Source organism: Paraburkholderia phymatum (assembly GCF_040965635.1).
GTDB lineage: Bacteria > Pseudomonadota > Gammaproteobacteria > Burkholderiales > Burkholderiaceae > Paraburkholderia > Paraburkholderia phymatum_B.
On the sequence record NZ_JBFRCH010000002.1, the window covers coordinates 517,780 to 633,122 of the forward strand.

The window sequence follows — 115,343 nt, forward strand, 5'->3', positions numbered from 1 at the left end:
GCAAGGCGCGAACTCGAATCGCTGCGATCGCAGGTCGATTACGAGGGCTTTCAGTTGCAAGCTGCGTATCTCGCGTTGTCGGCGAACATCGTGACGGCGGCCGTCAAGGAAGCCTCGCTGCGCGAGCAGATCGAAGCGACCGAGCGCATCGCCACCGACGAGGACGCGCAGCTCGGCGTGTTGCGCAAGCAGTTCGAGCTTGGCGGCGTGAGCCGCGCCGCCGTGCTCTCACAGGAGACGCTCGTCGCGCAGACGCGCGCGACGTTGCCGCCGTTGCGCCAGTCGCTCGATCAGACGCGCCACCAGCTCGCCGTGCTCGCGGGCAAGCCGCCGAGCGACACGGGCGTGCCCGAGTTCAAGCTGTCGATGTTCACGCTGCCGCAGAGCTTGCCCGTCAGCGTGCCGTCGTCGCTCGTGCGGCAGCGCCCCGACATCCTCGCCGCCGACGCCACGCTGCATCAGGCGAGCGCGCAGGTCGGCGTCGCGACGGCGAACATGTATCCGCAGCTCACGCTCTCGGCGAGCTACGGCCCGCAGGCGCTGACGCCCGCAGGTCTGCTCAAGTACGCCGACATGATCTGGAACATCGGCGCGGGCGTCACGCAGCCGATCTTTCACGGCGGACAGCTGAGCGCGCAAAAGCGCGCAGCCGAAGCCGCCTTCGATCAGGCCAACGCGCAATACCGGCAGACGGTGCTGCTTTCGTTCCAGAACGTCGCCGATACGTTGCGCGCGCTCGAACACGATGCAACCGGCCTGCGTGCGCAGACGGAAGCATGGCGCGCGGCCCGCGATTCGCTCGATCTGACGCGCGGCCAGTTTCGCATTGGCGGCGTCAGCTATCTGGCGTTGCTCGATGCCCAGCGTCAGTACCAGCAGACCGTCGTGAATCTCGCGCAGGCGCAGGCCGCGCGCTATGCGGACACGGCGGCGTTGTTCCAGGCGCTCGGCGGCGGCTGGTGGAACGACACGGCGACGAGCCAGGCAGCCCAGGCGATGCCCGCGGCCGCCCCGGCGTCTGCGACGCCGCAATGAATCCTTTTGCAATAGCCGCGCGTTGCTTGCGAGCAGACGGCAGCGCCGCCGGAAGAGTTTGTGCCTGTCGACGGGAGTTAGCGCTTCAGCGCTTACTCCCGTCTCATGCAGAGCAGTTTGCCGTGCAAGGACGAAACGATGACAACGAAAAGACCGATGACAAAGCGGACGATGACCAAGCGGATGATCATCATGCTGATCTGCGTGGGCGTACTGCTCGGCGCGCTGGTCGGCTTCAATCTGTTCAGGGCGCACATGCTCAAAAAGTTCATGGCGAGCAATGCCGCGCCGCCCGCGACCGTCACGGCCGCTGTTGCAGGCTATCAGACATGGCAGCCGCAGCTTGCCGCCGTGGGCAGCCTGCGCGCGGTGCGCGGCGTCGACGTGACGACGGAAGTGGCCGGGCTCGTGCGCGAGATCGCGTTCAGCTCGGGCCAGGAGGTGAAGGCAGGCCAGGTGCTCGTGCGCCTGAACGACGATTCGGACCGCGCGCAGCTCGCGTCGCTGCAAGCCGCTGCGGAACTCGCGCAAACCGTCTATAAGCGCGACAAGGCTCAGTTCGACATTCAGGCGATTGCGAAGGCGCAACTCGACGCCGACGCCGCCGACCTGAAGAGCAAGAAAGCCCAGGTCGATCAGCAGGCCGCGCTCGTCGAAAAGAAAACGATACGCGCGCCCTTCGCGGGACGCGTCGGCATCACGACGGTCAACCCGGGCCAGTACATCAATCCGGGCGATGCAATCGTCACGCTGCAAGCCATCGACCCGATCTACGCCGACTTCTACCTGCCGCAACAGCAACTCGGGCAATTGCAAGTCGGCCAGGCGATCGTCGTCGATACGAATGCGTTCAGCAACCGCACGTTCGACGGCAAGATCCGCTCGATCAATCCGCGCGTGGACAACACGACGCGCAACGTGCAGATCGAAGCGACCGTCGACAACCGCGAGCGCAAGCTGCTGCCCGGCATGTATGCGAACGTGAAGATCGACGCGGGCACCGTGCAGCGCTATCTGACCCTGCCGCAAACGGCGATCACCTATAACCCGTACGGCGCGACCGTATTCGTCGTGAAGCCCGGCGCGCAAAAGAATGCGCAAGGCAAGGTCATGCCCGTCGCGCAGCAGGTGTTCGTCACGCCAGGGCCGACGCGCGGCGATCAGGTCGCGATACTCAAGGGCATCAGCGAAGGCATGCAGGTTGTGACGAGCGGCCAGTTGAAGCTGAAGAACGGCACGCCGCTCATGATCGACAACCGCGTGCTGCCTGCGGACAACCCGAATCCGACGCCTCAGGAACAATAAGAGGCCACCCGATGAAATTCACCGACATCTTTATTGAACGCCCGGTGCTCGCATCGGTGGTGAGTCTGTTGATCCTCGTGCTCGGCTTGCGTTCGCTCTCCGCGCTGAAGGTCGGCGAATATCCGCAGACCGAAAACGGCGTGGTGACGATCACCACGTCGTACTACGGCGCGAGCGCCGACACGATGGCCGGCTTCATCACGCAGCCGCTCGAATCCGCAATCGCGCAGGCCCAGGGCATCGACTACATGTCGTCGACGAGCAGCACGGGCGTCTCGACGATCACCGCGACGCTGCGCCTGAACTACGACTCGAATCGCGCGCTGACGGAGATCAACACGCAGATCGCATCGGTGCGCAACCAGTTGCCGCCGCAAGCGCAGCAGCCGGTGCTGACCGTGCAGGTGGGCCAAACCACCGACGCCATGTACATGGGCTTTTACAGCGACGTGCTGCCGAGCAACAACGTCACCGACTATCTGCTGCGCGTCGTGAAGCCGAAGCTCGATTCGATCCAGGGCGTGCAGACGGCGGAAATTCTCGGCGGCCGTCAGTTCGCGTTGCGCGCGTGGCTCGATTCGAACCGGCTCGCCGCGCACAACGTCACGGCCGCCGACGTCTTCACGGCTCTCGGCAACAACAACTATCTTGCGACGCTCGGCACGACCAAAGGCCAGATGATCAGCGTCGATCTGAATGCGGGCACGGACCTGCACTCCGTCGACGACTTCAAGAAGCTCGTCGTCAAGCAGAAGAACGGCGCGATCGTGCGCCTCGAAGATGTCGCGAACGTCGTGCTCGGCGCGGACAACTACGATTTCAACGTCGCGTTCAGCGGCAAGCGTTCGGTATTCATCGGCATCAAGGTCGCGCCCGATGCGAACGTGCTCGACGTCGCGAAGCGCGTGAAAACGATCTTCCCGGACCTGCAGAAGCAGTTCCCGACAGGCATGACGGGCGACATCGTCTACGACGCGACCGACTTCATCAACACGGCGATCGAAGAAGTGGTGAAGACGCTCGTCGAAGCGCTGCTGATCGTGACGGTCGTGATCTTCCTGTTCCTCGGCAGTTTCCGCGCGGTGATCGTGCCCGTGATCGCGATGCCGCTCTCGCTGATCGGCACGTTCTTCGTGATGCAACTGCTCGGCTATTCGATCAATCTGCTGACACTGCTCGCGCTCGTGCTCGCGATCGGGCTCGTCGTCGACGATGCGATCATCGTTGTCGAGAACGTCGACCGGCATATGAAGCAGGAAGGCAAGCAGCCCTTCGAAGCCGCGCTGATCGCCGCGCGCGAACTCGGCGGACCGATTCTCGCGATGACGGTCGTGCTGGTTGCCGTGTACTTGCCGATCGGTTTCCAGGGCGGGCTGACGGGCGCGCTCTTCACCGAATTCGCGTTCTCGCTGGCGGGCGCCGTGACCGTATCGGGCGTGATCGCGCTGTCTTTATCGCCGATGATGTGCTCGCGCTTCTTCCGCACGGATCAGGAGTCGGGCCGCTTCGCGCGCTTCGTCGACAGGCAGTTCGAGCGCGTGCATCGCGGCTATGGGCGTCTTCTGCATGCGATGCTCGACACGTGGCCCGTGTTCATCGTGATGGGCGCGCTGCTTTTGTGCAGCACCGTGTATCTCTTCATGACGTCGCAATCGGAGCTTGCGCCGCAGGAGGACCAGGGCATCGTACTGTCGCAGATCCAGGGGCCGCCGAACGCGACGATCCAGCAGATGCAGACTTACGCGGACCAGGTATTCGACATCTCGAAGCAGTTGCCCGAGTACTCGCAGATGTTCCAGCTGACGGGCGCGCCGACGCTGAACCAGGGCATCGGCGGCGTGCTCTTCAAGACGTGGGACAAGCGAAAGAAGGGCGCGACGCAATTGCAGCAGGAATTGCAGCAGCAGTGGAACGGCATCGCGGGCGCGCGCGTCGCCGCGTTCCAGTTTCCGCCGCTGCCGGGCGCGCAAGGGTTGCCCGTGCAGTTCGTCATCAGCACGACGGAGCCGTTCGAGAACCTCAACGAAGTGTCGCAAGCAGTGCTGCAAAAAGCGCGCGCAAGCGGCATGTTCTTCTTCGTCGACAGCGACCTGAAAATCGACAAGCCGGAAAGCGTGCTGCTCGTCGACCGCGACAAGGTCGCTTCGCTCGGCCTGTCGCAAAGCGATGTCGGGCAGACGCTGGGCGCGGCGCTCGGCGGCAACTACGTCAATTACTTTTCGATCGCGGGCCGCTCGTACAAGGTGATTCCGCAAGTGCTGCAAACGGACCGGCTGAACCCGTCGCAAGTGCTCGACTACTATTTGCGCACGCCCGATGGCAGCGTGATTCCCGCATCGACGGTCACGCATCTGAAGCAGACCATCGTGCCCGAGTCGATCAATCACTTCCAGCAGCTCAATTCAGCGACGATTTCCGGCGTGCTCGCGCCGGGCATCTCGCAGGGCGAAGTGCTCGACTTCCTGCGCAAGGCCACCACCGACGTCGCGCCGACGGGCTATACGGCCGACTATTCGGGCCTGTCGCGGCAGTTCGTGCAGGAGTCCGGCGGCCTCGTGATCACGCTGCTGTTCGCGACGATCATCGTGTTTCTCGCGCTCGCCGCGCAGTTCGAGAGCTTCCGCGATCCTGTCGTGATTCTCGTGTCGGTGCCGATGGCGCTGTTCGGTGCGCTCATCTTCATCAACATGGGACTCTCGACGCTCAACATCTACACGCAGGTGGGTCTCGTCACGCTGATGGGCCTCATCAGCAAGCACGGCATTCTGATCGTGCAGTTCGCGAACGAACTGCAACGCGCGGGACGCGGCAAGCGCGAGGCGCTCGAAGAAGCGGCCGGCGTGCGCTTGCGGCCTATCCTGATGACGACGGCTGCAATGGTGCTGGGCGTGCTGCCGCTCGTGATCGCATCGGGCGCGGGCGCGGCGGGCCGCAATGCGATGGGGCTCGTGATCTTCACGGGGCTGTCGATCGGCACGCTGTTTACGCTCTTCGTCGTGCCGTCGATGTATATGTTCCTCGCCGCCGACCATCATCGCGATAGGGAGCATCCGGTGGAGGCCTGAACGATTTCGCCAGAGACGGGCGGCCATTTTGGTGCGCATTGCCGGCGTGCACGCCGCACGGCTATGCTTGCGGATGGTCATCCGCCGTGGCTCTCATATCACGTCAAATAAACAGGAGCATCGATGTTCAGTCCCGGTCTTTTTCTCACGGCGGCGGGCGTGGGACTCGCGGTCGCGGCGCCCGTCGGCCCGATGGGCATGCTGTGCATTCGCCGCACGCTCACCGATGGTCCGCGCGCCGGTCTCGCGATCGGCTTCGGCATTGCGGGCGGCGATGCGTTTTATGGCCTGATCGCCGCGCTCGGTCTCGTGAGCGTGTCGCAATTCATGCTGGCTTATGACAAGCCGCTGCACATCGTCGCGGGACTCTTTCTGCTGTATCTCGGCATTCGCACGATGTTGCAGAAAGTGCCCGCCGATAATGCAAATAACAACGGCAACGGCGAAGGCAGGCTCGCGGGCATCGGGCACGCCGGCGCGTTGAAGGCTTTCGCGAGCGCGCTGCTCCTCACGCTGACCAATCCGCAGACGATCATCATGTTCGCCGCCCTCTTCACGACGCTCGCGCCGCGCGGACCGTTTTCGTCGAGCGTCGCGTTCACAACGGTGCTGGGCGTGTTTTGCGGATCGATCGCGTGGTGGTGCTTTCTCGTGACGGCCGTGTCGCTCGCGCGTCATGCGATCGGGCACAAGCTGCGCGTCGTCATCGACCGCATTGCGGGTTTTGCACTGGCCGCGTTCGGCGTCGCCGAAGTGCGCCGCGCGATCTGACGCGAACACTTTCTTCCGTATCTTTGCTGCAAAGTCCTTTGCGGCAAGCTGGGCCGCCTTCGGCCTTTCCTTTACGGCGATGCCGTCACGCCCGCGCGAAGCGCGCGCGCCACAAGCCATCGAGCGTGTAGAGGGCGAGCGCGATCCAGATCGCGCCGTAGCCGATCAGTTGCACGTGTCCGAACGGCTCCTGATAGATCAGCACGCCGATCAGCAATTGCAGCGACGGCGTCACGTACTGGATGAGCCCGAGCATCGACAGCGGAATGCGCCGCGCGCCCGCTGCGAACAGCAGCAGCGGCACGGCCGTGATCGGCCCGGCGAGCGCGAGCAGCACCTTCACGCCGAGCGACGCGGCGCCGAATCCGCTCGCCCCATGCGACGACGCGACGAACAGATACAGCGCGGCGACGGGAAAAAGCAGCACCGTTTCGAGCGTCAGCCCTTCGAGCGCGCCGAGCTGCGCCGTCTTGCGTAGCAGGCCGTAGCCCGCGAAGCTGAACGCGAGCGCGAGGCTGATCCACGGCGGATGACCGTTTTCCCACGTGAGCCACAGCACGCCGCACGCGGCAACGGCCACCGAGAGCCACTGCACGCGCCGCAGCCGCTCGCCGAGAAACACGAAACCGAATAGCACGTTGATCAGCGGATTGATGAAGTATCCAAGGCTCGCCTCGACGATATGCCCCGCGTTGACGGCCCAGATATAGATGCCCCAGTTCGTCGACAGCAACAGCGCGCTCGCGGCGAAGCGACCGAGCAGCTTCCCGTCGCGCAACACGGGGCCGAGCCAGCGCCATTGCTGACGCACGGCCAGCACGATGAAGAGAAACAGCATCGACCACACCATCCGGTGCGCGAGCATCTCGATCGGGGAAATCTGGTGCAGCGTCTTGAAGTAGACGGGAAAGAGTCCCCAGAGGGTGAACGCGAGGACTGCGTAGGCGACGCCGTAGTTCATTTTTATCGGTCTGCGGATGGAGAGGCACGGGCAACGCATCGCACGGCGTACATCGTCGACGCCCGGTGCAAGCGCCGTCCGACGCGCCCGCGGCGCGCGAAACGCTATTGTAAGCGGGCGGCCGGAGCCGGCATCATGGCGGACAACGGCGGGCATCGGCGAACATCCGGACGCTGCGCCGCGGGTTTTGCGACAATAGCGGTCTTTCGCCGCGCCGCAGCCCGATGGAAACCGCCTGACGGACTGCCCGAGCCCCCGCCTGAGGAACCGCCTTCAGGCACAGCCCGCGCGCGGCTTCTGGCGACAGTACCGGCAAGCCTGCCCGCAACCGAATCATTTAAAAGACCGTCCGCGGTCCGAGCAATGGCACTTCCCCACATCGATCTCCTGTATTCCGCGTCGGGTCTTTTCGTCGGCTTTCTGGTCGGGCTGACGGGCGTCGGCGGCGGCTCGCTGATGACGCCGATCCTCGTGCTGCTCTTCAACATCCATCCGGCGACGGCCGTCGGCACCGACCTGCTGTACGCGGCCGCGACCAAGGCGACGGGCACGCTCGTGCACGGGGTGAAGGGGTCGATCGACTGGCAGGTGACGTTGCGGCTCGCGGCGGGCAGCGTGCCGGCCGCAACCGTCACGCTGATCCTGCTGCATCGCTACGGGATGGAATCGCAGCGCGGCGGGCATCTGATATCCGTCGTGCTCGGCGTCGCGCTGCTGATCACCGCGATCGCGCTGGTGTTCAGGCCGCAGCTCACCGCGTTCGCGGCCTCGCGGACGCGCGGGACGGGCCAAGGCGGCACGCTCGCGCTGACGATGCTGACGGGGGCGGTTCTCGGCGTGCTGGTGTCGCTGACGTCGGTGGGCGCGGGCGCGATCGGCGTCACGGTGCTGCTGCTGCTCTACCCGATGCTGCCGACCAGGCGCATCGTCGGCTCGGACATCGCGCATGCCGTGCCGCTCACGCTGCTCGCGGGCGCGGGCCACTGGCTGCTCGGATCGGTCAACTGGTCGCTGCTTGCGTCGCTGCTGGTCGGCTCGATCCCGGGCATCATGATCGGCAGCTATCTGTCGTCGAGGGCGCCGGACAAACTGCTGCGCAACCTGCTCGCGGCGACGCTGACGCTCGTCGGCGTGAAGCTCGTGATGGCGTGATGCGCCGACGGGCCGTGCGCCATGTCGTGATGGCATGATGCGCCGACGGGGCGCGCGCCATGTCTGCGCCGCACATCGCGCGCAGCGACGCGACGATCATTTGAAGAAGCGGCAGTTGAGGTCGGTTTCGAACTGGCGAATCCAGTGGCCTGCCTGGTCCTCGTGATACGACTGCGCCCAGCCGCCGCGCCGTATCGTCAGCAGACGCGCGTGATGTGAAACGTCATCGGGATCGTCAGTGGCGCTGATGTCGAAATGCGCGGGCGCAAAACCATGCCGCGCGCACACGAGTTCGAACGCGGCGCGTTCGCCGATCGGAAGATCGGTGTAAATGAAGGTGTGTCTGTCCATGGCCGTCGCTCCGGAAGCGTCGATACTCAACAGTACTTCATGCGACGGGTAAATAGTGTGTCACGGCGCACAAGCACGATGGTCCGTCGCCTTTAAACGATGCATGCACGATGCGTGAGATGTGGTGCTCGCGACGCGCCGTGTGTTTGGCTCCATTCGTGTGCATCGTTGTGACGGCATGTCATGTGCGCGTCACACCGCTCGCGTCGTTTCCGCACCGACGCGAGCGGCGTGATGCCAGGTGATCGTTGCTACGGTAAGCGGTCCTTCATGCCCTTCACTTGGGCACATTCACCGCACCCGCTCCCACCTGAATCGCATTCGCACCCGGGCTCATCGAGATCGCAGGCAGATTCGCCGTCGTCAGTACAGGCGCAGCACCCGGCGTGCCACCGCGCGGCACCGCGCGGATCACCTGCGACGGCGGCAGCGGCGCGCCGCTCTTCAGGTGATTCCACATGAGGTCGAGTGCCTGGATGTCGTAGTAGTGGACGGGGATGAAGCGAGTGTCGAAGCCTGCGACGCTCAGGAACACGTCGAAGTGCTGGCCGTTCATCACTTCATAGAACGACAGCTGGCTCTTCGAGCCCTCCGTGATGTTGTTCATCGCGAGATACGCGCGAGATGCGTGATTCACGGGTACGAGGGCATCGCTACGTCCCTGCACGATGATGGCCGGCTTGCCGTGCAGATTCGCGTTCACGCGGATCGCGTTGACGTTGTCCTGCATGCGCTGGTCGCCCGTCGTCCAAAGCGCGCGCAGACACGCGGCGCCCGTGAAGCTGGCGTCGGCCGTCGCGAGCCGGTGGTCCGCGCCGCCCGGCGCCGCCGAGTTGTTGTAGACGAGGTTGATGCCGTTGGTCGGCGGCACGCCGTTGCCCAGGCCGAAGATGGAGAACATCGGCGGCGCCGCCGGAGGCACGCCCGCTGCGCCCGTCGCCGCATTCGTCGTGCCGAAGCTGAAGCCGCACAGGTTGTCGATCACGCTCGACTTCGTGTACGCGTTCGCATACGTGACGGCGACGGCGGGCACGGCCTGCGAATCCCACATCGGCGCGTGCAGCACGTCGGAGTCGGTTTCGTAGCCGGCCGCGTGCAGACGGTTGAGCGCATCGTTGGCCTGGCTCGTTTCGTCCGCGCCGCTCACGAAGCCGCCCGCCGCCAGCGACGCGCAGCGCGCCGCGCGGATCGCCTGCGTGGTCGCGAGCGGCAGCGCCGTCAGATACGGCGAGCCTGCCGCCGCCGTCGCGGCCGCCGCGCACGGCTGCAGCATGTTCGCGTAGGTCATGTAGTCGGCGAGCGGCGCGCCCGCTGCGGGAATGGGGACGCCGCCCTCCAGCACCTTCGCCGACGACGCCATGCGCAGGTTGATCTGCGGCTCGCCGACGACGACGGCCGTGATCCACCCTTGCGTGTCCTGCTCGGCCGCCGCGAGCGACGCGCCGCCGCCGTTGCTGACGGATGCCGCGATCGTCGTGATGCTGCCCGGGCTGTAGCGCACGCCGCGCTGCTGGCCGTTGTTGTCGACGGTCGGCGCGAACTGCTGGTTGAGCGCCCAGTACGCGAACTGCACGGCTTCGAGCGTATTCTTGCCCCAGTCCTGCTCGGGGTTCTGCTGCGAGTGCGCGTGCTTGAACGCGTAGCGGTTCGGGAATCCCGTGTTGAACGTCGACAGCGCGCTCGACGACACGTTTGCCGTGAACAGGCTCTTCGTGCCCGCCGCCGTTGCCGCCGCGACCGTGCCGTTCATCAGCGTGACGAGGCTCGTCGCCAGCTCGTGCGCGCCGTTGCCGCCGCCCTTGTCGGTGTACGCGACCGCGCAGCCGCGCTTGAGGCCCCACTCGCCCGCCGCCGAAATCGCGCCGTAAACGCCGCGCGAACCCGACGACGTCGCCGTGACGATGCACGGATTGTTCGGATCGAACGTGGACGGCACCTGCACCATCAAGGTCACGTTCTTCTGGCCGCTGCCGTTGTCGGCGTACGCGAGATATTCGGTGCCGGCGATCTTGCCCTCGCCGAGCGTGTCGTTGCCGTTCAGGTCGACGTTGGGCCCCCAGAAGCGCCCATAGCCGCCGTTCGCCGACATGTCGACGAGCGCACGGTAGTTCGACCAGATTGCAAGGCGGCGCAACTCGGCGGGCGTCGGCGCGACGGAGTTCGCGAACGAGGGCGGCGTCGCCGAGCCGAGGCCCGTCTTGCCGAGGCCGCCCGTCAGCAGGTCGTCGCTGTTGCCGTCATAGGTGGTCGTGGTGACGCTGCTGGAAACCACGAACGAAGGCAGCGCGTTGGTGGTCGGGTTGTTGTGGTGATCGTCGCCGTGGCCGCACGCGGCGAGCAGTATCGCGGACATCGTCGTGCAAAGAGCAGTGGCGGCACGTCTGAACGGCAGTTTCCCTGTCATCGTCGTCTCCATTGTCTTGTTGTGTCTCGGCGCCGGGGCTCATCCGCTGCCGTCAGTCGAAACACGCAGCGGGCGAGCCGACGGCGGCTGCTTTAATGCAAGTTTCGCGCCGACGCACGGATGTCGCGTCGGGCGCCTGCCGTGCAGGTTCACTGGGGGTTCGCGCGATGCAGACACGCGAATGCGAGCCGTGAGGGCTGTCTTGCTCCAGAGACAGTCCAGCGGCAGCTACACCCGCCGCGCGACACCCGCATGACCCGGAATATCGGCTGGATGCGGCTTTCGAGGCAACCCGCTGTCCGTCTAGACACAGAGACGGCGGTCGAGCCGTCCCGTTTCGTGGAAGAAACGCGGGCCTTCGCGCAGCCGTTGCCACGCGTCCCCGTCTTGCCGGACGCATGCGCAGCGCAACGTCGCGCCGCGCAATCCGCACAAAGCGAAGCGGGCTTCCGTTCGGCACGGAAGCCCGCTTGTCATTCTGACCGGTAAAGACGCCGCGAGATGCACGGTGCCGCCCGTCGCGCTACCCGTCGTCCGCTACCGGCCGTCCGCTACCGGCCGTCCGCCACCCGCGCCATCCGGACCGCGGTCCCTCCGGCGCGAGCGCGGCGGCATCGCTTATTGCTGCTGGACGTTGATCTTGTTCGACACGGAAGTCACGCCTGCCACGCCCTTCGCCACTTCGCCAGCCTTCTGGATCTGGTCGTTGTCGGGCGCCGTGCCCGTCAGCGTGACTGCGCCGCCACGGGCGCGGACGTTGATCGCCGACACGTCGAGGCCTTGCGCCTTCGCGAGCGCCGCGCGGACTTTCTTGCCGAGCGCGCGGTTCTCCTTCTTGGCTTCCTTCGAGTTGGCGGCGGGTGCTGCCGCCGTCGTGCCGGTGGACGTGGAGTCGCTTGCCTGGGCATACGTGTGGCATGCGACGACCATTGCGACAACACCACCCAGTGCCTTCAGAAAATCGACCGATTTCATGACTTCTCCTTTTTGCTTTGGTTTGGACCGCGTTTGGCTAGCGGCTTGGTTACGACTGCGGGCGGCCCGCTCGCACGCGGCGCACAAAGGCGCAACGAGGCAATGGCGAGCCTGGAGCGTTGTCACGGTCTGCGAGAGAGGCATTGGAAGATGTGCGACGGCCGGCGCTACCGATGCGCAGCGGTTCATTTACGCTGGCCGTCCGCCGCGCGCCGGCAGCGCGCCCTGGTCTCGTGAGTCCGGCCGGGTCGCGCAATGCAAACGTTGTTTCGCGGCAGCGATGCCAATGTAATCTAGCCGCGCAAGTCTTGCAAAGGATATCGCGCTTTCGTCGCGCTTCGCGTTGCAACTTCGGGCTTCGTTGCGCCTGCGCGCCGACGATGTCGAATGAATGCCGGCTCACGCTTTGTTACGCGTTTATGGCACCGCGTCCCGGTTGCGCGCGCCGGCGCGCCTTCAATCTCATGTACCATCGGCGCGAACGTCGAAACGGGCGGGCAGCGTTTGCAGCAGGCGGGCGCGAGCCGTTGCGCCCAGAGAGCCCGCCCGACATCATTGAATCAACCCGACCACTTCAAGACCACTGCGCATTCTCATGAAGCCTTCCGACGGACGTCCACCGGAACGCACTGCTGGCCGCAAGCCGCCCCACCTCGTCGCCCGCTTCGTGGCGATCTCGTGGCGCGATCTCGCCGTGTCGTTCGGCCCGATCCTGCTGATCAGCGCGATCGCGATCTACATCGCCGTGCGCCTGATCCAGCCCGCGCCGCCCGATACGCTGACGATGGCAGCCGGTCCGAAAGGCAGCACCTTCTGGGTGGCCGCGCAGAGGTACAAGGACATCCTCGCGCGCAACCGCATCACGCTCAATGTGCTGGAGACGGAAGGCTCCGCCGACAACCTCAAACGTCTGACCGATCCGCATGCGAACGTCGATGTCGGCTTCGTGCAGGACGGCATCGCGCCGTCGAAGGAGATGACGGACGGGCTGATGTCGCTCGGCAGCGTCGCCTATGTGCCCGTCGCGATCTTCTATCGCGGCGCGATGGTCACGCTGTTGTCGGAGTTCAAGGGCAAGCGCATCGCGATCGGCGCCGAAGGCAGCGGCACGCGCGAGCTGGCGCTGCAACTGCTGAAGGCCAACGGCATCACGCCCGACGGCCCGACGAAGCTGCTGCCGCTCTCCGGCGACGACGCCGCGCAGGCGCTGATCGCGGGCAAGATCGACGCGGCCATCCTCACGGGCGACAACGCGCAGCCTCCCGTGATGGGCAAGCTGTATCGGACGGCGGGCGTGCAGTTCTACGATTTCACGCAGGCGGGTGCGTATGCGCGGCGCTTTCCGTACCTGACGCAGCTCGAAATGCCGATGGGCTCGTTCGACCTCGGCAAGAACCTGCCGTCGACGACGCTGCACATGATCGCGCCGACGGAAGAACTGGTCGCGCGCGATTCGCTGCATCCGGCGCTCTCCGATCTGCTGATCGAAGCGGCGCGCGAGGTGCACAGCAAGGCGAGCGTGATGCAGAAGGCGGGCGAATTCCCCGCGCCGCTCGCGCACGACTTCCCGATCAGCGACGATGCCGCCCGCTACTACAAGTCGGGCAAGGGCTTCCTTTACCGCCTCCTGCCGTTCTGGCTCGCGAGCCTCGCGGACCGGCTGCTGGTCGTGCTCGTGCCGATCATCGTCGTGCTGATTCCGGGGCTGAGGCTCGTGCCGTCGCTGTATGCGTGGCGCGTCAAGTCGCGCATTTATCGCTGGTACGGCGCGCTGATCGCGATCGAGCGCGAGGCGCTCAACGATACGTCGGCGGCCGAGCGCGAAGGGCTCGTCGAACGGCTCGACAAGATCGAGGAGTCCGTCAACGGCCTGAAGATGCCGCTTGCCTATGCCGATCAGTTCTACGTGCTGCGCGAGCATATCGGCTTCGTGCGGGCGCGCCTCACGCGCGATTCGGAAGCGGCCGCGGCGGCCGCCGCGCGGGACGTGACGGGCGAAGCGCAACCGGCCCACTCGGGCCATCCGGCAGGCTCGCCGGACCATGCACGCGCCCATGACAGCGGCGCGATCAGCCGCGCCGAAGCACGCGCCGCGAGTCACGAAGCTCACGAGGGCCGCGAAGGGCCGGGCCACGACGCGTGATCGCTCCTGCGAAGGCCCGTTGAAGAGCCGGACGCAACAGCGCCGTTTCATCAAATGATGCGAACGGCGCGTGCTTTGCGTAAGATCGAATCAACCACAACGGGCTCACGCACGGCATCCGCGACAGCCCGCCGACTCAGGAAACCGGGAGACATCATGACCGATGGCATCGACGCCACGCAGCCACTGTGGTTTTACGACTTTGTCTCACCGTTCTCGTATCTGCTGCTGGAACAGCACGACAAATGGCCGGGGCTGCCGTTCGTGTTCACACCTGTTCTGCTGAACGATCTGTATCGCCACTGGCGACAGCGGATCGCCTACGACGTGCCCGCGAAGCGCATCTTCACGTACCGCTACGCGCTCTTTCGCGCCGAGCAACTGGGCATTCCGTTCCGGATGCCGCCCGCGCATCCGTTCGACTCGGCCAAGCCGATGCTGCTCGCGACGGCGCTCGGCGCCGACGTGAACACGGTGCGCGAGATCTTCCGCTTCATCTGGCGCGACGGCCGCGATCCGTCGACGGCGGATGGCTTCGCCGCGCTGTGCGAACGCCTGAACGTGCCCGACGGCGAAGCGCTGATCGCGCGCGGAGCGACGCGCGCGCAACTGACGCGCAACGGCACCGACGCGATCGCCATCGGCGTATTCGGCGTGCCGACGTTCTGGCTGAACAAGCAGTTGTTCTGGGGCGAAGACGCGCTGCCGATGGCGCTCTACTGCGCGCGCACGCCGAACTGGCTCGAATCGAAGGAAGTGAAGCGCATCACGTCGCTGCCGTCAGGGCTCGCGAAGGCCTGAGCGGGCGGCATCTGATGGCTGGGCGTGCCGGACGTAGCCAGGCGGATGCTGCATGGCAGGTCCGTCGCGCGGCGCTGGCAACGCACGTCGTGCATGGCGTGGCGCCCGTCGCGTGGCGCCCCTCGCGTAGCGCCCGTAGCGCGACTCCCGCTGCATGGCGCCCGCTGCACGGCGCCATTGCGCGGCACCCGCAACGCGCGTGGCTCACGGTCCGTGATGCCCGTCATACCGCTTGCGCTATGGCGGGCGCGTGGCAATCGGGCCTAAGGTTATAGCTTCGCGCGCGCGGCGCGATGCTGGCAACGGGATCACCGCCCGCGCGCGATGCACGGTTCGATAGCCGCATTCGAATGCCTTCAATGGGCCTTCCCCGCCCCGCCGATTCATGGACGACGACACCGCCGCTTCACTCGATATCTGGCTCGTGCGCGTGCTGCGCACGCTGCTCGTCGAGCGCAGCGTCACGCAGACCGCGTTGCGGCTGAACCAGACGCAGCCCGCCATCAGCACCGCGCTGCGCAAGCTGCGCGAAACGCTGAACGATCCGATTCTCGTGCGCGGCAAGTCGGGCATGGTGCCGACGGAATACGGCGAGTCGCTGCTCGCTTCCGCGCAGAAGGTGCTGCGCGACGTCGATTTCGTCGCGACGCCTCATGGCGACTTCGATCCGGCGCGCTCGCGCCGCACGTTCCGCGTTGCCGCGCCCGACTATCTGAATGACTTCTTCATGCCGACGGTGATCGCGCAGTTCCGCGAGGCGGCGCCGCATGCACGGCTCGAAATCGAATCGCTCGGGCCGCTGCTCGATCATGCGTCCGCGCTCGATGCCGGTGAGCTGGATCTCGTAATCGGCAACTGGCCGAAGCCCGACGCGCGCTTCGAGCGCAGCGACCTGTTCTCCGATACCGTCGTGTGCATGATGCGCGCCGATCATCCCCTCGCGAAAGCGCCGCTGACGCGCGACGCGTATCTCGCCGCGCCGCATCTCGCGCCCGCGCACTATAGCGGCGCGCGCGGCGGCGCGATCGACACGGGCTTCAAGCGAGCGAACGCATCGCGGCGCATCGTCGCCACGCTGCCCTACTTCGGGCTCGTGCCTCAGGTGCTGCTGCAATCCGATCTGATCTTCACGACGACGCGCCGCTTCGCGCGGCATTACGCGGAAATGCTGCCGCTCGCGGTCGTCGACGTGCCGATCCCGTTTCCGCGCATCAAGTGCTATCAGATGTGGCATCCGCAGCCGGACCGGCCAAGCGATATCGCGTGGCTGCGCGGGCTGATGGCGCAGGTGTCGGAAATGCTGGTGACGACGAAGGGGCGGCGGGGGGCGAAGTAATGCGCCACGAGTTCATTCGCGGATGCCCGCGCAGAGCGATGCAAACAAAAGAAGCGAACGCAAAAAAACAGGCGCGGCAAGCTTCCCCGCCGCGCCCGCTGGAGGAATCGAACGTCGCTTCAAACGCCGATGCAGGGCGCGTTCTGAGCGCAGCCAAAGTCCGCAAGCGAAACCTGCTGCGTACGCACTTGCAGCAGTTCAGCGCACACGGCCACCGCAATCGACGGCGGCGCCTTGTCGACGATTCCCGGCACGCCGATTGGACAGGTCATTTCAAAGAGACGCTCGGCATCGACGCCCCGATCGTTCAGGCGACGCTCGAACTTCACGCGCTTGGTCCTGGAGCCGATCAACCCGAAGTACGCGAAATCGCGTCGCCGCATGATGCGCTCGGTCAGCGAAAAATCGAGCGCGTGATTGTGCGTCATCACGAGGAAGTACGCGCCCGGCGGCGCTTCGTCGACGATGGCAGCAGGCGTGTCGGTCGCTTCGACCTGCACGTTCGCGGGCACTTCGTCGGGGAACAGTTCGTCGCGTTCGTCGACCCATCGCACGACGCACGGCAGACTGCCGAGCAGCGCGATCAGCGCATGACCGACATGGCCCGCGCCGAACAGCACGATATGCATCGGCGGCGGCAACTTCGTCGCGTGGCCGCTGCGCCGGCCAATCTGAACGGGCATGTCGGAGAAAGACGGTACGCGCATCATGGCGAACACTCCACAACTCGAGTTTAGTGCTGGTCCAGGCACGCGGCACGCACCGCGCCGACTGCCTTGAGGATTTCTTCGCCCGTCGCGGGCGCGTTCAGCGGCGGATTCACCTTGTAATCGCCGACAGCGGCCACCGCATCGCGGATCGCGAAGAACACGGAGAACGGCAGCAACAGCGGCGGCTCGCCCGTCGCCTTCGAGCGGTGAATGCTGTCCTCCGCGTTGCGGTTCTTGAAGAGACGCACGCGGAAGTCGGGCGGCGTGTCGTTGACGGTCGGAATCTTGTAGGTGGATGGCGCATGCGTCATCAGCTTGCCGCCCGCGTTCCACCACAGCTCTTCCGTCGTGAGCCAGCCCATGCCCTGAATGAAGCCGCCTTCCACCTGCCCCACATCGATTGCCGGGTTCAGCGACGCGCCCACATCGTGCAGCGCATCGGCGCGCAGCACGCGCATTTCGCCCGTCAGCGTGTCAATCACGACTTCCGACACGGCCGCGCCATACGAGTAGTAGAAGAACGGCCGCCCTTGCAGCTTCGCCTGATCCCAGTAAAGCTTCGGCGTCGCGTAGAAACCGTCGGACCACAACTGCACGCGCGCGAGATACGCTTTCGCGATCACTTCTTCGAACGGCACGATGGCATCGCCGACCAGCACGCAATCGCCCGCGAATCGCACCTGCGATGCCGTCACCTCGCCTGCACCGAACTTGTCGGCGGCGAACGCGGCGAGACGCTCGCGCAACTGTCGCGCGGCATCCTGTGCGGCCTTGCCGTTCAGGTCCGAGCCCGTCGATGCCGCCGTCGCGGACGTGTTCGCGACCTTCGATGTATCGGTGGCCGTCACGCGCACGCGATTGAAGCTCACGCCCAGTTCATGCGCGACGACCTGCGCGACCTTCGTGTTGAGACCCTGGCCCATTTCCGTGCCGCCGTGGTTCACGAGCACTGAGCCATCGGTATAGATGTGAACGAGCGCGCCCGCCTGATTGAAGTGCGTGACGTTGAACGCGATGCCGAACTTCACGGGCGTGAGCGCAAGGCCCTTTCTCAGCACTTCGTTGTTGCGGTTGAATTCGAGCACTTCGGCGCGGCGCTTGCGATAGTCGCTCGTCGCTTCGAGTTCGTCGATCAGCTCGTGAATCACGTTGTCTTCGACGATCTGGCCATACGGCGTCTGGTTGCGCTCGGTCTTGCCGTACAGATTGCGGCGGCGCACGTCGAGCGAGTCCTTGCCGAGCGAACGCGCGACATTGTCGATGATGTACTCGATCGCGAACGCGCCCTGCGGGCCGCCGAAGCCGCGAAACGCCGTGTTCGACTGCGTGTTCGTCTTGCCGCAGAAGCCGTCGATGGCCACATCCGACAGGTAGTAGGCGTTGTCGAAGTGGCAGACGGCGCGCGTCATCACGGGGCCGGACAGGTCGGCGGAAAAGCCGCAGCGCGACGTCATGTCGACGCACACGCCTTCGATCACGCCATCGTCGTCATAGCCGACGTCATACGTATAGTGGAAATCGTGGCGCTTGCCCGTGACCATCATGTCGTCGTCGCGATCGGGACGCAGCTTGACGGGACACAGCAGCTTCCATGCAGCGAGCGCCGCACAGCACGCGAACAGCCCCGACTGCGATTCCTTGCCGCCGAAGCCGCCGCCCATCCGGCGGCATTCGACCAGTACGTTGTGCGAGTGAACGCCCAGCACGTGCGAGATGAGATGCTGCATTTCGCTCGGGTGCTGCGTCGAGCACCAGACGTGCATGCCGTCGTCGTCCTTCGGCACCGCGTATGAAATCTGGCCTTCCAGATAGAACTGCTCCTGCCCGCCGAGCAGCATTTCGCCCGCTTCGCGATGCGTCGCGCGCGTGAGCTTCGACGCGGCGTCGCCGCGCGCGAGCTTCATCGGCGGAATCACGCTCTGCTTCGCGGCGCGCGCCTGCTGCGCCGTCAGCACGGCGGGCAGTTCCTCGAATTCGAATTCCGCGCGACGCGCGCCGAGGCGCGCCGCATCGTGCGACGTCGCGACGACGATGAACATCGGCTGACCGACGTACTGCACGACGCCGTCCGCGAGAATCGGATCATCGCCTTTGACGATCGGCGCGCAGTCGTTGTGGCCGGGAATATCGTCGGCGGTGAAGACGGCGACGACGCCGGGCGTCGCGCGCACCTTGTCGAATTTCATCGACACGATCTTCGCGTGCGCTTTCGGCGACAGTCCGAGCGCCGCGTGCAGCGTGCCCGCAAGTTCGGGGATGTCGTCGGTGTAAGTTGCGCGGCCGCTCACGTGCAGATGCGCGGATTCATGCGGGCGCGACACGTGCACTTGCGTGAAGTCGGCGAGTTCCGTGGCGTCCTTCAGGAACGGTTCGGCTTGCTGGTTCATTCTGGTGGTTCTCCGTGATCCTGTCAGGTTCGCTCAGGCGTCGGCACCGGCTGCTTCCACTGCACGCACATCGAGCGCGCTCTTTTGCAGCGGATCGTTCGGGCGCGTTTCGAGCCAGAAGCGGTACAGCGTGTTCTTCGCGGCTTCCAGGCGATAGCCGCTCGTCGCGCGCATGTCGGTGAGCGGCTCGTAGTCCTTCGCGAGCGCGATCATCGCGGCCTGCGCGGTGGCTTCGTGCCAGTCGGCATCGGCGAGAGCGGCTTCGGCATGCGCCGCGCGCTTCGGCGTTGCCGCCATGCCGCCGAACGCGATGCGCGGCTCGCGAATCGTCGCGCCGTCCGCGATGAACGAGAACGCGGCGCACACGGCGGAAATATCCGAGTCGAAGCGCTTCGAGATCTTGTACGTGCGGAACGTGAAGTGCTTGCGCGCTTCGTTGCGCGCGGGCACCGTCAGGCCCACGACGAATTCGTGCCCGGCCATGTCCTTCTTCTGATACGCGAGATAGAGGTCTTCGAGCGGCAGCTCGCGTTCGACATCGCCGCCGCGCAGCACGATGCGCGCGCCGAGCGCGATCAGGCCCGGCATCGAATCGCCGATGGGCGAACCGTTCGCCACGTTGCCGCCGAGCGTGCCTGCGTTGCGAATCGGCAGCGACGCAAAGCGCTGCCACATCTCGATGAGTTCGGGATACTGCTTCGCCAGTTCGGCATACGCGCGCTCGACCGTCACACCCGCGCCGATTTCGATCCACTCGTCGTTCGTCTCGACTTTCTGCATCTCGGCGATCTGGCCGACATACACGATGTGGCCCAGGTCGCGCATCATCTTCGTGACCCACAGGCCGATGTCGGTGCTGCCCGCGAGAATGCGCGTCGTCGGCGCATCGGCCTTGATCTTCGCGAGCGCATCGATCGTGCGCGGCGCGTCGAACGTCCGGCCGTTGCATTCGTAGTGGAAGGTTTCGCCGCGCTCCAGCGTCGCGAGCTTTTCGGCCAGCGCCTTTACGTCGACGGGCGCTTTCGGCGCGGGCAACTGGAACATCCGCTCGGCCGCATCGACGATCGGACGATAGCCCGTGCAGCGGCACAGGTTGCCCGTCAGCGCGTTGGCGATCTCGGCGCGATCGGGCACGGTCCGGTTCGCGCACGCATGCTCGTGGCCATGCTTCTCGTACATCGACCACATCGACATCACGAAGCCGGGCGTGCAGAAGCCGCATTGCGAGCCGTGGCACTCGACCATCGCCTCTTGCACCGGATGCAGGCCGCCGTCCGGCTGGCGCAGATCTTCGACAGTGAAGAGAGCTTTGCCGTCGAGCGTCGGCAGAAACTGGATGCACGCGTTGACCGTCTTGAAGCTGACGCCGCCCGCGTCGTCGCGCTCGCCGATCACCACCGTGCACGCACCGCAATCGCCTTCCGCGCAGCCTTCTTTGGTGCCCGTGCAGCGCGCGTCTTCGCGCAGGTATTGGAGAACGGTACGGGTGACGGGCGCGTCGGTGATCTCACGGATCGCGTTGCGATGGTAGAAGCGGATCGGCTGGCTCATGTCTCGTGCTCGTTTCGGTTATTCGCATCCGCATGAGGAGTGCGGACGGTGCGGCTGACGGTTCGAAAAGTAGCATCATCAACGATCGCAACCCATAGGCTCGATCGCATGGGGGACATACAACTGGAGCGATAAATTGAGACGGCGGCGGGCTGTTGCGCTTATGTCGTTGAGTCCGTTACGAGCTGTTTTCATTACTATTCGCTCATATAGGACAGCCCATGCGCTGGCAGCGCGCGATCAAAGCCCGCGAGAAGCCAGAAAAATTGACGGGAACCCGTCAGAAGCATCGTTCAGCCCCGTTTCATGGTCGTCGAAAATATTGCATAGGGCCTGCAAGGGAATCGGTTCCATGGGAAAATCACGCCTCCCTGCCGATTTCAAGTCTCGTTTTCCCCATGCCCGTCGACTCCGCTACGCCGCGCAGCGAATTTGCGACCACGTTGCAGATCATTCCCGTGGTTTTCTTCACGTTCCTTTGCTACCTGACGATCGGCATTCCGCTCGCGGTGCTGCCGGGCTACGTCCATGACGATCTCGGTTACAGCGCCGTGCTCGCGGGTCTCGCGATCAGCGTCCAGTACTTCGCGACACTTGCGTCGCGGCCGCTTGCCGGCCGTTCCGCCGACACGCTCGGGCCCAAGAAAACGGTGACGATCGGCCTGATCGGCTGCGGCGCAAGCGGCGTGCTGTTGCTCGCGGCCGTGCTGCTCGGCCACTGGCCGGTGCTGAGCCTTGGTCTGCTGGTGCTGAGCCGTCTCGTGCTCGGCTTCGGCGAAAGCCTGTGCGGCACGGGCGCGATCCTGTGGGGCATCGGGCGTGTCGGCACGACGAACAATGCGCGCGTGATCTCGTGGAACGGCATCGCCACTTACGGCGCGCTCGCGATCGGCGCGCCGCTCGGCGTCGCGATTGCGCATGCCATCGGGTTCTTCGCGCTCGGCGTCGTCGTGATCGCGCTCGCGGCGCTCGGCTACTATCTCGCGCGCCTGATCGCGCCCGTGCCCGTCGTGCACGGCGAACGCATGTCGTATCGCAGCGTGTTCACGCGCGTGCTGCCGCATGGCATCGGGCTCGCGCTCGGCTCGGCGGGCTTCGGCTCGATCGCGACGTTCATCACTCTCTTTTACGCGGCGAACCACTGGCCGAACGCTGCGCTGTCGTTGACGGTGTTCGGCACGCTGTTCATCGGCGCGCGGCTTTTGTTCGCCAACACGATCAAGACGTACGGCGGCTTTCGCGTAGCGATCGCGTCGTTCTCGTTCGAATGCGTCGGCTTGCTGTTGCTGTGGCTCGCGCCCGTGCCGCATGTCGCACTGGCGGGTGCCGCGCTGACGGGCTTCGGCTTCGCGCTCGTGTTCCCCGCGCTCGGCGTCGAAGCGGTGGGACTCGTGCCGCCCGCGAGCCGTGGCGCGGCGCTGTCCGCGTATTCGGTGTTCCTCGATCTGTCGCTGGGCGTGACGGGTCCGCTGGCGGGCTATATCGCCGGCGAGTTCGGCTATGACTTGGTGTTTCTGTTCGCGGCCGTCGCCGCGGCAGCCGCCGTCGCGCTGTCGACGATGCTCTATCTGCGCAATGCGCGCACGCCGAACGCGCCGGCAGCGGCGTGACGGCCGTCTGAATCCGGATCGAAAAAAAAGCGACGCCGCGTGCGTCGCTTTTTTCGTTGGCGGCCCGGTTTCGCCGATCAGACGCTCAGCGCTTCGCCCTTCGCGCTGCTCGCGAGCGACCGCTCCAGCGCCGCGACGCCTGCGGGCAGATCGACATTCACGCCGAGATCGATCATCGTCCGCCCGAACGCGTGCAGCGTGCGGAACAGGTTGTGTTCGCGCGCCTGCTCGCCCATCTGGCCGATCCGCACGATCGGCAAGCCGAACGACCCGGAGATCTCGACCTGATGATGACGCGAGATATGCCCGCAGATGTCGCCGGGCGTGAGATCGGGCCGGTCCTTCGCCGGCACCTCGATGCCGACCACGGAGTTCAGCCGGCACTCGGCGGGCGCGTAGAGTTGCAGCCCCATTGCGCTGATCCCCGCCTGTAGCGCGAGCGAGCACTTCAGATGCCGCGCGAAACGCTTCTCGAGCGTCTCCGCGCACACGAGCCGCAGCGCCTCATGCAGCGCGAGCACGCCCGACACGGGCGCTGTGTAGTGATAGCCCGCGTTGTGCCAGAAGTTCTCGGCCAGCGACGCGTCGAGACACCAGTGCGCGCTTGCATGCGAGCGTCCTTTCACGCGTTCCCACGCCGCATCCGAAAACGCGATCAGCGACACGCCCGGAATCGACGACAGCCCTTTCTGCCCGCCTGTGATGACGGCGTCGATGCCCCACGCGTCCATTTCGAGCGGCATCGTCGACAGCGTGCACACGGCATCGACGACGACCAGCGCGCCCGCCTTCTTCGCGAGCGCGGCAATGTCGTTCAGGTGATGGTTCCAGACGGTGTTCGAGGTCTCGCCCTGCACGATCGTCACGATCTCGGGACGCACGCGGCGAATCGCCTCCTCGACCTGTTCGAGCGTCGCGACCGCGCGGTCAGCGACTTCGAGCAGCGACACATCCGCGCCGACGCGCCGCCCCATTTCGGCCATCCGCGCGCTGAAGAAACCGTTCTTGATGCTGAGCACGCGCGTGCCGGGCCACGCGAGATTAGAGATCGCCATTTCCATCGCCGCCGAGCCCGGACCGGCGACACCCAGCACCCACTTCGAGTTCGTCTGGAACACGTAGCGCGCCATCGTCTTCACCTGTCCGACCACCTTGGCCATCGTGCCGCCCAGATGATTGATGACGATCGCATTCGCCTTCGCGACGGCGGCGGGAATCGGCACCGGGCCGGCGCCCATCATCAGCAGCGGTTCTTCGGGAAGAATCGCATCGAGCGATTCGACTTCGGGACAGGGAACGACGTTGGACGTTGTTTGGGTCATGACAGAGACGCACGAAAGATGAACGTTGCAGGAAAGATGGCCCGCCGCGCGCAGCAATCCCTGCGCGCGGCGGGCCATCTGTCGATCATTCACCGATATGCGCGCTTGCGCAAGCGTTCGGAGAGATTCGATGACGGTTCCGGGCGAGCCGTAGTCACCCGATGTGCTCACTCGACCTGTCTTCTCTCAAACGCGTCCTTGTCGTCGAATGCGATTTCGATCTCCTCGCGTTCGACGCGCGCTAGCTGCTGCGAATTCCGTCATTACGGTTTTCGTACGAATCTTTTTAAAAATTATGCGTGCATTAATTAATCCAGCGATTCAGCGGCATTAATTGAATGTGCATACGAATAACGATAGGGATTAACCCGCGTCATTCGAAACGGGAGGTATGCAATGCCGTGACATATTCGTCCCAGCCGGTTTTTCGCGTATTTGATCGATATCAAATCAGCGCGTCCCCGCTTCCGTTGACAGACATCGTTCCCGCGCAAAGATGTCTAACGATCCGCAACCGCATCTTTCAGCCTGATGGATTTTTTATGTCCGCATTAGATGCTTGCGAAACCGCCTTGACAAATTCCGCCAAATCAAAGCGAGCTGGTTTTTACAATTGCGAAATAACATCGTCCATTCGATAAATATTGAAATCGCCAGCCACTGTCAATACTATTTTCCTGGACGACCTGGTAAAAATTCCAGAACCGGCATTCGTTTGTAACCGGCCGGTACACCGCCAGCGAGGCCGATGCGGACAGCACGCTGCCGCACGCCACGCCGGGTCAACGACGCGCGGCTAAACCGCGCTTTGCGAGGGCGCTACCATGAATCAGATCTACGCCATGCGGGTCTTCGTCCGGGTTGCGGAGACACAGAGCTTCAGACGCGCGGCCCAGCAACTGAAGGTGTCGAACGCGCTGGTCACACGTTCGATCGCAACGCTGGAGGCGCATCTGCATGCGCGCCTCATCAATCGCACGACACGCAATCTTTCGCTGACAGAGGCAGGCACGCACTATCTGGAGGGCTGCCGCGGCCTGCTCGAAGAACTCGATCTTCTGGAAGGCTCGGTGACGGGCACCGAGCGCGAGCCCGCTGGCACGCTGCGCGTCGTCGCCACGGCCGCACTGTCGCCCCAGGCGCTCACGCAATTGCTCGACGGCTACCGGCGGCGTTATCCGAAAGTGCGCATCCGCCTCACGCTCACCGAGCGCGCACCGCATCTGCTCGAAGACGGCTACGACGTCGGCCTCTTCATCGCGGAGCATGGATCATCGTCGGGGCATAACGCGGAGGTCGACAGCGTCGAGCTGTCGTTCGCGACGCAGCGACTCGTGCCGTGCGCCGCGCCCTCTTACCTCGCGCTTCGCGACGAGCCGCGCCATCCCGAGCAACTGGCGCTGCACTCGTGCATCGCGACGCCGGCCGAACAGCGCGGTCCAATAGCATGGCATTTCGTCGATGGGGATGGCGACCCGCGACCCGTCGCGTTCGAACCGGCGTACACGGTGAACAGCCGCCTGCTTGTGCGGCTCGCGGCGATCGCAGGCATGGGCGTCGCGGTACTGCCCGAATCGCTCGTCGCCGACGACTTCGCGACGGGTGCATTGAAGCGCATCATGCCGGACCATTCGGTCGACGAATCGCAGGCGAAGGTGTCGCTCGTCTATCCGCGCCGCCGTCACTTGCCGACGAAGACGCGTACGTTCGTCGATTACACGGTCCAGCATGCGGGATGCGCGGAGTCGGAGGTTCCCGCGAACGCGCATGCGATGGTGGCGCACGAGCTGCACGTCGTGCGGCACGCGTCATAGGCCGAGCGGCGTCGCCAGCACGCCGGCGGTGCCCGCAGGAGACCGGAACCCATGCGCATGATCCTGTTCAGCAGCCGGCAGTACGACATCGACACGTTCACCGAGGCGAACACCGCGTTCAACTACGAGTTGCATTTTCAGGAGTCGCATCTCGATGCGGACACAGCCGTTCTCGCCGACGGTTACGACGTCGCGTGTCCGTTCGTCAACGACACCGTCGATGCGGCGACGCTCGAGCGCCTGCATGCGGGCGGCACGCGGCTCATCGCGCTACGCTCGGCGGGCTTCAATCACATCGATCTGGCGGCGGCCCAGCGCCTGGGCATGCCCGTCGTCAGAGTGCCCGCGTATTCGCCGCACGCGGTCACCGAGCATGCGGCGGGACTGGTGCTCGCGCTGAACCGGAAGCTGCCGCGCGCCTTCGCACGCACGCGCGAGGGGGATTTCTCGCTGAACGGGCTGCTCGGCTTCGACCTTCACGGCAAGACGGTCGGCGTGATCGGCACGGGCATCATCGGTGGGTGCTTTGCGCGTGTCATGGCGGGCTTCGGCATGCGGGTGCTCGCGCACGATCCCGGTCCCGAGTCGCCCGAAGTTCTCGCGCTCGGCGGGCGCTACGTGCCGCTCGATACGCTGCTCGCGGAGGCGGACGTCGTGAGCCTGCACTGCCCGCTGCTGCCCTCGACGCATCACCTGATCGACAGCCGCGCGCTCGCGAAGATGAAGCGCGGCGCCATGCTGATCAACACGGGGCGCGGCGGGCTGGTCGAAAGCAATGCGCTGGTCGGCGCGCTGAAGAGCGGCCAACTGGGACATCTCGGGCTCGACGTGTACGAGGAAGAAGGCGGCATCTTCTTCGAGGATCATTCGAACCTGCCGCTGCAAGACGATGTGCTCGCGCGTCTGCTGATGTTTCCCAATGTGATCGTGACCGCGCACCAGGCCTTTTTCACCCGCGAGGCGATGACCGAAATCGCGCAGACGACGCTCGGCAATGTGAAGGCGTGGCGCGAGGGGACGCCGCGCAATGTCGTCGAGGTGCCGGCAAAAGGATGATCGGCACGCGGCCGGATACGCCGAAGCGGCGATCAAGCAATGAAGGCCAGCGCGACGATGCGAACTTGCATCGTCGCGCTGGCCTTTTCACTTATGCGGATTCGATCGCACGTACCGAACCTGCATCGTTCAGGTTCGCGGCAGCACGTCCGCGCCGGCAGAGCCGGGACGCAGCGCTGTGCGCGCGTCGTCGGGTGCGCCGCAGTATTGGCGCAGCAGCGCCGCCTCGCGCTCGTGCACTTCAACGGGAAACCACACGGCGCCCGCCGACAGCATGTAGCGAGCGCGATGCTGTCCGTTGCGAAACGCGACCACGCCTTCGTGTTCCAGCCTGAGCCAGCCGAGCAGCCCCGGCGCGTGGCGCGTCGTGATCGTCACATAGGGCATCTGCGGAATGCGCGCGTTGGACGGATCGAGAAACTCGCGGATGCCGCGCACCTTGCCCTGGTGCCATTCGTTCACGGGACGCAGCACGTAGTCGGTGTCGTCGCGATCGGCGCACGCGATCAACTTGCGCGCATCGACGAGCACGACCTGATGGCGCGTGCCGTCCGCCGTGAAGACGCGCTTCATCCGCACATGGTTGTATGGCGGATGATCGAGCAACGGAACGATCCATACCGGCTCGCTGCCGGATGGCGATGATGCAGCCGAAGACGTCGTCGGTAATTCCATCAATGAGGACATAGGGCGTACTCCATGCGCCGGTGCGTGCGCGCGCCCTGGCAGTTCAAAAAGCGCCTAAGCTACGAGTCGATTGTTAAAAGCACGTGACTGGCTTGCAAGCGATTCGCGCTGTATCGCCGCCGCTTCGCCACGCTTCGTCGCGCAGGCTCGAGCTTCCGGTTTAGCGGATGTTTTGCGCGGTTCTTTAGGGTGTCGCCGCGCATTTGCGCGCTTTTCCATTCCAGTCCAGGTCCTCAACGAACACTGCAGCGGGAGAGAATGATGGCTATCAAACAGTTCGGCGAGCACGTGCGAATTGAAACTGCACAAAAAACCGCAAGTACACAGAACCAGCAATCGGCAGACCCGCTTGACGCCGTCGCAACGATCGTCATCGACCGCCCTGCCCGCCGCAATGCCGTCGACCGTCCGACGGCCGATGCGCTTTGCGCAGCGTTGCGCCACTTCGAAGCAAACGATGCGTGGCGCGTCGCCGTGTTGACGGGCGCAGGCGGCACGTTTTGCGCGGGAGCGGATCTCACTGCTCTACAAGACGATGCACGGCGCAACGAATTGCACGCCGACGGCAGCGGCCCCGGTCCGATGGGACCGACGCGCATGATGTTCACGAAGCCCGTCATCGCGGCGATCGCGGGTCATGCGGTGGCGGGCGGTCTGGAACTGGCGGCGATGTGCGATCTGCGCGTCGTCGAGGAGGATGCGGTGCTGGGTGTGTTCTGCCGACGCGTCGGCATTCCGCTGGTCGATGGCGGGACGATCCGTCTGCCGCGTCTGATCGGCCAGTCGCGCGCGCTCGATCTGATCCTGACAGGCCGCGCGATCGGCGCCGACGAAGCGTTTGCGTTCGGTCTTGCGAATCGCGTCGTGCCGAAGGGCGCAGCGCGCGCCGCCGCCGAGCAACTGGCCGCCGAGCTCGCCGCGTTCCCGCAGGCAGCGTTGCTCGCCGATCGCAGGTCCGTCTACGAAAACGCGTCGCTCGACAATCTCGCTGAAGCACTGCGCCGCGAAGGCGCGGGCGGCTATCACGCTGTATTCGCCGAGGGCATCGCGGGCGCGGCGGCGTTCGCTGCGGGAGCGGGTCGGCACGGAAGCGCGATCCACGATGTGGCCGGCGATGTGCCCCGCGATTCGCCCGCGACCGCGCCCGACAAAAAAGTCCCTTGAAACAAGAGGTTTTCTCGGCGCAGTCACATCGCAATCGACGAAATACAACAGTGCGTCAGGCCGTCAGCACAGCCGTATTGGCTTAGGTACAATCCCCTACAGATTTACCCTTGCTGACGCCTGCGCACTCGTCCCGAAAGCGCGCGACGGCAACGCGAACGGCGTCCCAGCCCGCCGGCGCGACCCTCCCGTGAAAGCCCCAACATGCCCTTGCCCCTGCTTGCCCTTGCCGTTGCCGCGTTTGGTATCGGTACCACCGAGTTCGTCATCATGGGGCTGCTGCCCGATGTCGCGCGCGATCTGAGCGTGTCGATTCCGGCTGCGGGCATGCTGGTGTCCGCGTATGCGCTGGGCGTGACGATCGGCGCGCCGATCGTTGCCATCGCGGTGGCCAACATGCCGCGCAAGAAAGCGCTGATGAGCCTGATCGGCATCTTCATCGTCGGCAATCTGCTGTGCGCGATCGCGCCGGGCTATGCGGTGCTGATGGCCGCGCGCATCGTGACGGCGTTCTGTCATGGCGCGTTCTTCGGCATCGGCTCGGTCGTCGCAGCTGGGCTCGTCGCGCCGAACCGCCGCGCGCAGGCGATCGCGCTGATGTTCACGGGCCTCACGCTCGCGAATGTGCTGGGCGTGCCGCTCGGCACGGCGCTCGGCCAGGCCGTCGGCTGGCGCGCGACGTTCTGGGCAGTGACGGGCATCGGCGTGATCGCGGCCGTCGCGCTAGCATTGTGCCTGCCGTCGAAGATCGAGATGCAGAAGGCAAGCCTCGTTCATGAGTTCACGGTGCTGAAGAATCCGCAGGTGCTGATGGTGCTGGGCACGAGCGTGCTCGCATCGGCGAGCCTGTTCTCGACCTTCACCTACATCACGCCGATCCTCGAAGACGTGACGGGCTTCACGCCGCATGCCGTGACGATGGTGCTCCTGCTGTTCGGCCTCGGGCTGACGGTCGGCAGCACGCTCGGCGGCAAGCTCGCGGACTGGCGCCCCGTGCATTCGCTGATGTCGTTCCTGCTCGCAATCGTCGCGATCCTGTCGTTCTTCGCGATCGCGATGCACGGCGAAATCCCGGCGATGATCACGATCTTCCTATGGGGCGTGCTCGCCTTCGCGATCGTGCCGCCGCTGCAAATGCTGATCGTCGACCGCGCGAGCAGCGCGCCGAATCTCGCGTCGACGCTCAATCAGGGCGCCTTCAACCTCGGCAATGCGACGGGCGCGTGGCTCGGCGGCATGGCGATCGGCGCGGGCGCGCCGTTGACGTCGCTGCCATGGGTCGGCGTCGCGACGGCGGCCGCGGCTGTTGCGCTGACGTGGTGGTCGGTGTCGCTCGACCGGCGACTGCCCGTGGCGGGCTGAGCGCCGACGTATATCGAACGCCTTCACCCGGCCATCCGACGGTGTGCATGACATGACGGCGTAGTAGCATCTCGCCCGATGAAAGTCGTCCTCTCCCGCGATTTCCTCGCGCTGATCCTGAGCGTGGCCGTAGTCGGCCTCGGCAGCGGCGCGACGCTTCCCCTCACCGCCCTCGCGCTGACGCAGGCCGGCTATGGCACCGACATCGTCGGCCTGCTGACGGCCGCGCAGGCGGGCGGCGGTCTGCTGGTCGTGCCCATCGCCGGCCGGATCGCCGCGCGCTGCGGCGGCCGCGAAGCGATCATCGGCTCGGTGCTGATCGTCGCCGTCGCGACGGCACTGATGCAGGCCACGCCGAATCTGTTCGTCTGGGGCCTGCTGCGCGTGCTGTGCGGCGCGTCGCTGATGCTGCTCTTCACGATCGGCGAGGCATGGGTAAACCAGCTCGCGAACGATGCGTCGCGCGGGCGCGTCGTCGCGATCTATGCGACGAACTTCACGCTGTTCCAGATGGCGGGCCCTGTGCTCGTGAGCCAGATCGCGCGGTTCGACCATTGGCGCTTTGTGATCTGCGGGCTGATCTTTCTAATCGCGCTGCCCGTGCTGTCGATGATCCGCTCGACGCCCCATGCCGCCGACGAACACGAGCCACACGGCAGCTGGCGCCGCGTGCTGCCGCAGATGCCCGCGCTCGTGATCGGCACGGGCTTCTTCGCGCTGTTCGACACGATAGCGCTGTCGCTGATGCCGCTCTTCGCGATGGCGCATGGCGTCGCGACCGACGTGGCCGTGCTGTTCGCGTCGGCGCTGCTGCTCGGCGACACGACGATGCAGTTTCCGATCGGCTGGCTCGCCGATCATCTCGGACGCGAGCGCGTGCATATCGGCTGCGCGGTGCTCGTCGTCGTGCTGTTGCCGCTCTTGCCATGGATCGTGCAGTCGCCGTGGCTGTGCTGGCCGCTGCTCTATGTGATCGGCGCGGCGGCGGGCGCGATCTATACGCTGTCGCTCGTCGCGTGCGGCGAACGCTTTCGCGGCGTGGCGCTGGTGTCGGCGAGTTCGCTCGTCGGCGCTTCGTGGAGTATCGCGAGTTTCGGCGGACCGCTGATCGCGGGCGCGTTGATGAAGAGCATCGGCAACGACGCGCTGATCGGCGTGGTGCTCGCGAGCGCGTTGGCATTTCTCGCGGCGGCCGTGTGGGAGAAGCGGCGCGGCGTGGTAAGCGCGGCGTCGCAATGACGATGAAGCCGCGCGCATTTCATGCAGCGCGCGGCTTCTTTGGACAGGGCTCAGATCCGCGAGCGATACGCCAACGTGAGCCGTGTGACAGACGTCACTGACGCGCCGGCAAAATCTCGCCGACACACGTACCGAAGCCCACGCGATATCCGTCGCCCTGGCACCATCCCGCGAGTGTCAGCTCGTCGCCGTCCTCGATGAACGCGCGCGTGCCGCCTTCTTTCAGTTGCAGCGGCTTCTTGCCGTTCCACGTGAGTTCGAGCAGGCTGCCGAATGAATCGTCGGTCGGGCCGCTGATCGTGCCCGATCCCATCAGATCGCCGACGCGCGTATTGCAGCCCGACACGGTGTGATGCGCGAGCTGCTGCGCCATCGTCCAGTACATGTGACGGAAGTTCGTGCGCGCGATCGTCGTCGCTTCTTTCGCACCCTGCGGCTTCAGCAGCACTTCGAGCGCAATGTCGAACGCGTGCTCGCCGCTGTGGCGCAGATAGTCGAGCGGCTGCGGGTCCTGCGCGGGCTGCGCGACGCGGAACGGTTCGAGCGCGTCGAGCGTGACGATCCACGGAGAGATCGTGGTGGCGAACGTCTTCGCGTTGAACGGTCCGAGCGGCACGTATTCCCACTGCTGGATGTCGCGCGCGCTCCAGTCGTTGAGCAGCACCATGCCGAAGATGTGCTGTTCCGCTTCCGCGCATGGAATCGGCTCGCCCAGTGCGTTGCCGCGTCCGACGATGAAGCCCGTCTCCAGTTCGATATCGAGCTTGCGGCACGCGCCGAAGACCGGCCGCTCCTGATCGGGCAGCTTCAGTTGTCCATTCGGACGACGCACGGGCGTGCCGCTCACCACCACCGACGACGCGCGCCCGTTGTACCCGATCGGAATCTCCGACCAGTTCGGCAGCAGCGCGTTCTTCGGATCGCGGAACATCGAGCCGACGTTCGTCGCGTGTTCCTTCGACGAATAGAAATCCGTATAGCCCGGAATCTGCACGGGCAGATGCAGCGTCGCGTCGGCCTGGCGGATCAGCGCGCGGCGCTTCAACTCGGCGTCGTCGCGCAACGTCGCGTTATCGCGCGAGAGCAGCTTGCTCAGCTGGATGCGCACGCTGCGCCACGCATCGCGGCCGAGCGCGATGAAGTCGTTCAACGCATCGCGCACGAACACACTGTCGCCGGCACTCGACGAAGGCACCGTCAGCAGGCCCGCGCTTTCGAGCGCGGCCAGATCGACGATGCAATCGCCGATCGCCACGCCCGCGCGGCGTGTCGAATTCAGCCTGTCGCTAAAGATGCCGAACGGCAGGTTCTGAATCGGGAAGTCGCAGGCCGGCTCGTTTGCCGATTCGACCCAACTCTTGCGCGACGCGTCGAGCGTCGCCTGAAGATCGCTCAATGCGTTCATCGTTGCTCCGGGTTGAAGTGTTTCTTGAGACCTTGCCAGCACTCGAAGTAATGCGCCTGAAGCTGCGCGGTTTCGAGTGCGAAACGCGTCGGCTTGATCAGCGTGCGCGTTTCGAACATGAAGGCCATCGTGTTGTCGACCTTGTTCGGCTTCGAGGTGTCGATATTCGACGCCTTCTCGAACGTTTCGGCATCCGGCCCGTGGCCCGACATGCAGTTGTGCAGGCTCGCGCCGCCCGGCATGAAGCCTTCCGCCTTCGCGTCGTACGCGCCGTGCACGAGGCCCATGAACTCGCTCGCGACATTGCGGTGGAACCACGGCGGACGGAACGTATCTTCGGCGGCGAGCCAGCGCGGCGGGAAGATCACGAAGTCGATGGTATCGACGCCCGGCGTGTCGCTCTGCGACTGAAGCACGAGAAAGATCGACGGGTCCGGATGGTCGTAGCTGATCGAGCCGATCGTGTTGAAGTGGCGCAGATCGTATTTGTACGGCGCGTAGTTGCCGTGCCACGCGACGACGTCGAGCGGCGAATGGCCGATGTCCGCGCGCCACAGATGGCCGTTCATCTTCGCGACCAGCTCGAAGTCGCCCTCGCGGTCTTCGTAGGCCGCGTGCGGCGTGAGGAAGTCGCGCGGATTCGCGAGACCATTCGAGCCGATCGGCCCGAGATCCGGCAGACGCAGCTGCGCGCCGAAGTTCTCGCAGATATAGCCGCTCGCCCGGCCGTCCGGCAACGCCACCGAAAAGCGCACGCCGCGCGGAATCACCCCGATCTCGAACGGCTCGACGTCGAGCTTGCCCAGTTCCGTGAAGATCGACAGACGCCCGGCCTGCGGCACGATCAGCAACTCGCCGTCCGCGTTGTAGAAGAAGCGGTCCTGCATCGACTGGTTCGCCGCGTACACGTGAATCGCGCAGCCGCTCATCGCTTCCGCCGAGCCGTTGCCCGCCATCGTCACCCAGCCGTCGATGAAATCGGTCGGCTCCGTCGGCATCGGCAGCGGGTCCCAGCGCAGCTGATTCGGCGGCGTCGGCGGGACGTCGGCGAAATTCGCGACCAGCCGGTGCGACGGCAGCGCCGTGAACGGCTGATGCACGGCCGCCGGCCGGATCCGGTACAGCCACGAACGGCGGTTGTGGCCGCGCGGCGCCGTGAATGCCGTGCCCGACAGCTGCTCCGCGTACAAGCCGTACGGCGCGCGCTGCGGCGAATTGCGGCCTTGCGGCAGCGCGCCGGGCAAGGCTTCGGTGGCGAATTCGTTACCGAAGCCCGACTGGTAGCCCGGCTGGATTTCGCGTCGTGTAGTCGATTCCATGCAGTGATCTCCGTTGATACCCGGCCGCGCGCTCGCTTGCGGCGCGACCTACATTTTACGAATGGTAAAACAGATTATGATTAGTGAAATTAACGTAAACCCTCAGTTGGGCTACGATCACCACACGGATGGCGAAATCCATATCAGTATTTGGTGCATGAAAGAGCGGCGGCCGCTGCTACCATCGAATCATGCGGCGTCAACCGCATCCCAGTTTTGCTCCCCCAAACGCATTCATGATCCCGCTGACCATTCCCCAACTCGTCGACCGCGCCTCCACTCACCCGTTTCTCGGCGAGCATCTGAGAATGGGCACAGGGATTCGCGCCGACGAAGCGGTCGCGAGGTTCGACAACGTGGAAATCGGCAGCAGCTATGAGCCGATCTTCGACATCACCGTGCATGCGCTCGCGCAGTCGCTGTCGTCGGCGCCCGAAAGCGCGGACCGTTTCGGCGACGAACTGGGCTTTCAGGCGATCACGCAACAGCTGGACGGCACGGAGTCCGACACGTTCGATCCGTTCGAGCACATCGCCGACGATCAGCAACTTGTCGCGCTGGACCGGATGTCGCGCGCGATGCACGCGATCAACTTCTTCGGGCCGCAGCGGCATGGTCTGCTGTTTCTGCGCGTGCACGAGCGGCTGTTGAAAAGCGTGCGCTACGATCACGGCCGACATTTCTCGACCGTGCTGATGTCGTTTGGGTTGAATCCGTCGCGCATCGTGATCGAGTTGCCGCCGGCGGCGGTTGCGCATCGGACATTTCTTGGCTATCTGACCAAGAGCTATCAGCACTATGGATTCAAGGTCGCCGGCAATCTGCCGAACGCAGGGCAGATCCTGTCCGTGTCGGACATGGCGAGACTGGACTTCATCAAGATGGATGCGCCTTCGGCATTGCGCGATTCGATGGTGAAACCGCTGGTCGGCTATGCGAACCGGCTGAGAATCCCGCTGATCTTCAATCGCGTGACGACGGAAGCGCAGTTCGATCTCTTGCAGCAGTACGACGTGCGGTTCGTGCAGGGACCGCTATTCGTCGTGCATGAGAATCGGGCGGCCTGAGGTTGTCGGTTTCGCAGTTGCCGGTTTCGCAGTTGCCGGTTTCGCACGCCGTGCGCTGTATTCACGCGCTGTCGCCCAGTCGCCGTGCAAGCGCCTTCAGACGCGGCGCGACCTTTTCCCGAAACACGCTCTCCCCCATCGACGACGCCGGTCCGCTGCAGCTGAGCACCAGCAGCCGGCCGTCGCGCGGGTCCCTGAACGGCACCGCGACGGCGTTCACGTCATCGTGCCAGTCGCGAAACGAATAGCAGCAGCCCTCGTCCGCGAACGCATCGATTTCCTTCTGCGCCTGCGCGACCTGTTCCGCTCCTTCGTCGCCGGCTGCGCGCTGCAATTCGGCGATCAGCGCGGCACGCGCGTCGGCGGACTGCACGGCGAGATATGCGCGGCCCATCGAACTCGTCAGCATCGACAGTTTCGAACCTGATGCGAGACCGAGCGTCAGCGCGGTTTCGCTGCGGATCGTCTCCAGATAGATCATGTCCAGACCGTCACGGCAGCCGAGCGACACCGCCGCGCCGACCTCGCGCGCGAAGTCGCGCATATGCGGGCGGGCGAGTTCGAGCGTGTCGGTGCCCGACAGCAGCGCGAAGCCGAGCGACAGCACGCCCGCGTCGAGCGCGTATTTGCCGAGCGCCTCGTCGAAGCGAAGGTAGCCGAGCGTCGTCAGCGTGTACGCGAGCCGGTTGACGGTCGCCTTCGGCAAGCCCGTGCGCTCGACGAAGTCGCGGTTGCCGAGCAGCGTCTCGCCGGGCCGGAACGCTCGCAGCAGGTCGAGCCCGCGCGCCAGCGCGACCACGAACTTGCGTTCGTCGACGGAATCGGAAACGCGCGCCGATAGTGATGACGTGGATGCAGGTTTCGACATCGGATGCTAAACTCAATCGTCGTTTGCAAAACATTGTTTCGCACAGCGGAACTCAAGTCAAGCATGGGATGGTGGGAAGCATTAAATCGCCAGCTCCCGTCGAAAAGGAGATACGTCATGGCAGCCGCCGCGCAGTTTCACTGGGAAGACCCGCTGCTCCTCGACCAGCAGCTCACGGAAGAAGAACGCATGGTGCGCGACGCCGCGCAGGCGTATGCGCAGGACAAGCTCGCGCCGCGCGTGCTCGAAGCGTTTCGCCACGAAAAAACGGACGTCGCAATCTTCCGCGAAATGGGCGAACTGGGTCTGCTCGGCCCGACCATTCCCGAGCAGTACGGAGGCCCGGGCCTCAACTATGTGAGCTACGGGTTGATCGCGCGCGAGGTGGAACGTGTCGATTCGGGCTACCGGTCGATGATGTCGGTGCAGTCGTCGCTGGTGATGGTGCCGATCTTCGAATTTGGCTCCGACGCGCAGAAGGACAAATATCTGCCGAAGCTCGCGACGGGCGAATGGATCGGCTGCTTCGGCCTGACCGAGCCGAACCACGGTTCCGATCCGGGCAGCATGGTCACACGCGCAAAGAAAGTCGACGGCGGCTACTCGCTGTCCGGTTCGAAGATGTGGATCACGAATTCGCCGATCGCGGACGTATTCGTCGTCTGGGCGCAGTTGCAAACGGATGGCAAAGATGAGATTCGCGGCTTCATCCTTGAGAAAGGCTGGAAGGGTTTGAGCGCGCCCGCGATCCATGGCAAAGTTGGCTTGCGCGCGTCGATCACCGGCGAGATCGTGCTCGACGATGTGTTCGTGCCTGAAGAAAATCTGATGCCGGGCGTGAAGGGTCTGCGTGGACCGTTCACCTGTCTGAATTCAGCGCGTTATGGCATCGCGTGGGGCGCGCTCGGCGCGGCCGAAGCGTGCTGGCATACGGCCCGCCAGTACACGCTCGATCGCAAGCAGTTCGGCCGGCCGCTCGCCGCCAATCAGTTGATCCAGAAGAAGCTCGCGGACATGCAAACCGAAATCACTCTCGGCCTTCAAGGCGTGCTGCGTCTTGGCCGGATGAAAGACGAAGGCACGGCAGCCGTCGAGATCACGTCGATCATGAAGCGCAATTCATGCGGCAAGTCTCTCGACATCGCGCGTATGGCGCGCGACATGCTGGGCGGCAACGGCATCTCGGATGAATTCGGTGTCGCGCGGCACCTGGTGAATCTCGAAGTCGTGAACACGTACGAAGGCACGCACGATATTCACGCGCTCATTCTCGGACGCGCGCAGACGGGCATTCAGGCGTTCTTCTGACGGTCTCTGATCCGTCGCTAGGCTTTAAGAAAGCAGTACCCAAAAAAGCCCGCGTTCTCAATGAACGCGGGCTTTTGTTTTTGCCGGATGGCGAACCGCTCGCTGCCGACCCGAAAGCGCGGAAAGCCCCTCCAGGCGAGGGATGTAGAGCGCGTCGACCGCAGGTCGACTTGACTTTGGTCGCGTTCTCATTAAATTGGGCCGATGCGAAAAATCAAGCCCGATCCGGCAATCACGACACGCGTGCTCAGAGTCCGCCTGAAGGACCGGCATGCGCCGGAGATGCTGGACAAGGCGTTCTGGGTCAATCAGGTCTGGAATTATTCAAATGAGCTGTCATGCAAGGTGTGGGAACGCGAACGGCGCTTTATCAGCAGCTATGAGATAGACCGGTACACCAGCGGCGCGTCAAAGGCTGGCGTCAAGCTGCACTCCCAGACCATACAGGCGGTCAGCGCGGAGTATGTGACGCGGCGGGTTCAGGCCCGCAAGGTTAAGCTGCGCTGGCGGGTATCGTCCGGTTCGCGACGCAGTCTCGGGTGGGTGCCGTTCAAGGCGTCAGCGATTCGCTACTGCAACGGACAGCTTTTCATGTCCGGCTTCGACAGGCCTCTATCGCTCTGGGACAGCTATGGTCTGCCCGGCTATGAACTCGGAGCCGGTTGCTTCAGCGAAGATGCGCGCGGACGCTGGTACCTGAACGTGACGGTGAAGGTGAAGAAGGCGGTGCCGCGGCAGGGACGCAGCGCGATTGGCATCGATCTGGGCCTGAAGGATTTCGCAAAGACCAGCGACGGTGAGCCGCTCGAGGCACAACGCTTCTACCGCAGGTACGAGGCGGCGCTTGGCGTAGCGCAGCGCGCGCGGCAAAAGAAGCGCGTCGCCGCGCTGCATGCAAAGATCAAAAACAGCAGGAGGGATTTCCTGCACAAGGCTTCAACGGTGCTCGTGCGCAAGTACGGCGCCATTTTCGTCGGCAATGTGAACGCCTCAGGGCTCGTACGCACAGGGATGGCCAAGTCTGTGCTGGATGCGGGCTGGAGCGCGTTCCGGACCATGCTGCAATACAAGAGCGATGACGCGGGCGTATGGTACGAGGAAGTCGACGAGCGCTACTCCACTCAGATCTGTTCCTGTTGCGGATCACGTTGCGGACCCAACGGTCCGGAAGGGCTTGCGATCCGGGAGTGGACCTGCACCGTGTGCGGTACTTTGCACGACAGGGACACCAACGCGGCCCGCGTCGTTCTGCGGCGCGGTCTGGAACGGATGGAAGCGAAGATTGCCGCGTCGGCCGGTCAAGCCGTCGTGAATGAGGCGCCATCTGGTGCCGGGGTCGGACGTGGCCCCCTTGCTGAAGGAATCCCCGCCTTTCCGCGACAGCGGCAGGCGAAGCCTGAGGGCGGGGAAGACGTCAATTGTTCGGCTGCGGCGTCATGCGCAGATAAGGACGCAGCGCCTTGTAGCCCTTCGGGAACTTGCGCCTGATTTCTTCCTCATCCTTGAGCGACGGCACGATCACGACATCGTCGCCATGCTTCCAGTTGCCCGGCGTGGCGACCTGATAGTTGTCCGTCAGTTGCAGCGAGTCGATGACGCGCAGCACTTCGTCGAAATTGCGGCCCGTGCTGGCCGGGTACGTGATGATCAGACGCACTTTCTTCTTCGGGTCGATGATGAAGAGCGAGCGCACCGTCAGCGTTTCGTTCGCGTTCGGATGAATCATGTCGTACAGCTGGGAGACCTTGCGGTCGCCGTCGGCGAGAATCGGGAACCCGACGCTCGCCGCCTGTGTCTCGTTGATGTCCTTGATCCACTCGTTGTGCGACTCCTTGCTGTCGACGGACAACGCGATCGTCTTTACGTTGCGCTTCTCGAATTCGCTTGCAAGCTTCGCGGTCAGCCCGAGTTCCGTCGTGCAGACGGGCGTGAAGTCCGCCGGGTGCGAAAACAGGACGCCCCAGCTGTCACCCAGCCATTCGTGGAATCTGATGCGGCCGATGCTCGACTCCTGCTCGAAGTCCGGTGCGACATCGCCAAGACGTAGACTCATAGTGCAGCTCCTTGAAGTTGTTCGAATGATCCGCTCGGTCCGTCCGGCCGAGGGTTACAAATTAGAGCATACGGGACGAGGACATGCACCGCGAACGAACATCGACTGCGACCCTTATCTGTTTTTGTAATTTTCTCGCGGATGTACGAAACTTAACGGGACAGATCAACTCCATCCAACCGATGGCTTGCTTTGCAACAACATGAGCGGGAAGGTTCGAAACGGGCATGATGAAATGTCAGTAACAGCCAGGAACGCTTCATGCAACCGCGTTCGGGACCCTGCGCGCGATGATGCGCGTAACCCACGGCGCACGGTTCGCTGGCTCGCCAGCGAACGCTTCTTTGGTTACGATTCACGCGTAGCGTGCACGAAGGGAGCAGTCAATGTCGGAAATCAACAAGGAGAGATTGATGTCGGATATCAAAACCGTACTCGCAGACGCGGAAGATCTGCTGAAGCAGGCCGCGAGCGCCACGGGCGAACGCGCTTCTGAACTTCGCGAGACGGCGCTCTCGCGTCTCAAGCAGGCGAAGGAAAAGGCTGCCGACGTGCAGGTCGTGGTTGTCGAGAAAGGCAAGAAGGCCGCTCGCGCCACCGACGACTATGTCCATGAACATCCATGGGCGTCGATTGGCATCGCGGCCGGCGTTGGCGTGATGGTGGGCCTGCTGATCAATCGCAAGTAACGCGCGCGATGCGCGCCGGCTGCACGATCGGGCGGCCGGCGCCCTTTGCTGACTTGCCGACCGGCGCGCGAGCGGCCGGGTCGGCTCCATCTACGCGCATCCTCGCGCGCAACACGCTCAAGCCATGATCGACACACAATCGCACAGCGGGGACCGCGGGCCATTGCGGCGCATCCTAAGTTCGTCCTTTTCGATCCTGCAAACGCGGCTCGAACTGATCGGCATCGAGCTGGCCGAGGAAAAAGACCGGTTGCTGATGGTGCTCTTCATGGGGCTCGCCGCCATGATGCTCGCGATGATGGCGTTGATCGCGCTGACCGCGCTCATCGCGATCGCCTTCTGGGACACCTACCGATGGCAGGCGCTCGCCGGCATCACGCTCGTCTACGCGATCGCGGCGATCGTTTTTGCGCTCAAGGCTCGCAGCGGCTTGCACAATGCGCCGATGATCTTCGAAGCCACGCTCCACGAATTCCAGAAAGACCGCGAGATCTTCCGTAAACACTGAAGGCAGCGCGTCGCTCTTGGCTGTCCGTCGACAACGCCTTTGATCAACCCTTCGATCAACCCGCGATCCATCATGAGCCAGGTCCATTCCGATAACGCATTTCGAAGCCACGGCCACTCCGGCAAAAACCTGAGCGCGCCGCATCTGCGCGCGCTGCGCAAGGAACTGCTGATCGTGCGCGCGGACGTCGAACGCATGGAACTCGCGCGGGCGACGCTCGATCTGCGCAATGCCGTCACGCATTTCAGCTGGCTCAAGTTCATCGTGCCCGGTTTCGGCGCGATGCCTTGGGGACGCCGTCGCGGCGTGGCTGGCGGGATCGGCGCGCTGCTCAAGGAATACCCGCTGATCAGTTCGATCGTGTCGCTGGTGCTCGCGAAGCCGATCCGCAACAGGGTGACGGCGACCGCGAAGCCCGCGCTCAAGTGGGGCAGCCTCGCGCTGGCGGCATGGGAAGCGTATCGCATCTACAGACAGGTCAGGCGTGAAGCCGCGAAACCCGCGGTGACCTCCGCCGGCGCGAAAGACCCCGATATGAACCCGCCCTGACGCGGCTCGTGTCGATTGTTCAATCATCTATCGCGTGCTCAAGCATTCGTCGGGACTGCGTCCGCTGAGCCGCGGTTGGACTTCGTGCCCGTCGCGTCAAGAATGAACGTGCCGTACGCGTCGTCAGCCATCGGTCCGTTCCCGACCGATTGCGCTTCGAGCGTATAGCCGCCGTTCGAATCGTCGGCGGACAGAATACGCAAGCGATAGATCGCCTTCCCCGCCTGCGGCGCCTGGTTGAAACCATTGGGCAACGGCGCTCCATCCACGTACGCGGACGACTCTGCGAACTGCGCCGCACGATACAGCGCTGACGCAGCGTCCATCCTGTGCGACTTTGCGATATGCGCGCGACAGGACGGTACTGCGAAGACGGCGAGCGTCGCCGCCTGACACCAGCCTTTGACGCGCCGCTCGTGTACCGATCTATCTCGTAGTTGCCGATAAAGCGCCGTTCGCGCTCCCACACCTTGTGCAAGAGCTCATTCCAATAATTCCAGACCTGATTGACCCAGAACGCCCTGTCCAGCAACTCCGACGCGTGCCGGTCCTTAAGTCGGACTCTGAGCATGCGGGTCGTGGTTGTCGGATCAGGCTTGATTTTTGGGATAGAGCCAATTTAATGACAATGCACCAAAGTCAAGGCCGACCTGCAGTCGACGCGCTCTACATCCCCCACGTGAACGAACGTGAACGAAGGGGCTTTCCGCGCTTCCTGGTAAAGGTGAGGTTGGTGAGCGCGACCCGCGATGCTGACATCTGCGAGGTCGGGTTGCACGCGCAACGGATAGAAGCCGCCCGGGCGCGGTCGATCATCACGGCCCATCCGCATGACCAATCGACGGAGCCTGTCTTGCACGCCTGTCCGACGGCAAGGCAATGACGCACCGAATCGCCCCGGCACACTGTCACGCGCACGCCGCGCCTCGTGCTTCGCCGCGTGCGAAACTGAGCGTGGACTGCAGCACGCGGGCACGCGCATCGACCTGGTCGCGCATGTGCCAGGCCACGAACGAAGGCACGCTCATCGTCGTGACGATCGCGAGCAACGCGATTACGACAAGCGTCTCGAACAGGGCGAACCCGCGACAGACATGCCATGTATGAGCAACACGTTTCATCAGCAATCCTCTATTTTTGCCAGGAACGCGATGACTCTTACGGCGTGCGGTAACGCCCACAATCAGCCAAATGGCCATGTGGCGGACGCGCGAATCCCTGCACGACAATGCACGTGCATCAGATGGATTCGCGGATGGACTTCAGGAAGAAAAAATGCGGATGCGCGAACAATCAGCGCTTGCGGGAAGGCTTTGCAGGAACGGCCGGCGCGTTCATCCGGCGAAACTCTTCGATGACGTCTTCAAATTCGGAAACGTCTTCGAAGCGCCGGTAGACAGATGCAAAGCGCACGTACGCAATGGTGTCGAGCGCGCGCAACTCGTTCATCACGAGCTCGCCCAGACGCTCGCTGCGCACCTCGCGCTCACCGCTGCCAAGCAGCTGATACTCGATGCGCGACGCGGCGGCATCGACCGCGTCGGCTGCAACGGGACGCTTGCGCAGCGCCAGTTGCATGCTCGCGACGATCTTGCGGCGATCGAACTCCGTGCGGCTGCCGTCCTTCTTCACGACAGCGGGCAACGCCAGCTCGACCCGCTCGTATGTCGTGAAACGCTTGTCGCAGGCCGGGCAGCGGCGACGGCGCCGGATCGCGGCGCCATCCTCCGATACGCGCGAGTCGACGACCTGCGTATCGTCATGCCGGCAGAAGGGGCAGCGCATGGCAGCTTAACGGTAGACCGGGAAACGTTGCGTCAGCTCGGCGACCTGCGCGCGCACGCGTTCGATCGTGGCCGTGTCTTCCGGGTTGTCCAGCACGTCGGCGATCAGGTTGCCGACCTGCTCGGCTTCCTTCGTGCCGAAGCCGCGCGTCGTCATTGCCGGCGAACCGAGACGGATGCCGCTCGTGACGAACGGCTTTTCCGGGTCGTTCGGGATCGCGTTCTTGTTCACGGTGATGTGCGCCGCGCCCAGTGCCGCTTCCGCAGCCTTGCCCGTGATCTTCTTCGCGCGCAGGTCGACCAGCATCACGTGGCTTTCCGTGCGGCCCGACACGATGCGCAGACCGCGCTTGACGAGCGTTTCGGCGAGCACCCTCGCGTTCTCCACGACGCGCTGCTGGTATTCCTTGAATTCCGGCGACAGCGCTTCCTTGAATGCGACCGCCTTGCCCGCGATCACGTGCATGAGCGGTCCGCCCTGGATGCCCGGGAAGATCGCCGAATTGATCTGCTTCTCGTACTCGGCCTTCATCAGGATCACGCCGCCGCGCGGACCGCGCAGGCTCTTGTGCGTGGTCGTCGTGACGAAGTCGGCGAACGGCACCGGGTTCGGGTACACGCCTGCGGCGATCAGGCCGGCGTAGTGCGCCATGTCGACCATCAGATACGCGCCGACCGACTTCGCGATCTTCGACAGGCGCTCGAAATCGATGCGCAGCGCGAACGCCGATGCGCCCGCGATGATGAGCTTCGGCTTGTGCTCCTGGGCGAGCTTTTCAGCTGCGTCGTAGTCGATGTCTTCCGCTTCGTTCAGGCCGTAGCTGACCACGTTGAACCACTTGCCCGACATGTTGACGGGCGAGCCGTGCGTCAGGTGGCCGCCGTGCGCGAGGCTCATGCCCATGATGGTGTCGCCCGGCTTGAGCATCGCGAAAAACACGCCCTGGTTCGCCTGCGAACCCGAATTCGGCTGGACGTTCGCGGCTTCCGCGCCGAACAACTCCTTCACGCGGTCGATCGCCAGCTGCTCGACGACGTCGACGTACTCGCAACCGCCGTAATAGCGCTTGCCCGGATAGCCTTCCGCGTACTTGTTCGTGAGCTGCGAGCCTTGCGCGGCCATCACGGCCGGGCTCGTGTAGTTTTCCGACGCGATCAGTTCGATATGCTCTTCCTGACGGCGATTCTCGTCCTGGATTGCCTTCCAGATTTCGGGGTCGACGTTGACGATGGTGCTTTGGGCTCTGTCAAACATGCTGGTTCCGTTAAGTGTGTTCAGGTTGACCGGATCGTGCGCAGGTCGTGTGCCGGGAGCGTAGTGGGTACGCAGCACTGCTGGCCGCTGCTGATGGTGGGAGCCTTGACGTGGCGCGTGAAGGAGGTGCCGCACACGCGAGGCAGGACAACCACTGGCAGCGCAAACGACGGCGCGCTCGAAACATGGCTGCCCAGGCGAACGGCAAAACGGCACCCTGCGCTTCACGGTGGGATGCTCCACCTTGAACCCGTCAGGCTTGACAACGTCGGGTTCTATCGCCAGTCACGCAGGGGTGAGCGCGTTAGTTTATTGGAACCAGGGGGAATAGGCAACCGAGCAGGCAAGCGCGCCGCGCCCGCCGCCAGAAGCCCCGCAGCGCCGCCCGGCCTGCCGCGCGGACGTGCCTTCTTCGCGCGGCGGGGTCATTCTTGCCGCAGCTCGCCATTGGAAGTAGGCTTGTGGCCTTTCTCCACCGACCAGGGAACAGCAATGATCGTGTTCGTTACCGGGGCGTCCGCTGGATTCGGCGCCGCTATCGCCCGGGCTTTTGTCAAAGGCGGCCACCGCGTCGTCGCCACCGCGCGCCGCAAGGACCGTCTACAGGCGCTCGCGGACGAACTCGGCGATAACCTGCTGCCGTTCGAACTCGACGTGCGTGACCGTGCGGCCGTCGAGGCGGCTCCCGGCGCCCTCCCCGCCGACTTCGCCGCCGTCGATGTGCTCGTCAACAACGCCGGCCTCGCACTCGGCCTCGAACCGGCCCAGCGCGCGCTGCTCGACGACTGGGCGACGATGATCGAGACCAACTGCATGGGCCTCGTGCAGGTCACGCGCGCGTTCCTGCCCGGCATGATCGAGCGGAATCGCGGGCATGTTTTCAACCTCGGGTCGGTGGCGGCCACGTGGCCTTATCCGGGCGGCAACGTGTACGGCGCAACCAAGGCGTTCGTGCGCCAGTTCAGCCTGAACCTGCGCGCCGACCTGCACGGCACGCCGATTCGCGTGACCGACATCGAACCGGGCCTGTGCGGCGGCACCGAATTTTCGAACGTGCGTTTTCGCGGCGACGACGAGAAGGCGGCGAACGTCTATCAGAACGTCCAGCCGCTCACGCCCGAAGACATCGCCGATTCGATCTACTGGATCGCGACGCGCCCCGCGCACGTCAACATCAATACGATCGAGCTGATGCCCGTCGCGCAGTCGTTCGCCGGCCTGAACATCCACCGGGGTTGAGCATCGCCGCAACGAGATATCGGCGGCCGCAAAAAGAGCGCGCGGCGCGCGCGCAACAAATGTGCCCAAAAATGCGGCGCGCTTTTGCGTTCCGGTAAAATGCGCGGCTATGAATATGTCTGACAGTCAGTCTGACGCGGAAACCGGCTTTATCTGGCCGATTCGCGTGTATTACGAAGACACCGACGCCGGCGGCATCGTGTTTTACGCGAACTACCTGAAGTTTTTCGAGCGCGCCCGCACCGAATGGCTGCGGGCCTGCGGAGTCGATCAACGCAAGCTGACCGAGGAAACGGGCGCGCTGTTCGTCGTGCGCAGCACCGCGCTCGACTATCGCGCGCCCGCGCGGCTCGACGACGTGCTTCGCATCGTGAGCCGGATCGAGCGGATCGGCCGCGCGTCCGTGGATTTCGCTCAGGAAGCCTGGCGCGACGAAACGCTGCTGGCAACGGGCACGATCCGCGTGGGCTGCGTCGACTCGACGGCGATGAAACCGGCCGCCATTCCTCCGCCTGTTCTCACTGCGTTGCGGCGCGGGTCGGACTCAAACGGCGCGAGCGTGTCAACGGCAGGCAATTAAGTGTCGTTGTTACCTCGACAGTGAATTCGTAACGGTCACAACAAGACCAAGCATGGTTCGGCGAAGGGTCCGCCGAAGCTTCCGGTTTGCCGACTGAACGCCAACCGACCGCTTCGAACCGCCTTTCAGCCGGATGCCCCTCCCGGGACGTTACAGCGAAACTCTATGAACACTACTCAAGATCTTTCGATCATTTCTCTTGTTCTCAATGCGAGCCTGCTGGCGCAGGCGGTGATGGGGCTGCTGCTGCTGCTGTCGCTGATGTCGTGGACTTTCATCTTCCGCAAGTGGTTTGCGATTCGCCGCGCGCGGGCGCAGACTGAACGTTTCGAACGCGATTTCTGGTCAGGCGGCGACCTGCAGGCGCTGTACCAGAGCGCCGCGAACAACCGTCACACGATCGGGGCGCTCGAACGTATCTTCGAATCGGGCATGCGTGAGTTTCTGAAAGGCAAGGAAAAGCGGATCAACGATCCGGGCGCGATTCTCGACGGCGCGCGCCGCGCCATGCGTGCCGCATTCCAGCGCGAAATGGACGTGCTCGAAGCCAACCTCGCGTTCCTTGCATCCGTCGGTTCCGTCAGCCCGTATATCGGTCTCTTCGGCACGGTGTGGGGCATCATGAACGCATTCCGCGGTCTCGCGAACGTCCAGCAAGCGACGCTCGCGAACGTCGCGCCAGGCATCGCCGAAGCGCTGACTGCAACGGCCATCGGTCTTTTTGCCGCCATCCCCGCCGTCGTCGCGTACAACCGCTACGCGCACGACATCGATCGCCTCGCGATCCGCTTCGAAACCTTCATCGAAGAGTTCTCGAACATCCTGCAACGCCAGGCCCATTAAGGAGTCCACGATGGCCGGTTCAGTTCGTTCCAGCATGCGCGGCAGCCGCTCGCGCCGCGCGATGTCCGACATCAACGTCGTGCCGTACATCGACGTGATGCTCGTGCTGCTCGTGATCTTCATGGTGACGGCCCCGCTCGTCGCGCCGTCGATCGTGAACCTGCCGACTGTCGGCGGCGCCGCGCCCCAGCAGCAAACGCCGCCCGTTGTCGTCAACATCCGCGCGGACGGCAACATGAGCGTCAAGTACAAGGACGACGCGGGCACGACCCAGCAGGAGACGATGTCGCAGGCCGACCTGCGCAGCTTCGTCACCGACCGTGAGGCGTCGCATCCGGATCAGCCCGTCGTGATCGCCGCTGATAAAACCGTGAAGTATGAAGTCGTGATGAACGTGATGTCCGACCTGAAGGCTCGCGGCGTCAAGCGCGTTGGGTTGCTCGTCAAATCGCAATGATCCGCCGACCGAAAAACGTCTATCCGCTGCAGCCGCCGCGCGAGCGCGGCACGGGGCGCGCGTTCGCGCTCGCCGCGCTGATGCACGTGCTTCTCGGGTTCTTCCTGTATCACGGCATCCACTGGCAGAACAGCACGCCCGCGGGCGCGGAAGCCGAACTGTGGACGCAGGTGCCGGATACGCCGGCGCCGCGCCCCGCTCCGCCGCCGCCCGCGCCCGTGAAACCCGCGCCGCAGGTCAACGACGAAGAGGCTGACATCGCGCTGCAGGAAAAGAAGCGTAAACAGCAGGAAGCGCAGCGTCAGGCGGAACTCGCCGAGCAACAGCGTCAACAGAAATTGCAGGCCCAGCAGGAAGCGGAAGCGAAGCGCCAGCAGCAGCTGGCCGCCGACCAGGCGGCCGCCGCCGCGGCCGCGAAGCTCAAGCAGCAGCAGCTTCAGCAGCAGCAAGCCGAAAGGCTGAAGCAGCAGCAACTGGCCCAGCAGAAGCAGGAGCAGTTGAAGAAGCAGCAAGAGGAGCAGCAGAAGGAACAGCAAGCGAAGCAGGCTCAGGCCGAAGCACAGGCCAAGGCTGAGGCGGCGAAAGCCGCGAAAGCCAAGGCGCAGGCGCAAGCCGAAGCCGCGAAGAAGCTCGACGCGGAGCGCCGGGAGCGTCTCGCCGCGATGCAGGGCATGGCAGGCGGCGAAGGCTCGACGGGCAACGGTCTCGCGAAGGGCGGTACGGGCAGCGGCGCGGGCGGCAACGCCACGTCGCCTGGCTATGCGGAGAAGGTACAGCGCCGCGTGCGTCCGAACATCGTCTGGTCGGGCGATACGGCGGGGCTCGAAACCGTGGTTGCCGTCCGCTGCGCGCCGACGGGCACGTTGCTGAGCGCTACTGTCACGCGCAGCAGCGGCAACACGGCGTGGGACGACGCCGCGTTGCGCGCCGTCCAGCGATCGGACCCGATGCCGCAAGACGTCAACGGCAAGACGCCTCCGAGCTTTACGATCACACTGCGTCCGGCCGCCTGAACGCGCTGAACCGCGTTGAACGGTCCGCCCGCCTTACGCGTGGGCGACCGGGAACGATTTCTGCGTACGGCGGTCTGTTTGTAATCCTGGAATGTTAGAAATTCGATTTTGGGGAATTTATACAGAATGAGTTTGATGACCAAGCTAGGCCTGCGAGCGCTCGTAGCGTCGTGCCTGATCGCCGCCGGCGGTGCCGCCCATGCACAACTCAACGTCCTCGTGACGGGCGTAGGGTCCACCCAGTTCCCGATTGCCACGGCAAATTTTGCCAACGAGGCAAATTCTCCTCAGCAGATCAGCGCGATCGTCCGCCAGGACCTTCAGCGCAGCGGCAAATTCACCAACATCGACGCCGGCGGCGCGCCCGTTTCGGAAAGCGATTCGGTCGATCTGGGCGCGTGGAAAGCCAAGGGCGCGGACGCGTTCGTTGCAGGCAGCGTCACGCGTCTGCCGAACGGACAGTATCAGGTCCGCTTCAAGCTGTACGACACCGTCAAGCAGCAAAACCTGGGCGGCCTCGAGTTGACCAGTCCGGAAAGCGGCCTGCGCATGAGCGCGCACAAGGTCGCGGACTATATCTATGCAAAGCTGATGGGCGGCCGTGGCGTGTTCGCGACGCGCCTGTCGTATGTGATCAAGACGGGCGGCCGTTACCAGCTGCAGATTTCGGATTCGGACGGTCAGGACGCGCACATCGCCCTTTCCAGCCCCGAGCCGATCATTTCGCCCGCGTGGTCGCCGGACGGCACGAAGGTCGCCTACGTGTCGTTCGAAAAGAAGAAGCCGATCGTCTACATCCACGATCTGCCGACGGGCCGCCGCGTCGTCGTATCCGATCAGAAGGGCAACAACAGTGCACCGGCATGGTCGCCTGACGGCCGCACGCTCGCCGTCGCCCTGTCGCGCACCGGCAATACGCAAATTTTCGCCGTCAACGCAGACGGCAGCGGCCTGCGCCGTCTCACACAAGGCACCTCGATCGATACTGAGCCGTCGTACTCTCCCGATGGCCAGTGGATCTATTTCACCAGCGACCGCGGCGGCCAGCCGCAAATCTACAAGATGCCGGCCAGCGGCGAAGGCTCTGGCGGCGCGCAACGCGTGACATTCAGCGGGAACTACAATACGAGTCCACGCGTGAGCGCGGACGGTAAGCAACTCGCATACATCTCGCGCACGGGTGGGGGCTTCAAGCTGTACATCCAGGATCTGCAGTCGGGCGTCGCGACGGCGCTCACCGATACGACACACGACGAATCGCCGAGCTTCGCGGCGAATGGTCAGTACATTCTTTACGCCACTCAGGTGAACGGCCGTGGCGTGTTGGCCGCAGTTTCGACCGACGGTCGTACGCGGCAGGTCCTGTCCGTTCAGGGGGGCAGCGTACGCGAGCCTTCCTGGGGCCCGTTTATGCAATAACACACAAGGAGAGTGAAGCATGATGTCCAAACTTCGAATTGCGTTTGCCGTGACCATGGTCGGCGCGCTGGCTGCCTGTCATTCGGGCGTCAAGCTCGACGAGAACGCTAACAAGGGTGGCGCAGGCGCGCAGCCCAATCCGAACGATGTCGCCACGGTGAACGTCGATCCGTTGAACGATCCGAACAGCCCGCTCGCGAAGCGCAGCATCTATTTCGATTTCGACAGCTACTCGGTCAAGGACGACTACCAGCCGCTGCTGCAGCAACACGGACAGTACCTGAAGAGCCATCCGCAGCGTCACGTTCTGATCCAGGGCAACACGGACGAGCGCGGCACGAGCGAGTACAACCTGGCGCTCGGCCAGAAGCGTGCTGAAGCGGTCCGCCGCGCGCTGTCGCTGCAGGGCGTTGCGGAATCGGAAATGGAAGCCGTGAGCCTCGGCAAGGAAAAGCCGGTGGCAACGGCTCATGACGAAGCGTCGTGGGCACAGAACCGCCGCGCCGACCTCGTCTATCAACAGTAATAGGTGGCAAGCCGTATGACGCACCGTTTCCCCTGGCTGCGCATGGCCGCAGCCGCTTGCGTCGCAGGGACGGCCGTGATGGCCCTGCCCGCTCACGCAGGCATGTTCGACGACGATCAGGCTCGCCAGGCGATCCTCGATCTGCGCAGCAAGACTGATAGTCTGTCGAGCCAACTGTCGGCGGCTCAACGCACGATCCTCGATCAATCCAGCCGCCTCGACCAGCTGAACCAGCAGGTCGCGACGCTGCGTGGACAGAATGAGGACCTCGCCAACCAGCTCGCCACGTTGCAGAAGCAGCAGAAGGACTACTACACCGACCTCGACGGTCGTCTGAAGAAGTTCGAGCCGCAGCAACAGACGGTCGATGGCGTCCAGGGCACCGTGCAGCCCGGTGAAACGGAGGCGTTCAACGCGGCTTCGCAGCAGTTCCGCAACGGGGACTTCAAGAACGCGGCGACATCGTTCCGCAGCTTTATCGCGAAGTACCCGCAAAGCCCGTATCAGCCGACGGCGCAGTACTGGCTCGGCAACGCGCTGTACGCGCTGCGCGACTACAAGGGCTCGACGGCCGTCTGGCAAGGCGTCGTGCAAAGATATCCGCAGCATCCGCGCGCGCCTGAAGCCTTGCTGGCAATCGCGAACAATCAGCTCGAACAAGGACAGAAAGCCGCCGCAAGAAAAACACTCGAGCAGATCGTCGCGCAATACGGCGGCTCTGATGTCGCGCAGTCTGCGCAAAGCAAGCTTTCGCAGATCAAGTGATTTTGCGGCGTCCGGTTTGTGCCGGGCGTCGGGTTGCAGGACGTAGACGCAGTAAAACACGCAGTGTCGAGGTTCGATAACCGATACGCGTGCCTCTCGCTGGAAAGCCCGGGGCCAGGCGGTTTCGGGCTTTTCGTTTTTCGGCTTTTCGTTTTTTCGGCTTTTCGTTTTTCGGCTTTTCGTTTTTCGGCTTTTCGTTTTTCGGCTTTTCGTTTTTCGGCTTTTCGTTTTTCGGCTTTGCCTTTTTCGGGCTTTGCCTTCTCGGGCTGCCCGCCGTCGGCTAATCCGCTCGGCGTATTGTTGACAGTCCACGCCCTCGCCGATATAATTTCGCTTCTCTTTTGGGTCGTTAGCTCAGCTGGTAGAGCAGCGGACTTTTAATCCGTTGGTCACTGGTTCGAATCCAGTACGGCCTACCAAGGAATATGGTGGTACACAAACGGCCTGCTTATAAGCAGGCCGTTTGCTTTTGCAGCACCAGTTGCAACTCAGACGAGCGCTAGGCTCGAATGCTATGTTCTGCCAATCAAACTGCGCACCGCGGCGAAACAAGTGCAATCGACGATCTAAACCCGCGCCGCCACCTTCCTCGCGACATCGAGATATCGCTCGGCTGTATCCTGCAACGTCAGCCCGACAAGCGTCCGCTGCACCCGAGGCTGCGCGAGCGCGCCGAGCAGCGCGGCGGCATAAGCGGCCGTATCATCGGTATCGACCAGTTGCACGCACGGCAGCGTCTTCGCGAACTGAAACGGCATGATCGTGCTGGCGACGACGGGAATCCCCGAAGCCAGCGCCTCCAGAAACGCGATGCTATGGCCCTCGGAACGCGACGGCATGGCGAACACGTTCGACGCCCGAAGCACGCCGCACACATCCGGATGCGGCCCCTCCACGTTCACCCGCTCTTCGAGCGCGAGCTTCTTCACCAGATCCTGAACCGCGGCCAGATAAGCCGGGTCCTCGACGACGCCATACAACTGCAGCCGCACATCCTCCACCTGCGCCGCGACCTCGTGAAACGCGTGCACCGTCTGCAACTGGTTCTTCACCGACGTGTATCGCCCGATCTGCACGATCTGCAACGGCGCATCGCCGTCGCGCGGGCGATCGTCGAATGCGAAGCGCGTCGTGTCGACGCCGTTCGGGATCAGCGTCAACAACGGATGCGCGCGAACACTGTTCGTATAGTCATGCAGATTCGCCGGCGATACGCCGATCACCGCTCTCGCCCGCGACGACAATATCCGTTCGACGTAGCGAAAGAGCGCCCGCTCAAAATCGTTGACGGCCGAATGCATCACGTAGATCACGGGCACTTTGGTCGGCAGCGCGCGTGCGTAGAAAGCGGGAATCGTCGCGTGAGCGAACATCACATCGGGCCTGAAATGCCGCAGCATGCGCGCCAGAAAGACGAGCTTGCCCGGCAGTGTCGAACGCCTGCAAGGAAACACGCACTCGACGCCGTGGCTCTCGAGCTCGCGCGTGAGCGGCGCGAAATCCGCATGCTCGGGCAACAGCGAGGTCACGCCGACCACGCTTCCCTCGCGCTGCTGATGGATCGCGAGATCCTTCGCGAGCACCTCCGCGCCCGACAGGCGCGGCTCAAGCACGAGATGAAGAATCCGCATCAAAGCACCCTTGCCGTCCGATACGCCATCCACATCGCCGCGCAACTCAGTCCGAGCGTCATGGCCCACGCAATGCCAACGACGCCCCAGTAGTGCGTCGCGGGTGGCACGCAGGCGAGCAGCACGATGACCTGGATCACCGACGCCTGCGTGGTCGCCTTCGCGTCGCCGACCGCGCGCAGATACGAGACCAGCACTGCGATCAGCGCGCCGATCGCCATGTTGATCACAAAGATCTTGAAGAGCGGCACGGCGGGCAGCCACGCCGGTCCGAGAATCAGCGAAAAGAGCAGGTGCGCCGCGAGCCTTAACACGATCACGACGACGACGAGCCCCACTGCGATCAAACCAATATAGCGCCTGAAAAGCCGCGCCGCGACCTTGGGATCGGCGCGATGTCGCGCCGCGAAGGTAGGAAACAGGTACTGCGACATCGCAATCGCGGCATCGGCCAGCAGCATCTGTGCGAGCCGCGACGACATCTGATACGCGCCCAGTTGCGCCGGCCCCAACAGTTTGCCGACCACTACCTTGTCAAACTGGTTCAGCATGAGATTGACGACACTGCCCGCCCAGATCCAGCGACTGAATCCGATGTAGTGACCGATGCCCGACCAGCGCAGACGAATGGGCGGCCGCGGATTCATCGTGATCCACGTCAGCGACGTTTTCAGCGATTCGCCGACGATCATGCCGAGCAGCACCGAATACGCGCCCGCGCCCGCCAGCGCGAGCGCCAGCCCGAAGCAGCAATCGACGAACGCGGCCGATATCTCGACCAGCGCGACGTGCTGGAAGCGCCGGTCGCGCTGCACGACGTAATACGCCGGCGATGCGACGCCGCGCAGCAGCGGCAGCAGCGCGGCAAGCTGCAACAGCAGCAGCGCGCCGCCCAGATGGAACTGGCTGTTCATGAGCGGCGCAAGTGCAACGAGCGCCGCGCCGATCAGCACGCCGCGCGACGCAAGCGTGGTCCAGACGGCGCCCAGCTCATCGCGCGTCGGCGCGGCCTGCCCCTGTATCACGGCCTGCGACAGGCCCGTATCGGACAGCGCCTCCGCAATCGCGACGGCCAGCAGCGCGACGCTCACGCTGCCGATCGCCTCCGGCCCGAGAATTCGGCCGATCGCGAGGAACTTGATCGCCACGAGCCCGCGCATCAATACCTGCTGCAGCAATACCCACGTCGCTGCGCTCGAACCCAGGCCCGCCCTGAACGGAAACGCCGATAGCCTCATCGTCCGCAATCGCCTTCTCCTTGTTCCGTCAATTCAGTGCATCGTCACGAGAAAGCACGATGTCGAAGCGATGCGTCATGTCGCACGTTCACGCGCAGAGAAGACGCGGCCCGCTGGCGCAAACACGTCGTTCTTCAAGGTAACTCGCCATGCCCGCATGCGGACGCCATCAGTCAGTCAGAATCGGCAACGCGCAGCGCGGGCTGTCCGTTCTCGCCAAAGATATGGCGAAATTGTCGGTTCGCGCCGAAAGCAGGATGCTAAGGTGGACCCAATACTGCTCGTCAGGATCACCATGGAACGCGCAACTCACCTCGTGCCCGTCGACGCTCCCATCGCCGATGCCGCCAGGCTCGGCTACGTCGTCATCATCGAGCCGAATTTCACGGGGCATCGCTGGCGCTACGTCGAATGGATCGCGCAGACCTGTCTCGAAGCGGGCTATCCGTGCCTCGTCGTGACGGAGAACTCGAACGAGGATCACCGGCTCGCGCGCGAGATCATGGCCGCAGACCGCGAGGACCTGCAGATCGCGTTCGTCGATCCGGAAAGCCAGCGTCAGAGCCGCGGCCTGAGGCGCGTCAGCTACGCGCGCTTTCATGCCTATTTCAAGCTCGCATACGATTCCGTCAAACGTGTCGAGCGCGTGCGGCTCGTCGTCGTGCCCTACGTCGACTACTTCTTTCATGCGCTGCCGCTGCTCGGCACGCCGTTCGGCAGGGCGCCGTGGATCGCCATCACGATGCGCGCGACATTCCACCATCGCAAGGTCGGCGTGCGCACGCCGGGGCGGCCGCTCGTCAACATGCTGAAGTCGCTGCTGTTTCGTCGCGCCGTGCATACGAAAGGGCTGCGCACGCTGCTGTCGATCGATCCGACGCTGCCACAGTGGGTCGGCCGCGCGAAGCCGAAACATGGCGCGAAGGTCGAGTACGTCGCCGATCCGTTTCCCGATGCGAAAGCCGAAGACCCGCTCGTCGCGCGCGAGCGCCTTGGGCTCGATCCCGACGGCCACTATCTGCTCGTCTACGGCTCGATCAGCGAGCGCAAGGGCATCTGCGAGCTCGCGGAAGCGCTCGCGGGCATGACGGACGCACCGACCTTGCTGCTCGCGGGTGAACAGGACCCGGACATTCGCGGCTTCATGCGCGCATTCATTCCGATTCTCAAGCCGGCGCCCGTGATCCTCGACCGCTTCATTTCGAACGAGACGGAACGCGACCTGTTCTCCGCGTGCGACGTCGTGTGGCTCGGCTACAAGGGCCACTACGGGATGAGCGGCGTGCTGGTGCAGGCGTACCGCTTCGACAAGCCCGTCGTCGCGACGAGCGAGGGGCTGATCGGCTGGTTCTGCCGCGGCGGGCAGCTCGGGCCGTGTCTCGACGATCTGTCTGCGCAATCGATCAAACGCGCGCTCGACGACGTCGCCGCGAAGTGGCGTAGCGGGGAACCGCATCAACGGCCTCTCGATCATCTGCTCGCGCGCAACACGCTCGGGCAATTCAAGGAAACGTTGCGTCAGTCAATCAGCGAGGCTGTAGCGACGCGTGCCTGAGCCCCGCTTCTTTCGACCAACGGTGAGATTCGCGCCGACTTCACGCGGCGCGCTCGCAGGAAGTCTTCCACGTGCATGCCTCACGGGCAGTTATCGCTGCGCGGGCATCAGCGCATCAGGACAGTTGGCCGCCAACAGGCATTTCTTCGCGCACCGACGCATTCCGCTTGGCCGGAAACAGCGCATTACGCAACCGCAGGAACGGATACTCGACGGCGCGCGTCATCGCGTAGCCCGCGACGATGGCGACGGCGGCCTGCGCGGTCAGCGCGAGCGCCCACACGACGATGGGCGGCATGCCGAGCGCCGTCGCCTTGTGGATCACCATGTCGCCGGGGGCGAGCGCGAGCGAGTGCCACAGATAGATACCGTATGAGTAGACGCCGAGCCACGCGATCGCGCGATACGCGAACGACGTGCGCACCTTGGCCGAGTGCTCGAGCATCAGCACGATGAACGCGCAAAAACCGAGCGCCTGAATCGTGTAGCCGATGCTCTCGTCGAGCGGAATATGCTTCGTCGCAAACGCGAGCCACGCGACGAGCACGCCGACGACAGCGAGCAGCAGGCGCGTCTTTTTCGCAAGACGCTGATACACGTCCGGCCTCATCCAGTAGATCGCCGCGAGGATCACGCCGTAGAGCAGGCTATCGATCCGGTACTGCGTATAGAAAAACGCGGGGTCCATGCCGCCTCTCGCCACCTCGATGCAACGCGCGATCAGCACGATCACGCAGATGCCGCCGAGCACGCCGATGATCGAGCGGGCGCGCATCTGCCAGCGCGCGAACAGCAGCAGCACGGCGGGCAGGAAAAGATAGAAGTGCTCCTCGACGGCGAGGCTCCACGTCTGCGTAATCGACGTGCCGAAGTAATTTTGCAGATGGGTCAGGTTCTGCCACAGGAACGAGTCCAGCGGGTGTCGTCCGACGATTGAATGAAAGAGGATCAGCACGTAATACGCGGGCCAGATCTTGAACATCCGGCGCACGATGAAGCGGCGCGCGTCGACATGTCCCGTCTCCGCGTATTGCCGCAGCAACAGTCCGCCGACGAGGAACCCGCTCAGCGTGAAGAAGAGGTTCACGCCTTCGCGGCCGAAATTCCTCAGCGGATACTCGATGATCGAGATCAGCGTGCTGCCCGTGTTGACGGTGTGGAAGTGAAAGCCCATCACGGCGAGGATCGCGATACCGCGCACGAAGTCGAGTTCGACGGACCTGCCCCGCACCATCGATTCGGCGCTGCCGAATAGCTTCATGCTGTTCCCCTTCGACGTCGTTGGTCGTTGTTCACGAACCGCCATGCGGAGATACGCCCGCCTTGTTCCGGCCCATGAATGGCCACAATCGACGGGTATTTCTGGCACCGTATTCCAGTCATGTTGCTTGCTACCGCGTGCACTCGTGCGCCAAGTTGCCGTCGTTCTCGGACAGCATCATTAGACGTGCGAAACCGTCTGACGAAAGGCTGCAGGGCGCATCGGTCGACCCCGCCAGAACCCAGGCGAAATACGCCTCGCGCGGACTTGAGCGGAAGCCAGCCATTTATATTCAGACTGAACAGTGGCGCGCGTCGCCCTGCCACGATGAACGCACCGCACACCCCACCGGGAGAGGGAGAATCGTCGATGCGCAACAAGTACGCTACGTTGTGGATCTGGATGTGCATCTTTCCGCTTGCGCTCGACTACAAGGCTCCCGATGCAGATTCGGGCCACGCCGCCCAGGTTGTGCTCGTTCTCCCCGTCCTCGCGGCCGCCGTCGCGCTGATGTTCATCGCGCCGCGCTTCAAGCAGGCATCCCCGTTGCGCAGCTTCGTCACGTTCTGCCTCGTGTTGAGCGTGCCGTGCAGCCTCGTTTCGCAATTGGTGCAGGGCAACGATTTCGGCAACTATATGCGCGTCATACTGCCCTTCCTGCTGTTTCTGCTCGGCTATGAGATGGCTTGCCATCCATGGCACGAAGACCGCATCGGGCAGATGGAAAAGGCACTGTTCTGGGCCAATCTGATCGCGCTGATCTTCACGCTGGTCTTCGGCATCGCGACGAGCGGCGGACTCGGCGCGATTGCCGACGTGCGCTATCGCATCGTCTCCGTGACGCTGCTCGGATTGCAGGGCGTGCTGCTGCACGAGTTCGTGCTCGCGCGGCGCTTTTCACCGTTCATGCTGGCGACCTTTCTCGCCACCGTGCTCATCGAGTTGTTGAGTGTCACGCGCAGCCTGCTGGTGGGCACGGTGATGCTGTTCCTGCTGGCCGCGTGGATGAGCGCGCCATCTGCGCGCCATCTGCTGAACTCGGCCGTGCGCGTGTTCATCGTGAGCGTCGTGATCGGCTCGATGGCCGCTGCCGCCGTATGGAGCTTTCCGTCCGTCAGCAAGCACTGGACGCAGCGCTTCGACGCCGGCGCCTACACCGAAACCGGCAAGGACCCGACGACGATCACGCGTCTCGCCGAAATCAAGGACCAGTTCGACCAGGTCACGTCGTCGACGCAGACGCTGCTGCTCGGCGAAGGCTACGGCCACTACTATCGCTATTCGCCGCAGTATCTGCCCGACCTCGCGGGACAGATCACCAAGAAGGATTTCTACGCGATCCACGAGTGGGCGGCGGGCCACAACTTCTGGATCTATCAGCTGTTCGCGGGGGGGATTCTGTTCGGCATCGCGCTGCCCGTCGCGGTGGTCTTCGTGCTCTGGCATTGCTCGCTCGCCTACCGGCGATGGCGCGCGCGCTCACCCGGCGCGCCGCTTCTGCCCGTGTTCGGCCGCGCGATCCTGCAACTGGCCGCGCTGCCCGCGACGTCGATCGGCGGCAATCCGCTCGGCCCGCGTTTCTCCGGCCTCGTATTCGGCATCGCGCTCGGCCTGACGGTCGCCACCTATTGCCGGCTGCGTCGTGAGCTGGACGCGAAAGCGCGCACGCGCGTCGAGCCCGTCGTGCCGCCGCAAGCATCGAGGACGCCGGCGGGCGCAAGACGTCCGACGTCCGGGCCAACGGGACAGCCGACGCGGCCCGCGCCGTTTGCATCCGCTGCGCAGCACGACGCGCTTCAGGACACGAGCGACACCGAGCCCTTCGATGCAAGCCGCGCGGGCGGCATGCGTCAACGTCGCATGCCGGCATCCGCATGAGAATGCCCTCGCCCGACACCCGGTTCGATCGCGTAACGCCATTACCTTTTCGCACTACGCCGCATGACTTGCCAATGAAAATCCTTCATCTGCTTTCGACAGTCGATCCGCGTGCAGGCGGACCGACTGAAGGTGTCCGACAGAGCGGCGTCGCGATGGCGTCGCTGGGTCACGAGATCGAAGTGGCATCGCTCGATGCCACCGATGCGCCCTACGTGCGCGAGTTCCCGCTGCCCGTCCATGCGCTGGGGCCCGGCCGCAATTACTACGGCTTCACGCCCGGCTATGTGCCGTGGCTGGGCCGCGAAGCGCAGCGCTTCGACGCAGTGATCGTGCATGGACTGTGGCAATACCACGGCTTCGGCGCGTGGCGCGCGCTGCGCGGGTCAAACGTGCCTTATTACGTGTACACGCACGGCATGCTGGACCCCTGGTTCAAGCACACCTATCCGCTCAAGCATCTGAAGAAATGGGCGTACTGGCCGTGGGCCGAATATCGCGTGCTGCGCGACGCGGCCGCCGTGATCTTCACGACGGAGGAAGAGCGGCTGCTCGCGCGCCAGTCGTTCTGGCTGTATCGCGCGAACGAGCGCGTCGTGCCGTTCGGCACCAACGCACCGCCGCCGCATGCGCGAGCGTTGCGCGAATTATTCCTGAGCGCGTACCCGCATTTGCGCGGCAAGCGCATCGTGCTGTTTCTCGGACGCATTCACGAGAAGAAGGGTTGCGACCTGCTGATCCACGCATTCGCCGATCATGCGCAGCGCGACCCGGACGCGCATCTCGTGATCGCCGGTCCCGATGCGACGGGCTGGCAGCGTCCATTGCAGGCGCTGGCGCGCGCGTGCAGCATCGAGGAGCGCGTCACGTGGCCCGGCATGCTGCAAGGCGATATGAAGTGGGGCGCGTTCTATGCAAGCGATGTGTTCGCGTTGCCGTCGCATCAGGAGAACTTCGGCGTCGCCGTTGCCGAGGCGCTGGCGTGCGGCCTGCCTGTACTGCTGTCCGACAAGGTCGGCGTATGGCGCGAGGTGGAAAGCGATCGTGCGGGATTGGTATCGAGCGATACCATCAGCGGCACGCAGCGCAACCTGCTGAACTGGCATTCGCTCGACGCTTCCGACAAGGCGAAGATGCGCGAGCAGGCGCGCAGAACGTTCGATGCGCGCTTCGGGATCGCGAGTATGGTGGATGCCTTGACGGCGTTGCTGCAGCCTCAGGCGGAGGCTATAGCGATGGCGTCACGCGTGGCCGAAGCACAGCAGAATGCACCTGGGGCCGCAGGCGCGGGTATGGCTTCGAAGGCGGCGGCGCAGAAGGAGCATTCGGTCAGTTGAAGCCGCGTCACGCGTCGCAAGACACTGCGCCCAAATAACAAATCCCGCGACACATATCGCGGGATTTTTACTGTCATATCCGTATTCGCTCGTCGAGCGCCTGCCTTAAGCCGAGCGCGTGCCCCTCACACCGCCTCATTCCCCCCCGCCCGAACCAGCGACTGCGCCGCAATCGGCAGATCGCTCACTTCGGGATTCGGCACGTTGCCGAACCGCGCGTTGGCGAGATCGCCGATCGGCACCACGGTCGCCATGTCGGATTTGCCGAGCCGTTGCACGAGATGCTCGCCGAGCCGTAGCGCGAGCGCAGAGATCGTGATCGTCGGGAAGTTCGCGCCGACAGTCGGAAACACTGAACTGCCTGCGATATACAGATTGCTCACGCCATGCATCTTGCAGTCGCGATCGACGACGCCCTCGCGCGGCGAATCGTGCATCCGTGTCGTCCCCATGTGATGCCACGTGCCTTCGAGCTTCGCGGGCCACGACGTGCGTCCCGTCAGCGGCTCGTCGAGTTCGACCTCCGCGACGCCCATCATCTTCAGTTCGTCGGCGAGCAGCTCGAACGTGCGGTCGAACGTGCGCTGCACGAGCTCCGTCAATCGCCAGTCCACTTTCACGCGCGGCAGCCCGAGCCGGTCCTTGCGATCGGACAGCGTCACGCGGCTGTCGCGATTCGGCTCCGCTTCGACGATCGCTTGCAGCTTGACGTCGGAAATCAGCGCGCGCAACTGCAACAGGCGCGTCAGCCCGAAGCCGATCGTATCGACGGGATGCGCGGCCATCGTCAGGTAGTCGTCGCGCGCGCGACGGCCCGGCTGCTCCTTGCGATGCAGCGCCTCGCGGCAGCGGATCAGCGCCTCCGATCCCGCACTGCCTTCGCCGAAGAAACGTGAGAAGAACCACACGCGCGAGTTGAGCAGCTTCTCGCGCATGATCACGTCGCGCGTCAGCGCGAACTGCGACGAGATTTGCGTGCCATGCGCCGCGACGACGGGGTTCTGATAGTGATACTTGATGTCGTACAGCTTGTTGCGCGCCCATTGCTTCGAGAACTTCACGGTGCCCGTCATCAGGCGCGGATGGTCCATGAAGAAGCGGCCGACCAGATCGTTTCCATTGCCGAGCCCAGCCGCCTGCACCTTGTTCGACGCGAGCAGAAGCCGCGCGTTTTCGATGCCGCCCGTCGCGAGCACGAAGAGCTTCGCGTTCATGCGGACGCGCTTGCCCGAGAGCGTCGCGATATCGACGCCCGTGACTTCCTTCGCCTCGCTGTCGGTGTCGATGTTCACCACGTTCGCGTACAGGAACACGCGCACGCGCTCCGAGCGACGCAGCACGTCGCGATACACCTTGCCGAAGCGCACAGGCGGGCTGAACTGCGAGACGGTATCGCGCACGTTGCCCGACATCAGCGGATAGCGGCGCACATCGTGCCGGTTGATCTGCTGTTCCCACCACACCGGATCGAAGTTGTCCGGTCCGAGCTTGAGCAGCGTGTGCGTGCGCTGATAGTACGGCGTGAGCTCGTCGAGGCCGAACGGCCAGCCGCTGTTCGCGACCCATTCCTTTTTGTCGAAGTCCCAGGGATCGAGCGGCCGGCACCAGCCGCCCCAGCAATTGCTGCTGCCGCCGAGATAACGGCTCCTGCAGCCGTCCGCGAATGCGTATGGGATGCCGACGTTGTCGCCGCGATAGAGGTCGCGCGTGTCGTCGTCTGCCTTGTAGCCGCCACTTTCGAGCAGGCAGCATTCGATGCCCGCGCGATCCAGTTCCATCGCGAGCGTGATACCCGCGACGCCTGCCCCGATGATGCATACGGTCGTCGATACAGCGACGCCCTCTTCGACACTGCGGGTATCGATATACATCCCCTGCTCCCAGCCTTGTGTTCGTACCTACCTTCTACGGCCGTGTGAGACTCCGTCCGTTCTGGCCCCTCGCCGAGCCTGCGAGCCTGGCTCGTCGTGCAGCAACGCACTGCAGGTTTGCGCCATCGCGGCGCGTCGCGGCAAGTAGTGATTTCCCCCAAGCCGCCCATGCGTACGTAGGATGATGGCTCTGCGCTACTCCGTTCATCCGCCAACATCGCGCTTCCGGCAGACAGACCATGCGTCCGGTGCATGTTATGAGGCCCCGCCCACATCCCCGTCGAAACGCTTGCGAATGAAGCGGCAAGGATTGCCTCCGTACACGCCTTCGGCATCGAGCGAACGGTGCACGACCGAAAGCGGCGTCACCACGGCGGATCGCCCTATCGTCACGCCCATTTGCACGACGCACTTCGACGAGATCCACGCGCCGTCTTCTATGACGATCGGCGCGACGCGCAAGTCCATATTCGTGCGCATCTCATGCGAGCCTGCGCTCAGGAAAGTCCCCTGCGAAATGCAGACGTTCGAACCGATACGAATGGGCGCCTGGTTGTAGATCCACACATCGACACCGAACCAGCAGTTGTCGCCGACCGTGAGATTCCACGGTGCTTTCACGCGCACCGGGTGCACGAAGCGGCAGTTCGCGCCGATCTTCGCGCCGAAGAGCCGCAGCAGCGCCACGCGCACCGACGACACGGGGAGCAGCTTGTTGTTGATCACACAGGCTTCGACAAGGAACCAGATGAGCTCGGTGAGAACACCGCGCGACGCGACATAGTTGCCCTTGCCCGCGCGGCTCAGGTCGATCACGCGGCCCGTCTGCGAGGGCTGCGGCGCGGCGGCCGGCCCCGATGCGCGCGCGTCTTCCGGGTCTTCCCTTTGCGCGTCCTGGCCGATCGTGGAGCGGATCGTATTGTTCATACTCTTCTCCAGTGATGGAGCGCCGTCTCGTGTCCGGCCATCAGGCCGTCTGTTGCGCGCCCTTTCGTCATCGATTATCTGGTCCGTGCACCCGTCTGGACGATGGCTGGCCGCGCGGGGCGCAATTTTGGCGGAACCATGCAGAGTGTCCGGTTCACCATGGAAGCAGACTTCGACGTTTGCACGGGAGGAAGACGACGATGGCCGCTCATCTTCATTCGCAACAGCTCGCGCCGCTTGAATATCCGCTGCGCAGTGCGAATCGTTCGCGCGCCTGGCTTCAGTCGATCGCGCTCGCGTCGGCGCTGCTGTCGGGCGTTGCGCTGATGCCGTGCGCCCATGCGCAGAACAACAACGCTGCGCCCGGCAACGGGGCGAAGGCCGCTGCGGAGGCGAAAAACAATGCGAACGGCGCGCCTCCAAAGAAGACAGCCGCGCAACGCACGCAGGAAGACACGCAGCGTCTGCTCGGCGGTCCGAATGCCTCGCTCGGCGGCTATGAAATGGACGGCGCGACACCCGATTCGGAACGCGAGTCGCTGCTGAACAGCGAACGCATGCGCGTCGCGAAGCCCAATGCGCAGGGCGCGGGGGGTCCTGCCGTCGCGGGAGGCAATGAAGGCAATGGCGCAAATGGCGGTGCGGCGGGCGGCAAAGGCGCGGCGAACGCCGTCGCCATCAAGCGGCCCGCGCGCGGCGGCGCGGCAGCAGCGAACGTTGGCGCAAACGGTGGCGCGGCGAACGGTGCCGTTGGTGCCGTTGGCGGCGTCGCGGGCCCGGCAGGAGCGGCGGGACAGCGCGGCGGCGCAGCGCCTCCCGGCGATGCGGGCGTTGCTGCCAATGCCGTCTACGGCAACCCTTACATCAACAAGGGAGGACGCGATATCTACCGGTCGCCGTGGTGAGCGTGTTCGCTGCATTTGTGTCAATCGACTCGACCTGACAGGTAAAAACGAAGGGGCCGTATTCGAACTGCTTTCGTGCCGCTCGAATGCGGCCTCTTCATTTCAAGCGTTTGAGGCGTTCGAACGCGTCTATAGCGAAGGCGCGCCGTAAGCAAAGCCGGCGCTGCGCTTCACTGGCTCACTTCACTGCCTCACTTCACTGCCTCACTTCACTGCCTCACTTCACTGCTGTACTTCACCCACTTTCGACTCCTCGACGGGCGCCGACATGACGCTGCCATTCGCCGTGGGCGTCGTAACAGGCGGAGCCGCCGTCGTGGGCGTGCCATCGCCCGCGAGTTGCGCGAGACGTGTATCGAGCGTCAGCAGCGTCGAAAGCGGCGAGAGCATCGTCTCGGCATAACGCCGTCCCGCTGCGCCGAGCGCGGCACGTCGCGCCCCGTCGCCGGCGAGCGCCGTGATCGCCTCGACGAGCGCGCCTGTATCCTCGGGCGGCACGATCACGCCGTTGTCCGCGACGGCTTCGTGCAGCGCCGTACCCGGGCGCGCCATCGCGATCACGGCGCGGCCGCTCGCCAGCATGCCCGTCAGCTTCGAAGGCATCACGAGATCGGCGGCATCGCCGCGCTGAGGCAACACGTGAATGTCGGCGACGTTCAGCAACTCGTTGAGCGACGACGCCGGCTGCAACGGCAGAAAGCGGCAGTTGCGCAAGCCTTCGCAGCGCTTCACGAGGTCCGCCCGCGCCGCGCCGCCGCCGCAGAACACGAAGCTGATATCGTCGCGCGCGTCGAGCGCGGCGGCCGCCGCAGCGAGCGTCTCGATGCCCTGCTTCGCGCCCATGGCACCCGAGTAGAGCACCACCGTATGGCGCGCCGGAATGCCGAGCGACTCGCGATACGCGCTCGCGCGCTCGAGCGGAAAGATCGCGCGCGTATCCACCCAGTTCGGCAGGAACTCGGTCTTCGCCGTCTCGACCCCTTTGCCGACCGCGCGCTCGACCATCCGGCTCGAGATCGACGACACGACGTCGAAGCGCTTCAGGATCACGCGCTCGACCCAGTAGGCGAGGCGCGCGGCGCGTCCGCTTTTCAACAGGCCGAGATCAAAGGCCGCGTCCACTTCGTAGTCCTGAATATGCAGCCACGCCTTCGCGCCCGTGACGCGCGCGAGCGCAAGTGTGCCGGGCGCGCACAGCATGGTCGGCGCGATCAATATCACGGCGTCGGGCCGCCATGCGATCTGCCGGGCGAGCAGCGGCAGCGACGACAGCGCGAACGACGCCAGATGCGTCATCCGCTTCAGCCCGCTTTGCCGCGCGGGCACCCATAGCGGCGCCCGCCAGATGCGCACGCCGCGCATGACGTCGCGCCGGTAGCGCCACATCGAATAGCCCGCTGCGACTTTCCATTCAGGGTAGTACGGCGGTGCGCAGACTACGCGCACCTCATGGCTGCATTCCGCCAGCATCTGTGCCATTTCGGCTGTGTATTTCCCCGCCCCCGAAAGCTCCGGTGCGTAATTGAGGCCATAGATCAAGATCTTCATATTTGACATCCACGTCGAATGCCCGTCATGCGGCAGCGGACGGCGCTACGCCCTTCCAACCACTACCTTGCACGGCCACGGCGTGATCAAGCCGTGGTAGCCGCGCAATCGATCGATCTCAATCGCTCAGCATCAGCGCGCAACCGCGCGCGATGTTGGCTGCGGCGGACGGCGGATCGAAACGCCGTATCACGTCCATGCAGCGGCGCGCCGTCGCTTCGGCGTCCGCGAATGCTTCCGTCGCTTTCAGCAGTGTGCGCTGCAGACCCGCCGCATCGCCTGCGGTGAACGCATAGCCGTTCACGCCGTCGCGCACGAGCTCGGGCACGCAGCCGCAGCTCTCGCTGACGACAGTGGGACATCCATGCGCGAGCGCCTCGTTGACGACGAGCCCCCAAGGTTCGCTGCGGCTCGGCAGAACCAGACAGGTCGCGCCGTAGTACTCGCGCGACAACGGCTCGTCCTGCAGGCTGCCAACGAACGTAATCGCATACCCCATGCCCAACTCGCTGACCCTCTTGCGCAACGCGCCTTCGAGCGACCCCGTGCCGACGATGCGCAACTGCGGATCGGGCAGACGCTTCGCGAGTCCCGCGAATGCGTCGATCAGCGTCGTGATGCCTTTCTCTTCAGACAGACGCCCGACGTACAGGAACACGTGCGGATTACCCGCGCGATAGTGCAAGCGCTCGGCAAGCGCTCGCTCGGGCGAGAACGTGACGGGCAGCGCGGCTGCCTGGCACGGAATGAAAATCTTGTCGGCCCTCGCGCCAAGCGACATCAGATATTCACGGCTGCGTTCGCCGAAGCCGAAGTAGCCGTCGCACAGCGAGAAGAACACGCGCTTTGGAATCGACGTCAAGAGGCGCTTTGGACGATCGCGCGCCGTCGAGTCGCAGAACACGGCGCGCCGCTTGCCGGTGACGATGCACGCGGCGAGCATCGCCCAATACTCGGGCCGGTGATAGCCGGGCAATACGATCAGATCCGATTTGGCCTTCATTACTTCCCACACGAGGCGCGAGGTGAGGCGCAACGTCGGGACGTCTTCGTAGCAGCCGTCGAAGAGCTTTTGCATCGGATAACGGTGATACGAATAATCGACCTCAGAAAAACCCAGCCGGTCGTGCTCCGTGTCCGCGATCTGCACCATCGAATAGCGGATCGCGCCCGCGGCCGAAATGCTGTGCAACGCAGAGAACACGGCGCCCTTGTGCCGTGACCACACGACGTTATGAAAGATCGTGACCGACGCATCCATTTCTTACAGTCCTCATTCGGTCGAAACTGTCGACTGCCCTGAAAAAAGAACGAACGTCACCCTAATCCCGGTCCCAGGCAACGTCCGTCACCAGGAACGGTACTTCAGGCGCGCGCAGCCGTCTCAAAGGAAGGCGTGGCGAATTTCTCCTCGTACTTCGCAGCAAACTCCCGATACGTATTGCCGATCCCATCGACCAGTCCGATGCTCGCGCGCCAGCCCATTTCCGCCAGGCGCGATACGTCGAGCAGCTTGCGCGGCGTGCCGTCCGGCTTGCTCGCATCGAACTGCAACTCGCCTTCGAAGCCGACCACATCGCAGATGATCTGCGCCAGCTCGCGGATGCTCAGGTCTTCTCCGACACCGACGTTGAAGACACCCGTGTTCACATCGTGCTCGAGCACGAAGAGCGTCGCCGCAGCGAGATCGTCGACGTGCAGGAACTCGCGCCGCGGCGTGCCGCTGCCCCATACGGTCAGCGTCGGATCGCCATGCAGCCGCGCTTCGTGCGTCTTGCGGATCAGCGCGGGCAGCACATGGCTGTTCTTCAGGTCGTAGTTGTCGTTCGGTCCGTACAGGTTGGTCGGCATCAGCGCGACGTAGCGCGTGCCGTATTCGCGGTTGTACGCGTCGCAGAGCTTGAGGCCCGCGATCTTCGCGATCGCGTACGCGTCGTTGGTCGGCTCGAGTTCGGAGGTCAGCAGATACGCCTCGCGAATCGGCTGCGGGCACATCTTCGGATAGATGCACGACGAGCCGAAGAAAACGAGCCGGTCGACCTTCGCGCGATACGCCGCGTGAATCACGTTGGTTTCGATCACGAGGTTCTCGTAGAGAAACTCGCCTGGCTGCGTCGCGTTAGCCATGATGCCGCCGACCCGCGCCGCGGCGAGCAGTACGACGTCGATCTGATCGCTCGCGAAGAAGCGGTTCACGGCGGACTGATCGGTCAGATCGAGTTCGGCGTGGGTGCGCGTGACGACGCCCTCATAGCCCGCCGCCTTGAGCTTGCGCACAAGCGCGGAACCGACCATGCCTCGATGTCCCGCGACAAAAATACGTGTCTGCTTGTCCATTTCAGTGACTCACTCGTAATGTTCAAGAGCCTTGAAGCCGGCTAGTGTCACCAGCGCATCGCGTCGTGCGATCTGATAGTCGGAACGCACCATCTCCTTCACCAGTGAATCGAACGATATCGTCGGCTGCCAGCCGAGCTTCGCGTAAGCCTTGGAAGGATCGCCCAACAGCGTCTGTACCTCCGCGGGGCGGAAGTATCGCGGATCGACGCGCACGATGATGTCGCCGGCGTGGACTCGCACTTCCGTGTGTGGATTGACATGTTCAACGACTCCCACTTCATTCTCGCCGGAGCCCTGGAAGCTGATCGTGATACCCAGTTCGGCAGCTGCACGTTGAACGAAATCGCGTACGCTGTACTGCACACCCGATGCGATCACGAAGTCTTCAGGCTGATCCTGCTGCAGCATCATCCACTGCATTTCCACATAGTCCCGCGCATGACCCCAGTCCCGCAGCGCCGACAGATTTCCAAGGTAGAGCACTTTCTGCAGGCCTACCGCGATCCTCGCGATCGCTCGCGTAATCTTGCGGGTGACAAAGGTTTCCCCTCGCACGGGCGACTCATGGTTGAACAGGATCCCGTTGCAAGCGTAAATTCCATACGCTTCGCGATAGTTAATCGTCGTCCAGTATGCGAACAGCTTTGCGACGGCGTAGGGACTACGCGGATAGAAAGGCGTTGTCTCGCGCTGCGGCACTTCCTGCACGAGACCAAACAGTTCTGATGTCGACGCCTGATAGAAACGCGTCTTCTTTTCGAGGCCATTGGCGCGAATCGACTCTAGCAAGCGCAACGTCCCGAGGCCATCGGCGTTCGCGGTGTATTCGGGCTCTTCGAACGATACGGCAACATGGCTCTGCGCAGCAAGGTTGTAGACCTCATCGGGCTTCACGTGCTGCATGATACGCATCACGCTGGTTGAATCGGTCATGTCACCGTGATGCAACTGGAGACATCGGTCCGGATCATGAACATCACGATAAAGGTGATCAATACGGTCAGTATTGAACAGTGAAGTGCGACGCATGATGCCGTGCACTCCGTAACCTTTGCCGATCAACAACTCCGCCAGGTATGAGCCGTCCTGGCCGGTGATGCCCGTAATCAAGGCAACCTTCTGAGTCATTATGTTCTCCTGATGAATGACGTCGGACCACGGCGCGGCCCGCGCACAGGAACACCGTTTAGCCTGCGATACTCTCGTAGCCGTAGTAACCGCCGCGATAACCCGAGCCGATGAACGCGCCCGCCTGCGGTACGTCGGTCAACAAGACCCCCTGCAAATTCACGCCGCCATTGCGCAGACGCTTCGCGGTCTCCGCGAGTTCGCCTACCGGATGGCGTCCGTGACGAATCACGAGCAACGTCGTCCCCACGTGCTTGCCGATCACGGTCGAGTCGGTGACGGCGAGGACGGGTGGCGTATCAATGATGATCAGGTCGTACTGCTTCTTGAGTTCGTCGAGCATCGTTTCAAACCGTTTGCTCATCAGCAGCTCGGACGGATGCGAGGGCAATGAGCCCTTGGTCAGCACGTCGAGACCCGGCAACACCTCGCGCTGGATCGACGATTGCAGATCGCCGCCGCGCAGCACGTCGGATAGACCCGGCTGATGCTGCAGCCCGAAGTGCGAATGCACGTCGCCGCGCCGCATGTCGCCGTCGATCACCAGCGTGCGCTTGTTCACGGAGGCGACGAGCGCCGACAGGTTCACCGACAGGAACGACTTGCCCGCGTCGGGACGCGAGCCCGTCAGCATGACGACGTTGCTCTGGCTGTCCTCGACGGTCAGTTGCAGCGAGGTGCGCAGGTTGCGCACGCCCTCGACGGCGATATCCTGCGGCGCCTGTTCGGCGAGCACGTGCAGGCCGCGCCGGCGCATCATCACGTCCTGCTGCAGGCGCATCTGCTGCTCGCTGCGCGGCACGACGGCGAACACGGGCACGCCCAGCGCGGCTTCGAGTTCGTCCGGACGTTCGACGCCGCCGTACAGCGTCTTGCGCACGAACGCGAACACGATGCCGATGAAGAGGCCCGCACCGAAGCTGATCAGGATCACCACCAGGCGCTTCGGACGCACTGGATCGTCGGCTGCTTCTGCGAAGTCGACAATGCGCACGTCGCCCACCTGGCCCGCCTTCGCGATGCGCAGTTGCTGTGCGCTGTTCAGCAGGTTCGTGTACAGCTCGGTATCCACATGCACGTCGCGCAACAGGCGCAGCGCCGTCTGCTCGGTATCCGGCAGCGATTGCACGCTCTTGCCCATCGTCGCGAGATTGCCTTGCAGCGCCCTGATCTGCGCGTCGAGCGCCGCCACGGCCGGGTGATTCGCGGTGAAGCGCTGTGACATCTCCGCGCGCTGCGTCTGCAGATCGACGAGTTTGGTCTTGTTGTCGACGATCTGTTGCAGCAGCAGCCGGCTTTCTTCGCTCAGATCGACGGTGCCATGCTGGTTGCGGAACGTGTTGTAGCGTTGCTCGGCGGCGTCGAGTTCCTTGCGCAGTTGCGGCAGTTGTTGGTCAAGGAACGCGAGCATGTGCTCGGCTTCCGACGAGCGGCTCTCGATGTCCTGGCGGATGAACTCGCGCGCCATGTTGTTCATGATGTCGGACGTGAGCTTCGGATCGCTGCCTTCGAGGCTCGCGCGAATCACGCCCGACTGCAGCGTCGACTCGGCGACCTCCATCGCCTTCTGCAGGCGTTCGACCGTCGTCAGCGTCGAGCCGCGCGTCATGTCGTAGCGCGTGCCCGGCGCGCCGACGAGCGCATCGACGCGCAACGCGATCGGGCCAACGGGCGTTTCGCGCACGACGTTTTCGCCGACATGCCCTTCGAGGATCGCGACGCCGTCAGGACTGTTCAGCACGAAGTCGCCGTTCTGTCCGGCGATCAGCGTGAAGTCCTTGTCGTACATATCTTTTGCAGTGTCGAACTGCGACACCTTGATGCTTTCTTTGCCCCACGCGTAGCTCGAAAGCTGCAGCGCCGGCGGCAGCCTGAAGCCCCACTTGCCGTTCATCAGCGGGGCGATCAGCCCGCCGACGAACGGCAGTGTGTGGGGGCGCGCGGCAATATCGAGGTGCAACGCCTTGACCGTCTCCTCGGTCACGAGCCGTGACTTCATCAACTCGATTTCCGCGGCCGTCGACGGCTTCGTATCGAACATGCCCGTCAGCGGTTGAAGGCCGTCCTGCTTGTTGTTATCGGCCTTATCCACCACATGAAAAAGAACATCTGCGCGATACACGGGCGTCGCCAGAAACGCGTAGGCAGTGCCCAGCGCCGTGATGGCCAGCGTAATCAACAGAATCGACTTCCAGTTCGCAACGATGGCCTGCAGATAATCTGTCAGGTGCATCTCATCGGAACTGACGTCCGTATAGCGATTGTCAAAGTTGATAGCCATTTGCGTGATCCATCAAGTAACCACACTGTCGGAAGCATTGCGTTGCTGCACCCCGTTATTGCAAGACGCATTCGTCACCCTTACTTCGCGAGCAATGCAGCCGTCACGCCAGCATTGATTGCAGGCAACAGCAGCGACAGCACGCGGTTGAATTTCACGAGACCGTTGTTGTCGACGTACACCACGTCCTTCGGCTCAAGATTGAACTGGTTCGCAAGCACCATCGAAGTGGGCGACGTCGCGTCCAGGTGGTAGATCTGGGGCTTGTCGCTCATCGAATTGCGGATCACGAAGGTTTGCTTCGCATAAGCCGTGTTCGGGTTGAGGCTGCCCGCCTGCGACAACGCTTCCGCCAGCGTCAGGCGGCCGTCGCGCATCGGCAGGATCGTCGCCGGCTTGTTGACTTCGCCCATCAGGTAGATGCCGTACTCGTCGCGCGCACCGACCCGAAGCAGGTCGCCGCCCTGCAGATAGAGTTGCGTCGGAGCGCGGCCCGCCCTAATGAGTGACGGTACGTTGATTTCATACGTACGGCCTTCACGCACGAGTTCGACATGGCTCTGATCGGCATTCGGCGTGAAGCCGCCCGTGCGGTTGATCGCTTCCGTCAGCGACATCGGAATATCGTTGACCTGCGCCGGCCCCGGCGCATGCACTTCGCCATCGACATAAACCTGAGCCGCACGGAACGCAGAGACACGCACCGTCACTTCAGGCTTCTGAAAGACGACGCTCAGCTTGCGATACAGCTCTTTCTGCACCGTCGCGGCATCTTTGCCGCCCACATGGATCGTGCCTGCATACGGGAACTGGATATTGCCATCGGCATCGACGAGAAAGCCGACGCCCGGATCGTTCTTGCTGCTCGACGGCGACGGCTGGCCGAGCGCAGCCGCCAGTTCCGGGTGATCCCAGACGGTGATCTGCAGCACGTCACCCGGGCCGAGCTTGTAGGTGGGCGCCTTGGGGCTGAACAGCGACGCGATCTGCTGGTCCACTTGCGTCGCCTGCCCGTTCATCGTGCGCACGAGCTTCAGGTTGATATCGGTGATGGGAATCTGCACGTTCTGTTCGGGTTCGCTGCTGTATTCACCGCCCGTCTCGGGCAGCGTGGGAGGCGATTCGAATCGTTGTCCGGGGACGATGCTGCAGGCGGAGAGCAGCATCACGGACATCGATAGCACCAGCGGCGCGCACACGCTTATTCGTTTCTGGTTCATGGCATTTCCTCCTTGCAGGGGAGCTTGATCCTTGTTCATTGACTTGCCCCCAACTCAGTACGCGTTGGTATGAATGAAGCCCTTGACGATCGTGGCGCCGATGATTCGCATGTCGAGCCAGAAGGTCCAGTGCCCCAGGTAATACAGATCGTGCGCGACGCGCCGCTCCATCTTTTCGATGCGGTCTGTTTCGCCGCGAAAGCCGTTGATTTGAGCCCAACCTGTGATACCCGGCTTGATCCTGTAGCGATGGATATAGCCGGCCACGACCTTCTGATACAGATCGTCGTGTTCGAGTGCGTGGGGGCGTGGCCCGACCACGGACATGTCGCCGCGCAGCACGTTGAAGAACTGCGGCAACTCGTCGAGACTCGTGCGGCGCAGGAATGCGCCGAGCCGGGTGATGCGCGGATCGTCGCGGGTCGCCTGGCTGAGCTTGCCGGCTTCCTCAGTGTGCACACGCATCGAACGGAACTTGTAAATCGTGAAAACGCGACCATCGGCCCCCTTACGTTTCTGCCTGAAAAAAACGGGACCGGGCGACGACAGCTTGACGGCAAGCGCAATCGCGATCAGAAGCGGCGCGAGGCCGATGATCGCGCAAGCGGCGAACACCCGGTCGAAAAGATCTTTCTTGAAGAGCGCGCGCGACGACAGCGGCGACGCGACGAGGTTGATCGCAGGCACTCCGAGCAACTCGATCACGCTGCTGGTATCGAACAGCGCGAGGCTGCGCACGTCCGGCATGAAGCGGATGTTCACGAGGTCGTTGCGAAACTCGGTGACGATGCGAAAGATCGTGCGCTCGTCGGTGAGCGACAGTGCGAGCCATAGCTCATGCACGTCGTTGTTGCGTACGAACTCGGCGAAAGCCTGCTGCGAGTCGAAGCAGTTCACGCGCGGATTCGTCAGCGGCGAGTCTTCGGGATGCGTGTTCAACACGGCCGTCGCGCGAAAGCCCGTGGCCGGCTGCGATTCGATGCGGCGCACGATCTGGTCGCAATGTCCGCCGCTGCCGACGATCGCCACCTGATGCAGATTCCAGCCGGCGCGGCGCGCGCGCGCGAGCACCGCGTGCGCGATCAGCCGCCAGGCGATCAGCAGGCCGCCCGCCATCGCCGTCCAGTACGCGAACCACAGCCGCGAAACGATGTCGATCCGGTGCAGCGAATACATCAGCGCGAGCGCGCAGCCCTGCACGACGAGCCACGCGAGCGCAACCTGTCCGGCGAGCGCGAGCTTCGAGCGTCCGCGCCAGGACTCATAGACCCCGAACGCAGGGAACATCGCGAGCGCGAAGGCCCCCGAGAAAAGAACGAATGCGTCGTAGAAGCCTCGCTGCGAGAATTCATCGAAGCGGATCTGCGACGCGACGGCGGCGCCGAGGAGGATCAGCGCCACGTCTGCAACCCGCGCAAAAAAGTCCTGTAAGTCCCGCATATCAGTCACCCTGCCATTCGTCGTTCGTTGCCTTTCGTCCGGGTGTTGCGCATTTCAGCGCCGCGCTAACTCGCCGCGGGAGTCGGGCCATGCCCCGTGTCCTGACTCTCGCCCGTGTCCCGCGTGTGCCTTTCGCCTTGCGACTGGCTCTGGCCTTGCGCTGGACCGCAGCGCCCATACGTGTCGTCGAAGCGCACGATGTCGTCTTCGCCCAGATAAGAACCCGACTGCACCTCGATAATTTCGAGCGGCACCTTGCCGGGATTTTCCAGCCGATGCCGCACGCCGAGCGGGATGTAGGTCGATTCATTTTCGGTGAGCAAAAACTGGTCCTCGCCGCGCGTGACGAGCGCCGTGCCGCGCACGACGATCCAGTGCTCCGCGCGATGGTGATGCAGTTGCAGCGACAGCTTGGCTCCCGGCGTGACCACGATGCGCTTGACCTGGAAACGGTCGCCGTGATCGATCGAATCGTAGAAGCCCCACGGACGGCGCACCTTGCGATGCGAGTCGGCCTCAGGCGCCTTCTGCGCCTTGATGCGAGCGACGAGTCCCTTCACGTCCTGCACGCGCGAGCGATCGGCGACGAGCACGGCATCCGCCGTTTCGACGACGACGACATTCGTCGTGCCGACACACGCGACGAGCCGCCCTTCCGAATGCGCATAGCTCGTGACGGCGCCTTCGAACATCACGCGTCCGCGTCCCACGTTGCCCGCTTCGTCCTTCGGCTGCGCGGCCCACACGGCGTCCCACGAGCCGAGATCGGACCAGCCCGCGTCGAGCGGGACGACGACGCCCGTCGACGTCCAGCCCGTCGACACGTTCAGACGCTCCATCACCGCGTAGTCGATCGAATCGGCGGGCGAACGCGTAAACGCGTCCGCGGCGGGACGGAAGGTCGTGCCGTCGAACTGCCCTTGCACAAACGACGCAAGACACGCGGCGTGCATGTCGGGTTGAAGCGATTGCAGCGTCGCGAGCCACACGCTCGCGCGCATCACGAAGATGCCGCTGTTCCACCAGTACGTGCCTGCCGCAACGTATTGCCTTGCAAGCTCGGCAGCGGGCTTTTCGACAAAGCCGTCGATCTCGCACGCTTCGTCATCCAGCTTCCTGCCGACGCGGATATAGCCGAAGCCCGTTTCGGGCCCGCGCGGAGGCACGCCGAGCGTCGCGATCGCGCCGCTTTGCGCATGGCGCGCGGCAATCTCGATCGCGCGCTGCAACGCCGGCACATCCGCGATCGAATGATCGGACGGCATCACGACGAGAATCGCGTCGTCGCCGTTCGCGCACGCGAGCGCGGCCGCGAGTGTGAGGGCGGGCGCCGTATCGCGCCGTGCCGGCTCGACGACGAGCCGCGGCGTGCAGCCGTTGCACGTCAGCTGTTCGGCGATCACGAAGCGATGCTCTTCGCCACACACGACGATGGGCGTGCTCGACACCTCCCAGCCCGCAGGAAAGCCTTCCATCCGGTGAGCGGTGTCCTGCAGCAGCGATTCCGAACCAACCACGCCGATCAGCTGCTTCGGAAAGTGTTCACGCGACATCGGCCACAGTCGGGTGCCCGATCCGCCAGCCAGTATCACCGGCACGATGTGCGTGCAGTCCGGCAACGAACTCGCCGGCACTGCCGCATTCGTCGGATTTTTCTGGTCGACTAGCATGTACGCACTCCTTAATGTCTGCCCTTGATGGCCAGGCATGTCTACCTGAGACGCGTTTTCAGATCGCGGCCGGCGTCAGATGCCGGCTTCGCGCCGGGTCTTCATCCGGTATTCCGTCGGCGAGACTTTCATCCGCTTGCGGAAGATCTTCGCGAGGCGATCGCCGTTGCCCATTCCCGTGCGCCGCGCGATCTTGTCGACGGGCAGTTCGGAGTCGGTCAACAAGCTGCAGGTGATCGCGAGCCGTGCGTGCAGCAGGTAGTCGGACGGAGTGACGCCCACTTCCATCTTGAAGCGACGCAGGAAATTGCGTTCGCTCATCGCGGCCACCTGGGCCGCGTCCGCGATCGAAATCGACCGCTGGCAGTTCTCCTGTAGCCAGCGCGCCGCCGCGCGCACCTTGTCCGCGGGGCTGCGGCCCGTGCTGTCGCCCAAGAGCGACATCAGGCTGTCACCCGCATCGGGCATCAGACGTTCGGCTACGTTGCGCGCCACGTCGATGCCCAGATCGCGCTTGATCAGCATCAGCGCGCTCTTCATCGATTCGAGACGATCGTTCGCTTCGTTGCCGTTTTGCTCGTCGCGCTCCTCGCGCACGTTGTAGCTGCCGAAATCGCGTTGCTGCACGCCGTTGATGCACGCCGCTTCGAGCAGCGCGCGCCCTTCGCCGATCGGACGCACGGTGCTCGTGTTCGCATGAACGCGCCGCAGCCACGCGATGAGCCGTTCGTCGCGTGACGCGCTGCGCGCACCCTTGCCACCCGCCACGAACAGCGCATCGAATCCCATGTAATGCCGCGCGTCGAGTCCGTCCGTCCAGACGCGAATCGATGACGAGCACGTGATGTTGCCGCCCGAGGCCGACAGGAAACTGACGTCGTAAGTCCAGCCGTGGCTGGCGGATGACGCCAGTTCGTTAGCTGCATGAAAGACCTCGGCTACGATCCCCGCACCAAGGAGGGAGCAACCGTCGAACAACAAAATTGCAATGTGGCGAGTGGCGGTTGCATAGTGCGCGCTGCGCTCAGGCGCTGCTCGTACCCAGCCTACCATTGGAGTTTCCAAACTTGCATACGCCATGACTCTTCCCCCTTGACCTTCCGGCGTGGAAAGAACTAGTTAAATCCAAGCGATGTGCAGTGCATCATACGCATTAAAAAAACAATCCCGGCGGACAGTGACTGAAACTGACGATGTATTGGCGTATTCGGTCCGATTGCTGATCGAAGCCTTTCAGCCCGCATTTGACAATCACATAAAGCCGATTAATACGGCTTACGCGCCGGCGAACGAATTCGCCATTTCATATCACAAATGCGGCCCTTCCGGCTCCGCCCCGCCAGGCTTGACACAAAGCATTACAATTTGTTGCAATTACTGGACCAGCCCACAAGGGAACAGCAATTTTTTCAGCCTTGCTTTAGCGCCTGTAATAGTTACTCAGGAAAACAGCCATTCGAGCTTTGACTGGCATTTTGCTAATATGAAATTAAAGCCTTATTAATATGATGAAAAAAGCACTCGCAACGCTCAGATTACGAATTATAAGAAGACGAAAAGCAGCCCGAATAATTAATTCTTTTCGTCTTTAGATTCGCCTATAAATAAAACCATTAATGTTTCAAAAGCGAAACATTAAAGCCGGATAACGGGCGCTACAGCACTGGCAAAACGGAGTAAAGCGGCAGTTTTGGCGGCGCTTGCCGGTCCGTCCGAACGCGCAAAGGCTTGTCGTGTGGCCGCCTGGCCTTATGCGACGCGGATAATGCGCACCAGGCGAATGCCGCCATTGACAAGCGTCGCGATGACGCAACATTCGCTTTCATCCGCCATTGGACTTGCGCACGAACACTAAAGAACGTCCAATTCCTGCTGGGTGCGCGGTGTAATCTTGGTCGCTCCAATGCGTAACAGGTCATCCATTACTGTCACGGGGGAAAGAATGACTGATGGCGACCACTCGCCTCGCAAGAGATACGTACTCCCGTTGAAGTGCATCGCTGATGCGCTCGATGTTTCCCTCGTCATGCGTGCGCCGCTGCTTGCGGTTGCTGTTGCGATGGCGAGCGGCTGCGACAGGGCCTCAGCCGATAACGCACAAGCGCCCGCCTGGACGAAATGCGCCGACGAGCACGGCACCTGCTCCTTCAGCGGCACGCGCGACGTCCGTTATGGCACAGAAGCGCGTAATACTGTCAAATCGCTGACGAACGGCACTTCGTGCGATAACGGCGTATTCGACGATCCAGCGCCCGGCGAAGAGAAGCAGTGCTGGATTTCAGGGGACAACAGCGGGGCCGGTGCGTCCAGCACTGCTGCGAAGGCCAGCACGACACCCGCTGCGTCGCCTCGCGCAGCGGCCGGCAACGACGCCGCACAAGCGGAAGCGCAACCGTATCCGAGCCACTCTCAGGCACTCCGCTGCAAGGGCTCACCGGATGTCGCGGTGGCGAATCCGCAAGGCGGTCTCATCGAAGCGGACACGCCGGATAGCGAAGGCACGCGTCTTTTTACGCTCGATCGTTCGTTCCGCGTCGCCATCACGACCCGCGCATCGCGCACCGACAAGCTCGCATGGCAGATCCGCGATGCGTGGGGCACCGTGCAGGCAAGCGGCGCATACGAGGTCGCGCAAGGCGCGCGTCAGGTCACGTTGAATTGCACGTCGACGCTTGCGGGCTACTTCGCGTTGTCGGCCTCGCTCGAACAGGAGCATGGACAGTTGCCCGCGCGCGGCACGCGTCCCGAAGGCATCGCCACTTTCGGCGTGCTGCCGGATGTGTCCGCGAGCGTGCCGCCCGTGCATTTCGCGCGCGCGGACCTGCACCGCTTCGGCGGCCAGGGCACGGCGTTCGTCGCGCCGGGACAGCACTGCTGCGATGGCGACGGCTATCGTCCGCTTTATCCGCAGCTCGGCCTCACGTGGGTCAACGACAACCGCAACTGGTACACGGAAGAGCCGGACCGCGCGAACACGTTCGATCCCGCCACCGCGCAACTCTCGCCATGGTTCCGCAAAGGCGACCTGTTGCGCCTGATCCAACTCGACGGCTTTCCTGGCTGGGCGAGTCCAACAGGCAAGCAGACGCACAGCTATCTGCCGAAATCGACGGGCGCATTGCGCGAATACATGCAGCGCGTCGGCACCGAATCGAGCCGCGTGCGAACCACGGTCTTTGCGGCGCAGTCGAGCAACTACTATCAGGTCACGTGGGAGCCCGACGCGGGAGGCGGCCTGCCGTGGAAAGACACCGACGCAAATTTCGTCGAACTATACAAGGCCGTGTACGAAGGCATTCACGCGACCGATCCGAATGCCGTCGTCATGGGGCCGACGTATGGCTCCGTGACGGGCAATATCGAATCGCTCAGGCGTCTCGCGCCGCTCGGCATGGCGAAATATCTCGACGGCATCGCGATTCACGGCTACTACGATCCGAACGGCCCCAGCCCGTCGCATCCGCCCGAGCGCCTGATGAACGCCAGCGATCCGCAACAGGCTCAATACGCGCTGCCCACTTCGATGCGCGCGCTACGCCGCTTGATGGCCGCGCAGTACAAGCCGGGCGCAAAGCTCTTCGCGACGGAAACGGGCATCAGCTACGACGTCGGCGAACAATACGGCCCGCACTATCCGACGGGCGACGTGCTCTACGCGCAAGGCGCCGTCGTCGCGCGCACGCATCTGATCCTGCTCGGCGAAGGCGCGGACATCACGTACATCTTCTATTCGAACGACACGCCCGATGCGACGCCGGGCTACGGCGTGTTCTTCGACCTCGATCATCCGAAAGGCGATTTCGGTCCGGGCAAGATCAGTCCGAAGCCCGCGGCGCTCGCAGTCGCGGCGATGACGCGGCTGATCGACGGCACGGCTACGCTCGGTCCCGTCAAGCACACGCCCGCCCGCGTCTATGCGTATGCGTTCCAGCGCCTGAACGGCGGCAAGATCGTCACGGCCGCGTGGACGCACGACAACGCGAAGTGGAACAAGTCGACGCATTTCGATCCCAAGGCGGGCGTGTCGTGGCGTCTGCAAGTGGATGCGCCCGGCACTTCGGGGAAGGTGACGGTGTTCGACATGATGGGCAATCCGTCGAGCGTGCCCTATCAGAACGGCTATGTGACGCTCGCGCTGACGGAGACGCCTGTCTATGTGGTGTCGTCGAACGCGGTCGTGATGAAGGCGAACGTCACGACGCCGGCGGGCTATATCGCGCCTTGATGCAGGCTGTGAAGCGCACGTGATGCGTGCCCTCCGCACGCGCGCGACGCACGCGGATTTGTCCATACGTGACGGGATTTAGGCGTGAGACGACAGAACCGCCTTTCATTGCTGCGGATAGACTCTTGGCAATGCCGCAAGCGAGGCGCCGCCCGCGCGCTGCGCAGCGGGCGCGCGCGAAGGCACGACTAGGGAGCGGTCGGATGAGTGGCTTCGCCTGGATCATGGTGATGGTCATCGCAGTGCTGGCTTCCGGGCTGATTCTGTGCGCGGCCATCGTCATTGTCATTGTCGTTCTGTTCGCTACGTCGTCCCGGCTTTTCACCCGCAACTCCGATCAATAAACCCGCAGGCTTGCGGACGTCGGCTTCGCGCTGACGCGTTGACCTCGCCGCGACCGCACCCACACGACATTGACGAGAGACAGACATGGCCACCACATGCGCCGATTTCCTCGAAGCAGACGATTTCCTTCAGGTCGTACGGATGACACCCCTCGTGTCGATCGACCTGATCGTGTCCGACTACGCGGGACGCGTGCTCGTCGGAAATAGGCGCAATCGTCCCGCGCTCGGCACATGGTTCGTGCCCGGCGGACGCATCTGCAAGAACGAGCGACTCGACGCGGCCTTCACGCGCATCGTCGACGCGGAACTGGGGATTTCGGGCATGGAGCGCTCGGCCGCGCGTTTCGGCGGCCTGTTCGAGCATCTGTATAGCGACAACTTCGCGGGCGCGGACGAGATCACCACACACAACGTCGTGATCGCGTACTTTCTGACGCTCGAGAACACGGCATCCGTGGGCCGCTTCGATCAGCATAGCCGCTATATCTGGCTCAGGCCCGAAGAACTGCTTGCGCACGACGGCGTGCACGAAAACACGAAGGCGTATTTCCGTTAGCGCCGCAGTCCGTCCGCCGTCGAAAGATGTCGCGGGCGTGAATGAAAAGCGGCACAGCGGACCGCGCTGCTCTTCATCGTCACGCGATACGCGACTCGCGATACCCGACGCGCGAAACCGGATGCGCCAAACCGCCGACGCAATCGGGCGCTGCCTGCCAGGCGGCCTTGCACAGGTTGAAGATGCTCGCCTCGTTGAGTGGATCGATCAGCATCGATACGCCAGCGTATTCCCACGAATATCGAGCCGATCTGCCAACTTCTCGTTTTTTTCCGACGCCAATCGACAGCGGGTAAAAACGTCGGCCTATGATTGACGCAAAGTACACAGACCTTACTCTTTCGCCGTCCTCGGCACTGGAGACAGACGATGCGATATGAGCACGCGGTGAATCAGTGGCTGGATTCATCCTCGTACAGCGCAGTCGTCAACGTCGGGCACATGGTCAAACGTATCGGTATTCTCGTTTTTGAACGATTTCCGTTAAGCGACGTGTGTCTGCTTGCCGACGCATTCCGACTCGCCAATGAAGCTCAGGCGGATCAGTCTGGCGAGGGTTCGGGCGTCGAACCCTCGTATTCGATCGTGATGCTGTCCGAAATGGGCGGCAGTGTAATGAGCAGTTGTACGCTGCGCGTGTGGACAGAGAGCCTGAATGGGCCGCTGCTGAACGGCTTCGACACGCTGTTCATCGTCGGCGGTCCGGGCGCGTCGCGCGCGAAGGCGAACGAGCGGCTGATCCGGCGGCTGCGCGCGATCGCGCCGAAAATCCGCGTCGTCAAGGCGCTCGACGAGGGCCTCGGCGTGCTCGCCGCCGCCGATCTCGCATTCGAGCGGCGCGGCTGGCGCAACGTGCCGGGCGCGACCGATCCGTTCGGCAAGGCGCTCGCGCCCGTCCCGAACGATCCGCAATGGCAGATCGAGTCTGGCGCAACGCTCGATGTCGACGCGCCCGTGCGTTCGATTGCGGCGGCGCTCACGGTCATCAAGCGCGATCACGGCACGCCGATGGCGCGGCTCGTGTCGGAGCGCGCGCTGTCGGGCGCGTCGCGCCGCCTCGATGCGCTTCTCGACGACGATGAGAAGAAAGGCATCAGCCGCAAGATCACGACGGCCGCGCACTGGATACGCGAGAACTACACGCGCCATATTTCGGTGGCCGAGGCGGCCGAAGTCGCGAAGATGAGCGAGCGTAATTTCCTGCGCCGCTTCAAGTCGCAAATCGGGCTCACGCCGTCCGAATACCTGCTGCGCGCGCGGCTCGACGCGAGCTGCCTGCTACTCGCGGAGACGGACATGTCGATCGACGGCATCGCGCGCCGTTGTGGCGTGCGCAGCGGCGACGGGCTCGCAAAGATCTTTCGCAAGCGCCTGTCGATCTCGCCGACCGACTACCGCGCGGCACATCGGCGCAGCGCTTCCAAAGGCTGACGGGCTGCGCGGCTCGCGGGCGCGACGACAAGAGACTGACCAGACATCCGTCGTCACAGTGAAAACACAAGGGTCTTCGGGCAACCGGAGACCCTTGTGTCTTTTTTGCATTCGTCCTGCCCGGCAGCCGCGCGCCGGCTCATTGCCTGTCGTGCGCGACCAACGCGTTATTGTGCACTCCGTATATTTGCATTTATCGAGATGAAAAGACGTGCAATCATCCCGCGGCTACTCGCGGTGCCGGTTGCAACACGTCGACGACACATGGCGAGCAGCGTTCGCAATGCAACGCTTTGATCTCAACGTCATGGTCAACTTCCTGCTCGATCTGATTTCGAACCTGGTCATCCTCGCCGTCATGCTGACGGTATGCAGCCTGTTCAACGGGATGAGGCCCGGCGCAAAGGCGAACGGCTATCTCGTGTTTTTCGTGTTCATCGCGATTGCACTGGCGTTCGACGCCGCGCTGACCTTTCTGGTGTTCGCGGATTCGCAGACGCGCTACGGCAAGTTCAGCACCACGGAATCCTTCATGCAGCGCTTCGCCGCGTATCTGACGGCGTCCGGCATCGCGGTCTGTCTGGCGCGCATGCGCGGCCGCAAGGCGTCACAGGGGGCGCAAGGCTCTGCCGTCATCCAGACGTCGGCGTACACCAAATCGCAACTCCCCATGTAGGCAGGCAAGAAGGCCGGGAATACGCCTTGCTAGTAGGCGCGCCGTCGCCTATAACATTCGATGATTGCATGCGGCGCGACTTGCGCCACCCTTCTTGCATATCGGGCAACCAGCCTCCTCCAGCCGTTCGCCGTACCAGATAAAACGTCGTGCAGCACAAGCGATGGACGCGGCGTCGCTTCCTCTCGCGGACTCGCCCGGCCCGTCCGCGCCGCGTTCCTCTGCGTCGTCGCATGCACGCAGTCAGTCAAGCGCAAACCGACTCAGGCGAGGGAATCGTGGACATTGAAGCCGTACGCGTCTTTCTGATGACCCGGGGCATCGACTTCGGGACCAAGGTACTCGGTGCGATCGTTCTATGGATCGTCGGGCGATGGGTGATTGGGCTCATCACCGGCCTGGTCCGCAAGCTGCTCTCGCGCAACAGCAAGGTCGATCCGACGCTTGCGCACTATCTCGGCTCGATACTCGCCGGCATCCTGAACCTGCTGCTGGTGCTGGCGATTCTGCAGGTGTTCGGCGTGCAGACGACCTCGTTCGCCGCGTTGCTCGCGGGCGTCGGCCTTGCGGTGGGCACAGCCTGGGGCGGGCTGCTCGCGCATTTCGCGGCGGGCGTCTTCATGCAGGTGCTGCGGCCGTTCAAGGTCGGCGATTTCGTGACGGCGGGCGGCGTCACGGGCACGGTGCAGGAACTGGGCCTGTTCGGCACGACGATCATCACGCCCGATAACGTGTTGACCATCGTCGGCAACAACACGATCTTTTCCGGCGTGATCTCGAACTTCAGCGCGCAGCCCGTGCGGCGCGTCGAGCTGACGGCGAAGGTGGCGCACGGCGTCGATCCCGTCGATGCCGCCAATCGCCTGCGCGTGGCCGTGACGAAGATTCCGAATGTCTCGCAGAATCCAGCGCCCGATGTCGAACTGTTGTCGTTCACGCCGGAAGGTCCGCTGCTGTGCGTGCGGCCGTACACGCACAACGACAACTACTGGCAGGTGTACTTCGATACGAACCGCGCGATTGTCGAGACGTTCCGCGAAGCGGGTTATCCGACGCCCGAAACGCCTTTCGTGCGGCGCGCGGCTGCGTAGTTCTTTGTGCGGCGCACGGCTGCGTAGTTCTTTGTGCGGCGCTCGGCTGCGTAGTTCTTTTTGCGGCGCGCGGCTTCGTCGTTCTCGATTTGTCGCGAGGGGATTGCCTCGCTTCGTGCGAGCGGGCGGTCGAGGGCAATCCCCTCGCAGCCCCCGCGCTCAATGCCCCGTATGGTTGCTCGCCGACCTTGTCGGTTGACGCTTGCCGCGCATCATCTTCCACAGCGCGCCGAGCGCCACGGGCACGATCGCCGCGCCGATACCTACCAGCACGATCACATTCAGATACTGGCGAATAAACGGAATGTTGCCGAAGAAATAGCCGAGCAGCGTGAGCAGCAGCACCCAGAACAACGCCCCCGCGATATTGAACAACTGGAAGCGCCGGACACCCATCTGCGACGCCCCCGCTACGAATGGCGCAAACGTCCGCACGACGGGAATGAAACGCGCGAGCACGATGGTCTTGCCGCCGTGGCGCTCGTAGAAGTCGTGTGTCTTGCGCAGCGCCTCGCGGTCGAGAAAGCGTTCGAGCACGGGAATGTGTGAGTTGAACACCTTCGGCCCGAGCGCGCGGCCGATCAGATAGTTGACGGTGTTGCCCAGCACGGCCCCGGCCAGCAGCAGCACGATCAGCAGTTCGATGTTCATTTCGCCCGTCGCGCAAAACGCGCCGCCGATAAAAAGCAGCGAATCGCCGGGCAGAAACGGCAGCACCACGAGACCCGTCTCGCAGAACACGATCAGGAACAGCACCGCGTAGACCCACGCGCCGTACTGATGGATAAAGACTCCAAGAAACTTGTCGATGTGCAGGACAAGATTGACGAATTGCAGCAGCGTGTCCAAAGATCGTCCTTTAAAAAGCAGATGGCTGACATGACGGGCGCGGCGGCCGTCGCGTGTGGAATGCGAGGCGAAATCACGATTCGCACCCGAGCCTAAACTTGACCGCGCCATGATACCGAAGTGCCATGACGTCTTGAAAAAAAGTCGCAGGCCTCGATCGGCTCGTATCAACCGCACGTTCAATCGCAGATTCAGTCACGCGCTCAGACGATCTGCGACGAATCGCTATAATTTCGCCATGTCCGCGATCCCCGAATCTTCCGAAACGCCCGACGGCAACAAGCCTTCGACGAGCCCCGCATCCGGTCCTGCTTTGGACCAGGCTTCGGACCCGGCTTCAAGCCCCGCTGTGAACGCCGTCGACAGCGCCGCCACGCAGCGCGCATTGCGCGCGATCCAGCCGCTTCCCGATCAGCTGATCAGCCAGATCGCCGCGGGTGAAGTGGTCGAGCGGCCAGCATCCGTCGTGAAGGAGGTGCTCGAAAATGCGCTCGATGCAGGCGCCAAAACGCTGCGCATCCTGCTCGACGAAGGCGGCGTCAAGCGCATTTCGATCACCGACGACGGCGGCGGCATTCCCGAAGGCGAACTCGCGCTAGCGCTGATGCGCCACGCAACCAGCAAAATCCGCTCGCTCGCCGAACTCGAAGCCGTCGCGACGCTCGGGTTTCGCGGCGAGGCGCTCGCGTCGATCGCGTCGGTATCGGAAATGTACATCACGAGCCGCACCGGGCACGCTTCGCACGCGATGCGTATCGATGCGCAGACGGGCGCGCTATCGCCCGCTGCCGGCACGCGAGGCACGACGATCGAAGTGCGCGAGCTGTACTTCAACACGCCCGCGCGCCGCAAGTTCCTGAAGAGCGAGCAGACCGAACTCGGCCATTGCCTCGAGATGATTCGTCGCGCCGCGCTCGCGCGCCCGGACGTCGCGATTTCGGTGCTGCATAACGGCCGCGCCGTCGAGCACTGGAATGCGAGCGATCCGGCGACGCGGGTCGCGAAGATTCTCGGCGAGACGTTCGCGACTGCGCATCTGCCCCTCGACGAATCGGCGGGACCGCTCGCCGTGTATGGCTGCGCAGGTCTGCCGACGGCGAGCCGCGGGCGCGCCGATCAGCAGTATTTCTTCGTCAACGGCCGCTTCGTGCGCGACAAGCTGCTCACGCACGCGGTGCGCGCCGCGTATGAAGACGTGCTCCACGGCGACCGCTTTCCGTCGTACGTGCTGTTCCTCGATCTTCCGCCCGAGGCCGTCGACGTGAACGTGCATCCGTCGAAGATCGAAGTGCGCTTTCGCGATTCGCGCTCGATTCACCAGTTTGTGTTCCATGCGGTTCAGCGCGCGCTCGCGCGACATGCGGGCGCGTCGCCGGAAACGACATCGGGTGGTCACGCCGCGCGCATCGAACCGATGCCGTCCGCGACGCCTGCAACGACACCGTCTTCGTTCGGCTCGACGCCGCTGGGCGGCGGCTTCAAGGTCAGCGACGGCGGCAGCTCGCAGCCCGGCAATACGTGGCTGCGCCAGGCGCGCATGACGCAAGGCACGCTGCCCGTCGCGCAACCGCTCGCGCTCTACGATGCGCTGTTCGGGCGCAAGGACATCGGCGCAGGCACCGCGCAAGGCACGACGGCGCTCGAACTGCGCGACGCGGACGATACGCCATATACGCCCGATACGGCCGACTATGGCCGTGCGCCCTCGGGCTTCACGCCACGGCAGCAGCCGCCCGGCGCGCCGCAAACTTTCGACGCGAACGACGAGCAGCCGCTCGGCTTCGCGCTCGGCCAGATCCACGGCATCTATGTGCTGGCGCAAAACGCGCGCGGCCTCGTGATCGTCGATATGCACGCGGCGCACGAGCGCATCCTGTACGAGCAGTTCAAGAACGCGCTCGCCGACCGGACGATCGCGGTGCAGCCGTTGCTGATCCCGTTGTCGATGACGGCCGACGGCGTCGAAATTGGCGTCGTCGAAGAAGAGCGCGAGACGCTCGATGCGCTCGGCTTCGATCTCGCCGTGCTGTCGCCGACGAGCATCGCGATTCGCGCCGTGCCCGCGCTCCTGAAAGACGCCGACTTGCAGTCGCTTGCGCGCGCGGTACTGTCCGATCTGCATGCGTATGGCGGCTCGCGCGTGCTGACGGAACGGCAGCACGAACTGCTCGGCACGCTCGCGTGCCATCACGCGGTGCGCGCGAACCGGCGTCTGACGCTCGACGAGATGAACGCGCTGCTGCGCCAGATGGAAGCGACGGAACGCGCGGATCAATGCAATCACGGACGTCCGACGTGGTATCAGCTGACGCTCGCCGATCTCGACCGCCTGTTCATGCGCGGACAATGAGCGGCTCCGCCGCCCCATTCCGCTCACGCCTGTCATGACGCAGCACAAAATGCAGCAAGAAGCGCAGCAAAAAGCGCAGCCCATCGCCTGTCTGCTCGGCCCGACCGCCTCCGGCAAGACGGCCGCCGCGCTCGCGTTCGCCGCGCGCGCTCCCGTCGAAATCGTCAGCGTCGATTCGGCGCTCGTCTATCGCGAGATGGACATCGGCACCGCGAAGCCGTCGCCGGAAGAACGCACCGTCGCGCCTCATCATCTGATCGATATCGTCGATCCCATCGACGCGTACTCGGCAGCCGATTTTCGCGCCGATGCGTTGCGGCTCGTCGGCGAAGTCGTCGCGCGGGGTAATGTGCCGCTGCTGGTCGGCGGCACGATGCTTTACTACAGGGCGTTGACGCAGGGCCTGAACGATCTGCCCGCCGCCGATCCCGACGTGCGCGCGACGCTCGACGCCGACGCCGCGCGCGAAGGCTGGCCCGCGCTGCACGCACGCCTCGCCGACGTCGATCCCGTCACGGCCGCGCGCCTCGCGCCGAACGATTCGCAGCGCATCCAGCGCGCGCTCGAAGTATTCATGCTGACGGGCCAGCCGATGTCGGCGCTGCTCGCCGCGCCCGCTCGCGACGACGACGCCGCGCGCCGCTATCGTTTCGTCCCCATCGCGCTGGAGCCGTCCGATCGCGGCGTGCTGCACGCACGCATCGCGCAGCGCTTCGACGCGATGCTCGCGAACGGTTTCATCGACGAAGTGAAGGCGTTGCGCGCGCGCGGCGATCTGCATCCGGCCCTGCCGTCGATGCGCTGCGTCGGATACCGCCAGGCGTGGGAATACCTGGACGGCGAAACCGACTACGACACGATGCGCGATAAAGGCATCTTCGCGACGCGCCAGTTGTGCAAGCGCCAGCTGACGTGGCTGCGCGCGATGCCGGAGCGGATCGTGATCGACTGCTGCGCGGACGATGCAACGGCGCAGGCGTTGCACGCGATCGAGCGCGTGGCGTCGGGCGCGGACCAATAAGACGCGAACACATAAAAAAGCCGCCGGGCTTCGCAGCCGGGCGGCTTTCTGACCTTTTCAGCGACGCTACGCTTCAGACCACGACGGTCTGCGCCTCGCCTTCCTTGCTCGCGCGCACTGCGCCGATCTTCCACACCTGCTCGCCCGCGGCGGACAGCAGGCCGATCGCCTTTTCGGCATCGGCGGCCGACACGATCACGGCCATGCCGATGCCGCAGTTGAACACGCGATGCATTTCCTCATTGGCGACGCCGCCATGCTTCTGCAGCCACGAAAACAGCGGCGGCAGCGGCCATGCGCGGTGATCGAGCTCGGCCGTCAGGCCCTCTTTCAGCACGCGGGGAATGTTTTCGACCAGACCGCCGCCCGTGATGTGCGCCATGCCCTTCACTTCGAGCTGCTGCATCAGCGAGAGCAGCGGCTTCACGTAGATGTGCGTCGGCGCCATCAGCGCTTCGGCGAGCGAGCGGCCGTCGAAATCGGCGTTCAGGTCGGGCTGCGCACGCTCGATGATCTTGCGCACGAGCGAGTAGCCGTTCGAATGGATGCCGCTCGACGCGAGGCCCAGCACGACGTCGCCGGGGACGATCTTGCTGCCGTCGATGATCTTGCTCTTCTCGACCGCGCCGACAGCGAAGCCCGCGAGGTCGTATTCGCCGTCGGGGTACATGCCGGGCATTTCAGCCGTTTCGCCGCCGATCAGTGCGCAGCCGGCCAGCTCGCAGCCCTTCGCGATGCCCTTGACGACAGTGGCCGCCGTGCCGACGTCCAGCTTGCCGCACGCGAAATAGTCGAGGAAGAAGAGCGGCTCGGCGCCTTGCACGAGAATGTCGTTGACGCTCATCGCGACGAGGTCCTGGCCGACGGTATCGTGCCTGTTCAGCTGGAACGCGAGCTTCAGCTTGGTGCCGACGCCGTCCGTACCCGACACGAGCACGGGCTCCTTGTACTTCTTCGGCACCTCGAACAGCGCGCCGAAACCGCCGATGCCGCCCAGCACGCCGTCGCGCAGCGTCTTCTTGGCAAAGGGCTTGATCGCGTCGACGAGGGCGTCACCCGCGTCGATGTCCACGCCTGCGTCGCGATACGACAAACCGTGGGCCGAATCAGGGGAATTCGGGGCGGATTTCGGTTGATTCATGAGGGGAGAGCTCGGAAGGTCGGTAAAATGCGATTTTACCCGATGCCGGCCGTGTGGCTGGAATTTGAAACGCCGCCTCCGACGACACGACACCTGGGAAATCCGCTTTGCAGCAAAACAGTCCGATCCTCACGCCGTATCAGCGCCGCGCCTTCATCTGGCTTGGCATCGCGCTAGCCGTGGGCATTCTCCTCTGGCTGCTGAGCCCCGTGCTCACGCCGTTTCTGCTCGGCGCGATCCTCGCTTATATCCTGCAGCCGGGCGTTGCCTGGCTCATGCGCCGGCGCGTGCCGCGCGGCCTCGCCGCGCTTCTGATGATGCTGCTGTTCGTGCTGATCGTCACGCTGCTGGCGCTGCTCGTGCTCGCCGTCATCCAGAAGGAAGTGCCGCAACTGAAACGGCAGGTCCCCGGTTTCTTCTCGCACCTGCACTTCTGGCTGCAGCCGAAGCTCGCGATGCTGGGCCTCGCTGATCCGCTCGACTTCGCGAGTATCCGCGACATGGTGATGAGCCAGCTCGAAGGCAGCGCGCAGACGGTCGCGTTGTACGCGTGGACTTCGATCCGCACCAGTTCGAACGTGATGATCACGGTCGTGGGCAATGTGGTGATGGTGCCGCTCGTGCTGTTCTACCTGCTGTACGACTGGAACGCGATGCTCGCGCGCCTGCGCGGCTTCATCCCGCGCCGCTGGTTCTCGAAGACGATCCACCTCGCGCGCGACATGGATCACATGCTGTCGCAATACCTGCGCGGCCAGTTGCTCGTGATGGGCGTGCTCGCCGTGTACTACGCGCTCGCGCTGTACATCGCCGGCTTCGAGATCGCGCTGCCCGTGGGCATCTTCACGGGGCTCGCCGTGTTCATTCCGTACATCGGCTTCGCGACGGGCCTCGCGCTCGCGCTCGTCGCCGCGCTGCTGCAGTTCGGCAACTGGTATGGGTTCGGCGCCGTCGCCGTGGTTTACGGGATCGGCCAGATACTGGAGAGCTTCTTTCTGACGCCGCGACTCGTCGGCGAACGGATCGGCCTGCATCCGCTCGCGGTGATCTTCGCGCTGCTCGCTTTCGGCCAGCTGTTCGGCTTTTTCGGCGTGCTGCTCGCGCTGCCCGTGAGCGCGATCCTGTCGGTCGCGCTGCGCGAGCTGCGGCAGAGCTATCTGTCGAGTTCGCTTTACAAGAACTGATCGCCTGTCGGGTTACTTAGGGCTCACTTACGGCTTATCTATCGTGTCGCGCCAACTGACGCTCGATCTCGGCACCCCGCCGCCATCGACATTCGACAACTTCTTCGCCGGCGCCAACGCCGAGCTGGTCACGCGCCTGCGCGAACTGGACGCGGCGCTCGCGGCGGGCCCCGTCGCGGACCGCACGTTCTACGTGTGGGGCGAGACGGGCAGCGGACGCACGCATCTGCTGGAAGCGCTCGCGCACGAAGCGCCGCCGGGACACGCACGCTACGCCGGCCCGCAAAGCAGCCTCGCCGCGTTCGATTTCGACCCTTCCGTCGCGCTGTATGCAATCGACGATTGCGACCGTCTGTCCGGCGCGCAGCAGATCGCGCTCTTCAACCTGTTCAACGAAGTGCGCGCGCATCCGACGAGCGCGCTCGTCGCGACGGGCAACGCCGCGCCGATGGGGCTCGAAGTGCGCGAGGACCTGCGCACGCGTCTCGGCTGGGGCCTCGTGTTCCACCTCGCGCCGCTCGCCGACGAAGGCAAGGCGGCCGTGCTGAAGCACGCTGCGCGCGAGCGCGGCATCAATCTCGCCGACGACGTGCCCGCCTATCTGCTCACCCATTTCCGCCGCGATATGCCGAGCCTGATGGCGCTGCTCGACGCGCTCGACCGCTTTTCGCTCGAACAAAAGCGCGCGGTGACGCTGCCGCTGTTGCGCACGATGCTCGCGTCGCCCGGCAGCAGCGGCAACAGCGGCGGCGACGGACCCGACAGCCCGCGCCGTGTCACGCCCTAAGCCTCGTCATCCGCTTCAAGTAAAATAGTCCCCCATGGCCAACCTCGCTCTCTTCGACCTCGATCACACGCTCATCCCCACCGACAGCGACCACGAATGGGGCCGCTTCATGGTGAAGCTCGGCATCGTCGACGCCGAGAATTTCGCGCGTGAGAACGACCGCTTCTATGCCGACTACAAGGCCGGCAAGCTGGACATTCATGCGTATCTGGTCGCCATGCTGACGCCGCTCGCGAAGTATTCGCGCGAGCAGCTAAAGGCGTGGCACGACCAGTACATGCACGAAGTGATCAAGCCCGCGATCATCCCCGCCGCGATGGAACTGGTGCGCAAGCATCTCGACGCGGGCGACCTGTGCTGCATGGTCACCGCGACGAACGAATTCATCACCGCGCCCATCGCCGAAGTGTTCGGCATCGACAAGCTGATCGCGTGCGAAGTGGAGACGATCGACGGCCATCCGGCTTCGGCCTACACGGGCTTTCCGAAGGGCACGCCTAGCTACCGCGAAGGCAAGATCGTGCGCACGGAGGAATGGCTCGCGTCGCTGGGCAAAACATGGTCGGACTTCGAGCGCAGCTATTTCTACAGCGATTCGCACAACGACATCCCGTTGCTCGAAAAGGTCACCGACCCGATCGCGACCAACCCTGACGACACGTTGCGCGCGCATTCGCAGAAGCACGGCTGGCGCATCCTCGAACTCTTTCAACCCACGTGATCAAGAAACTCATTCGCAAGCTGCTCGGACAGGACGCGGACCCCGCCGACGCGGCCGCGCCATCTGCTCAAACCGACAACAATCCGCCCGACGGCAACGGCCATGAACGCGCGCAAACGGGGCGCACGGCCGCGGCGTCATCGAAAGGCAGCGCTGCATCGTCAAAAGGCAGCTCGCGCCGCAAGCCGGCCGCGGCAGCAGCGATACCCGAGCCGGACGCGCCCGTCATCATCTCTTGCGATATTCACGGCATCGACCCGTCGCTGATTTCGCGCAACGCGATCCGCGTCACGGAAGGCCTGCAAGAAGCGGGCTTCCGCGCGTTCATCGTCGGCGGCGCGGTGCGCGATCTGCTGCTCGGCATCGCGCCGAAAGACTTCGACGTCGCCACCGACGCCACGCCTGAGCAGGTGCAGAAGCTCTTTCGACGCGCGCGCATCATCGGACGGCGCTTTCAGATCGTGCACGTGCAGTTCGGCCAGGAAATCATCGAGACCTCGACGTTCCGCGCGCTCGTCGACGCGCCAGCCGCCGATGCCGACGTCAGCGCCGCGCCGCCGCGCCGTCTGAAGCGCGACGAGCTGGACCGGCGCACGCATGCCGTCGACGCGAGCGGCCGCGTGCTGCGCGACAACGTATGGGGCGAGCAGCACGAAGACGCGACACGCCGCGACTTCACGGTCAACGCGATGTACTACGACCCCGCCACGCAGACGGTGCTCGATTATCACAACGGCATGTCCGATGTGCGCGCGCGCCTCTTGCGCATGATCGGCGACCCGGCCACGCGCTATCGCGAAGACCCGGTGCGCATGCTGCGCGTCGTGCGCTTCGCCGCGAAGCTCGATTTCGAAATCGAAGAAGCGACGCGCGCGCCGATCACGGATCTCGCCGATCTGATCAACAACGTACCCGCCGCGCGTCTCTTCGACGAGATGCTGAAGCTGCTGCTGTCGGGCCATGCGCTCGCGTGTCTGCAGCGTCTGCGCAAGGAAGGGCTGCATCACGGCCTGCTGCCGCTGCTCGACGTCGTGCTCGAACAGCCGCACGGCGAGCGCTTCATCACGCTTGCGCTAAACAACACCGATGCGCGCGTTCGCGCCGGCAAGCCGGTCTCGCCGGGCTTTCTATTCGCGACGCTCCTGTGGCACGACGTACAGCAACGCTGGCAGCAATACCAGGCGAACAGCGAATACCCTGTGCCCGCACTGCATCAGGCGATGGACGACGTGCTCGACATGCAGACCGAAAAGCTCGCGATTCACAAGCGCTTCTCGTCGGATATGCGCGAGATCTGGGGCCTCCAGCATCGCCTCGAAAAACGCTCGGGCCGGACCGCGCTGAAGCTGCTGGAACACCAAAGATTTAGAGCGGGGTATGATTTCCTCCTGTTGCGCTGCGAATCGGGCGAGCTGGATGAGTCGGTCGGTTCGTGGTGGACGGAGTTCATCGACGGAGACGCCGCCGCGCGCGAAGCACTGCTTGCGCAAGGCGGGAAGGACCGGACGCCCAGAAAACGACGGCGGCGCAGCAGCCGGAACCGCAGCAAACAGGGCGACGGAATGGAGGGCGGCACGGGTTCGGGAAACCGCGCAGCGAACGATGCGAGCCAAGACGGCCCGCGTGAAGACTGACGCAGTTCCGGCGCGCGCCGTCGAACGCAAGTTGCAGGAAGTTATGCCATGACGGTTGCCTATCTCGGCCTGGGCGCGAATCTCGGGGACGCGCGCCAGACCCTGAAAGACGCGGTGGTGTGCCTCGCACAACAGCACACCATCACCGTGCTCGCGAAATCGAGCCTCTATCGAACCGCCCCGATCGACGCGGGCGGCGACGACTATCTGAATCTGGTCGTGAAGCTCGAAACGACGATGCCCGTGCGGCACCTGCTCGCGCTGTGTCACAAGATCGAGCATCAGTTCGGCCGCGAGCGCCCCTTTCGCAACGCGCCGCGCACACTCGATCTCGACATCCTGCTTTACGGCGAACACGCAATCGACGAACCAGATTTGATCGTGCCGCATCCGCGCATGACGGAGCGCGCGTTCGTGCTCGTGCCGCTCGTCGAAATCGAACCCACGCTGATCATTCCGCAACGCGGCCGCGCCGATTCGTTTCTTGCGGCCGTCGCCGATCAGCGCATCGAAAAGATGAAGTCGGCATGTCAATGTCCGATGATCAACGCAGCAGACTCGGCGGCAAACTCAGCGGCAAATTCAGCGGCAAACTCGGCGACAGACGCAGCGACAAGCTCGACAACAAGCGGCGACAGCGAAGCGGGCGACGCCCCCAAGGGCGGTTGCCGATGAACTCGCTGCCGATGACCGCCCCGCCGCTCACCGTCACCGCACCCGACCTGCGTCCGCCGCACGGCTATCTGACGATCGAAGGACCGATCGGCGTCGGCAAGACCTCGCTCGCGCGCCGGCTCGCGCAACGCTGGTCGATGCACGAACTCTTCGAACGCCCGCAGGACAATCCGTTTCTCGAACGCTTCTATCGCGACACATCGCGCTATGCGTTGCCCGCGCAACTGAGCTTCGCGTTGCAGCGCGCGCAGCAGGTGCAGGAGATCGACGCGCTGCGCACGGCAGGCACGCCGCTCATCACCGATTTCATGACGCAGAAGAACGATATCTTCGCGCGTCTGACGTTGCAGGACGACGAATTCCAGCTGTATCGCGCGCTGGCCGCGCGGCTCGATGTGCCGGGTCCGGTGCCGGATCTGATCATCTATCTGCAGGCGAGCCCGGAGGTACTGTTCTCGCGCATCCAGAAGCGCGCAGTGCCGATGGAACTGCAGATTTCCGATGCGTACCTGCGCTCGCTGTGCGACGCGTACAACGAGTTCTTCTATCACTACGACGGCGCGCCCGTTCTCACCGTCAACGCCGAACACCTGAATCCGCTCGACTCCGACGCGGACCTTGCGTTGCTCGTCGAGCGCGTCGAAACGATGCGCGGGCGCAAGGAATTCTTTGTCAAAGGCTCCGCGCTATAGCGTCTGGCTGTAAGCGCGCTGCCGCACTCCCAACGGACATCCCATGACCTATTTGCAGGAGACGAGCCGCAGCGCCGTCACTGTCCCGAAACTGCAGGCGATGCGCGCGGCCGGCGAGAAAATCGCCATGCTCACGTGCTACGACGCGAGCTTCGCGGCGCTGCTCGACCGCGCGGGCGTCGACGTGCTGCTGATCGGCGACTCGCTCGGCAACGTGCTGCAAGGACAAACGACGACGCTGCCCGTCACGCTCGATGACATCGCTTATCACACGGCGTGCGTCGCACGCGCGCAGCCGTCCGCGCTGATCGTCGCCGACATGCCGTTCGGCACATACGGCACGCCCGCCGATGCGTTCGCGAGCGCCGTGAAGCTGATGCAGGCGGGCGCGCAGATGGTGAAGCTCGAAGGCGGCGAGTGGCTCGCGGACACGGTGCGCTTTCTCGTCGAACGCGCGGTGCCCGTGTGCGCGCACGTCGGGCTCACGCCGCAATCGGTGCACGCGTTCGGCGGCTTCAAGGTGCAAGGCAAGACGGAAGCGGGCGCGAGCCAGCTGCTGCGCGATTCGCGCGCGATGCAGGACGCGGGCGCGCAGCTGCTCGTAATGGAAGCGATGCCGACGCTGCTCGCCGCCGAAGTCACGGCGCAACTGCGCATTCCGACGATCGGTATCGGCGCGGGCGTCGAGTGCTCGGGTCAGGTGCTGGTGCTGCACGACATGCTGGGTATTTTCCCCGGCAAGCGTCCGCGCTTCGTGAAGGATTTCATGCAGGGACAGCCGAGCATTCTGGCGGCCGTCGAAACGTATGTGCGTGCCGTGAAGGACGGCACGTTTCCGGGTGCCGAGCACACGTTCTGAGTACACGCTGTAAGCGCGCGCGGCGGCGCGTGGTGATACATACATGCGCCGGCGCCGCTGTCGGGGTTCAGTCGCCAACTGGCACCGAACGTCCCGAGTCTTTTAAGACGGTCCGATTCGGTGTGCAATTTGCGTCGTCTATCTTCGTTCTCTTTCCAACGCGCAGACCCGCGCGCCAACGGAGAGACGACCATGAGCCCCTTTTGCCTGATTGACGTCACGAGCATTCGTGACCACGCAAGCCACCCGCATCAACACGACGTCACCTGGCACGAGCGACTCGCCGCGTGGATCGGGCGACTGATTCATCGCCATCACGGCTGATGCGCGCCCTCTCCGATTTGCCGGCCAGAACAATCAACCGATAATCCGCGCCGGCAACGCACCGCGCAGCGCATTGCAGAGCATCAGCGCTTCTGCGTTCGACACATCGTCCCGAGTCAATACGCGCTCGCCCGCCTGCATCGCAGGGTCGTCGATCAACACACTCCGCATCACGCCCGGCAGCACGCCAGATGACAACGGCGGTGTCCACCACCCACCTTCCAGCTTCACGAACACGTTTGATCGTCCGCCCTCAGTCAACTCGCCTTTCTCATTGAAGAACAGCGTATCGAACGCATCATGCGTTTCGGCTTCGCGCCAGCCGCGATCGTATTCCGCGCGGCGCGTCGTCTTGTGCAGCAGCAGCGGATCTGCCGCCTGCGTCGTCGCGAAACCGTGATCGGGGCCGAGCAGCACGCCGACCACTTCCTCCGTCAGCGGGACGAGCAACGCGGAGGCGATTTCCACCGCGCCCGTCTTGTCGAGCGTCAGCCGCATCCGGTGCGGTGTGTCGGCGCGCAGCGCGGCGCATTGCGCGGCGAGCTTCGCGCGCACGGCCTCTTCGTCGAAGGCGAAGCCCAGCCAGCGGGCGCTGTTTCCAAGCCGCGCGATATGGCGATCGAGGTAGCGCACGCCGTCCTCGCGCGTCGCATACATCGTTTCGAACAGCTGGAAACCGGGATCGGCTTCCGTCAGGAAACGCGCTTTCAATTTGCACTCCGCGTATTCGTCTTGCGCGACGCTATCGAGCACGATGCCCGCGCCGATGCCCATTTCGCCGCGCCGCCGGCCATCCTGCGTCGGCGCGCCGAGTGTCAGCGTGCGGATTGCCACCGACAGGCAGAAATCGCCACACTGCCGGCCGACCGCTTCGCCGAGATCCGGCTGCGCATCGAGCCAGCCGATCGCACCCGTGTACAAGCCGCGTGGCGTCGATTCGAGCTGCTCGATGAGCTGCATCGTCATGTGCTTCGGCGCGCCCGTGATCGAGCCGCACGGAAAGAGCGCGTGCAGGACATCGGCGAAGGTGGTGCGCGCGCGCAGCGTTGCCGTGACGGTCGATGTCATCTGCCACAGCGATTGATACGGCTCGATCGAAAAGAGCGCCGGCGTCTTCACCGTGCCCGTTTCTGCGATCCGCGACAAGTCGTTGCGCAGCAAGTCGACGATCATTACGTTTTCCGCGCGATTCTTCGGATCGTGAGCGAGAAAATCGGCAGCCGCGCGGTCTTGCGCGGCATCCGCCGAGCGCGGCATGGTGCCCTTCATCGGTCGTGTGCGCAGCGACGCGCCCTTCTTCTCGACGAAAAGTTCGGGTGAGCACGACACGACCCAACGGCCGTCCGGCAGCGCGATCAACGCGCCGTAATGCACCGACTGCCGCGCGCGTAGCCGCCGGAACAGCGCGGCGGGCGTGCCGAACACATCGAAGTCGAGCCGGTACGTGTAGTTGATCTGATACGAGTCGCCGGCGCGCAAGGCGTCGTGGATCGCGCCGATGGCCTGCGCGAACTCGCGTTCGTCGACGCTCGCCTCGACGCCGCCGATGCCCGCCACCGACGGCTCGACAGCCGCGCTGTCGTATAGCGCGAGCCATGCGTCGACCTCGTCGCGCGACATCTTCTGGCAAGAATCGAACAACAAAAAACGCAGCGTGCCAGCGGCGCGCTGCGTCTTCTGATGCATGGCCTGTCCGAATTCGTAGTCGGTCAGCACGACCGCAAAAAGGCCGCCGTCCACATCGGCCGACGCCGCCTCGCAGACGGCATCCAGCTGCGCCACGTCAGTACAGGCGCGCTCGTGCCGGAAGCCGGTATAGAGCCTGCTCGACGGGCGACTCGGAGTCGAGTCGCAGTCGTCCAGCAACGCGAAGACGGTGCCCCTTTCGTGAGCCGCTGTTTCGTGAGACGTCATGCATACCGCCAACTTCGGAACGCGTTAGTCGAAGAAGCTCTTGACCCGGTCGAACCAGCTCTTGCTTTGCGGGCTATGACGCGCGCCGCCTTCGACCAGCGACTTCTCGAACTGCTGCAACAACTCGCGCTGCGACTCGGTGAGCTTGACGGGCGTTTCCACCTGCACATGCACGTAGAGATCGCCAGCAATGCTCGAGCGCAGACCCTTGATGCCCTTGCTGCGCAGACGGAACGTCTTGCCCGACTGCGTACCTTCCGGCACCGTGAAGCTCGCGCGCCCTGCGAGCGTCGGCACTTCGATCTCGCCGCCCAATGCCGCCTTCGTGAACGGGATCGGCATCTGGCAATGCAGGTCGTCGCCGTCGCGCTCGAATACCGGGTGCGCCTTGATATGAATCTCGACGTACAGGTCGCCCGACGGACCGCCGTTGATGCCCGGCTCGCCGTTGCCCGCCGAACGGATGCGCATGCCGTCGTCGATGCCTGCCGGAATCTTCACTTCCAGCGTCTTGGTTTCTTTCGTCTTGCCCGCGCCGTGGCAATGCGTGCAAGGCTCGGGAATATAGGTGCCCGTGCCGTGACACTTCGGACAAGTCTGCTGGATGCTGAAGAAGCCCTGCGACATCCGCACCGCGCCCGCGCCGTTACAGGTCGGGCAGGTTTCCGGCTTCGTACCCGGCTTTGCGCCCGAGCCATGGCAGACTTCACACGACACCCAGCTCGGCACGCGGATCTGAGTATCGTAACCGTGCGCGGCCTGCTCCAGCGTGATTTCCATGCTGTAGCGCAGGTCGGCGCCGCGATACACCTGCGGACCGCTGCGGCCGCCGCGTCCACCGCCCGCTGCCTGGCCAAAGATGTCGCCGAAAATATCGCCGAACGCGTCGGCAAAACCGCCGAAACCCTGAGCGCCCGCGCCCGCCATGTTCGGATCGACGCCCGCGTGGCCGTACTGATCATAGGCCGCGCGCTTTTGCGAGTCCGACAGCATTTCATAGGCTTCCTTCGCCTCTTTGAAATGCTCTTCCGCATCCTTGTTGCCCGGATTGCGGTCGGGGTGGTACTTCATCGCGAGCTTGCGATAAGCCTTCTTGATTTCGTCGTCGCTCGCGTTCTTTGCGAGACCCAGAACGTCGTAGTAATCCCGTTTCGCCATATCGGTTCAACGCCATCCGCGCAATGCGGCGCGGCGGCTCCTCTTGAATGCTGGAGTCTCGCGACTCGTAAGGCTCGGGCCTCGACCGCAATTACGGGTCAAAAGCCGCGCCCTCCATAAAACAAATGTGCCCGGAGAGCCAAAAAGGCTCGCCAGGCGCGTGATCCGGTCAAACGCCCCGGTCTTCCGTCAGGCGCCAACCTCTTGCAGCCGGGCTGCGCATATCGCTATGCGCAGCCTTGCGGTTAAAGAGCAACCCGGCTTAGTCCTTCTTCACTTCCTTGAACTCGGCGTCCACGACGTCGTCGGCCTGTTGCTGGCTCGCGCCCGATGCTTCCGCGCCCGCCGCGCCACCCGCACCCGCGGCGCCTGCGGCACCTTGCGCCTGCATGTCGGCGTACATCTTTTCGCCGAGCTTCTGCGACGCCGTTGCAACCGTCTCGATCTTCGCTTCGATCGAAGCCTTGTCGCTCGAGCTGTTCTTCAGCGTGTCTTCGAGATCCTTCAGCGCGGTTTCGATCTTTTCCTTCTCGCCCGCGTCCAGCTTGTCGCCGTACTCGGTGAGCGCCTTCTTCGTGCTGTGGACCAGCGCGTCGCCCTGGTTGCGGGCATCCGCCAGTTCACGCAGCTTGTGGTCTTCTTCCGCGTTCGCTTCCGCGTCCTTCACCATCTTCTCGATTTCGGCTTCGGACAGACCCGAGTTCGCCTTGATCGTGATGCGGTTTTCCTTGCCCGTCGCCTTGTCCTTCGCGCCGACGTGCAGGATGCCGTTCGCGTCGATGTCGAAGGTCACTTCGATCTGCGGCACGCCACGCGGTGCGGGCGGAATGCCTTCCAGGTTGAACTCGCCCAGCAGCTTGTTGCCCGCCGCCATTTCGCGCTCGCCCTGGAACACCTTGATCGTCACGGCCGACTGGTTGTCGTCCGCCGTCGAATACACCTGTGCGTGCTTCGTCGGGATCGTGGTGTTCTTGTTGATCATCTTCGTCATCACGCCGCCGAGCGTTTCGATGCCCAGCGACAGCGGCGTCACGTCGAGCAGCAGCACGTCCTTGCGGTCGCCCGACAGCACCTGGCCCTGGATCGCCGCGCCAACAGCAACGGCTTCGTCCGGGTTCACGTCACGGCGCGGTTCCTTGCCGAAGAACTCCTTCACCTTTTCCTGCACCTTCGGCATGCGCGTCTGGCCGCCGACGAGAATCACGTCGTCGATTTCGCCGACCTTCACGCCTGCGTCCTTGATCGCGATGCGGCACGGTTCGATCGTGCGCTCGATCAGATCTTCGACCAGCGCTTCCAGCTTGGCGCGCGTGATCTTCAGGTTCAGGTGCTTCGGACCCGATGCGTCCGCCGTGATGTACGGCAGGTTGATTTCGGTCTGCTGACCCGACGACAGCTCGATCTTCGCCTTTTCAGCGGCTTCCTTCAGACGTTGCAGCGCGAGCACGTCCTTCGACAGATCCACGCCCTGCTCTTTCTTGAACTCGCCGATGATGTAGTCGATGATGCGCTGGTCGAAGTCTTCACCGCCGAGGAACGTATCGCCGTTCGTCGACAGCACTTCGAACTGCTTTTCGCCGTCCACGTCAGCGATTTCGATGATCGAGATATCGAACGTGCCGCCGCCCAGGTCGAACACCGCGATCTTGCGGTCGCCCTTTTCGGCCTTGTCCAGACCGAACGCGAGCGCAGCCGCCGTCGGTTCGTTGATGATCCGCTTGACTTCCAGACCGGCGATGCGGCCGGCGTCCTTCGTAGCTTGACGCTGGCTGTCGTTGAAGTACGCCGGCACCGTGATCACGGCTTCCGTGACCGTCTCGCCGAGGTAGTCTTCAGCCGTCTTCTTCATCTTGCGCAGGACTTCGGCAGACACCTGCGACGGTGCGAGCTTTTGCCCGTGCGCCTCGACCCATGCGTCGCCGTTATCGTGCTTGACGATCTTGTAGGGCATCAGGCCGATGTCCTTCTGCACTTCCTTTTCTTCGAAGCGGCGGCCGATCAGGCGTTTGACCGCGTACAGCGTGTTCTTCGGGTTCGTGACCGACTGACGCTTCGCCGGCGCGCCGACGAGCACTTCGTTGTCGTCCATATAGGCGATGATCGACGGCGTGGTACGAGCACCTTCCGAGTTCTCGATCACCTTGACCTGGTTGCCTTCCATCAGCGCCACGCACGAGTTGGTGGTGCCGAGGTCGATGCCGATGATTTTGCCCATTTTTACTAATCTCCTGACTTTGATCGTTGCGGGCATCGCTGGCTGGCCCATCCGGCCACCGGGCGCCCCGCCCTGAATTTCAACCTGCACTCAACATAAGTGCGCCCGCATCGTTTTCAAGACCCCAAACGCGATGCGGTCATTAAATTTTTTCAATCGGTGCGACCGCTGTCCGAGGCTGGTTGGTCGGTCTCGTCGTCAGCGGCGCCTGGGCCGGATGCGCCCGAGCCAGCCGCCGCGTCTGGACCGGCCGTGCCTACGCCGGCCGCGCCTAGACCGGCCGTGCCTACGCCGGCCGCGCGAATTTTCTCACGAGCCGCGGCGACGGCCGCTTCGAACTGCGTGAGGCCGTGCCAGCCCGTCGCCCGGCCGAGACGCTTGCCGCGATGAAAGAAGAACCATGTCGGCACGCCGTGCAGCATGAAGCGCCGGGCGAGATCGCGATGCTCGTAGACGTTGCTGTGAAACCACCGCAGGCCGAGCGCGCGGATCGCGTCCGGCTGCGCAAGCATCGCCTTCTTCGCGATCTCGCAGTTGTAGCAGTCGAGCCCCCAGAAAAACACCACGGCCAGATCCTCTCCCGCGGACTGCAGCCCGGCATCGAAGGTCTCAGCGGTGAGTTCCTGCATGCCGAAGGTCGCGAATGCGGCGCTGTCGACGGGTATGCCGGCCATGACGGTATGGACAGGCGCTTACTTGGGCGCCGCGACCGTCACCAGCGCCGGACGCAGCACGCGATCGGCGATCACGTAGCCCTTTTGCAGCACGGAGACGACGGTGTTCGGCTCCTGCTCGGCCGGCACCATTGAAATAGCCTGATGGCGATGCGGATCGAACTTCTCGCCGACGGGGTTCAACGCGACGACCTTGCCTTTCTCGAGCGCGCCCGTCAGCTGACGCAGCGTGAGTTCGACGCCTTCGCGCACCTTTGCCAGATCGTCGGTCGAATGCACAACGGCGGCTTCGAGGCTGTCGACGACAGGCAGCAGATGCTCGGCAAAACTTTCGATCGCGAACTTGTGCGCTTTGGCGACGTCTTCCTGGCCGCGGCGGCGGACGTTTTCCGTCTCCGCTTTCGCGCGCAGGAAGCTTTCCTGCAGTTCAGCTACTTTCGCCTGAGCTTCGGCCAGCGCGGCCTCGACGTCTGCCTGCGCGGCTTGCGCCGGCTGTTCGGCAGCGCCCGCTTCCGGCTGCTGTGTCTGCTGCTCGCCCGATGCAGATTCTGCGGCCTGGCGCGCTTCGTCGGCGGGCGTGGGGTTCTGGCTCGTCGGTTTCTCTTGCGTGTTTTCCATGTCGCTGAAATTCAAAAAAAATTAAGGCCAAGAAACGGCGGCGCGGTCATGCGGACCGCCCGATGGGCGTCGTGCCGCTGCACCCGCCGGCCGCGCATTAACCACTCAACTTAGGGCGCGTACGCCGTATTTCAAGGCACCCGCCGGGCTTTTTGCACCTTGCAGGCGCCCGGAAATGCGCGGTAACAAGCATTTCAGGCGCGTCATCATAATCAGATTGAGCGCGCTGCGCGAGTGTCCTAAACTCGTCTTGAGCGTCCGAAAAGGCACGTTAACCCTAACCTGACGCCCACCTTACCACTGGCTGACCGCCCGTTTCCGCTTGCAATCTCCAAGGGGAGTACCGTGAAACTGACCTTCGCTATATCGGTGGTCGCAATGGTACTCATTGCAGGCACCACGACCATCTGCATGTCCGGGGCCGTCAACGACCGCACCACCGAGTACGGCGGTGTGCATGCGACGATCGAACAGCTGTTCAACCCCTACTGGAAATTTTGTCGATAACGCGTCTGTCGCGCTTGGTCGGCCGGCCATGTAATCCGGCGGCCGGCTCGTGATACGTCTTGCGCCTCTCGTGCTCGATCTGGCGCTTCTGCCTGCTCTCTTCGGTTTCCGCGTAAAGCGTCTGCGCGACGCTCGCCGGGCCGCGCACGTCGCATACCCCGAGCACCTCGACCTGCCAAACGATCCGTTCGATTTCGATCTCGACCATATCGCCGACGCGCACATCCTTCGCCGGCTTCACGGCCGCGCCGCCGATCCGCACCCGGCCTTTCTCGACGGCGTCTGCCGCGAGCGAGCGCGTCTTGAAGAAGCGCGCGGCCCATAGCCATTTGTCGATGCGCAAGCGCGCGCCAGGTTCGGTAGAAATCTTGTAGTTCATCAGTCCTTCTTCGAGCGCCCGAGGCGCGGTCATACGGAGCACGTCTGGAAAGACGTCAGCCGCACATGAAAGCACATTGCATGCCGGACACGGAATTTCAAGCCACGGATGCGCTTTGCGGCGCGTTCGCCTGAACCGGCCAGCCTTGCAGATGCTGCGCGACGATTTCGCCGAGTGCCGCGATCCATGCGGGCGACGCGTTCAGACAGGGAATTGCGTGAAAAACTTTCCCGCCTGCACGAATGAATTCATCACGCACTTCCATGCCAATTTCCTCGATGGTTTCGAGGCAGTCGGCCGTGAAGCCCGGGCAGAACACATCCGCGCGACGCACGCCCGCCGCGCCCAGTTCCTTCAGCGTCGGCGCCGTATAAGGCTGCAGCCACTCCGTCTTGCCAAAGCGCGACTGAAACGTAATGCGGCACTCGACCGGCGTGAGCCCGAGCGCGTGCATCAACAGCGACGCCGTCTGCTGACATTGCTCGTGATACGGATCGCCCAGGTCGAGCGTGCGCTTCGGCACGCCGTGGAAGCTCAACACGAGCTTGTCGCCCGCCGCGAAATCGGGACGGCCATGTGTGTGCCAATAGTGGTTCACCTGCGCGGCCAGCGCCGCGACATACGCGGGATGATCCGCGTACTGGCGCACGGTGCGGATTTCCGGCTGGTTGCGCATCCGCTTGAGCGCGGCGAATGCGTCGTCGAAGGCTGTGGCCGTGGTCGACGACGAATACTGCGGGTACATCGGCATCAGCAGGATGCGCTCGGCGCCTGCCAGCTTGAGCTGGTTGAGCATTGCGGGAATGCCGGGCGTGCCGTAGCGCATCGCGTAGTCGACGATCACCGCGTAACCGTTCACCTGCAGCAGATGCCGCAGCCCTTCCACCTGCTTCTCCGTATGCACGCGCAACGGCGAGCCCTCCTGCATCCACACGGCTGCGTACTTCTTCGCCGAGGCCACGCCGCGAGACGGCAGGATCAGCAGACGCAGGATGACCTGCCACAGGAACGATGGAATTTCGACCACGCGCGGATCGGACAGGAACTGCGTGAGATAGCGCCGCACGGCGCGAGGCGTCGGCGCATCGGGCGTACCGAGGTTGATGAGCAGTACGGCGACACGATGTGCCGCGGCAGGCTGCGAAGGTCGCTCGAGGTCGAAGCGCATAGGCTGGAGAAACGCCGCGTAAGCGCGGCACGTAATGGTCGTATTGAACGAATTGAACTGGAGAACATTATAGCGGCGCGGTCGGCCGCCGATACCTGGCCATTCGGCCAATTGGCACGGTGAAAAACGCCGCGCATGATGACCATCAGGACGGCGGCGATGTGCCGATGAATGCAGCGCGTCTTTACTTCGGCTTATTGCTGGCTGAGCGTCATCGAAAGCAGGCGCGCGGTGATGTCGACGATCGGAATCACGCGGTTGTACGCCATGCGCGTCGGCCCGATCACGCCGAGCGTGCCGACGATCTTGCCGTTCACCTCGTAGGGCGCGGTCACGACGCTCATCTCCTCGATGGGAACGAGATTCGACTCGCCGCCAATGAAAATCTGCACGCCTTGCGCGTGACTCGACACGTCGAGCAACTGAAGGAGACTCGTCTTTTGATCGAACACATCGAAAAGCTTGCGCAGCCGCGCCATGTCCGAAGAGAGATCGGCCACTTCGAGCAGGTTGCGCTCGCCGGAAATCAGCACCGTTTCGCCCGTTTCGGTGACATCGGTGCTCGCGGTGACGGCCGCGTGCATCAGCGTCGTCATGTCACCGCGCAATTCGTCGATCTCTTCGCGCAAACGCCGGCGCACCTCGTCGAACGACAGGCCCGCGAAGTGTGCGTTGATGTAATTGGATGCCTCGGTGAGCTGCGATGGCGTGAAATCGCGCTGCGTCGCCATGATGCGGTTCTGCACGTCGCCTTCGGGCGTCACGATGATCAGCAGGATGCGCTTGTCGGACAGGCGCAGGAATTCTATCTGCTTGAACACGTGACTGCGGCGCGGTGTGAGGATCACGCCCGCGAACTGAGACAGGTTGGACAGCACGCTCGCTGCCGCCGCGACCACCTTCTGCGGCTCGCCGGGCAGAAGCGTGGTCTTGACCGCGCGCATCACGGCATCGTCGTCGGCGGCGGGCTCGACGGTCAGCATCGTGTCGACGAAAAGCCTGTAGCCGCGTGGCGTCGGAATGCGTCCCGCCGACGTATGCGGACTGATGACGAGGCCCAGTTCCTCCAGATCGGACATCACGTTGCGGATAGTCGCCGGGCTGAGCTCGAGCCCGGAGTACCGCGACAATGTGCGCGAGCCAACCGGCTGACCCTCAGCGATATATCGCTCGATCAGCGTTTTCAGGAGGGTTTGTGCGCGAGGATCTAGCATGGCGAGGAAATTTTAGCGTAATGACCGAACAGCGAACCGAACAGCCGTCCATACAGCGGCGAGCGCACGCCCGCACGCAGCGCAACGGGTGCGCTGCCTCAGGCCATGCGCCGCGCGGCACCCCATCCGCGCTCGCGCCGTCGCTCGTTCACCTATGCAGTCGTCACGTCTGTCATCAGGACTTCACCATTCTAACGATAATCGGCCAATGGCTGGACGGTAGCGCGCGGCGACAGGGCATCCGCCCGCCCGGCGCGCCCGCCGCCAACGGTTCTTTTCGGGTCGCACCTATGGTGTAATGCCGGCATGCAAGCTAACAGCCAGTTCAAGACCGTTGCGCTCGTCGGGCGCAGCAATACGCCGGGCATCGGGGAACCGCTGACCGCGCTCGCCACGTGCGTCGAAAAACTCGGCTTCGAGGTCGCGTTCGAGGCGGAAACGGCGCAGGAAATCGGCGTGACGCGCTGGCCAATGCTGCGCCCCGCCGAGATCGGCGCGCGCGCGGACGTCGCGATCGTGCTCGGCGGCGACGGCACGATGCTCGGCATCGGCCGCCAACTGGCGCCGTACAAGACGCCGCTCATCGGCATCAACCACGGGCGGCTTGGCTTCATCACGGACATCCCGTTCTCCGACATGCGCGAGATCATCCCGCAGATGCTCTCGGGCAGCTTCGAGCGCGAAGAGCGCACACTGCTCGAATCGCGGATCATGCGCGACGGCCAGCCGATCTACCACGCGCTCGCATTCAACGACGTCGTCGTGAACCGCTCGGGCTTTTCGGGAATGGCGGAACTGCGCGTATCGGTAGACGGGCGCTACATGTACGACCAGCGCTCGGACGGCCTGATCGTCGCGACGCCGACGGGCTCGACGGCTTATGCGCTGTCGTCGCAGGGGCCGATCCTGCATCCGCAGCTTCAGGGCCTCGTGCTCGTGCCGATCGCGCCGCATGCGCTGTCGAACCGCCCCATCGTGCTGCCCGACGATTCGAAGGTCAGCATCCAGATCATCTCGGGCCGCGACGTCAACGTGAACTTCGACATGCAGTCGTTCACCGCGCTCGAACTGAACGACACGATCGACGTGCGCCGTTCGCGCCACACGGTGCCGTTCCTGCATCCCGTCGGCTACAGCTATTACGCGACGCTGCGCAAGAAGCTGCACTGGAACGAATACCCGTCGCGCGAAGACGATCCCGACGACTGAACCGGCCCGCACCGCCCGCAAACAAAGCAAGACACCGTAACGCCAACCATTACACAAAGCCACGCCAGAAAGACGAGCCATGCTCCGCCACCTCTCGATACGCGACTTCGTCATCGTCGCCGCGCTCGACCTCGAATTCGACAGCGGCTTTACCGTCTTCTCCGGCGAAACGGGCGCCGGCAAATCCATTCTGATCGATGCGCTCGCGCTGGCGCTCGGCTCGCGCGCCGATGCGAGCGTCGTGCGCACGGGCGAAGCGCGCGCGGACATCACGGCGGAGTTCGAAACGCACCCGCTCGTCGATGCATGGCTCGACGAGCAGGCGCTCGCCGCGGGAGAGCCGGAACATGACGACACGGTGATGCTGCGGCGCGTGATCGATGCGAACGGCCGGTCGCGCGCGTTCATCAACGGCACGGCAGCGACGCTGACGCAACTGCGCGAAGTCGGCGAAATGCTCGTCGATATTCACGGGCAGCACGCGCATCAGCTCCTGATGCGGACCGACGCGCAACGCGATCTGTTCGATACGCACGCGGGGCTGCTCGACACGACGGCTGCCGTTACGCGCGCGTGGCGTGCGTGGCGCGATGCAGCGCAAGCCGTCGAAACGGCGCAGACAAAAGACCGCGAACTGCAACTGGAACGCGAGCGGCTCGCGTGGCAACTCGCCGAACTGGACAAGCTCGCGCCGCAGCCCGGCGAGTGGGAAGAGGTCAACGCGGAGCACCGGCGGCTGTCGCATTCGGCGAATCTGATCGACGGCGTGCAGGGCGCGCTGTCCGCGCTATCCGAATCCGACGACGCGATGATCGGGCATCTGTCGTCGATCATCTCGAAGCTGCGCGATCTCGCCGAGATCGATCCCGAGCTGAACGACGCGCTCGCCGCGCTGGAGCCAGCCGAAATCCAGTTGCAAGAAGCCGCGTACTCGCTGAGCCATTACGCGCAGCGGCTCGAACTCGATCCCGATCGGCTCGCTCAGGTCGAGAAGCGCCTCGATGCGCTGCACTCGGCTGCGCGCAAGTTCCGTCTGCAGCCCGAGGCGCTGCCGCAAGAGCATCAGGAGCGCCGCGAGCAGCTCGCAAAGCTCGATGCCGCCGCCGATCTCGACGCGCTCCGTGCCGCCGAGGCCAAGGCGAAGGACGCGTACCTTGCCGAAGCGAAGGTGCTGTCGAAGGCGCGAGCGAAGGCCGCGAAGGCGCTGGGCGCGGCCGTGACGACGGGCATGCAGGAATTGTCGATGGCGGGCGGCAGCTTCGAAGTCGCGCTCGTGCCGCTGCCCGAAGGCGGCGCGCACGGGATGGAGCAGATCGAATTCCGCGTCGCCGGCCATGCGGGCGTGCCGCTGCGGCCGCTCGCGAAAGTGGCGTCGGGCGGCGAGCTCGCGCGTATCAGTCTCGCGCTCGCAGTGATCGCCAGCACGGCAAGTCCTACGCCGACGCTGATCTTCGACGAAGTGGACACAGGTATCGGCGGCGGCGTCGCGGAAGTGGTCGGGCGCCTGCTGCATCAGCTCGGCGAACATCGTCAGGTGTTGTGCGTGACGCACCTGCCGCAGGTCGCGGCTCGCGGCGATCATCACCTCCAGGTCGCCAAGAGCGGGAACGGCAAGGGCGGTACGATCAGCACTGTCACGTCGCTGGACAAGACGAGCCGTATCGAAGAAGTCGCGCGCATGCTGGGCGGCCTGGAGATCACGGCCACCACACGCAAGCACGCGAAGGAAATGCTCACGACTGCCTGAGTCCCGAACGGCGCTCGTCCTCAGAGAGCGCCGTGAAACGAACACGCTCGCCGCAGCACCGCGCTATCCCCTATCCGAATACCCGCTTCCACAAGCGCAACACGGCCTCGCGTTCCTTCTCTACGGTCCGCGGCTCGACGCGCGCCTTTTCCATGCCGTCGAGCCGCAGCTTGTGCTGCAGCTTGCGATACGTCCGGTAAGCCGCGCCGACGGTATCCGCCTCTTCTCCGCTCATTAGGCCGAAGCGCGACACTTCGCGCAGCAACGCGATGTTGCCCGTGTTGCGGATCAGCTCGGGATCGCGCGCCGCATGCAGCAGCACCCAGTACTGCACGGCGAACTCGATATCGACCATGCCGCCGCGATCGTGCTTCAGATCGAACAGTTCGGTGCGATTCGGATGGCCCTCTTCGACACGCCGGCGCATATCGACGATCTCGGCGGCGAGCGCAGCCGCGTCGCGCGGCGTCGTCAGCACCTGCTCGCGGATCGCCTCGAACTTCGCGCCGATCTCGGGATCGCCCGCGCAATAGCGCGCACGCGTGAGCGCCTGGTGCTCCCAGACCCATGCCGTATTGGCCGCGTCGCCTTCGCGCAGCTGATAACGGCGGAACGCGTCGAGGTCCGTCACGAGCAGACCCGACTCGCCGTTCGGACGCAGCCGCAAGTCGACGTCGAAGAGGATGCCCGCGCCCGTCGCCGTCGTGAGCCACGTGATCAGGCGGCGCGTGAACGTCGCGTAGATGTCGGACGCGTTGTCGTCCGGGTCGTCGTAGAGAAAGATCAGATCGAGGTCCGATGCGTAGCCGAGCTCCTTTCCGCCGAGTTTGCCGTACGCGATGATCGCGAAGCGCGGCACCTCGCGATGGCGCTTCGCCAACAGGTTCCAGACTGCTTCGATCGTCACGTCGAGCACGGCGTCCGCGAGTTCGGACAGCCGGTCGCTGACATGCTCGACGCTCAGCTTGCCCGCCAGATCGATCAGCAGAATGCGGAACACTTCGGCCTGATGCGCGTGGCGCAGCAGGTCCATCTGCTGCTCGACCCCGTCGGCAGCAGCGAGCCTCGCACGCAGCGCGCGCTTGAACTCGGGCCAGTCGAACGGGCTCGCCATCGCTTCGTCGTCGAGCAGCTCGTCGAGCAGTTGCGGATGGCGGATCAGATAGCCGGCCGCCCAACGCGACGCGCCCAGCACCGACAGCACACGATGCAGCGCCTGCGGATACTCCGTCAGCAGCGCGAGATACGCGCCGCGCCGTCCGACGCCTTCGAGCAGATCGAACAGGCGCACGAGAATATCGGCCCGCCGCTCGGGCGGCTCAAGCGTGCGCGCGGCCTCGAGTGCGCGCTGCGCGACGATGTCGAAGCGCTGCCGGCTGCGCTCCGCGAGACCCGCATAGCGCGACGACTGCCACACGGCCTTGAGACGCGCCAGCAGATCGCCTGGCGCGTCGATGCCCAACTCGACGAGACGCGCAGCGAGCGCTTCGTCAGCGCCGTCGTCGGCGAGCGCGCTGCTCCAGACCCATGCCGCCGCGCCGTCTTCGGGCGCGCCGCAGCCACCCTGCCCGCTCACCTTGTCGGCGAAAATCTGGTCGAACTGCTGTTCGACCAGCTCGCGATGCGCTTCGAGCTTCGCCGTCAGCGACGCGTAATCGTCAAAGCCCATCGACTTCGCGAGATGCGCGCGCTCGCCGGGATCGACGGGCATCGCGTGGGTTTGCGCGTCGTTGCGGTATTGCAAGCGGTGCTCGAGCTCGCGCAGGAACAGATACGCGCTCGACAGATCCGCGCACACTTCCGGCGAAACGAGACCGCGCGCGGCCGCGTGCGTCAGCACGCCGAGCGTCGGACGCACGCGAAAGCCCGCGTCCTGGCCGCCGCGTATCAGCTGGAACACCTGTGCGCTGAACTCGATCTCGCGGATGCCGCCGCGGCCAAGCTTGATGTCGTCGGCTTTATCCGGGCGCATCGACGCCCGACGCTGCGCTTCCTGGCGAATCTGCAGATGCAGCGAACGAATCGCGCTGATCACGCCGAAATCCAGGTAACGCCGGTAGACGAACGGCTTCACGATCGAGTCGAGCTGCTTCGAGAGCCTGCGCGCCGACTCGCTTGCCAGCGCGGACACGAGCCGCCCCTTGATCCACGCGTAGCGTTCCCATTCGCGGCCCTGCACGTAGAAATACTCTTCGAGCATGCCGAGACTGCACACGAGCGGCCCCGAATCGCCATTCGGCCGCAGCCGCATGTCGACGCGAAACACGTAGCCGTCGGCCGTCACTTCGGCGAGCGCCGCAATCAGCCGCTTGCCGAGACGCGTGAAGAAGTCCTGCGTCGCGATGGGCGAGCGCTGGCCGCCCGTCGTCTCGCCATCGTCTTCGTAGACGAAAATCAGGTCGATGTCCGACGATACGTTCAGCTCGCGCCCGCCCAGCTTGCCCATGCCGACCACGCCCAGCGACAGCCGCTCGCCCTGCGAGCCGCGCGGCTCGCCGAAGAGCGCTTTGAGATCGGCTGAAACGACGGCCATCGCGCGCTGGATGGTCGCTTCGGCGAGGTCGGTCATCGTGCCCGTCACTTCGGCTACGTCGGCCGCGCCCGCCAGGTCGCGCTCCATCACTGCGCAAAACACTTCAGTACGAAGCTGACGCAGCGCCTTTTTCAACGCGTCTTCGGAAAGAGGCGCATCGGGCGCCGCCCGCAATGCTGCGGCAAGCGCTTCGAGCCGCGCGTCGATGCGCTGCCGGGTGATGGGCGCCGCCGCCAGCGCCGCGACGCGCGCCGCGAGACCGGGTTGCGCCGCGAAGGCACGCGACGCGTAGTGCGAATAGCTGGAACTCAACAGGGATGGTTCGGTCATCAAAGATCTGGCTCGCTTGTTGCTCTATTGGGGCTCAGGGTTATCGCGGCCGACGCTCGCGCATGCCGCCGGCGTCCCGTGTGGCCTCGCGCACACGCACCGCGCCTCACGGCCTTGGCCACTGGTCCGTGTGATACATTTCGTCGTTAGAACCGCAAAACTACCATATGCCTACCCCGTCGCAGCATGTCCGAGCGAAACTCATCCGCCGACCCGCATGAAGCCGGACGCGTCAAGCCCGTAGGCGGAAGCGATCATGTGGTGCTGCGCCACACGCTGCGAGTCCTGCTCTCCATCGCGCTCTTCCTGTACTTCGTCGTCCTGCTGGCCGTTCTCGGCCTGCGTTACCTCGTGCTGCCGTACGCCGACTCCTTCCGGCCGAGAATCGAGGCAGCCGTCTCCGAAAAGATCCACGCCCAGCTCAAGATCGGCAAGCTAGCGCCGCATTGGACAGGCTTCCAGCCAGGACTCGAAGCCACCAACGTCACCATCACCAATCGAGACGGCAAAGTCGCGCTGATGATTCCGCATGCGAGCGCGACCGTGTCGTGGTCGTCCGTCTGGAAGCTCGCGCCCATTCTTTCCAGCGTGATCATCGACAAACCGGATCTGCTCGTCGAGCGTGAGACGGACGGCTCGCTCACCATCGCGGGCGTGATGGTACCGACGGCCCACACGGGCAATGACACGTTCAGCACGTGGCTGTTGCGCCAACAGGCGATGATCCTGCGCGGCGGCACGCTGCGCTGGCACGATACACGCCGCGATGCACCCGAGATCGCCTTGCAGAACATCCGGCTCGCCATTCTCAGCGACGGCTACGATCACAAGCTCGCGCTTCAGGCGCCGCCCGACGGCAAAGTGCTGTTCGGCCCGCTCGACTTCCGCGCGAACTTCCGTCACGCGCGCCTCGGGGCGATGGGCAAGCCGATCAACTGGACGGGCGAGGCGTATATCTCGACAGGCCCCGTCGATCTGCCGATGCTCGCCCGCTACATGGATTTCCCTATCGAAACCTACGCCGGCCGCATCGACAACGCGATCTGGCTGCAGTTCACGCAAGGCCGCGTGAGGTCCGCGGCCGGTGAACTGTCGGGCAACAGCATCGCGCTGCGCGTGAAGCCGACGCAGCCGAAACTCGACGTGCCCGTCGCGCGTTTTTCGTGGGCCGTCGCGCACGACGCCGACGAATGGACTCTCGATCTGCGCGATCTGCGCGCCGAACTCGGCCAGCCGCCGCTCGACGACGGCACGCCCGTCGCCCGCATCCTCGCCTTTCATACGCTGTCGAGCCGTTACCGTGTGCCGAGTGTCCAGCACGGACAGCTGATCAGCATCACGGGCGACCGCGTCGACCTCGGCATCCTCGCTGAATTCAGCCGCGCGCTGCCGCTGCCGAAGCGCCTCCTGAACAACCTCGTGCGCTACAACCCGCGCGGCCTCGTCGCCGACTACACGATCGAAGTCGAGCGCGGCAAGCCCGATTCGGGCGAAGCCGCGAGCGAGCATCGCGAGCCGGGCGCGGAGCCGATCATCCGCTATCGCTTCAAGGGCGACCTGCAAGGCATCAGCATCGCCGCGCAAGAGCCGCCGCCTGGCCTCACCGCGAGAAATCACCCGCGCGCGGGCATTCCGGGCATCGAGAATCTGTGGGGCAACGTCGACGCCGACGAACGGCACGGCGCGCTCGCCATCGACACGGCGAACGCGGCGATCACGATGCCCGGCGTGTTCGACGATCCGCGCCTGAAGTTCGACCATCTGAGCGGCAAAGGCACATGGACGATCGCGCCCGCCGTCGCGCCAGGGCAGCGGCACAAGGCATTCGACGTGCAGGTGTCGGAGCTGAATGTGTCGAACGCGGACACGGCCGCGAAGGCGACGGCCAGCTATTCGAACGTCGGCAGCGGGCGCGGCTCGCTCGATCTGAAGGCCGAGTTCGAGCGCGCGCAGGTCGCGCGCATCACGCGCTATCTGCCGACCAGCATCAGCGAAAAGCTGCGCATCTATCTGGGCCACGGTTTGCAGGCGGGCATGTCGCGCGGCGCGACGATCGAGATTCACGGCAATCTCGACAAATTCCCCTATTCGCGCGATCCGAAGGCGGGCGTCTTCCGGATCGTCGCGCCGTTCAAGGGCGGCCGCTTCGATCCGTCGCCGTACCCGCCGCGCACGCTGAAGAACGGCACGCCGAACGTATGGCCCGCGCTCGACGGCATCGACGGCGAGTTTCAGCTGAAAGAGAACCTGCTGCGCTTCGACGCCGAGCGCGCCCATTACAAGCGCATCGCGCTCGACAAGGTGACGGGCAAGATCGACGACCTGGGCACGCGCACATCGAGCCTCGTCATCACGGGCGACGCGCACGGGCCGCTCGCCGACATGCTCGATTACGTGAACAACAGCGCGCTCGGCGGCATGGCGAAACATCAGCTCGAAAAGCTCCATGCCGACGGCCCCGCCGCGCTCGCGCTCAAGCTGACGGTGCCGCGCACGTTGCCCACGCCCGGCGCGCCGCCGAAGCCGCGCGTCGCGGTGGAGGGCTCGCTTGCGTTCGAGAACGACAGGCTGTCGATGGACAACGTCCCGCCGCTGTCGCAACTGCGCGGCAAGGTGCGCTTCACCGACCACACGGCGCAGGTCGACGGGCTCACGGGGCAGTTCATGGGCGGGGACGTGCGCGCGAAAGGCGGGCTGAACGCGAGCGGCGCCTACGCACTCGACGTGTCGGGGCATGTCGCCGTCGATGCTGCGCGCGGACTGAACCTTCGCGGCCTGCCCGCGCAAGTGCTGACGCGGATGAACGGCAGCGCGCCGTACGACATGAGCGTGCGCGGCGCCAAAGGCCACTTGCCGGATGTTGCCGTTCATTCGGACCTGACGGGGCTCGCGCTCGATTTCCCCGCGCCGTTCAACAAGCCCATCGGCATGCCGATGCCGCTCGATTTCACGTTCCGGCCAACTGTTGCGAACGAAGGCGGTAGCGCCGTCGCGGAAGGCAACGGCAACAGCAATGCCTTGCAGCGCGCCGATCTCACGTTCGGCCCAATCGCCGCGACCTATCTGCTCCGGCACGCGCCCGGACAACCGCCCGAAGTCGTGCGCGGCGCCGTCGGCGTGAACCGGCCCGCCGATCTGCCGTCGGAGGGCGTGACGGCCGCCGTCGACATCGACGCGCTCGACGCCGACGCCTGGCGCGCCCTCTTCGTGCAGATGCGCAAGGCGAACGAAGGCGTCGCGCCGATGCCGCCCAGCGCGACGGCCGTGCAGTTCATGCCGAATCGCTTCGCCGTGCACATCGGCACGCTGACGCTGCTCAAGCGCCGCTGGGAAAGCGTGGTGGTCGGCGCGTCGCACTACGACAAGCAGTGGCAGGCGAACATCGCGTCGAATCAGGTGTCGGGGCACGTGTCGTGGCTGCCGGGCGCGACGCCGGGCTCGCCGGGCACGCTGCAGGCGCGCCTCGCGCGGCTCGTGATTCCGTCCGTGGCCGAAAACGATCTGCTCGGCCCAGCCATCAACCAGCCGGCGCAGAACATTCCGTCGATCGATCTCGTCGTCAACGAGCTGATCGTGCGCGGGCGCAATTTCGGCAAGCTGGAGGTCAACGCGCACAACTTCGAGGACAACGGCACGCCCGTCTGGCAACTCGATTCGCTCGACATCAGCAACCCGGCCGCGACGCTCAAGGCGACCGCGAACTGGCGCACGGGCCGCAACTACGGCGCGAACCAGGACGACGAGGCCGAGCGCAGCACCGAACTCGATTTCAAGCTCGACATCAAGGATGCGGGCGCCCTGCTCGAGCGCGCGGGACTGCCGCGCACGCTGAAGGCGGGCGAAGGATCGGTGTCGGGCAAGCTGGGCTGGCGCGGCGGTCCGACGAAACCCGACTATCCGACGCTCAATGGGAATCTCGCCGCCGATCTGCGGCACGGACAGATTCTCAAGGTCGATCCGGGCGTCGCGAAGCTGCTCGGCGTGCTGAGCCTGCAAAGCCTGGCGCGCTACGCGTCGATGGATTTCCGCGACGTGA

The 115,343-nt window shown here is 64.1% G+C and carries 94 protein-coding genes, 1 tRNA gene and 1 riboswitch (2 of these 96 only partly in view); of the genes, 52 read left to right on the top strand and 43 right to left on the bottom strand.

What is annotated here, in order from left to right:
- From AB4Y32_RS05765 to AB4Y32_RS05780, 4 genes are all read left to right on the top strand, one after another.
- On the top strand, positions 1-1,035 hold the 3' portion of the coding sequence (locus tag AB4Y32_RS05765; protein WP_439899753.1) for an efflux transporter outer membrane subunit. 423 nt of this gene lie to the left of the window's left edge; only the last 1,035 of its 1,458 coding nucleotides appear in the window; its start codon lies beyond the left edge, outside the window; it ends in the stop codon at positions 1,033-1,035.
- A gap of 138 nt (positions 1,036-1,173) precedes the next feature.
- Complete coding sequence (locus tag AB4Y32_RS05770) at positions 1,174-2,340, top strand: efflux RND transporter periplasmic adaptor subunit (protein WP_368720390.1); 1,167 nt, start codon at positions 1,174-1,176, stop codon at positions 2,338-2,340.
- 11 nt (positions 2,341-2,351) lie between these two features.
- Positions 2,352-5,405 carry an efflux RND transporter permease subunit gene (locus tag AB4Y32_RS05775; protein WP_368720391.1) on the top strand — a complete coding sequence of 1,018 codons (3,054 nt, stop codon included), beginning with the start codon at positions 2,352-2,354 and terminating at the stop codon, positions 5,403-5,405.
- A gap of 123 nt (positions 5,406-5,528) precedes the next feature.
- A complete protein-coding gene (locus AB4Y32_RS05780) occupies positions 5,529-6,176 on the top strand; it encodes a LysE family translocator (RefSeq protein WP_368720392.1) in 648 nt (215 codons plus the stop codon).
- An 85-nt stretch (positions 6,177-6,261) separates the two neighbouring features.
- Here AB4Y32_RS05780 and rarD read toward each other — a convergent pair whose 3' ends face one another.
- Complete coding sequence (gene rarD / locus AB4Y32_RS05785) at positions 6,262-7,137, bottom strand: EamA family transporter RarD (RefSeq protein ID WP_368720393.1); 876 nt, start codon at positions 7,135-7,137, stop codon at positions 6,262-6,264.
- Positions 7,138-7,500: 363 nt separating this feature from the next.
- Between rarD and AB4Y32_RS05790 the strand changes: the two genes are divergently transcribed.
- A complete protein-coding gene (locus AB4Y32_RS05790; protein WP_368720394.1) occupies positions 7,501-8,289 on the top strand; it encodes a sulfite exporter TauE/SafE family protein in 789 nt (262 codons plus the stop codon).
- Positions 8,290-8,385: 96 nt separating this feature from the next.
- Here the strand turns inward: AB4Y32_RS05790 and AB4Y32_RS05795 are convergent, their stop codons facing one another.
- From AB4Y32_RS05795 to AB4Y32_RS05805, 3 genes are all read right to left on the bottom strand, one after another.
- Positions 8,386-8,640, bottom strand: a complete 255-nt coding sequence (locus AB4Y32_RS05795) for a hypothetical protein (protein WP_368720395.1) — start codon at positions 8,638-8,640, stop codon at positions 8,386-8,388.
- Positions 8,641-8,917: 277 nt separating this feature from the next.
- Positions 8,918-10,993, bottom strand: a complete 2,076-nt coding sequence (locus AB4Y32_RS05800) for a 3-hydroxybutyrate oligomer hydrolase family protein (RefSeq protein WP_439899754.1) — start codon at positions 10,991-10,993, stop codon at positions 8,918-8,920.
- Between the two features lie 669 nt (positions 10,994-11,662).
- On the bottom strand, positions 11,663-12,019 hold the full coding sequence (locus AB4Y32_RS05805) for a BON domain-containing protein (protein WP_368720397.1): 357 nt from the start codon (positions 12,017-12,019) through the stop codon (positions 11,663-11,665).
- Positions 12,020-12,614: 595 nt separating this feature from the next.
- Between AB4Y32_RS05805 and AB4Y32_RS05810 the strand changes: the two genes are divergently transcribed.
- The 3 genes from AB4Y32_RS05810 (at position 12,615) to AB4Y32_RS05820 (ending at position 16,299) form a co-directional block, all read left to right on the top strand.
- A complete protein-coding gene (locus AB4Y32_RS05810) occupies positions 12,615-14,162 on the top strand; it encodes a TAXI family TRAP transporter solute-binding subunit (RefSeq protein ID WP_368720398.1) in 1,548 nt (515 codons plus the stop codon).
- A 156-nt stretch (positions 14,163-14,318) separates the two neighbouring features.
- Positions 14,319-14,963 (top strand): DsbA family protein, encoded by a 645-nt coding sequence (locus AB4Y32_RS05815; protein ID WP_368720399.1) that lies wholly within the window; start codon positions 14,319-14,321, stop codon positions 14,961-14,963.
- Positions 14,964-15,348: 385 nt separating this feature from the next.
- The gene (locus tag AB4Y32_RS05820) at positions 15,349-16,299 is read left to right on the top strand and encodes a LysR substrate-binding domain-containing protein (protein WP_368720400.1); all 951 of its coding nucleotides are present in this window, start codon (positions 15,349-15,351) and stop codon (positions 16,297-16,299) included.
- A 119-nt stretch (positions 16,300-16,418) separates the two neighbouring features.
- Here AB4Y32_RS05820 and xdhC read toward each other — a convergent pair whose 3' ends face one another.
- From xdhC to xdhA, 3 genes are read right to left on the bottom strand one after another with little or no spacing between them, the layout of a single operon-like run.
- On the bottom strand, positions 16,419-17,009 hold the full coding sequence (gene xdhC / locus AB4Y32_RS05825) for a xanthine dehydrogenase accessory protein XdhC (protein WP_368720401.1): 591 nt from the start codon (positions 17,007-17,009) through the stop codon (positions 16,419-16,421).
- Positions 17,010-17,032: 23 nt separating this feature from the next.
- Positions 17,033-19,396 (bottom strand): xanthine dehydrogenase molybdopterin binding subunit, encoded by a 2,364-nt coding sequence (xdhB, locus tag AB4Y32_RS05830; RefSeq protein WP_368720402.1) that lies wholly within the window; start codon positions 19,394-19,396, stop codon positions 17,033-17,035.
- A 33-nt stretch (positions 19,397-19,429) separates the two neighbouring features.
- The gene (gene xdhA / locus AB4Y32_RS05835) at positions 19,430-20,947 is read right to left on the bottom strand and encodes a xanthine dehydrogenase small subunit (protein ID WP_368720403.1); all 1,518 of its coding nucleotides are present in this window, start codon (positions 20,945-20,947) and stop codon (positions 19,430-19,432) included.
- A gap of 398 nt (positions 20,948-21,345) precedes the next feature.
- On the opposite strand from xdhA, the gene AB4Y32_RS05840 reads away from it, so the two are divergent.
- Positions 21,346-22,557, top strand: a complete 1,212-nt coding sequence (locus tag AB4Y32_RS05840; protein WP_368720404.1) for an MFS transporter — start codon at positions 21,346-21,348, stop codon at positions 22,555-22,557.
- Between the two features lie 77 nt (positions 22,558-22,634).
- On the opposite strand, the gene AB4Y32_RS05845 is transcribed toward AB4Y32_RS05840, so the two are convergent.
- Positions 22,635-23,879, bottom strand: coding sequence for an alanine--glyoxylate aminotransferase family protein (locus AB4Y32_RS05845; RefSeq protein ID WP_368720405.1), 1,245 nt, complete (start codon positions 23,877-23,879; stop codon positions 22,635-22,637).
- A gap of 824 nt (positions 23,880-24,703) precedes the next feature.
- On the opposite strand from AB4Y32_RS05845, the gene AB4Y32_RS05850 reads away from it, so the two are divergent.
- Positions 24,704-25,693: a LysR family transcriptional regulator gene (locus AB4Y32_RS05850; RefSeq protein WP_368720406.1), complete on the top strand. Its 990-nt coding sequence runs from the start codon at positions 24,704-24,706 to the stop codon at positions 25,691-25,693.
- A gap of 51 nt (positions 25,694-25,744) precedes the next feature.
- Positions 25,745-26,749, top strand: coding sequence for a 2-hydroxyacid dehydrogenase (locus tag AB4Y32_RS05855; protein ID WP_368720407.1), 1,005 nt, complete (start codon positions 25,745-25,747; stop codon positions 26,747-26,749).
- A 129-nt stretch (positions 26,750-26,878) separates the two neighbouring features.
- Here the strand turns inward: AB4Y32_RS05855 and AB4Y32_RS05860 are convergent, their stop codons facing one another.
- Positions 26,879-27,436 carry a plasmid fertility inhibition factor family protein gene (locus AB4Y32_RS05860; protein WP_368720408.1) on the bottom strand — a complete coding sequence of 186 codons (558 nt, stop codon included), beginning with the start codon at positions 27,434-27,436 and terminating at the stop codon, positions 26,879-26,881.
- 258 nt (positions 27,437-27,694) lie between these two features.
- Between AB4Y32_RS05860 and AB4Y32_RS05865 the strand changes: the two genes are divergently transcribed.
- The 3 genes from AB4Y32_RS05865 to AB4Y32_RS05875 all read left to right on the top strand — a co-directional run bounded on the left by AB4Y32_RS05865 (position 27,695) and on the right by AB4Y32_RS05875 (position 31,201).
- Positions 27,695-28,600 carry a crotonase/enoyl-CoA hydratase family protein gene (locus tag AB4Y32_RS05865; protein ID WP_368720409.1) on the top strand — a complete coding sequence of 302 codons (906 nt, stop codon included), beginning with the start codon at positions 27,695-27,697 and terminating at the stop codon, positions 28,598-28,600.
- 204 nt (positions 28,601-28,804) lie between these two features.
- A complete protein-coding gene (locus tag AB4Y32_RS05870) occupies positions 28,805-29,962 on the top strand; it encodes an MFS transporter (protein WP_368720410.1) in 1,158 nt (385 codons plus the stop codon).
- A 78-nt stretch (positions 29,963-30,040) separates the two neighbouring features.
- Positions 30,041-31,201 carry an MFS transporter gene (locus tag AB4Y32_RS05875; RefSeq protein WP_368720411.1) on the top strand — a complete coding sequence of 387 codons (1,161 nt, stop codon included), beginning with the start codon at positions 30,041-30,043 and terminating at the stop codon, positions 31,199-31,201.
- Between the two features lie 94 nt (positions 31,202-31,295).
- Here the strand turns inward: AB4Y32_RS05875 and fahA are convergent, their stop codons facing one another.
- The gene (gene fahA / locus AB4Y32_RS05880; protein WP_368720412.1) at positions 31,296-32,606 is read right to left on the bottom strand and encodes a fumarylacetoacetase; all 1,311 of its coding nucleotides are present in this window, start codon (positions 32,604-32,606) and stop codon (positions 31,296-31,298) included.
- Positions 32,603-33,925, bottom strand: coding sequence for a homogentisate 1,2-dioxygenase (gene hmgA / locus AB4Y32_RS05885; RefSeq protein WP_368720413.1), 1,323 nt, complete (start codon positions 33,923-33,925; stop codon positions 32,603-32,605). Before hmgA ends, fahA begins: the two co-directional genes overlap by 4 nt.
- Positions 33,926-34,161: 236 nt before the next feature.
- Here hmgA and AB4Y32_RS05890 point away from each other — a divergent pair, with 236 nt between their 5' ends.
- Positions 34,162-34,992, top strand: a complete 831-nt coding sequence (locus AB4Y32_RS05890) for a diguanylate phosphodiesterase (protein ID WP_368720414.1) — start codon at positions 34,162-34,164, stop codon at positions 34,990-34,992.
- A gap of 61 nt (positions 34,993-35,053) precedes the next feature.
- Here AB4Y32_RS05890 and AB4Y32_RS05895 read toward each other — a convergent pair whose 3' ends face one another.
- On the bottom strand, positions 35,054-35,860 hold the full coding sequence (locus AB4Y32_RS05895) for an IclR family transcriptional regulator (protein WP_368720415.1): 807 nt from the start codon (positions 35,858-35,860) through the stop codon (positions 35,054-35,056).
- Positions 35,861-35,977: 117 nt separating this feature from the next.
- On the opposite strand from AB4Y32_RS05895, the gene AB4Y32_RS05900 reads away from it, so the two are divergent.
- Both AB4Y32_RS05900 and AB4Y32_RS05905 read left to right on the top strand, forming a co-directional pair.
- A complete protein-coding gene (locus AB4Y32_RS05900; RefSeq protein ID WP_368720416.1) occupies positions 35,978-37,168 on the top strand; it encodes an acyl-CoA dehydrogenase in 1,191 nt (396 codons plus the stop codon).
- 204 nt (positions 37,169-37,372) lie between these two features.
- Positions 37,373-38,656: an RNA-guided endonuclease InsQ/TnpB family protein gene (locus AB4Y32_RS05905; protein WP_368720417.1), complete on the top strand. Its 1,284-nt coding sequence runs from the start codon at positions 37,373-37,375 to the stop codon at positions 38,654-38,656.
- On the opposite strand, the gene AB4Y32_RS05910 is transcribed toward AB4Y32_RS05905, so the two are convergent.
- The gene (locus AB4Y32_RS05910; protein WP_368720418.1) at positions 38,583-39,221 is read right to left on the bottom strand and encodes a peroxiredoxin; all 639 of its coding nucleotides are present in this window, start codon (positions 39,219-39,221) and stop codon (positions 38,583-38,585) included. The two genes, AB4Y32_RS05905 and AB4Y32_RS05910, sit on opposite strands and share 74 nt — an antisense overlap.
- 386 nt (positions 39,222-39,607) lie before the next feature.
- Here AB4Y32_RS05910 and AB4Y32_RS05915 point away from each other — a divergent pair, with 386 nt between their 5' ends.
- From AB4Y32_RS05915 to AB4Y32_RS05925, 3 genes are all read left to right on the top strand, one after another.
- Positions 39,608-39,910: a YqjD family protein gene (locus tag AB4Y32_RS05915; protein ID WP_368720419.1), complete on the top strand. Its 303-nt coding sequence runs from the start codon at positions 39,608-39,610 to the stop codon at positions 39,908-39,910.
- A gap of 124 nt (positions 39,911-40,034) precedes the next feature.
- Positions 40,035-40,418, top strand: a complete 384-nt coding sequence (locus tag AB4Y32_RS05920; protein WP_368720420.1) for a phage holin family protein — start codon at positions 40,035-40,037, stop codon at positions 40,416-40,418.
- Positions 40,419-40,490: 72 nt separating this feature from the next.
- Positions 40,491-40,967 (top strand): DUF3318 domain-containing protein, encoded by a 477-nt coding sequence (locus tag AB4Y32_RS05925; RefSeq protein ID WP_368720421.1) that lies wholly within the window; start codon positions 40,491-40,493, stop codon positions 40,965-40,967.
- Between the two features lie 38 nt (positions 40,968-41,005).
- Here the strand turns inward: AB4Y32_RS05925 and AB4Y32_RS05930 are convergent, their stop codons facing one another.
- The 4 genes from AB4Y32_RS05930 to glyA all read right to left on the bottom strand — a co-directional run bounded on the left by AB4Y32_RS05930 (position 41,006) and on the right by glyA (position 44,006).
- Positions 41,006-41,293 carry a type IV pilin protein gene (locus AB4Y32_RS05930; RefSeq protein WP_368720422.1) on the bottom strand — a complete coding sequence of 96 codons (288 nt, stop codon included), beginning with the start codon at positions 41,291-41,293 and terminating at the stop codon, positions 41,006-41,008.
- A gap of 582 nt (positions 41,294-41,875) precedes the next feature.
- On the bottom strand, positions 41,876-42,088 hold the full coding sequence (locus AB4Y32_RS05935) for a Tfp pilus assembly protein FimT/FimU (protein WP_368720423.1): 213 nt from the start codon (positions 42,086-42,088) through the stop codon (positions 41,876-41,878).
- A 172-nt stretch (positions 42,089-42,260) separates the two neighbouring features.
- A complete protein-coding gene (nrdR, locus tag AB4Y32_RS05940) occupies positions 42,261-42,752 on the bottom strand; it encodes a transcriptional regulator NrdR (RefSeq protein ID WP_368720424.1) in 492 nt (163 codons plus the stop codon).
- A gap of 6 nt (positions 42,753-42,758) precedes the next feature.
- Entirely contained in the window at positions 42,759-44,006 is a 1,248-nt protein-coding gene (gene glyA / locus AB4Y32_RS05945) for a serine hydroxymethyltransferase (RefSeq protein ID WP_368720425.1), read from the bottom strand.
- A 184-nt stretch (positions 44,007-44,190) separates the two neighbouring features.
- Positions 44,191-44,305, bottom strand: a riboswitch (ZMP/ZTP riboswitch).
- A gap of 193 nt (positions 44,306-44,498) precedes the next feature.
- Here glyA and ydfG point away from each other — a divergent pair.
- From ydfG to AB4Y32_RS05990, 9 genes are all read left to right on the top strand, one after another.
- A complete protein-coding gene (gene ydfG, locus AB4Y32_RS05950; RefSeq protein WP_368720426.1) occupies positions 44,499-45,245 on the top strand; it encodes a bifunctional NADP-dependent 3-hydroxy acid dehydrogenase/3-hydroxypropionate dehydrogenase YdfG in 747 nt (248 codons plus the stop codon).
- Positions 45,246-45,354: 109 nt separating this feature from the next.
- A complete protein-coding gene (gene ybgC, locus AB4Y32_RS05955) occupies positions 45,355-45,825 on the top strand; it encodes a tol-pal system-associated acyl-CoA thioesterase (protein WP_368720427.1) in 471 nt (156 codons plus the stop codon).
- A gap of 165 nt (positions 45,826-45,990) precedes the next feature.
- Positions 45,991-46,668, top strand: a complete 678-nt coding sequence (tolQ, locus tag AB4Y32_RS05960) for a protein TolQ (protein ID WP_087732635.1) — start codon at positions 45,991-45,993, stop codon at positions 46,666-46,668.
- Positions 46,669-46,678: 10 nt separating this feature from the next.
- Positions 46,679-47,125, top strand: coding sequence for a protein TolR (gene tolR / locus AB4Y32_RS05965; RefSeq protein ID WP_090870859.1), 447 nt, complete (start codon positions 46,679-46,681; stop codon positions 47,123-47,125).
- The gene (gene tolA, locus AB4Y32_RS05970) at positions 47,122-48,138 is read left to right on the top strand and encodes a cell envelope integrity protein TolA (protein WP_368720428.1); all 1,017 of its coding nucleotides are present in this window, start codon (positions 47,122-47,124) and stop codon (positions 48,136-48,138) included. The genes tolR and tolA overlap by 4 nt, the downstream gene beginning before the upstream one ends.
- A gap of 126 nt (positions 48,139-48,264) precedes the next feature.
- On the top strand, positions 48,265-49,557 hold the full coding sequence (gene tolB, locus AB4Y32_RS05975; protein ID WP_368720429.1) for a Tol-Pal system beta propeller repeat protein TolB: 1,293 nt from the start codon (positions 48,265-48,267) through the stop codon (positions 49,555-49,557).
- A 19-nt stretch (positions 49,558-49,576) separates the two neighbouring features.
- The gene (gene pal, locus AB4Y32_RS05980) at positions 49,577-50,083 is read left to right on the top strand and encodes a peptidoglycan-associated lipoprotein Pal (RefSeq protein ID WP_368720430.1); all 507 of its coding nucleotides are present in this window, start codon (positions 49,577-49,579) and stop codon (positions 50,081-50,083) included.
- Positions 50,084-50,098: 15 nt separating this feature from the next.
- A complete protein-coding gene (gene ybgF / locus AB4Y32_RS05985) occupies positions 50,099-50,848 on the top strand; it encodes a tol-pal system protein YbgF (protein ID WP_368720431.1) in 750 nt (249 codons plus the stop codon).
- A gap of 343 nt (positions 50,849-51,191) precedes the next feature.
- A tRNA-Lys gene (locus AB4Y32_RS05990) sits at positions 51,192-51,267 on the top strand.
- Between the two features lie 147 nt (positions 51,268-51,414).
- On the opposite strand, the gene AB4Y32_RS05995 is transcribed toward AB4Y32_RS05990, so the two are convergent.
- Entirely contained in the window at positions 51,415-52,479 is a 1,065-nt protein-coding gene (locus AB4Y32_RS05995) for a glycosyltransferase (protein WP_368720432.1), read from the bottom strand.
- Positions 52,479-53,726, bottom strand: coding sequence for an oligosaccharide flippase family protein (locus AB4Y32_RS06000; RefSeq protein WP_439899740.1), 1,248 nt, complete (start codon positions 53,724-53,726; stop codon positions 52,479-52,481). The genes AB4Y32_RS05995 and AB4Y32_RS06000 overlap by 1 nt, the downstream gene beginning before the upstream one ends.
- A gap of 286 nt (positions 53,727-54,012) precedes the next feature.
- Between AB4Y32_RS06000 and AB4Y32_RS06005 the strand changes: the two genes are divergently transcribed.
- Positions 54,013-55,272: a glycosyltransferase gene (locus AB4Y32_RS06005; RefSeq protein WP_368720433.1), complete on the top strand. Its 1,260-nt coding sequence runs from the start codon at positions 54,013-54,015 to the stop codon at positions 55,270-55,272.
- A 115-nt stretch (positions 55,273-55,387) separates the two neighbouring features.
- On the opposite strand, the gene AB4Y32_RS06010 is transcribed toward AB4Y32_RS06005, so the two are convergent.
- A complete protein-coding gene (locus AB4Y32_RS06010; RefSeq protein ID WP_368720434.1) occupies positions 55,388-56,533 on the bottom strand; it encodes an acyltransferase family protein in 1,146 nt (381 codons plus the stop codon).
- Between the two features lie 369 nt (positions 56,534-56,902).
- Here AB4Y32_RS06010 and AB4Y32_RS06015 point away from each other — a divergent pair, with 369 nt between their 5' ends.
- Together AB4Y32_RS06015 and AB4Y32_RS06020 are read left to right on the top strand one after the other, a co-directional pair.
- Positions 56,903-58,411, top strand: a complete 1,509-nt coding sequence (locus AB4Y32_RS06015; RefSeq protein ID WP_368720435.1) for a hypothetical protein — start codon at positions 56,903-56,905, stop codon at positions 58,409-58,411.
- A 74-nt stretch (positions 58,412-58,485) separates the two neighbouring features.
- On the top strand, positions 58,486-59,748 hold the full coding sequence (locus AB4Y32_RS06020; protein WP_368720436.1) for a glycosyltransferase: 1,263 nt from the start codon (positions 58,486-58,488) through the stop codon (positions 59,746-59,748).
- Between the two features lie 125 nt (positions 59,749-59,873).
- Here the strand turns inward: AB4Y32_RS06020 and AB4Y32_RS06025 are convergent, their stop codons facing one another.
- On the bottom strand, positions 59,874-61,619 hold the full coding sequence (locus AB4Y32_RS06025) for a GMC oxidoreductase (protein ID WP_368720437.1): 1,746 nt from the start codon (positions 61,617-61,619) through the stop codon (positions 59,874-59,876).
- A 255-nt stretch (positions 61,620-61,874) separates the two neighbouring features.
- Complete coding sequence (locus tag AB4Y32_RS06030) at positions 61,875-62,546, bottom strand: DapH/DapD/GlmU-related protein (RefSeq protein ID WP_368720438.1); 672 nt, start codon at positions 62,544-62,546, stop codon at positions 61,875-61,877.
- A 200-nt stretch (positions 62,547-62,746) separates the two neighbouring features.
- Between AB4Y32_RS06030 and AB4Y32_RS06035 the strand changes: the two genes are divergently transcribed.
- Positions 62,747-63,451 (top strand): hypothetical protein, encoded by a 705-nt coding sequence (locus tag AB4Y32_RS06035; protein WP_368720439.1) that lies wholly within the window; start codon positions 62,747-62,749, stop codon positions 63,449-63,451.
- Positions 63,452-63,673: 222 nt separating this feature from the next.
- Here the strand turns inward: AB4Y32_RS06035 and AB4Y32_RS06040 are convergent, their stop codons facing one another.
- The 9 genes from AB4Y32_RS06040 to AB4Y32_RS06080 all read right to left on the bottom strand — a co-directional run bounded on the left by AB4Y32_RS06040 (position 63,674) and on the right by AB4Y32_RS06080 (position 76,158).
- Positions 63,674-64,999, bottom strand: a complete 1,326-nt coding sequence (locus tag AB4Y32_RS06040; protein ID WP_368720440.1) for a glycosyltransferase WbuB — start codon at positions 64,997-64,999, stop codon at positions 63,674-63,676.
- Between the two features lie 118 nt (positions 65,000-65,117).
- Positions 65,118-66,260: a glycosyltransferase family 4 protein gene (locus tag AB4Y32_RS06045; protein ID WP_368720441.1), complete on the bottom strand. Its 1,143-nt coding sequence runs from the start codon at positions 66,258-66,260 to the stop codon at positions 65,118-65,120.
- Between the two features lie 104 nt (positions 66,261-66,364).
- A complete protein-coding gene (locus AB4Y32_RS06050; RefSeq protein WP_368720442.1) occupies positions 66,365-67,336 on the bottom strand; it encodes a GDP-L-fucose synthase family protein in 972 nt (323 codons plus the stop codon).
- A gap of 9 nt (positions 67,337-67,345) precedes the next feature.
- Positions 67,346-68,467: a GDP-mannose 4,6-dehydratase gene (gene gmd / locus AB4Y32_RS06055; protein ID WP_368720443.1), complete on the bottom strand. Its 1,122-nt coding sequence runs from the start codon at positions 68,465-68,467 to the stop codon at positions 67,346-67,348.
- A 58-nt stretch (positions 68,468-68,525) separates the two neighbouring features.
- The gene (locus tag AB4Y32_RS06060) at positions 68,526-70,748 is read right to left on the bottom strand and encodes a polysaccharide biosynthesis tyrosine autokinase (RefSeq protein WP_368720444.1); all 2,223 of its coding nucleotides are present in this window, start codon (positions 70,746-70,748) and stop codon (positions 68,526-68,528) included.
- 80 nt (positions 70,749-70,828) lie between these two features.
- Positions 70,829-71,968 (bottom strand): polysaccharide biosynthesis/export family protein, encoded by a 1,140-nt coding sequence (locus AB4Y32_RS06065; protein WP_368720445.1) that lies wholly within the window; start codon positions 71,966-71,968, stop codon positions 70,829-70,831.
- Between the two features lie 54 nt (positions 71,969-72,022).
- Complete coding sequence (locus AB4Y32_RS06070; RefSeq protein ID WP_368720446.1) at positions 72,023-73,408, bottom strand: undecaprenyl-phosphate glucose phosphotransferase; 1,386 nt, start codon at positions 73,406-73,408, stop codon at positions 72,023-72,025.
- A gap of 65 nt (positions 73,409-73,473) precedes the next feature.
- The gene (locus AB4Y32_RS06075; protein ID WP_368720447.1) at positions 73,474-75,078 is read right to left on the bottom strand and encodes a mannose-1-phosphate guanylyltransferase/mannose-6-phosphate isomerase; all 1,605 of its coding nucleotides are present in this window, start codon (positions 75,076-75,078) and stop codon (positions 73,474-73,476) included.
- A gap of 75 nt (positions 75,079-75,153) precedes the next feature.
- A complete protein-coding gene (locus AB4Y32_RS06080) occupies positions 75,154-76,158 on the bottom strand; it encodes a GlxA family transcriptional regulator (RefSeq protein ID WP_368720448.1) in 1,005 nt (334 codons plus the stop codon).
- Positions 76,159-77,104: 946 nt separating this feature from the next.
- Between AB4Y32_RS06080 and AB4Y32_RS06085 the strand changes: the two genes are divergently transcribed.
- From AB4Y32_RS06085 to AB4Y32_RS06095, 3 genes are all read left to right on the top strand, one after another.
- Positions 77,105-79,303 (top strand): hypothetical protein, encoded by a 2,199-nt coding sequence (locus AB4Y32_RS06085; RefSeq protein ID WP_439899755.1) that lies wholly within the window; start codon positions 77,105-77,107, stop codon positions 79,301-79,303.
- 203 nt (positions 79,304-79,506) lie between these two features.
- Positions 79,507-79,647 (top strand): hypothetical protein, encoded by a 141-nt coding sequence (locus AB4Y32_RS06090; RefSeq protein ID WP_368720449.1) that lies wholly within the window; start codon positions 79,507-79,509, stop codon positions 79,645-79,647.
- Positions 79,648-79,732: 85 nt separating this feature from the next.
- Positions 79,733-80,206 (top strand): GDP-mannose mannosyl hydrolase, encoded by a 474-nt coding sequence (locus tag AB4Y32_RS06095; RefSeq protein ID WP_368720450.1) that lies wholly within the window; start codon positions 79,733-79,735, stop codon positions 80,204-80,206.
- Positions 80,207-80,285: 79 nt separating this feature from the next.
- Here the strand turns inward: AB4Y32_RS06095 and AB4Y32_RS06100 are convergent, their stop codons facing one another.
- Positions 80,286-80,420, bottom strand: coding sequence for a hypothetical protein (locus AB4Y32_RS06100; RefSeq protein WP_368720451.1), 135 nt, complete (start codon positions 80,418-80,420; stop codon positions 80,286-80,288).
- A gap of 155 nt (positions 80,421-80,575) precedes the next feature.
- On the opposite strand from AB4Y32_RS06100, the gene AB4Y32_RS06105 reads away from it, so the two are divergent.
- The 3 genes from AB4Y32_RS06105 to AB4Y32_RS06115 all read left to right on the top strand — a co-directional run bounded on the left by AB4Y32_RS06105 (position 80,576) and on the right by AB4Y32_RS06115 (position 83,404).
- A complete protein-coding gene (locus AB4Y32_RS06105; RefSeq protein WP_368720452.1) occupies positions 80,576-81,637 on the top strand; it encodes a GlxA family transcriptional regulator in 1,062 nt (353 codons plus the stop codon).
- Between the two features lie 283 nt (positions 81,638-81,920).
- Entirely contained in the window at positions 81,921-82,313 is a 393-nt protein-coding gene (locus AB4Y32_RS06110) for a hypothetical protein (RefSeq protein ID WP_368720453.1), read from the top strand.
- Positions 82,314-82,591: 278 nt separating this feature from the next.
- Entirely contained in the window at positions 82,592-83,404 is an 813-nt protein-coding gene (locus AB4Y32_RS06115) for a mechanosensitive ion channel family protein (protein ID WP_368720454.1), read from the top strand.
- A gap of 159 nt (positions 83,405-83,563) precedes the next feature.
- On the opposite strand, the gene AB4Y32_RS06120 is transcribed toward AB4Y32_RS06115, so the two are convergent.
- Positions 83,564-84,253 (bottom strand): DedA family protein, encoded by a 690-nt coding sequence (locus AB4Y32_RS06120; RefSeq protein ID WP_368720455.1) that lies wholly within the window; start codon positions 84,251-84,253, stop codon positions 83,564-83,566.
- A gap of 238 nt (positions 84,254-84,491) precedes the next feature.
- Here AB4Y32_RS06120 and mutL point away from each other — a divergent pair, with 238 nt between their 5' ends.
- Both mutL and miaA read left to right on the top strand, forming a co-directional pair.
- Positions 84,492-86,603: a DNA mismatch repair endonuclease MutL gene (mutL, locus tag AB4Y32_RS06125; RefSeq protein WP_368720456.1), complete on the top strand. Its 2,112-nt coding sequence runs from the start codon at positions 84,492-84,494 to the stop codon at positions 86,601-86,603.
- Between the two features lie 49 nt (positions 86,604-86,652).
- Positions 86,653-87,624 (top strand): tRNA (adenosine(37)-N6)-dimethylallyltransferase MiaA, encoded by a 972-nt coding sequence (gene miaA / locus AB4Y32_RS06130; RefSeq protein WP_368720457.1) that lies wholly within the window; start codon positions 86,653-86,655, stop codon positions 87,622-87,624.
- Between the two features lie 73 nt (positions 87,625-87,697).
- On the opposite strand, the gene purM is transcribed toward miaA, so the two are convergent.
- A complete protein-coding gene (gene purM, locus AB4Y32_RS06135) occupies positions 87,698-88,765 on the bottom strand; it encodes a phosphoribosylformylglycinamidine cyclo-ligase (protein ID WP_368720458.1) in 1,068 nt (355 codons plus the stop codon).
- A gap of 107 nt (positions 88,766-88,872) precedes the next feature.
- Here purM and AB4Y32_RS06140 point away from each other — a divergent pair, with 107 nt between their 5' ends.
- The 7 genes from AB4Y32_RS06140 to panB are packed head-to-tail and all read left to right on the top strand — an operon-like array spanning position 88,873 to position 95,317.
- Entirely contained in the window at positions 88,873-89,949 is a 1,077-nt protein-coding gene (locus tag AB4Y32_RS06140; protein WP_368720459.1) for an AI-2E family transporter, read from the top strand.
- A 43-nt stretch (positions 89,950-89,992) separates the two neighbouring features.
- Complete coding sequence (hda, locus tag AB4Y32_RS06145) at positions 89,993-90,736, top strand: DnaA regulatory inactivator Hda (protein WP_368720460.1); 744 nt, start codon at positions 89,993-89,995, stop codon at positions 90,734-90,736.
- Between the two features lie 34 nt (positions 90,737-90,770).
- The gene (locus tag AB4Y32_RS06150) at positions 90,771-91,457 is read left to right on the top strand and encodes an HAD family hydrolase (protein ID WP_368720461.1); all 687 of its coding nucleotides are present in this window, start codon (positions 90,771-90,773) and stop codon (positions 91,455-91,457) included.
- Complete coding sequence (gene pcnB / locus AB4Y32_RS06155; protein WP_368720462.1) at positions 91,454-93,091, top strand: polynucleotide adenylyltransferase PcnB; 1,638 nt, start codon at positions 91,454-91,456, stop codon at positions 93,089-93,091. The genes AB4Y32_RS06150 and pcnB overlap by 4 nt, the downstream gene beginning before the upstream one ends.
- A 48-nt stretch (positions 93,092-93,139) precedes the next feature.
- Positions 93,140-93,766 (top strand): 2-amino-4-hydroxy-6-hydroxymethyldihydropteridine diphosphokinase, encoded by a 627-nt coding sequence (folK, locus tag AB4Y32_RS06160; protein WP_368720463.1) that lies wholly within the window; start codon positions 93,140-93,142, stop codon positions 93,764-93,766.
- Positions 93,767-93,777: 11 nt separating this feature from the next.
- Positions 93,778-94,458 carry a deoxynucleoside kinase gene (locus AB4Y32_RS06165; RefSeq protein WP_368720560.1) on the top strand — a complete coding sequence of 227 codons (681 nt, stop codon included), beginning with the start codon at positions 93,778-93,780 and terminating at the stop codon, positions 94,456-94,458.
- A 43-nt stretch (positions 94,459-94,501) separates the two neighbouring features.
- On the top strand, positions 94,502-95,317 hold the full coding sequence (gene panB / locus AB4Y32_RS06170) for a 3-methyl-2-oxobutanoate hydroxymethyltransferase (protein WP_368720464.1): 816 nt from the start codon (positions 94,502-94,504) through the stop codon (positions 95,315-95,317).
- Between the two features lie 357 nt (positions 95,318-95,674).
- Here panB and pabB read toward each other — a convergent pair whose 3' ends face one another.
- The 5 genes from pabB to grpE form a co-directional block, all read right to left on the bottom strand.
- The gene (gene pabB, locus AB4Y32_RS06175; protein WP_368720465.1) at positions 95,675-97,555 is read right to left on the bottom strand and encodes an aminodeoxychorismate synthase component I; all 1,881 of its coding nucleotides are present in this window, start codon (positions 97,553-97,555) and stop codon (positions 95,675-95,677) included.
- 24 nt (positions 97,556-97,579) lie between these two features.
- Positions 97,580-98,713 carry a molecular chaperone DnaJ gene (dnaJ, locus tag AB4Y32_RS06180; protein WP_368720466.1) on the bottom strand — a complete coding sequence of 378 codons (1,134 nt, stop codon included), beginning with the start codon at positions 98,711-98,713 and terminating at the stop codon, positions 97,580-97,582.
- A gap of 262 nt (positions 98,714-98,975) precedes the next feature.
- Entirely contained in the window at positions 98,976-100,928 is a 1,953-nt protein-coding gene (gene dnaK, locus AB4Y32_RS06185) for a molecular chaperone DnaK (RefSeq protein WP_368720467.1), read from the bottom strand.
- A gap of 152 nt (positions 100,929-101,080) precedes the next feature.
- Positions 101,081-101,602, bottom strand: a complete 522-nt coding sequence (locus AB4Y32_RS06190; protein WP_368720468.1) for a thioredoxin family protein — start codon at positions 101,600-101,602, stop codon at positions 101,081-101,083.
- 18 nt (positions 101,603-101,620) lie between these two features.
- Positions 101,621-102,220, bottom strand: a complete 600-nt coding sequence (gene grpE / locus AB4Y32_RS06195; RefSeq protein ID WP_368720469.1) for a nucleotide exchange factor GrpE — start codon at positions 102,218-102,220, stop codon at positions 101,621-101,623.
- Positions 102,221-102,565: 345 nt separating this feature from the next.
- On the opposite strand from grpE, the gene AB4Y32_RS06200 reads away from it, so the two are divergent.
- Entirely contained in the window at positions 102,566-102,727 is a 162-nt protein-coding gene (locus AB4Y32_RS06200; protein WP_162849223.1) for a hypothetical protein, read from the top strand.
- On the opposite strand, the gene AB4Y32_RS06205 is transcribed toward AB4Y32_RS06200, so the two are convergent.
- From AB4Y32_RS06205 to hrcA, 3 genes are all read right to left on the bottom strand, one after another.
- Positions 102,699-103,106, bottom strand: coding sequence for an RNA-binding S4 domain-containing protein (locus AB4Y32_RS06205; protein WP_368720561.1), 408 nt, complete (start codon positions 103,104-103,106; stop codon positions 102,699-102,701). The two genes, AB4Y32_RS06200 and AB4Y32_RS06205, sit on opposite strands and share 29 nt — an antisense overlap.
- Before the next feature lie 97 nt (positions 103,107-103,203).
- Complete coding sequence (gene hemH, locus AB4Y32_RS06210; RefSeq protein ID WP_368720470.1) at positions 103,204-104,274, bottom strand: ferrochelatase; 1,071 nt, start codon at positions 104,272-104,274, stop codon at positions 103,204-103,206.
- Positions 104,275-104,468: 194 nt separating this feature from the next.
- The gene (gene hrcA / locus AB4Y32_RS06215; protein ID WP_368720471.1) at positions 104,469-105,488 is read right to left on the bottom strand and encodes a heat-inducible transcriptional repressor HrcA; all 1,020 of its coding nucleotides are present in this window, start codon (positions 105,486-105,488) and stop codon (positions 104,469-104,471) included.
- A 306-nt stretch (positions 105,489-105,794) separates the two neighbouring features.
- Here hrcA and AB4Y32_RS06220 point away from each other — a divergent pair, with 306 nt between their 5' ends.
- Positions 105,795-106,697 carry an NAD kinase gene (locus AB4Y32_RS06220; protein WP_090870766.1) on the top strand — a complete coding sequence of 301 codons (903 nt, stop codon included), beginning with the start codon at positions 105,795-105,797 and terminating at the stop codon, positions 106,695-106,697.
- Between the two features lie 79 nt (positions 106,698-106,776).
- The gene (recN, locus tag AB4Y32_RS06225) at positions 106,777-108,444 is read left to right on the top strand and encodes a DNA repair protein RecN (RefSeq protein ID WP_368720472.1); all 1,668 of its coding nucleotides are present in this window, start codon (positions 106,777-106,779) and stop codon (positions 108,442-108,444) included.
- Positions 108,445-108,514: 70 nt separating this feature from the next.
- On the opposite strand, the gene glnE is transcribed toward recN, so the two are convergent.
- Positions 108,515-111,307: a bifunctional [glutamate--ammonia ligase]-adenylyl-L-tyrosine phosphorylase/[glutamate--ammonia-ligase] adenylyltransferase gene (glnE, locus tag AB4Y32_RS06230; protein ID WP_368720473.1), complete on the bottom strand. Its 2,793-nt coding sequence runs from the start codon at positions 111,305-111,307 to the stop codon at positions 108,515-108,517.
- A gap of 186 nt (positions 111,308-111,493) precedes the next feature.
- On the opposite strand from glnE, the gene AB4Y32_RS06235 reads away from it, so the two are divergent.
- Positions 111,494-115,343, top strand: partial view of a YhdP family protein gene (locus AB4Y32_RS06235; RefSeq protein WP_368720474.1) — the 5' portion only. 386 nt of this gene lie beyond the right edge of the window; only the first 3,850 of its 4,236 coding nucleotides appear in the window; the start codon lies at positions 111,494-111,496; its stop codon lies off the right edge, out of view.

Coding starts and splice junctions, on each gene's coding strand:
- AB4Y32_RS06030 (WP_368720438.1), bottom strand. CDS start 62,546: ATGAACAATACGATCCGCTCCACGATCGGCCAGGACGCGCAAAGGGAA.
- pal (WP_368720430.1), top strand. CDS start 49,577: ATGATGTCCAAACTTCGAATTGCGTTTGCCGTGACCATGGTCGGCGCG.
- AB4Y32_RS06025 (WP_368720437.1), bottom strand. CDS start 61,619: ATGTATATCGATACCCGCAGTGTCGAAGAGGGCGTCGCTGTATCGACG.
- AB4Y32_RS06080 (WP_368720448.1), bottom strand. CDS start 76,158: ATGGCGTATGCAAGTTTGGAAACTCCAATGGTAGGCTGGGTACGAGCA.
- AB4Y32_RS05875 (WP_368720411.1), top strand. CDS start 30,041: ATGAAAGTCGTCCTCTCCCGCGATTTCCTCGCGCTGATCCTGAGCGTG.
- AB4Y32_RS05855 (WP_368720407.1), top strand. CDS start 25,745: ATGCGCATGATCCTGTTCAGCAGCCGGCAGTACGACATCGACACGTTC.
- AB4Y32_RS06065 (WP_368720445.1), bottom strand. CDS start 71,968: ATGAACCAGAAACGAATAAGCGTGTGCGCGCCGCTGGTGCTATCGATG.
- AB4Y32_RS06010 (WP_368720434.1), bottom strand. CDS start 56,533: ATGAAGCTATTCGGCAGCGCCGAATCGATGGTGCGGGGCAGGTCCGTC.
- AB4Y32_RS05905 (WP_368720417.1), top strand. CDS start 37,373: ATGCGAAAAATCAAGCCCGATCCGGCAATCACGACACGCGTGCTCAGA.
- AB4Y32_RS06050 (WP_368720442.1), bottom strand. CDS start 67,336: ATGGACAAGCAGACACGTATTTTTGTCGCGGGACATCGAGGCATGGTC.
- AB4Y32_RS06190 (WP_368720468.1), bottom strand. CDS start 101,602: ATGGCCGGCATACCCGTCGACAGCGCCGCATTCGCGACCTTCGGCATG.
- AB4Y32_RS06095 (WP_368720450.1), top strand. CDS start 79,733: ATGGCCACCACATGCGCCGATTTCCTCGAAGCAGACGATTTCCTTCAG.
- AB4Y32_RS05820 (WP_368720400.1), top strand. CDS start 15,349: ATGGACGACGACACCGCCGCTTCACTCGATATCTGGCTCGTGCGCGTG.
- AB4Y32_RS05865 (WP_368720409.1), top strand. CDS start 27,695: ATGATGGCTATCAAACAGTTCGGCGAGCACGTGCGAATTGAAACTGCA.
- AB4Y32_RS05900 (WP_368720416.1), top strand. CDS start 35,978: ATGGCAGCCGCCGCGCAGTTTCACTGGGAAGACCCGCTGCTCCTCGAC.
- AB4Y32_RS06085 (WP_439899755.1), top strand. CDS start 77,105: ATGCGTGCGCCGCTGCTTGCGGTTGCTGTTGCGATGGCGAGCGGCTGC.
- AB4Y32_RS05780 (WP_368720392.1), top strand. CDS start 5,529: ATGTTCAGTCCCGGTCTTTTTCTCACGGCGGCGGGCGTGGGACTCGCG.
- AB4Y32_RS05920 (WP_368720420.1), top strand. CDS start 40,035: ATGATCGACACACAATCGCACAGCGGGGACCGCGGGCCATTGCGGCGC.
- mutL (WP_368720456.1), top strand. CDS start 84,492: ATGTCCGCGATCCCCGAATCTTCCGAAACGCCCGACGGCAACAAGCCT.
- AB4Y32_RS06220 (WP_090870766.1), top strand. CDS start 105,795: ATGCAAGCTAACAGCCAGTTCAAGACCGTTGCGCTCGTCGGGCGCAGC.
- xdhB (WP_368720402.1), bottom strand. CDS start 19,396: ATGAACCAGCAAGCCGAACCGTTCCTGAAGGACGCCACGGAACTCGCC.
- gmd (WP_368720443.1), bottom strand. CDS start 68,467: ATGACTCAGAAGGTTGCCTTGATTACGGGCATCACCGGCCAGGACGGC.
- tolA (WP_368720428.1), top strand. CDS start 47,122: ATGATCCGCCGACCGAAAAACGTCTATCCGCTGCAGCCGCCGCGCGAG.
- AB4Y32_RS06165 (WP_368720560.1), top strand. CDS start 93,778: ATGACCGCCCCGCCGCTCACCGTCACCGCACCCGACCTGCGTCCGCCG.
- grpE (WP_368720469.1), bottom strand. CDS start 102,220: ATGGAAAACACGCAAGAGAAACCGACGAGCCAGAACCCCACGCCCGCC.
- hemH (WP_368720470.1), bottom strand. CDS start 104,274: ATGCGCTTCGACCTCGAGCGACCTTCGCAGCCTGCCGCGGCACATCGT.
- AB4Y32_RS06105 (WP_368720452.1), top strand. CDS start 80,576: ATGCGATATGAGCACGCGGTGAATCAGTGGCTGGATTCATCCTCGTAC.
- AB4Y32_RS05805 (WP_368720397.1), bottom strand. CDS start 12,019: ATGAAATCGGTCGATTTTCTGAAGGCACTGGGTGGTGTTGTCGCAATG.
- AB4Y32_RS05895 (WP_368720415.1), bottom strand. CDS start 35,860: ATGTCGAAACCTGCATCCACGTCATCACTATCGGCGCGCGTTTCCGAT.
- AB4Y32_RS05775 (WP_368720391.1), top strand. CDS start 2,352: ATGAAATTCACCGACATCTTTATTGAACGCCCGGTGCTCGCATCGGTG.
- AB4Y32_RS06005 (WP_368720433.1), top strand. CDS start 54,013: ATGGAACGCGCAACTCACCTCGTGCCCGTCGACGCTCCCATCGCCGAT.
- AB4Y32_RS06015 (WP_368720435.1), top strand. CDS start 56,903: ATGCGCAACAAGTACGCTACGTTGTGGATCTGGATGTGCATCTTTCCG.
- glyA (WP_368720425.1), bottom strand. CDS start 44,006: ATGTTTGACAGAGCCCAAAGCACCATCGTCAACGTCGACCCCGAAATC.
- AB4Y32_RS05800 (WP_439899754.1), bottom strand. CDS start 10,993: ATGTCCGCGATACTGCTCGCCGCGTGCGGCCACGGCGACGATCACCAC.
- AB4Y32_RS05790 (WP_368720394.1), top strand. CDS start 7,501: ATGGCACTTCCCCACATCGATCTCCTGTATTCCGCGTCGGGTCTTTTC.
- dnaJ (WP_368720466.1), bottom strand. CDS start 98,713: ATGGCGAAACGGGATTACTACGACGTTCTGGGTCTCGCAAAGAACGCG.
- AB4Y32_RS05995 (WP_368720432.1), bottom strand. CDS start 52,479: ATGCGGATTCTTCATCTCGTGCTTGAGCCGCGCCTGTCGGGCGCGGAG.
- AB4Y32_RS05925 (WP_368720421.1), top strand. CDS start 40,491: ATGAGCCAGGTCCATTCCGATAACGCATTTCGAAGCCACGGCCACTCC.
- AB4Y32_RS06040 (WP_368720440.1), bottom strand. CDS start 64,999: ATGAAGATCTTGATCTATGGCCTCAATTACGCACCGGAGCTTTCGGGG.
- tolB (WP_368720429.1), top strand. CDS start 48,265: ATGAGTTTGATGACCAAGCTAGGCCTGCGAGCGCTCGTAGCGTCGTGC.
- ydfG (WP_368720426.1), top strand. CDS start 44,499: ATGATCGTGTTCGTTACCGGGGCGTCCGCTGGATTCGGCGCCGCTATC.
- AB4Y32_RS06035 (WP_368720439.1), top strand. CDS start 62,747: ATGGCCGCTCATCTTCATTCGCAACAGCTCGCGCCGCTTGAATATCCG.
- AB4Y32_RS06020 (WP_368720436.1), top strand. CDS start 58,486: ATGAAAATCCTTCATCTGCTTTCGACAGTCGATCCGCGTGCAGGCGGA.
- AB4Y32_RS06070 (WP_368720446.1), bottom strand. CDS start 73,408: ATGCGGGACTTACAGGACTTTTTTGCGCGGGTTGCAGACGTGGCGCTG.
- tolR (WP_090870859.1), top strand. CDS start 46,679: ATGGCCGGTTCAGTTCGTTCCAGCATGCGCGGCAGCCGCTCGCGCCGC.
- pabB (WP_368720465.1), bottom strand. CDS start 97,555: ATGACGTCTCACGAAACAGCGGCTCACGAAAGGGGCACCGTCTTCGCG.
- AB4Y32_RS06205 (WP_368720561.1), bottom strand. CDS start 103,106: ATGAACTACAAGATTTCTACCGAACCTGGCGCGCGCTTGCGCATCGAC.
- AB4Y32_RS06150 (WP_368720461.1), top strand. CDS start 90,771: ATGGCCAACCTCGCTCTCTTCGACCTCGATCACACGCTCATCCCCACC.
- rarD (WP_368720393.1), bottom strand. CDS start 7,137: ATGAACTACGGCGTCGCCTACGCAGTCCTCGCGTTCACCCTCTGGGGA.
- xdhC (WP_368720401.1), bottom strand. CDS start 17,009: ATGATGCGCGTACCGTCTTTCTCCGACATGCCCGTTCAGATTGGCCGG.
- recN (WP_368720472.1), top strand. CDS start 106,777: ATGCTCCGCCACCTCTCGATACGCGACTTCGTCATCGTCGCCGCGCTC.
- AB4Y32_RS05935 (WP_368720423.1), bottom strand. CDS start 42,088: ATGAAACGTGTTGCTCATACATGGCATGTCTGTCGCGGGTTCGCCCTG.
- hmgA (WP_368720413.1), bottom strand. CDS start 33,925: ATGGAATCGACTACACGACGCGAAATCCAGCCGGGCTACCAGTCGGGC.
- fahA (WP_368720412.1), bottom strand. CDS start 32,606: ATGAACGCATTGAGCGATCTTCAGGCGACGCTCGACGCGTCGCGCAAG.
- AB4Y32_RS06090 (WP_368720449.1), top strand. CDS start 79,507: ATGAGTGGCTTCGCCTGGATCATGGTGATGGTCATCGCAGTGCTGGCT.
- AB4Y32_RS05840 (WP_368720404.1), top strand. CDS start 21,346: ATGCCCGTCGACTCCGCTACGCCGCGCAGCGAATTTGCGACCACGTTG.
- AB4Y32_RS05860 (WP_368720408.1), bottom strand. CDS start 27,436: ATGTCCTCATTGATGGAATTACCGACGACGTCTTCGGCTGCATCATCG.
- AB4Y32_RS05815 (WP_368720399.1), top strand. CDS start 14,319: ATGACCGATGGCATCGACGCCACGCAGCCACTGTGGTTTTACGACTTT.
- ybgC (WP_368720427.1), top strand. CDS start 45,355: ATGAATATGTCTGACAGTCAGTCTGACGCGGAAACCGGCTTTATCTGG.
- AB4Y32_RS06100 (WP_368720451.1), bottom strand. CDS start 80,420: ATGCTGATCGATCCACTCAACGAGGCGAGCATCTTCAACCTGTGCAAG.
- AB4Y32_RS05845 (WP_368720405.1), bottom strand. CDS start 23,879: ATGACCCAAACAACGTCCAACGTCGTTCCCTGTCCCGAAGTCGAATCG.
- AB4Y32_RS05850 (WP_368720406.1), top strand. CDS start 24,704: ATGAATCAGATCTACGCCATGCGGGTCTTCGTCCGGGTTGCGGAGACA.
- AB4Y32_RS06075 (WP_368720447.1), bottom strand. CDS start 75,078: ATGCTAGTCGACCAGAAAAATCCGACGAATGCGGCAGTGCCGGCGAGT.
- AB4Y32_RS06060 (WP_368720444.1), bottom strand. CDS start 70,748: ATGGCTATCAACTTTGACAATCGCTATACGGACGTCAGTTCCGATGAG.
- miaA (WP_368720457.1), top strand. CDS start 86,653: ATGCAGCAAGAAGCGCAGCAAAAAGCGCAGCCCATCGCCTGTCTGCTC.
- xdhA (WP_368720403.1), bottom strand. CDS start 20,947: ATGAGCCAGCCGATCCGCTTCTACCATCGCAACGCGATCCGTGAGATC.
- purM (WP_368720458.1), bottom strand. CDS start 88,765: ATGAATCAACCGAAATCCGCCCCGAATTCCCCTGATTCGGCCCACGGT.
- AB4Y32_RS05890 (WP_368720414.1), top strand. CDS start 34,162: ATGATCCCGCTGACCATTCCCCAACTCGTCGACCGCGCCTCCACTCAC.
- AB4Y32_RS06045 (WP_368720441.1), bottom strand. CDS start 66,260: ATGGATGCGTCGGTCACGATCTTTCATAACGTCGTGTGGTCACGGCAC.
- nrdR (WP_368720424.1), bottom strand. CDS start 42,752: ATGCGCTGCCCCTTCTGCCGGCATGACGATACGCAGGTCGTCGACTCG.
- AB4Y32_RS05770 (WP_368720390.1), top strand. CDS start 1,174: ATGACAACGAAAAGACCGATGACAAAGCGGACGATGACCAAGCGGATG.
- AB4Y32_RS05810 (WP_368720398.1), top strand. CDS start 12,615: ATGAAGCCTTCCGACGGACGTCCACCGGAACGCACTGCTGGCCGCAAG.
- panB (WP_368720464.1), top strand. CDS start 94,502: ATGACCTATTTGCAGGAGACGAGCCGCAGCGCCGTCACTGTCCCGAAA.
- AB4Y32_RS05870 (WP_368720410.1), top strand. CDS start 28,805: ATGCCCTTGCCCCTGCTTGCCCTTGCCGTTGCCGCGTTTGGTATCGGT.
- tolQ (WP_087732635.1), top strand. CDS start 45,991: ATGAACACTACTCAAGATCTTTCGATCATTTCTCTTGTTCTCAATGCG.
- hrcA (WP_368720471.1), bottom strand. CDS start 105,488: ATGCTAGATCCTCGCGCACAAACCCTCCTGAAAACGCTGATCGAGCGA.
- dnaK (WP_368720467.1), bottom strand. CDS start 100,928: ATGGGCAAAATCATCGGCATCGACCTCGGCACCACCAACTCGTGCGTG.
- ybgF (WP_368720431.1), top strand. CDS start 50,099: ATGACGCACCGTTTCCCCTGGCTGCGCATGGCCGCAGCCGCTTGCGTC.
- AB4Y32_RS05930 (WP_368720422.1), bottom strand. CDS start 41,293: ATGGACGCTGCGTCAGCGCTGTATCGTGCGGCGCAGTTCGCAGAGTCG.
- AB4Y32_RS05915 (WP_368720419.1), top strand. CDS start 39,608: ATGTCGGAAATCAACAAGGAGAGATTGATGTCGGATATCAAAACCGTA.
- folK (WP_368720463.1), top strand. CDS start 93,140: ATGACGGTTGCCTATCTCGGCCTGGGCGCGAATCTCGGGGACGCGCGC.
- AB4Y32_RS05910 (WP_368720418.1), bottom strand. CDS start 39,221: ATGAGTCTACGTCTTGGCGATGTCGCACCGGACTTCGAGCAGGAGTCG.
- glnE (WP_368720473.1), bottom strand. CDS start 111,307: ATGACCGAACCATCCCTGTTGAGTTCCAGCTATTCGCACTACGCGTCG.
- AB4Y32_RS05795 (WP_368720395.1), bottom strand. CDS start 8,640: ATGGACAGACACACCTTCATTTACACCGATCTTCCGATCGGCGAACGC.
- AB4Y32_RS06110 (WP_368720453.1), top strand. CDS start 81,921: ATGCAACGCTTTGATCTCAACGTCATGGTCAACTTCCTGCTCGATCTG.